The sequence below is a fragment of the Agrococcus sp. Marseille-Q4369 genome, from assembly GCF_018308945.1.
Taxonomy (GTDB): Bacteria; Actinomycetota; Actinomycetes; order Actinomycetales; family Microbacteriaceae; genus Agrococcus.
On record NZ_CP070501.1, the window covers coordinates 779410 to 890590 of the forward strand.

Here is a 111181-nt window from a genome sequence, read left to right on the forward strand (position 1 = left end):
CGTACCTCCCGTGCGCGCGAGTGCTGAGCGCACCCCGGGAGGGAGCCCGAGCATGGCCGGAGCAGCACCGTGAGCGACCGATTTCGAGAGCCCGTGGTCGATCGCGCTCCTGTCGGCGCCGATCGCCGAGATCGACAGCGTCGAGCCGCGCGGCGAGGGCGGGCTGCTCGGCATCGCGGTGCACGACGGGCACCTCAACTGGTACGCGACGAGGGCGACGGCAACGCGATCCTGCGCGCGACGCTCGAGGGCGAGCCCGGCGCGCGCACGCTCGGCGAACCCGACGAGCTGCTCACCGGCATCCCGGCGGCCGGCAACCACAACGGCGGGCGCATCGCGATCGGACCGGACGGGATGCTCTACGCGACGACGGGCGACGCGGGCGTGCCGAGCAGGGCGCAGGACCCGGCGAGCCTCGCGGGCAAGATCCTGCGGCTCGAGCCCGACGGCTCGGTGCCCGCCGACAACCCCGACCCCGCCTCCCCCGTCTACACGCTCGGCCACCGCAATCCGCAGGGTCTCCCGTGGAGCGACGACGGCAGGCTCTTCGCGACCGAGTTCGGCCAGGACACGTGGGACGAGCTCAACGTCATCGAGGCGGGCGCGAACTACGGCTGGCCGATGGTCGAGGGGGCGGCGGGCGATCGGCGCTTCACCGACCCCGTGCAGCCGTGGGCGCCCGCCGAGGCGAGCCCGAGCGGCATGGCGTTCGCCGCCGATGCGCTCTGGATCGCGAACCTGCGCGGCCAGTCGCTGCGCCGCGTACCGATCGACGACGTGGCGAGCTCGAGCGTGCACTGGCGGGGCGAGCACGGTCGGATGCGCGATGTCGCGGCCGCACCGGACGGCTCGGTCTGGGCGCTCACCGGCAGCACCGACGGCCGCGGGCGACCCGCGGAGGGCGACGACCGCATCCTCGTCTTCGAGCCCTAGCGACGCGGCGAGGGTCAAGCGGCGCGCGGCTCGAGCACGACGACGGGCGTCGCGCGCCGGCGCGCCCGCTCGTACTCCGCCATCGCCGGTCCCTCGTGGAACGCGTCGAACCCCGCGAGCAGGCGCTCGCGTTCGAGCCCGGTCACCTCTCGGGCGCGCACGAGGCGCGGGCCCTCGGGCAGGTCGACGGATGCGTCGGGGTGCGCGCAGAGGTTGCGGCGTCAAGCGGGGTGCGCCTCGGCCCATCGTGTGCAGGCGCAGCATGCCGAACCTGCCGGGCCTCGGCCGGGCGAGGCCGAAGCGCCCGCGAGTCGCTCGGTAGAGCGCGCGGTGCACGACCCATGCTGCGCGCACGAACCAGCGCGGCGGCAGCTTCGGGGCAGCGGGCGCAGTGCTCGCGGTGTCGGTCACGGTGGCCTCCTTCACGCGCCTGGCGGGTCGAGCTCAGCGGAGGCGCGCGGGCGGGCGCGACCAGCGGGCTCTCCCCCCGCTCGCGTCACGCGAGCGCGGCGTCGAGCCCCTCGAGCAGCCGGTCGACGTCGGCGTCGTGGTTGTAGGGCGCGAGCCCCATCCGCAGGCCCGCCTCGACCCCGGTGCCGAGCGCGAGGAACGGCTCGTGCGCGTAGAAGGTGCCCGCGGGCGCGAGCACGTCGCGCCCGGCGAGATCGCGGGCGACGGCGAACGGATCGCGGTCGCGGAAGGTGACGAAGAGCGTCGAGGTGCGGTCCTCGGCGACCGAGTGCAGCGTCAGCCGCCCGTCGTACGACCGCACGTGCGACTCGATGCGCTCGCGCAGGCGCAGCTCGTGGTGCTCGATGAGCGCGTTGGCCGCGAGGAGCCGCTCGCGGCGGTCGCGCTGCGGATCCTTCCCCGGGGCGCCCGCGATGCTCGCGATCACGTCGACGGCGGCGGTCGCGCCCGCCATGAGCTCGTAGGGCAGCGTGCCGAGCTCGAAGCGCTCGGGCACGGCGTTCGTCGAGGGCAACAGCTTGTCGGGGTGCAGCGACTCGAGCAGCTCGGGCGAGGCGGCGAGCACGGCGCAGTGCGGGCCGAAGAACTTGTAGGGCGAGCAGACGAAGAGGTCGGCGCCGAACGCTCCGACGTCGATCGCGTCGTGCGCGGCGAGGTGCACGCCGTCGACGTGCACGAGCGCGCCGACCTCGTGCGCGCGGGCCGCGATGCGGGGCAGGTCGGGCTTCGAGCCGATGAGGTTGGATGCGCCGGTGACGGCGACGAGGCGCGTGCGCTCGGTGACGACCTCGTCGAGCTCGTCGAGCCGCAGCTGCCCCGTGGCGGGGTCGAGCCGCAGCCACCGCACCGCCATGCCGACGCGCTCGGCGATCTGCAGCCACGGCCGCACGTTCGCGTCGTGGTCGAGCTGCGTGACGACGAGCTCGTCGCCCGCCGACCAGCCCTTCGCGAGCGCGCGCGAGAAGTCGTAGATGAGCTGCGTCGCGCTGCGCCCGTAGACGATGCCGCGCGGGTCGGCGCCCAGCAGGTCGGCGTAGGCGACCCGGAAGGCGGCGACGGCCGCTTCGGCGTTGCGCTCGCTCGCGACGCTCGAGCCCCGGTTCGAGAGCGGGCTCGTCAGCGTGCGCGCGATCGCCTCTCCGACCTCGGCGGGCGTCTGCGTGCCGCCGGGCCCGTCGAAGTGGGCGATGCCGGAGGCGAGCGACGGGAACCGTGCCCGCAGCGCGTCGACGTCGAGTGCGGTTGCGGTGGTCTCCTCCATGGGGCCGAGCATGCCAGATGCGCCGGGCGGCTACGGTCGAGAGGTGACCCGCCGCGCCGCAGCCCCTTCGCGCCTCCTCGCGTTCGCGCTCGACGCCGCGCTCGTCGTGGTCTTCGCCGCGATCGGCCGCGCGAGCCACGACGACGGCGGCGCGGGCGTGCTCGCCGAGGGCGGGCTCGGGCTCGCGACGACGGCGTGGCCGTTCCTCGCTGCCCTCGTCGTGGGCTGGCTCGTGTCGCTCGCATGGCGGCGACCCGCGGCGCCGCTCCGCACCGGCGTGCCGGTGTGGCTCGTGACCGTCGGCGGCGGGATGCTGCTGCGCACGCTGAGCGGGCAGGGCACGGCACTGCCATTCGTCGCCGTCGCGACGCTCGCGCTGCTCGCGCTCCTGGTCGGCTGGCGCATCCTCGCGGCACTCGCGCGTGGCGGACTCGAGCGCCGCTCACGTAACGTGGGCTCATGACCGACACGAGGACGATCCGGGTCTACGGCGCCGACTGGTGCCGCGACTGCCGGCGCACGAAGCAGCAGCTCGACGGGCTCGAGGTGGCCTACGACTACATCGACCTCGAGGAGGACGAGTCGGCGACCCGCGAGGCGCAGCGCATCTCGGGCCGCATGCAGATCCCGGTCGTCGTCTTCCCCGACGGCTCGCACCAGGTCGAGCCGACCAACGACGAGGTCGAGGCGAAGCTCAAGGAGCTCTCGCTCCTCTGAGCCCCGCCTCGCGGCGTCAGTCCCGCTTCGTCGTGTCGGCGGCGACCGCGTCGGTGCTGCCGGTGCTCGCCGCCGGGTGCCGGCGCTCGAGCGAGGCGCCCTCGACGTCGACGTTCGGGATGATGCGGTCGAGCCAGCGCGGCAGCCACCACGCGGCCTTGCCGACGAGGTGCATGATCGCGGGCACGAGCAGCATGCGCACGACGAAGGCGTCGAGCAGCACGCCGAGGGCGAGGCCGAAGCCCATCGCCTTGATGATGATCGACTCCGAGGCGATGAAGCCCGCGAAGACGGCGATCATGATGAGCGCGGCGGCGATGACGACGCTGCGCCCCGCCCGGAACCCGCGCGCGACCGCGAGCCGCGCATCCGCCCCGTGCACGTACGCCTCGCGCATGCCCGTCGTGAGGAAGAGCTGGTAGTCCATCGCGAGCCCGAAGAGGATGCCGACGAGGATGACGGGCAGGAAGCTCAGGATCGGGCCGGGCTCCGAGACGCCGAAGAGGCCGCCGAGCCAGCCCCACTGGAAGACCGCGGTGACCGCGCCGAAGGTCGCGAAGAGCGAGAGCACGAAGCCGCCGGTGGCGATGAGCGGCACGACGAGCGAGCGGAACACCATCACCATGATGAGGAACGACAGCCCGACGACGACCGCGAGGTAGGTGGGCAGCGCGTCGGCGAGGCCCTCGGAGATGTCGATGTTGCTCGCCGCCTGGCCGGCGACGCCGAGCTCGATGTCGCCGTCGATCGCGGGCCGCTCGCGCAGCTCGCGCACGAGCGCCTCGGTCGACTCGCTGTTGGGGCCCTCCGCGGGCACGACCTGGAAGACCGCGAGCCGTGCCCTCTCACCGGCGTCGTCGGAGACGGCGATCGGTGCGACGGCGACGACGTCGTCGGTCGCCGCGAGCTCTCGCGCGACGGTGAGCTGGCGCTGCTCGACCTCGAGCTCGTCGAGGTCGCCGGGCATCGTCGCGGTAACGAGCAGCGGGCCGTTCTGCCCCTCGCCGAACGCCTCCTCGGTGAGGCTGTAGGCGCGGTAGGCGGTCGAGTCGGCGGGCTCGGAGGCGCCGTCGGGCAAGCCGAGGCGCATCGAGAGCGCCGGGATCGCGATCGTCGCGAGCACCGCGACGGCGAGCACCGCGCTCAGCACCGCGCGCACGCTCGACATCGGGCGGACCGAGCGCATCGCATCCGCCTCGTCGCCCGCGGCCCCCGCCTTCGCGATCGCGCGACGGCTGAGGATGCGGCGGCCGGCGAGGCCCAGCAGGGCCGGCGTCGCCGAGATCGCGATGAGCACGGCGATCGCGACGCTCACGGCGCCCGCGACGCCCATGAGGCCGAGGAATGGGATGCCGGTGATGCCGAGCGCGAGGAGCGCGACGATGACCGTGACGCCGGCGAAGACGACCGCGTTGCCCGCGGTGCCGTTCGCGAGGCCGATCGACTCGACGACGTCGGCGCCGCGCAGCAGCTGCTTGCGGTGGCGGTAGATGATGAAGAGCGAGTAGTCGATGCCGACCGCGAGGCCGAGCATGACGCCGAGGATCGGCGTGACCGACGCCATCTGCACGACCCCCGAGAACGACAGCACGGCCATCGCGCCGATCGCGACGCCGAGCAGCGCCGTGACGATCGGGAGGGCGGCCGCGAGCAGCGAGCCGAGCACGACGACGAGCACGACCGCCGCGAGCGCCACGCCGACCGCCTCGCCGATGCCGAGGATCTCGGGCACGCCCTGCGCGATGTCGGTCGAGAACGAGATCTCGAGCCCGTCGATGGGCCGCGAGGTGAAGTGCGCCATCGTGGCGTCCTTCGATTCCTGCGGCAGCTCCAGGCGCGTCTCGGTGTACGAGACGGTCACGAGCGCGGTGGCGCCGTCCTCGGAGACGAGGCGGATGCCGTCGGCGAGCGAGAGGAGCTCCTCACCTCGCTCGAGCCTGGCGCTCTGCTCGTCGAGCTCGGCCTGCCCCTCGTCGAGCTGCGCGCGCTGCTCGTCGATCACGCTGCGCTGCGCGTCGAGCTGCGCCTGCTGCGCGTCGAGCTGCGCGGTCGGGAAGCCCGCGGCCTCGGCTTGCGCTCGTGCGGCGTCGAGCGCCGCCTGCCCCTCCTCGAGCGCCGCGGCGCCGGCCTCGACCTGGGCGAGGCCCGCGTCGAGCTGCTCCTGGCCTGCCTCGAGCTGGGCGCGGCCGTCCTCGAGCTGCTGTGCCTGAGCGGCGCGCTCGGCCTCGGTCGCGAACGGGTCGTTGACGCCCGAGACGTCGGGCAGCGACTCCGCGCCCTCGATGAGCTCGGCGAGCTGCTCGCGCTGCGCGTCGGTGATCGCGCCATCGGTCGCGTGCACGACGACGGTGCCGGTCGCGCCGGCGAAGTCCGGCAGCTCGCGCTCGAGCTCGGCGACGATCTCCCCGGAGGCGGTGCCGGGGATGTCGAAGCTCGACGAGAGCCCCTTGAAGCCGATGAGGAACCCGCCGACCGCGGCGGCGAGGATGACGATCCAGGCGATCAGGACCGTCCACGCGCGACGCGCGGCGAACGTTCCCAGGCGGTGCAGCAGCTCGGCCATGAGGCCCTTCCGATCCGCGCGCGAGCCGAGGCCGAGCGCTCCCGACGACGACAAGCGGGGCCTAAGATAACACGCACCGTCTCGTCTTTCCTGTGGCCCTGGAGGTGCCATGTCCCTCCCCCGCACGGGTCCCGTCCGCAGCGAGGCCGCCCGCATCGCGATCCTCGACGCGACCGCGGCGCTCTTCGCCGAGCGCGGCTACGAGCACCTCACGATCGAGGGCGTCGCCGCGCGCGCCGGCGTCGGCAAGCAGACGATCTACCGCTGGTGGCGCTCGAAGGGCGCACTCGTCGCGGAGTGCCTGCTCGAGGGGCTGCTGTTCGACGACCGGCTCGCGCTGCCCGACACGGGCGACGTGCGCGCCGACATGCAGGCGTGGCTCACCACGGTCTTCGCGGTGATCGATGCTGAGCCGGGCCTCGTGCTCTCGCTGCTCGCGGCCGCCGCCGAGCACCCGGAGGTGGGCGCGCGCCTGCGTGACAGCCTCACGGGCTCCGCTTCGATCTCGGGCCGCCTCGACGCGGCGATCGGCACCACGACGGGCCTGCGGCCGGGCGTCGCGACCGAGCAGCTCGCGGAGGCGCTCATCGGCGCGGTCGTGCTGCGCGCCCTCAGCCGCACCTCGTCGACCGCCGACGACGCCGCGCGGCTCGTCGACCTGCTCATCGGGCGTGCGTCCGACGACGCCGTGTCGCCGAGCTGACCCCTACGAGCCCTCGGGCCACGAGTCGGGCACCGACTCCCCCTCCGGCACGACGTCCTCGCCATCGGGTGCCGCATCCGCCCACGAGTCCTTCGGCCGGTAGCCGAGGTCGAGCATGGTGTTCGTCAGGTCCCACCGCCGGTTCGGGTTGTCGGAGATCGCGTAGTAGAGCCCGAAGTCGACGGGCGCCTCGATCGCGCAGCGGAACACCTGCACGGCGTCGTCCTCGCTCAACCACATCGCGTGCAGGATGTCGAGGTCGGCGCTCGCCGGGTCGTCGGTCATCCAGCCGATGCGGAGGGCGATGAACGAGAGCCCGTGCTCGTCAGCGTAGTAGCGGCCGAGCGTCTCGCCGAACGCCTTCGAGACGCCGTAGAGCGAGTCGGGGCGCGGCAAGTGGTGCGGGTAGACCGGCCACTGCTCGAGCCGGTCGTACATGCCCATCGCGTGGTTGGAGGAGGCGAACACGACGCGGCGGACGCCCGCCTCGCGGGCAGCTTCGAGCACGTTGCGGGTGCCGACGATGTTGGCGCCCAGCACGTCGTCCCACGTCGACTCCGGGCTCGCGCTGCCGGCGAGGTGCACGACGGTGTCGACGCCCTCCATGAGCTCGAGCACGGCCGCGAAGTCGGTGAGATCCGCTTCGCGGAGCTCGCGCTCCTGCCGTGGGCTCCGCGGCGTGCGGCCGTGCATCACGACCTCGTAGTCGCCCTGCAGCCGCTCCGAGAGCACGAGGCCGATGCCGCCCGTCGCGCCCGTGATGAGGATGCGGCGCGGAGCGTCGCCCGTCGAGTCGCCCATGGTGCTCCTCCCCGCCCCGACGCTATGCAGAGCGCCTGATCGTCTCGTGGGCGCGACCCAGGCTACGGCCGCAGCTGCACCTTGCCGACGCGGCCAGCCGTCAGGCTCGCGCGCACCGCCTCTCGCACGTCCTCGAAGGGATGCGTGCTCGAGACCGGGAGCGTGAGCGTGCCCTCGCCGATGCGCTCGCCGAGCTCGGCGAAGAGCCGCTCGCGCGTCGCGCGGTCCATCGTGCGGCCCACAGTGCTGCCCCAGAAGCCGCGCACGGTCGTGTGCTTGAAGATGAGGTCGCCGGAGGAGAGTTCGAGGGTCGGGGCGGCCATCGCGCCGAAGACGACGAGCGTGCCGCCCTCATCGAGCACCGAGAGCACGTCGCCGGCAGCCGGCCCGCCGACCGAGTCGACGCCGGCGACGATGCGCCCGTCGCCCGCGAGCTCGCGGACGCGCTCGCGCCAATGGTCCTCCGACGTCGCGACGGTGCCCTCGATGCCGGCCTCGCGCAGCTCCTCGACCGCCTCCCGGCGCCGCACGAGGCCGATGACGCGGATGCCGCGGCCGGGCGCGAGCTGCGCGACCATGCGGCCGACCGCACCGTTCGCCGCGTTCTGCACGAGCACGTCGCCCTCGGCGAGGTCGAGGCTCTCGAGCAGGCTCACGGCGCTGAACGGCATCGCGACGAGCTGGGCGGCCGCGCTGTCGGGCAGCCCATCCGGCGCCGGCACGAGGCCGCGCGCGTCGGCGACGAACGACTCCGCCCAGACGCCGAAGGCGCCTGCGACGACGCGGTCGCCGATCGCGAGGCCGTCGACGCCCTCGCCGAGCGCCTCGACGACGCCGACGGCCTCGGTGCCGCTGCCCGCGGGCAGCTCGGGCTTGAAGCCGTAGGTGCCGCGCACGGTCCAGAGGTCGTGGTTGTGGATGGTGGCGAGCGTCGTGCGCACGCGCACCTGGCCCGGCCCGGGCTCGGGCGTGGGTCGCTCCGCGACGTGCAGCACGTCCTCGGGCTCGCCGAATCGGTCGTGGACGATGGCGCGCATGTGCGCTCCCTTCGGTCGGTGGTTCGTTCGTGATGGATGCGCGGCGGCGTCACATCTCCTCGTACGACGCTGGGTCCTGGTCGGCGAGCCGCCCGTCGGGCCGCCCCAGCGCGGTGATCGCCGCGACCTCGTCGTCCGCGAGCGCCACGTCGAGTGCGCCGAGGTTCTCTCGCTGCCGCTCGGCCGACGCGGCCTTCGGCAGCGGCACGGCGCCGCGCGCGATCGCCCACGCGAGCAGCACTTGCGCGGGCGTCGCGCCATGCGCGCGGGCGATCTCCACGACCTCGCCTCGCTCGAGCAGGTCGTTGCCCCGCCCGAGCGGGCTCCACGCCTGCGTGATGATGCCGTGCTCGCGGTCGTAGGCGAGCTGCTCCTCCTGCGGGAAGTACGGGTGCAGCTCGATCTGGTTGACCTCGGGCAGCACACCCGTCTCCGCGTGCAGGCGCTCGAGGTGCTCGGGCAGGAAGTTGCACACGCCGATCGCGGCCACGAGCCCACGCTCCTTCGCCTCGATGAGCGCGCCCCACGCATCCACGTACTTGCCGACGCGCGGGTTCGGCCAGTGGATGAGGTAGAGGTCGAGCCGCTCGAATCCGGTGCGCGCGACGCTCTCCTCGATCGTCGCGAGCGCCGCGTCGCGCTCGTGGTGGCGGCCGGGCAGCTTCGACGTGATGATGAGGTCGTCACGACGACCGGATGCGCGCACGGCGGCACCGACCGTGCCCTCGTTCTCGTAGTTGAAGGCGGAGTCGAGCAGCGTGTAGCCCTGCTCGATCGCGCGGCCGATCGCGTCGGCGCCCGCGCGGCCCTTGAGCTTGTAGGTGCCGAAGCCGAGCACTGGCAGCTCGAGGCCGCTGTGGGCGGTGGTGGTGGGGATCACGGATGCGCTCCTCTCGGCAGGCGGGACGCCTGTCCGCGTCACCCTACGCCGCGCGCCCAGAGCGCCGCCGAGAGCCGCGAGACGGCCGGGTCGTGCGTGCGCTGCCAGTTGCGGCCGCCGCGAGAGAAGGTCGCTCGCACCGCGGGCGGCACGTCGGCGTCGGACACGGGCTCCGCCAGCCACGCGCACGGCCGCACGTGCACGAGGTCGACCGCCGACGCATCCGGGCTCGCGTCGTAGCGCCACGGCCCCGCGAGCCGCCCGAGCCAGGCGAGCCCGTCGCCGTCGCGAGTCCAGACGAAGGCGCCGTCGGGCGCGTCGGCGAAGCGCTCGATGCGAGCGGCGAGCCGCTCGTCGTGCTGCTCGGCGGCGACCGTCGCCGCCTCGGCGACGGTGCGCGGCACCGGGTCGAGCACGCCACCCATGCCGACGACCCCTTCGGTGAGCGCCCGTTCGACGGCGGCGCCTTCGGGGACGGCGGGCAGCCGCGAGCGCATCGGGGCGCGGTACACGGGCGGCTCGAGCTCGGGGCGCTCACCCGATGTCGCGGTCAGTGGTCCTGCGGCCGGTGCTCGGCCGTGTCCGGTTCCGATCGAACGACGTCAGCGATCTCCTCCTCGGGACGCGGCGGCACCTCCTGATCGGCCTCGAGCTCGGGGATGCTGTGCTCGTCAGCGCCGGGGATGTGCTGTGGCGCGGGCTGCTCCGCTGCTGGATGCACGATGGACCCTTCCGTCGAAGACGACCACAGCGTATGCGGTTCGCCTCCACGGCGGCACAGGGGCCTCAGCGCGCCTGCGGCCGGTACGCGAGCATCGCCGCGCCGTCGGCGACGAGCAGGACCCCGACGCCGTCGAAAGCGGCAAGCCCGTTGCGGCGATCTGTCACGGGCCGTGGACGTTGGTCGAGGCTGCGCAACGCCGGCGCCGACGTCGTCGACCAGGGCGTGGTGGTCGACAAGAATCTCGTCACCAGCCGCTCGCCGGAGGACCTGCCGGCGTTCTCCGAGGCGATAGTGTCCCAACTCGGGGGCGCCCCGACAAAGGAAGAGGAGAAGTCATGAGTGTGACCAAGGGATTGCTGGTCAGGTTTGACGCGTTGCCCGGGAAGGAGGACGACGTGAAGGAGTTCCTCGACAGCGGCCGTGCGCTTGTTGAGGACGAGCAGGCGACCACCGCGTGGTTCGCGATCCGACTCGGGCCGACCTCGTTCGGGATCTTCGACGTGTTCCCCGATGACGCCGGACGTGACGCCCACCTGTCCGGCCCTGTTGCGGTAGCTCTCGGCGAGCAGACCGGCACGTTGTTCTCCGAACCGACGATCGAGAAGCTCGACGTACTGGGCTCCAAGCTCCCCGCCTGACACCACAGACCGGGAGTACTGGCCGAGAGAGGAGGGGTCGCTGCGCGCGGTGACTTCGGGCTTGCACAGCCCGCTGACGTCGTGGCAGCGGCCCCTTCTCTTGCGGCCTATCGCTCATCACCAACAGATCGAGGAACCGCGATGACAGGAACTGACGACGGCGTTGCCTCGACGCGTTCACCCGAGGTAGCAGTGATCGGGGGCGGGATCGTCGGTCTGTCGACGGCGTACGCGCTGCGGGAGCAGGGCGTGTCGGTGCGCTTGTACGAGGCTGGTCTGCCCGGGACGGGTCAGTCCGCAGGCGAGGCGCGGATCTTCCGTCACGCCCACGACGACCCGCGACTCGTCGCTCTCGCACGCGAAAGCCGCGGCGTATGGGATGAGTGGGCCGAACACTTCGACGTCGAGCTGGTCTCATCAGACGGTGTCCTGGCGATCGGAGACAGCGCCCTGGCGCGGCTGCGGGTGCTCGACCAGGTCGGCGGCGTGGAAGCGCACGAGATCGATGCGGCCGAGGTCGCCCAGCGGATGCCGCTGCTCGCTGGGTACTCGGGGCCAGCGGTGCTCGACGAGTCGGGCGGCGCGATCCGCACCCGCGCCGCGATCACGGCACTCACGGGTGCCCTCGCAGATGCGGTCACCACCGGTGAGGTCATCTCCATCGATCCCCGCGCCGACGGGACGGTCGAGGTGCGCAGCGTCACCGACCGGGCTGTCTACTCGAAGGTGGTCGTGTGCGCGGGCCGCGAAACCGCCCGCCTGGCACGCAGCGTCGGCCTGTCGCTGCCGGTTCGCCTTGCCGCACACGTCAGGCTGACCTTCGACGTGAAAGCCGCCGCCCCGGCACGAGTCGCGTGCCTGCAGGACAGCAGCGGCGTCTTCGGCGAAGTCGGCGTCTACGCGACGCCGCTACCGGGCAACAGCAACTATTCAGTCGGACTCAGCGACACCGTCGGCGTCCGCGACGACGGAACTTTCATCGACCCGGCGGCGATTCGATCGCTGGACGAACGCGCACGCGAATACGTGACACGGGCGCTGCCCGGTCTCCACCCAGAGCCGCGCGACTTCCTTCACTGCTGGGTGACCGACCTCCCGTGGAGTGAGGACGGCGTGGCCGTGTGGGAGGCAGGCTCTGTCTTCTTCGTGGCCGGTCACAATCTGTTCAAGCAGGCACCTGCGCTGGGTCGCGCTCTTGCCCGGGCTGCGACCGGCGGCGGTCTCCGCGCCGAGCTCACGCCCGAAGCGCGCCTCGGCGAGGCCCAGGGCTAGGGCGAACCGCCCTGGGGTGTCCGGAGGCTCCATCGATTGGGGGATGGAGTCATGGCAGGTCCAAGCAAGTACCCGCGGGAGCTGCGGGAGCGCGCGGTCCGGACGGTTGTCGAGTCGATGGCCGCGGGCCGGTATCCGAGCGAGTTCGAGGCGATCCGTTCGATCGCGGGCAAGCTCGGCATCGGTTCGCCCGAGACGCTGCGGAAGTGGTTGCGGCAGTCGGAGGTCGATGGCGGCAACCGGCCGGGCAAGACGACGCGGGAGATCGCCGAGATCCGCGAGCTGAAGCGTGAGAACGCGGAGCTGCGGCGGGCGAACGAGATCCTCAAGGCGGCGTCGGCGTTCTTCGCGGCGGAGCCAGGCCGCCCACCGAAGTATTGACTGCGTTCACCGACGAGCACCGTGACGTGTTCGGGGTCGAGCCGATCTGCCGCGTGCTCTCGGAGCACGGCGCCACGATCGCCCCGTCGACGTACCACGACGCTCGCAAGCGGCCGCCCTCGAAGCGGGCGCTGAAGGCCGTCGATCGGCGTTCTGGTCCCCTTTTGGTCTCCTTATCCACAGGAGGAGCCGCCGCGAGACCCAGGAGCCTCTTCGGCGGCCGACGAGCACGTGCCCTCAGTCTGCTCAGGGGACCCGAGGGGGACCACCGAGAACTCGTCGCCAGACATGACGAAGCCCTGATGAGAATGGCTCCTCATCAGGGCTTTTCCGTCGGGCTGACAGGATTTGAACCTGCGACCCCTTGACCCCCAGGCGTCCAAACGACTCGATTCAACCCGAAAACCGCAGAATTCCGCCGATCAGATCATGCAGAGCATGTCACGCCATGCATGGTTTGCATGATTCTGGTCCCCTTCTGGTCCCCTCCATAGATCACCAGAGCAGGGGTTCCGGCAGAAGCTGGCGGCAGACCGATCCCCACCCCGCAGTGATACTCGCACGCCACTGCCGGGTCGGGACCAGAGGTCATCAGGCGGCAGCCGGTGCGAGAATGGGCGCGATCCGCCACCCCGCACTGAAAGTCCGGAGACGAAGTCTCGCTCTTCGCGGCACACGTCGCACATCAACTTTAAGTCGTGCTCACGGAATCCCGGAATGTTGTCATGTTCCTCGAGAATCGACCCTGCCCGACATGGGCAGAGCCTCGCCGTTCCCAGCAACAAGCGGTCAGTCCGCGAGCGCGAAGTCCAGCACGTCATCGGCAATGCCAACCGCAGGCCGTGGGTCTTCAAGAACCACATCGATCGGGATCCCGGATCCGCCCTCGATGTCGAGCTGGACGACAACCCGAACCTCGACCTCCGCGCTGGCCTCGAGGTAGTGATTGTTGAGTTCCCCGATAATGCTCACCTCGCCGTCGCCAGAGTGCCAGTCCCCTCGGTAAAGCCCCCCTTCGAGGGTCACGACAGCTGCTGCGGTTGCGATGATCACGTCAGGCGACGCAGGGTCCTCCTTGAAGGAGAACTCCGTCGTCTGGACGATGCCCGCGATGGCGGCGTCCTCAATCGCTGGCACAGTGAACTTCACGAACGAGGGGTAGCCGTAGTCGCCGCCGTAGATGAGCTGCTCGGAGACGCTCTCGTTCATGAGGTCATAGAGAGCGTCCGTGGCCGCCTTGACCAGGTCGACCTTCGCCACGGGAAAACGGGCTCATCGCATTTGAGGGTGTAGCACCGGTCTGAAGCCGCCGGCTTCGAGCAGGGACCGGGCGATGTAGTTGCTGAGGTTCCGGAAGCCGAGCGCGGAGCCGCGGAGGTGCTCAAGGCGACCGTTGATCGCCTCGGTCGGACCGTTCGAAGTGCCGGGTCGGTCGAAGTAGGCGAGCACGTCGGCGGCCCGTCGCTTCAGCGTCCGCCCGAGCTTGCCGATCTCCTTGAGCGCTTGCGGGACGCCCGATCCGATCGCTTCGATCAGCGCCTGCATCAACTGCTTCGCCTTCGCCCTGTCGGGCTCGCGGTAGGCGGTCACGAGCCGCTGATAGAACTCACACGTGACCTCGACCGCGCCATGCCGCTCATCGGCGAACAGCGCGTCCAGTCGCGCGCCTTGCCGATCGGTGAGGAACCGCAGCCCGGTGTGCAGGGTGCGGCGGGCGCCGTAGAGCGGATCGCCCTTGCGGCCTCGATGACCGTGGATGTGCTGCTGGACGCGCCTGCGGCAGTCGTCCAGCGCGTCGCCGGCAAGGCGGACGACGTGGAACGGATCCATGACCGCGACCGCGTCCGGCACCTCTTCCGCGGCAGCGGTCTTGAAGCCGGCGAAGCCGTCCATCGCCACCACCGTGAGTCGGTCGCGCCACGCTGTCGGGCGGGCCGCGAGCCAGGTCTTGAACGCCTGCTTCGAGCGGCCAGGGACCATGTCGAGCAGGCGTGCCGGGCCGGTGCCGTCGCGGATCGGGGTGAGGTCGATGATGACGGTCACGTATCTGTCGCCGCGCCTGGTGTGACGCCAGACATGCTCGTTGAAGCGCCCCGGGTTTCGTGGAGGCTCGGTTATCTGGAACCGGCTCCGACGGGAACCTGTTCTCCAACGTAGCTGACGGGTTCGTGGGATGCCCAGTGGGTGGCTTCGAACTCGGCGGGCGGAATGTGTCCGATCTCGCCGTGCAGGCGCCGGTGGTTGTACCAGTCGACGTGTTCGGCGACCGCGATCTCGACGTCGCGGATCGACGCCCACCCGCCCTTGGGGCGCATCATCGGGTTGCGGATGCACTCGGCCTTGAACAGCGAGTTCAGCGCCTCGGCCATCGCGTTGTCGTAGCTGTCACCGACCGTTCCGACGGACGCGACGGCGTCGGCTTCAGCGAGGCGCTCGGTGTAGCGAATCGCTCGATACTGCACTCCGGCATCGCTGTGATGGATCAGCCCGGTGATGTCCTGCCCTGCTCTGCGGCGCTCCCAGAGGCCCATGTCGAGCGCGTCGAGGGCGAGATCGGTGCGCAGCAACGTGGACACCTGCCAGCCGACGACACGACGGCTGAACACGTCGAGAATGAACGCGGCGTAGGTCCACCCGGCGTGGGTGCGGATGTAGGTCAGGTCCGCAACCCAGAGCTGGTTCGGTGCTGTCGCGGTGAACGCGCGCTTCACGAGGTCGGCGGGCCGGTCGGTCTCCGCGCCGTCCCCGAAGGTGGTCTTGCGGGTCTTGACGCGCCGAATGCCCTGGATGCCCGCGGCGCGCATCAGCCGCTCGACGGTGCAGCGGGCGACCTCGACGCCATCCCGGTTCAGGGCCGCATGGATCTTCCGGGCGCCGTAGACACCGAGGTTCGCCTTGTGGACCACCCGGATGTCCTCGGTCAGCTCCGCGTCTCTGACAGCCCGGGCAGACGGCGGCCGGCTCTTTGCGGCGTAGTAGGTGCTCGGGGCGATCTGGACGTCCGCGTCACGCAGGACCTGGCAGATCGGCTCGACCCCGAACCGGTCGCGGTGCTCGTCGATGTACTCGATGAGCACCGCGGTCGGCACCTCGGCTACTTCAGCTTGCGGTCGAGCTCCGCCGCGGCGAAAAACGCTGATGCCGTCTTCAGGATCTCGTTCGCCCGCCGCAGCTCCCGCACCTCGGCCTCAAGCTCCTTGATCTGCTGCGCCTCCGCGGTCCTCACCCCGGGCGCCTGCCCGGCGTCGATCTCGGCCTGTTTCACCCACCCGCGTAGCGTCTCAGGGTTGATCCCGAGCTGCTCGCCGATGCGCTGAAGCGCACCGGTCTTCCGCGCCGGGTCCTGTCGTGCCTCGACCGCGAGCCGCGTCGCGCGCTCACGCAACTCGTCCGGGTACTTCTTCGGTGCTGCCATGACTCTTATCCGGCTCTTCGCAGATGACGGTGTAGCCGGGGTCGAGCGCGTCGTCGGCGGGTAGGTGTCGAGGCCTCCCAGGATGGAGGTTCCTACGCCGGCCATCCGAGAGAGACCTCGACGTGTTCCACGCTACCTTCGCGACCCCTGACCTGACCACGTTCTGCGGCCTGGACGAGCTCGGTCTGGAGGTCGTCGGGCAGCGCCTCGAGCCGGATCGGGTGGTGCTGGAGTGCCGGCTGGCCGAGACCGATCCGTGGTGCCGGAGCTGCGGCGCCGAGGGCGTGCCGCGAGGCACGGTGACGCGTCGGTTGGCGCACGAGCCGTTCGGTCACCGGCCGACGACGCTGCTGGTGCGCGTGCGCCGCTACCGCTGCTCACCGTGCGGCCGGACGTGGCGGCAGGACACGACGGCGGCAGCGCCGGCGCGAGCGAAGCTCTCCCGCGGCGGTCTGCGGTGGGCGCTGGAGGGCATTGTCATCGACCACCTCTCGATGGCCCGCGTCGCGGCCGGGCTGGGCGTGGCCTGGCACACGGCCAACGACGCGGTGCTGGCCGAGGGACGGCGGCTGCTGATCGACGACCCGGCACGGCTGGAGGGCGTGACCACGCTCGGCGTTGACGAGCATGTCTGGCGTCACACCAGGCGCGGCGACAGATACGTGACCGTCGTCATCGACCTCACCCCGATCCGCGACGGCACCGGCCCGGCACGCCTGCTCGACATGGTCCCTGGCCGCTCGAAGCAGGCGTTCAAGACCTGGCTCGCGGCCCGCCCGACAGCGTGGCGCGACCGACTCACGGTGGTGGCGATGGACGGCTTCGCCGGCTTCAAGACCGCTGCCGCGGAAGAGGTGCCGGACGCGGTCGCGGTCATGGATCCGTTCCACGTCGTCCGCCTTGCCGGCGACGCGCTGGACGACTGCCGCAGGCGCGTCCAGCAGCACATCCACGGTCATCGAGGCCGCAGGGGCGTTCCGCTCTACGGCGCCCGCCGCACCCTGCACACCGGGCTGCGGTTCCTCACCGATCGGCAAGGCGCGCGACTGGACGCGCTGTTCGCCGATGAGCGGCATGGCGCGGTCGAGGTCACGTGTGAGTTCTATCAGCGGCTCGTGACCGCCTACCGCGAGCCCGACAGGGCGAAGGCGAAGCAGTTGATGCAGGCGCTGATCGAAGCGATCGGATCGGGCGTCCCGCAAGCGCTCAAGGAGATCGGCAAGCTCGGGCGGACGCTGAAGCGACGGGCCGCCGACGTGCTCGCCTACTTCGACCGACCCGGCACTTCGAACGGTCCGACCGAGGCGATCAACGGTCGCCTTGAGCACCTCCGCGGCTCCGCGCTCGGCTTCCGGAACCTCAGCAACTACATCGCCCGGTCCCTGCTCGAAGCCGGCGGCTTCAGACCGGTGCTACACCCTCAAATGCGATGAGCCTCTTATCCTCCGTGAGTTGAGAACCTCCACCGAACCCGGGGCGCTTCAGTGTGACGATTGGGTACGGCCAGGGAGCGGCACCGGATTCGCCGGGGATGAGCTCGATGGTGATGCTCTTCGTGGTTGAGGTGCGTCCGATCAGTCTGCACTCTGACCAGCGCGGGGTGACGCGGTCGAATGCGCAGTCGGTGAGCGCGACCTGTTTGTGTTTCTCGGTGTCGATGCGGAGCGTGACTCGGAAGAGCAGCACGGTCACGTCGTTTCCGATTCCTTGAGCGCGAGCCTGTGCGGGCTTGGGGTGCGGGAGGTCACCGGTGAGCACTGCTGGGGTGTCAGTGATCTCCACCAGTCTCATCAAGGACACCCCGCCCACCACGACATCCGAGGTGGTGGGGATGGTGTGCTCCGGCCAATGTCGAGGTTCGAGGGGGTCGGGGATGCTGCGTCTGAGGGTGGGAAGGATCTCGGTGAGAGTCATACCTGCAGTCCTACGCGGCCGCCGACTGGCACGGTATAGCTCCTCACAGAACTCATGCGCGCCTACCGGCCGGTCTTAACGGCCCTGGAAAAACCTGCCCGTGGCCCTCGTCGGACGCATGCACTCAGGCTTGACGGGGTCTCGCGTGAGGGGAATGTCAGAGTCGCGCGGTTCCTCGTATGGGTTCCGTTAGGACGCCTGTATCACGGTGGTCGGCGGGTGTTTGATCGGGAGTTGCACCCGCATCTCGGGTTGCGCGGCTAGTAGTCCTGCTGTCGCTCTTGTCCGAATGGAGCTTGTCTTGCTTGACATCGTCTACGTGCTGGGCGTGATCGCCCTGTTCGTTGCTGTCGGCCTCGTGGGGAAGGCGGTGGAGAAGCTGTGATCGTATTCGAGCTCCTCGCTGCCGGTCTCGCCATCGCCGCAGTCGTCTATCTTGTGTTCGCCCTCGTGAAGCCGGAGCGTTTCTGATGGAGTGGGGACTTCTCATCGCGGGCGTCGCCACGCTCGCCCTCGCCCTCGGTCTGCTGTATCGCCCCGTCGGGGATTACATGGCCTGGACCTTCACGACACGAAAGGACTGGGGTGTCGAGCGCGGCATCTACAAGGTCATCGGTGTCGATCCGAATCAGGAGCAGTCTTGGCAGGCGTATCTGCGATCGGTGCTGTACTTCTCGATCGTCGGCGTGCTTCTGCTTTTCCTACTGCAACGCACCCAGCAGTGGTTGCCGTACTCCCTCGGTAACGAGAACGTCGAATCGGGGGTCGCGTTTAACACGGCGATCTCGTTTGTGACGAACACGAACTGGCAGGCGTATTCGGGTGAGGCGCTGTCCTACACTGTCCAGTTCGCTGGTCTCGCCGTGCAGAACTTCGTGTCGGCGGCGACCGGCATCGCTGTCGCGATCGCCCTCGTGCGTGGTTTCGCGTACCGGAGGTCGGGGACGATCGGCAACTTCTGGGTCGACCTCGTTCGCGGCACGTTCCGCATCCTGCTGCCGATGTCGATCGTTGCAGCGATCGTTCTGATCGCCGGCGGTGTCGTGCAGAACTTCAACGGATACGTTGATGTGACCACAATCACCGGGGGCACGCAGACGATCCCGGGTGGCCCGGTCGCTTCCCAGGAAGCGATCAAGGAACTGGGCACGAACGGCGGTGGCTTCTACAACGCCAACGCTTCGCACCCGTTCGAGAACCCGACCGGCTGGACCAGCCTGTTCCAGTGCTTCCTGATCCTGCTGATCCCGTTCTCTCTTCCCCGTGCGTTCGGGAAGATCGTGGGCGACAACCGTCAGGGATACGCGATCCTCGCCGTCATGGGCACCCTTTACCTTGCCTCGACGTTCACGCTTGCCGCGTTCGAGTTCGCCGGCCGCGGCACCGCGCCCGAACTCGCCGGCGCGGCGATGGAAGGCAAGGAAACCCGCTTCGGCCTGGTGCAGTCCGTCATCTACGCCTCGACGACCACGCTGACTTCGACTGGGTCGGTGAACTCGATGCACGACTCCTACACTGCTCTTGGCGGAATGATGCCGATGCTGAACATGCTGCTGGGCGAGATCGCACCGGGTGGTGTGGGCGCAGGCCTGTACGGAATGCTGATCATCGCGGTGATTGCCGTGTTCGTCGCGGGGCTTCTCGTGGGCCGCACGCCGGAGTACCTGGGCAAGAAGATCGGCCCTCGTGAGATGAAGCTCGCGAGCATGTACATCCTCGTGATGCCGATCCTCGTTCTCGGCGGTGTGGCGCTCAGCTTCGCGATCCCCGCATTGCGGGGCAGCATCGTCGATGAGTCGCTTGCGAATACCGGATCGCACGGTCTGTCTGAGGTGATCTACGCGTTTGCCTCCGCGTCGAACAACAACGGGTCTGCGTTCGCGGGTTTGACGGCCAGCACTCCGTGGCTGACCGCCGCACTCGGCGTCGCGATGCTGCTGGGCCGGTTCCTGCCGATCGCTCTCGTCCTGGCGCTGGCCGGGTCGCTGGCCGCGCAGGACAAGGTCCCCGCCACGGCTGGCACGCTGCCGACACACCGCCCACTGTTCGTCGGCCTCACGGTCGGTACCGCGGTCCTGGTGACCGCACTCGTTTTCTTCCCCGTTCTCACGCTGGGTCCCCTGGCGGAAGGGCTGCTGTAAACCATGTCCACCATCACTCACACCCCGTCATCCCCAGAAACAGCGAAGCAGCCCGCAACGGCTGCTCCGCGAAAGACGCTCACCTGGGCGCACGTGCGCGCAGCGCTCCCCGGAGCACTGCGTAAGCTCAACCCTCGCGATCAGTGGCGCAACCCCGTCATGTTCATCGTTTGGGTCGGCGCCGCCCTCACGACACTGCTGGCGATCACCGAACCGTTCCTCGGCGGTCCCGCCGCCTCCGGCGGCACCAGCGTCCCGTGGTCGTTCACCTGGATCATCGCCGTCTGGCTGTGGCTGACCGTCGTGTTCGCGAACCTCGCCGAGTCGATCGCGGAAGGCCGTGGCAAAGCGCAGGCAGACACGCTGCGCAAAACCCGCACCAGCACCACGGCGCATCGTCTCGTCAGCTACCACCCGACTACGGATGCGCCGGCGGAGGAAGCCCTCATCAAAGATGTGTCATCGGCCGATCTACGTCTCGGAGACATCGTTGTTGTCTCGGCCGGAGAGCTGATCCCCGGTGACGGCGACATCGTCTGGGGCATCGCAAGCGTGGACGAATCCGCCATCACCGGCGAGTCCGCACCCGTAGTCCGTGAGTCCGGGGGTGACCGCTCCGCAGTCACCGGCGGCACCCGTGTGCTGTCGGACCGGATCGTAGTCAGCATCACCTCCAAGCCGGGCGAGACGTTCGTGGACCGGATGATCGCGCTCGTTGAAGGTGCCGCCCGCCAGCGCACTCCCAACGAGATCGCACTGAACATCCTGCTCGCGTCACTGTCGATCGTGTTCGTCGTCGTCGCGCTCACCCTCAACCCGATCGCGTCCTACCCGGCGAGCCCGGCGAGCATCACCGTCTTGGTCGCGCTGCTGGTCTGCCTCATCCCGACAACGATCGGCGCGTTGCTCTCGGCCATCGGCATCGCAGGGATGGATCGGCTGGTGCAGCGCAATGTGCTCGCGATGTCCGGACGTGCGGTCGAAGCAGCCGGTGACGTGACGACCCTGCTGCTGGACAAGACCGGCACCATCACCTACGGAAACCGCCGCGCCAGCGCCTTCGTCCGCTTCAACGGGGTCCGTGAACAGGAACTCATCGAAGCCGCCGCCCTATCCTCACTCGCCGACCCGACCCCTGAAGGCAAGTCCATCGTCGACCTCGCTCACTCCGAGGGCATCGACGTGACGACCGACCCTCGTGGTGAGATCGTGCCGTTCACCGCGCAGACCCGCATGTCGGGACTCGACTTGTCCGACGGCACGCAGATCCGCAAGGGCGCCGGGAGCGCGATCGTCGGCTGGCTCGAGGAGGACGGAGCGCGGCTGCCCAGCAGCGAACTGGCCGAACTCGACGAGCACGTCGAGCACATCTCCCAGTCCGGCGGAACCCCCCTGGTCGTCGCCGTGAAGTCCGCAAACGGGACGCGCCGGGTCCTCGGCGTCGTCCATCTCAAGGACATCGTGAAGGAAGGACTGACCGAGAGGTTCGCGGAGCTGCGCGCAATGGGCATCCGCACCGTGATGGTGACCGGTGACAATCCGCTCACCGCCGCGGCGATCGCCAAGGAAGCCGGCGTCGACGACTTCCTCGCCGAGGCGACCCCGGAGCAGAAACTCGCCTACATCCGCAAGGAGCAGGACGGCGGCAACCTCGTCGCGATGACCGGTGACGGCACCAACGACGCCCCCGCGCTCGCGCAGGCAGACGTCGGCGTCGCGATGAACACGGGCACCTCGGCGGCGAAAGAGGCCGGCAACATGGTCGATCTCGACTCCGACCCGACCAAACTCATCGACATCGTCGCCATCGGCAAGCAACTGCTCATCACCCGGGGAGCGCTCACCACGTTCTCGATCGCCAACGACATCGCGAAATACTTCGCGATCATCCCCGCGATCTTCATGGGCGTGTTCCCGCAACTCGCGGCGCTGAACATCATGGGGCTGCACTCACCGGCATCCGCCGTGCTGTCCGCGGTGATCTTCAACGCGATCGTGATCGTCTTCCTCGTTCCTCTCGCCCTGCGCGGCGTGAAGTACAGGCCGATGAATGCATCGAAGATCCTCGGCCGCAACCTTGCCGTCTACGGCTTGGGCGGCATCATCACCCCCTTCATCGGCATCTGGCTCATCGACCTGCTCGTGCGCCTGATCCCCGGCTTCTGACACCTTCGAAAAGGAACACACATCATGAACACTGCCACCCGCAGTGGCGGACGCACCTTGTGGGTCGCCACCCGCGCCCTGCTCATGTTCACCGTCGTCCTCGGAATCGGCTACACCCTGCTGATCACCGGGATCGGGCAGCTCGCCTTCCCCGCGCAAGCGAACGGAACCCCGCTGACCACGAAAGATGGAGACGTCGTCGGCTCGTCGCTGATCGGACAATCGTTCACCGACGAGGACGGGAACCCGCTGCCGGAGTACTTCCAGAGCAGGCCCTCGGCGGCCGGTGACGGGTACGACGGCACCTCCTCCTCCGGTACCAACCAGGGACCCGAGAGCGAGGACCTCATCGCCGTGATCGCCGAGCGCAAGACCCAGATCGCGGAGTTCAACGGGGTAACCGAGGATGAAGTACCCGCCGACGCGGTCACCGCATCCTCCTCAGGGCTCGACCCGCACATCAGTCCCGAGTACGCGGCGATTCAGATCAACCGGGTCGCCGAAGCCCGCGGCATCCCGGCTGAGCAGGTGCGGGAACTGGTCGAGGCGCACACCCAGGGGCCGGATGCCGGCTACCTGGGAGAATCGAGGGTGAATGTGCTGGAACTGAATATCGCCCTGGACGAGTTGGAGGACTAATCATGCCGAATCGGGGGCAGCTACGGGTGCTGCTCGGGGCTGCCCCCGGCGTCGGCAAGACCTTCACCATGCTGGAGGACGGTCGGCGCCTGCTCGGAGAGGGGAAGGACGTCGTCCTCGGGATCGTCGAGACCCACGGCCGGGCTGCCACCGCCACGATGACTGAGGGTATCCCCGCCGTCCCGCGTGCCCTCGTCGAACATCGTGGCGTCACGCTTGAGGAGATGGATTTGGAAGCGGTGCTGGACCGCAAGCCTGCCGTCGCGCTCGTCGACGAACTCGCGCACACCAACGCACCCGGGTCGAAGAACGACAAACGGTGGCAGGACGTCGAAGAACTCCTCGCTGCGGGGATCGACGTGATCTCCACCCTCAACATCCAGCACATCGAATCTCTCAACGATGTCGTTGAGCAGATCACCGGCGTCCCGCAGCGCGAAACCGTCCCGGATAGCTTCCTGCGCGGGGCCGAGCAGATCGAGGTCGTCGATCTCGCGCCCCAAGCCCTCCGGGATCGACTCAGCGGCGGGTTCGTGTACCCGGCTGAACGCATCGATGCCGCCCTGTCGAACTACTTCCGTCTCGGGAATCTCACCGCGCTGCGCGAACTCGCCCTCATCTGGCTCGCCGATGAAGTCGACCAAGCGTTGAAGGGATACCGGAAAGATCACGGCATCGATAGCACCTGGGAGGCCCGCGAACGCGTCGTCGTCGCCCTTACCGGCGGCCCCGAGGGCGAAACACTGCTGCGTCGCGGCGCACGCATCGCCGCCCGTTCTGCCGGCGGAGAACTCATCGCCGTGCACATCACCAGCCAAGACGGGCTCCGCTCAGGCAACCCGGCAACCTTGGCAGAGCAGCGGGCGCTCGTGGAGAAACTCAACGGCACCTACCACCAGGTCATCGGCGACGACATTCCCACCGCACTGGTGGAGTTCGCCCGCTCCGTCAACGCCACCCAGCTCGTCCTCGGCGCCAGCCGCCGCGGACGAGTTACCGCAGCATTCACCGGACCCGGCATCGGCGCGACTGTGGTCCGCGAGTCCGGCGACATCGACGTGCACATGGTCAATCACGCCGCCGCCGGGAAACGCTTCACCCTGCCGCCGCTCACCGGGTCACTCACTCGTAAACGTCGCATTCTCGGGTTCGTTGTCGCACTTCTCGGCGGTCCTGCCCTCACTGCACTGCTGACGCTGTTTCGTAGCGAAGACTCCATCACCACGGACGTTCTCTCCTATCAGCTCCTCGTCGTCATCGTCGCCCTGGTCGGTGGGATCTGGCCGGCCCTGTTCGCTGCGGTGCTGTCCGGGATCACCCTGGATTTCCTGTTCATCGAGCCGTTGTACACGATCCACATCCACCAGTCCCACCACCTCCTTGCCCTCATCCTGTACGTCGTGATCGCGAGCCTGGTGAGCTTCATCGTCGACCGTGCCGCCCGCTACACCCGTGCTGCCCGCAGATCCGCCGCCGAATCCGAACTCATCCAGACCATCGCCGGCAGCGTCCTGCGTGGTGACAACGCGATCCAGGCACTCATCGACCGCACCCGCGAAGCATTCCAACTCCCCGGCGTCCGTCTCATGCGCGGCGACGACGTCCTCGCCAGGTCGGGTGAACCCGTGCCCGACAACCACCACACCAGCATCCGCGTCACCGACGACACCACCCTCGAACTGCACGGCCCCGATCTCGCCGCGGCGGAGCAACGCCTCCTTGCGGTCGTCTCCGCCCAACTCACCGCCGCCCTCGAACACCAGCACCTCACCCAGACGGCGAAGCAGATCGAACCGATCGCAGCATCCGACCGGGTCCGCGGCGCCCTTCTGTCGGCTCTCAGCCATGATCTGCGCCGCCCGCTGGCAGCAGCAGCAGCTGCCGTCGGCGGGCTCAAAGCGGCAGGACCCGACCTGGCGTCCAATGACAAGAAGGAACTCCTCGACACCGCCGATGAGAGCCTCGCAGCCCTCGCGGCTCTCGTCACCGACCTCCTCGACGTCAGCCGACTACAAGCCGGGGTCCTCACGATCGCCGACATCCCCACCGACCCGGCAGAGACCATCGCCCCAGCCCTCGACGAACTCCACCTCGGCCCTACCGACGTCACCCTCAACCTCGCCCACGGCGACGCGCTCGCCGACGCCGACCCCGTACTCCTGCAACGAGTCCTGGTGAACCTCCTCGCCAATGCCCACCGCTACACCCCGGCCGGCACACCGATCCATGTCAGCACCAGCACCTTCGGTGACCGGCTCGAGATCCGCATCATCGACCGCGGCCCCGGCATCCCGCCCGAGAAGCTTGACGACATCTTCCTACCCTTCCAACGCCTCGGCGACACCGACAACACCACCGGCCTCGGCCTCGGCCTCGCACTCTCCCGCGGGTTCATCGAAGCGATGCACGGCACCCTCACCCCCGAAGACACCCCCGGGGGCGGGCTCACCATGGTCATCTCCCTCAACACCACCAGCACCAGCCAGGAGCAATCATGAGAATCCTGATCGCCGATGACGACCCGCAGATCCTCCGCGCCCTGCGCATCACGCTCACCGCCAAGGGCTACCAGATCTTCACCGCCGCTGACGGTGCCGAAGCGATCGCCGCCGCCATCGACCACCACCCCGACATCTTCCTCATCGACCTCGGCATGCCCAAGCTCGACGGCATCGAAGTCATCCACGGCATCCGCGGCTGGTCGCAGGCACCCATCCTCGTCGTCTCCGGACGTGCCGGCGCTGCTGACAAAGTCGAAGCCCTCGACGCCGGCGCGGACGACTACATCACCAAACCCTTCGCCGTCGAAGAACTCCTCGCCCGCATCCGCGCACTCACCCGCAGAGTCCCCCCAGACGACGCCACCCCCGTCGTCCACCTCGGCGCGGTGACCATCGACCTCGCCGCGCACAGCGTCACCCGCGACACTCCCGACGGGCAAAAGCAGATCCGCCTCACCCCCACGGAATGGCAGTTCATCGACATCCTCATCCGCAACGCCGGGAAGCTCGTCACTCGCCAAACCATCCTCACCACCATCTGGGGCACCGAACACGCCGAAGACACCGGCTACCTCCGCCTCTACGTCTCCCAGCTGCGACGCAAGCTCGAAGAAGACCCCACCAACCCCGTGCATCTCCTGACCGAGCCGGGCATGGGCTACCGTCTCGACGGCATGACCACCTGACCTTCGCGACGCCGACGCAACCATGCGTATCCTCGACACCATCGGCTTCATCGGTGAACCGTCCCCGGTTTGATGCCGGTTCCTTTCGAGTCTGGAAGGAAAGATAGTCATCATGCCGAAGCAGATCCCGGAGGAGACGAAGCAGCGAGCGGTCCGGCTCGTGCTCGATCATCTCGATGAGTATCCGAACCTGACGACCGCGTGCGAGACGGTCTCGAAGCGGCTCGGCTTCGGGGCCGAGTCGCTGCGCCGATGGGTGCGGCAGGCGCAGGTCGATGCCGGCGAGCGGCACGGCGCATCGACGAGCGAGTCGGAGCGCGTGCGGCGGCTGGAGCGGGAGAACCGAGAGCTGCGCGAGGCGAACGCGATCCTGCGCGACGCGGCAGTTTTCTTCGCCGGGGAACTCGACCCCCGACGCCGCTGATCGTCGCGTTCATCGACGAGCAGCGAGCCAAGGGACGCGCGGTCGAGTCGATCTGCCAGGTCCTGCGTCAGCAGGGCGTGCGGGTCGCCGCGCGGACCTACCGGGCGTGGAAGCGCGCCGAGCCCAGCAGCCGAGACCTCGCCGACGCGGTCGTGATCGACGCGCTCCTGGCGACGGTGGGCACGCCGGAGGGCATGTACGGGCGGCGGAAGATGACGGCGCATCTGCGCCGGAGCGGCCACGACGTGTCCCAGCGGCGCGTGGACCGGCTCATGCGTGATCTCGGCCTCAACGGCCGGGTCCGCGGCCGCGGCGTGCGCACGACGGTCCCGGATCGGAACGCCGAGCGCGCGCCGGATCTGCTCGAGCGCGACTTCACCGCGCCGGCCCCCAACCAGCGCTGGGTGGCGGACTTCACCTACGTGCGCACCTGGGCCGGGTTCGTCTATGTGTCGTTCGTGATCGACTGCTTCTCGCGCGCGATCGTCGGCTGGCAGGCGGCGACCACGAAGACCACGCCGCTGGTGACCACCGCGCTGCGCATGGGTCTGTGGCGGCGCGACCGAGCCGGCCGCCCAGCGCTCGACGGACTGGTCCATCACAGCGATGCCGGGTCGCAATTCACGTCCGTGAGCTTCGCCGAGACGCTCGCGCTCGAGGGCATCGCCGCCTCGATCGGCTCGATCGGCGACGCCTACGACAACGCGCTCGCCGAGTCCACGATCGGGCTGTTCAAGACCGAGGCGATCCGAGACGACTCACCGTTCCGGACCGGGCCGCTCAAGCAGCTCGAGGACGTCGAGTGGGTGACGGCCGAGTGGGTCGACTGGTACAACGCCAGGCGCCTGCACTCGACCCTCGGCGACGTCCCGCCCGAGGAGTTCGAGACCGCGTACTATGCTGACCTCGAAACGCCAACCCACCCGGTGCTGGCACCCGCATAGGAGCGGCAGAGAACCGGGGACGGTTCATCTACCGCTCCCTCGATCCGGCCACGGGTGAAGTCTCATGACCGGCGCGCCAGAGCCCACCGTCTCCTCACCGCTGCTGCACAGTCGTGATGTCGCCGCCTACCTGAAGGTGTCGGAATCCACGCTGTCGCGGTGGCGCTCGGCAGGCACGGGGCCGCCATTCATTCGCATGAGCGGTATCGCGCGGTATCGCATCGACGCCGTCGACGCGTGGTTGACCGAACTCGAGCACGACCATGCCGCGCAAGGGTGAGCCGCTCCCGAAGGCCGATCCGAAACCGGTGCCACCTATCGGGGTGAAAGTCTCCACCGACATGGAGCGCCGCTCCTACGGAATCCGTGCGCGGGCCAGGTGGACTGATCCGATCACGAAGCGCCGTGTGATCCGGTCTGAGATCGTTCCTGATGAGGCCGCTGCTCACGCGTTCTTCGACCAACTGCGGAACTCTTCCGTTAAGGGCATGGATACGACCATGACGTTGACGGAGTTCGTCACCTCGATCGGTGACCGGTGGGCGCGAGGCCTGGACCCGACATCGACCGGCGAGACCTACGGGTTCGGGCTCAAGCTCCGTGTCCTGCCTGCACTGGGGCATCTGCCGGTGACGCAGATCACCGCGGGCATCATCGACCGGACCATCGACGGGTGGGAGCAACGCTACGGCGCATCCACGATCAAGAACTCGATCGCACCGCTCGTGCGTGTCCTCGATGAGGCGGTGCGAGACGGGCTGATCACCATCAACCCGGCGAAGAACCGTGCGAAGCGGAGCCTGAATCGGAACGCGTTCCGGACGCAGTCAGCCGAGCAGGCGTCACCACGCGCGCATGCCATCCCTGACATGAAGACGCTGAACAAGCTCGCGGCAGCCTGCGGCAAGGTCGACCAGTCCTACAGCGACTTCGTGATGCTCGCCGCGCTCCTCGCCGCACGCTCCTCCGAGGTGTCAGGCCTGCAAGTCGGTGATGTGAAGTTCGACAAGAACCTCGTCGTCATCGCGCGTCAGATCTTCCCCGGCAAAGGCGGGCTCGTCACCAAGCCGACCAAGAGCCGGAAGGAACGACGAGTGCCGATTCTCGAACCTCTCCGCCCCGTACTGGAACGGCTCACCGCGGGCAGACAACCAGAGGCGCAGCTTCTCGTCGGGCCGAAAGGCGGGGTCCTGACGACCGCGACCGTCCGCGACGCGACCAACTGGGACAAGATCGTCGCAGACCTCGGGCTTCCCGACCTCACCCGCCACGGGCTCCGCCACACCGGAGCCACCTGGATGGCCGACGCCGGCGTTCCCCTCCACGTGCTCCAAGAGATCCTGGGACACGCATCAATGGAAACCACCCGCGGATACCTTCACCCCGACGACCGCCACCTCGCATCCGCCGCAGAGCAAGCCAATGCCTTCCTCTCGCCCTCCGGGCAGAAGCGCCAGAACCCGCGCGGCAGGCCGTCCGCGCGAGGCATCTGACGACCGGAATCGGTGCCCGAGATGCTTCTGGTCCCCTTTTGGTCCCCTTATCCACAGGAGAGCGGGTTGCACCGCACGCACCGAGCCCGACGCCCGCATGCGGAAGCGTCCGCGGGGACCAGAGGGGGACCAACAAAAACCCGTCGCCGGACATGACGAAGCCCTGATGAAAATGGCTTCTCATCAGGGCTTTTCTGTCGGGCTGACAGGATTTGAACCTGCGACCCCCTGACCCCCAGTCAGGTGCGCTACCAAGCTGCGCCACAGCCCGTGGCATTCAATTTTCAGTTGTTCGGGCCGACCAGAGCGGGGTAAACCCCTTGACCCCCAGTCAAGTGCGCTACCAAGCTGCGCCACAGCCCGTCGCTCTCGCAATCGAGTCGCCCGGAGGCAACCAAGACAGCCTACCGCATGCAGGAGAGGTCGGTTCCCCCTTCGACACGCTCTGCGCCTCCGGCGCGGAGCGTGTCGGAGGGAGCGGAGCGGCCGGAGCGGCGCTGCACGAAGTCGGCGAGGTCGGCCGCCTGCGCGACGCGCGAGGGCTCGTGCACGTACATCATGTGGCCGGCCTCGTAGTAGCGGTGCTCGAGGTTGTCGCGCAGCGCCGCCGGGATCTGCAGGTGCGCGACCGAGTCCTCCGCCGACGAGAACGGCGTCGCGCCGTCGAACCAGCCGTACGCGAAGTGGACCCCGAGGTGCGGGTTCTGCCGCATCGCGCGAGAGAGCCGGTCGATGACGTAGACGGGCGCGTTCTCGAACTCCTTGTAGCTCCAGTGCTCGATGACGTCCTTGCCGAACACGTGGTACGGCCCGGTGTCGCGCACGCCGAGCTCGTGGTGGAGGTAGTGCTGGTAGGCAGCGGCGTACGGCCCGAGGATGGCGTCCATCGACGGGTCGGCGTCCATGTGCTCCGCGATCCCGCTCGCCGCGGGGCCGGTGAAGCGCGAGTCGAGCCGGCCGACGGTGAGGCCGCGATCGCGCAGCAGCTCGCCGAAGTAACGCCAGTGCTCGATGCGCAGGTCAGCGCGGTCGACGTAGGACTCGCTCAAGCCGGTGAGGCGCGCGACGCGAGCCACCGCATCCGCCCTCTCCTCCGTCGTCAGGCGCGCACCTCGACCCAGCGCGTACGGGTAGTCGCGCGCCGCGTAGTCCTGCGCCTCGGCGACGACCTCCTCGAGCGATCGGCCCTCGTGGAACCCGTGCTGCCACGCCGTCGCGGCGTAGAACGGCAGGTACATCGCGTGCGCGCGGTCGCCGCCGCGCTCGAAGTTCGCCGTCGAGAAGTCGAGCACGCTCGAGATGAGCAGCAGGCCGTTGAGGTACATGCCCAGCTCGCCCTGCAGGTGCTGCGCGAGGCCTGCCGCGCGCGTCGTGCCGTACGACTCCCCCGCGAGGAACTTCGGGCTCAGCCAGCGGCCCTCAGCCGTCACCCACTGGCGGATGATCTCGGCGACCGACTCGATGTCGGCGGAGAAGCCGTGGAAGTCCTTCGCCTTCTCGCCCTCGGCGGGCCGCGAGCGACCGGTCGAGACGGGGTCGATGAAGACGAGGTCCGAGACGCGCAGGAGCGACTCCGGGTTGTCGGCGATGCCGTAGGGCGGCGCGGCGAGCGAGCCGGCATCGCCCATCACCACGCGGCGCGGCCCCAGCACGCCCATATGCAGCCACACGCTCGCCGAGCCCGGACCGCCGTTGAACGCGAAGGTGACCGGGCGCCGCGTCGGGTCGGCCCCGTCGAGCGTGTAGGCAGTGATCGCGACCTGCGCGCGGGCGCGGCGGCCGCGGAAGACGTCGTCCTCGGTCTTCTCCTGCCACAGCACCACGCGGCCCGATCGCGCCGTGTAGGCGAGCTCGCCCTCGTCGGTCGCGAGCGTGTGCCGCGTGGTGATGAGCTCGTCGTCGAGCTGCGTGATGCCGGTGTCGGGTGCGGGCTTGGAGTCGTCGCTGCGCTGCGTGTCGTTCACGCGCCGACGCTATCGAACCGCAGGCCGCTCAGCCGCCGCGCGCCTCGCGCGTCGCGCGCTCGACCCGAGCGGTGAAGCGCTCGAGCCGCTCGAGCAGCGCGGCACCGCGAGCGGCGATGCGCGCCGGGCTCGTGAGGTGCGGCGGGCCGCTGCGGATGATGTGCGAGCACGCGAGGTCATCGCAGAGGTACGTGCCGATCGAGCTGCCGGTGTCGCCGTCGAGGCTCGCGAGCCGCGCGCTGAACATCCGCACCTGGGTCGCGGGCTGCGTCGACTGGCACATCGAGCACATCGCCGCGATGCCGGGGCGCAGGCCGCCGGGCGCCGCGCGCACGACGACGCCGACGAGCTCGTCGCCGCGCCAGTGGACGATGTAGCCGACCCGGCTCGAGCGCTCGCCGCGCCAGCCGAGGTACTCCCGCTCGTCCCAAATGGTCTCGTGCAGCCCCGGCATGGGCAGCTGCTCGAGCTCGCGCCGCGTCGCGTTCACGAAGCACGCGCGGAGCTGCTCCTCGGTCACCTCGCGCATGCCGACGACGCTATCGGATGCGCGCTGGACGTCGAGGGGTTTGCCCCCGTCGGGCCTCCACCCAGGAGAGTCCCGACGGGGGCAAGTCGTGTCAGGCCGGGGCGAGCTGCCGGGCCTTGGCCATCTGGTCGGCCATGTGCTCGATGACGCGGATGACCTGCGACGAGTAGCCGAACTCGTTGTCGTACCAGACGTAGAGCACGAGGTGACGGCCGGTCGCGATCGTCGCGAGGCCGTCGACGATGCCGGCGCGGTTGTTGCCGACGAAGTCGGAGGAGACGACCTCGGCCGAGTCGGTGAAGTCGATCTGCGCGCGCAGCTCGCCCGTGAGCGACGTGCGGCGCAGCAGCTCGTTGACGGCGTCGCGCTCGACGGCCTGCTCGAGCGAGAGGTTGAGGATCGCCATCGACACGTTGGGCGTCGGCACGCGGATCGCGTTGCCGGTCAGCTTGCCCTCGAGCTCGGGCAGCGCCTTCGAGACTGCCTTCGCGGCACCGGTCTCGGTGAGCACCATGTTGAGCGCCGCGGAGCGGCCGCGGCGCGCGCCCTTGTGGAAGTTGTCGATGAGGTTCTGGTCGTTCGTGTACGAGTGCACCGTCTCGACGTGGCCGTGCTCGATGCCGTACGCGTCGTTGATGACCTTGAGCACCGGCGTGATGGCGTTCGTCGTGCAGGATGCGGCGGTGACGATGCTGTCGTCGGAGCCGATGGTCTCGTGGTTGACGCCGAAGACGACGTTCTTGAGCGGGCTCTTGCCCGGCGCGGTGAGCACGACGCGGTCGACGCCGGGGCATTCGAGGTGCTGGGCGAGTCCGGCTTCGTCGCGCCACCGGCCGGTGTTGTCGACGACGACGGCGTGCTCGATGCCGTGCTGCGTGTAGTCGACGCTCGAGGGGTCGTCGGAGTAGATGACCTGGATGAGCGTGCCGTTCGCGAGGATCGTGTTCGCCTCGCGGTCGATCTCGATCGTGCCCTGGAAGGCGCCGTGCACCGAGTCGCGGCGCAGCAGGCTCGCGCGCTTCTCGAGGTCGTTCTCGCCGCCGCGGCGCACGACGATCGCGCGCAGGCGCAGGCCGAGGCCGCGGCCCGCGTGGCCGATGAGGATGCGCGCGAGCAGGCGACCGATACGGCCGAAGCCGTAGAGCACGACGTCGGTCGGCTGGTCCTGCTCCCACGACGGCAGCTCGGCGACGCGCTCGCGCGCCCACTCCTCGAGACCGCGCTCGGGCGCATCGCCGAGCAGCAGGCCGAGGTCGAGCGAGACGCCGCGGATGCCAAGCTCGTCGACGAGGCGCAGCACGGCCATCGAGTCCTCGATGCGCAGCACGCGCTCGCCCACGCGGCGAGCCCACCGGTGCGCCTTGAGGATCTCGATCGGCGACTGGTTCACGAGCTGCTTGCCGTGCACGTGCGTGACGACGTCGCGCTCCCGGTAGAGCCGCCCGATGATGGGGACGGCGGACTCGGCCAGGGCGACGCGGTCGAGCCACGCCTGGTGGGCGCTGTCGACGGCGGGGATGGTTGCGGATGCCACGAATTACACGTTAGGCAAGCGGATGCGTCACGACCGTCGAAACGGACGGTCAGGATGGCGGCAACGTCACCAGGGCGAAAGTTCCGGCGAACTTTCCGCCGCTCGCGTCAAGAGACGTACGCCTTGCCGAGCTTCCAGTAGCCCGTGAAGGTGATGCGCCGCTTGTCGATCCCGCGATCGCGCACGAGGTGCCGACGCGCACCCGTCGCGAGCTGCTGCTCCCCCGCCGCGTAGGCGTAGCCGAACTCCTCGGGCATGCGCATCCCGCGCAGCTCCTCGAGCGCCGCCTGGCCCTCGCGGAGGCTCCCGCGCTCGACCCAGCGGATGTCGACGCCGGCCGGGCGGCGGAACTCCTGGATGTCGTCGCGGTGGCCGACCTCGAGCACGACCGTGCCGCGCGCGTCGTCCTCGAGCGAGCCGCACACGCCCGCGACCGCCGGCAGCACCGACTCGTCGCCGAGCATGAGGATCTCGCCCTCGAGGCCGTCGTCGTTGTAGAGGAGTCCCTCGTCGAGCAGCACGGCGCGCTCGCCGCGCTCCGCGGCCATCGCCCACGCCGCGCCGGGGCCCGGATCCTCGTGGCAGACGAAGTCGATGTCGAGCTCGCCGGCGTCGAGCCGGAAACCGCGCACCGTGTAGTTGCGGATCCAGGGGCGGTGCTGCTCGCGCATCGCGAGGTACTGCGGGAACCACGTGGAGGGGCTCTTCGGCACCCGCAGCACGTCCTGCCCCTCGCGGCGCATGAAGAAGCGGAACCACTGGTCGAAGCCCTGCGGCGTCATCGCCGAGACCTCGTCGCCGCCGAGGGTCACGCGACGGATGTGCGGCGACACCTGCTGGTTGTCGAGCACCTCGAGCTCGATGAACTTGGGTGCGACCGCAGCGACGCGCTCGGGTCCCGCCATGCGAAGCCTCCTGGGGATGGGCGCCTCAAGTGAGGCAAGCCTTACCAATGTAGCAAGCGAAGCCGTCGGAGCGCATCCGCCTGGATCCTCGGCGCGTAGCATCGACAGCAGCATGCACCCGACTCCCGCGCGACGATCCCTCGCGCTCTTCACCCTCGCGCTCGGCGGATTCGGGATCGGCACGACCGAGTTCGCGACGATGGGCATCCTCCCCCTCGCCGCGAGCGACCTCGTGCCCGCGTTCGGCGCCGACCCTGCCGGCGGCATCGCGCACGCCGGCTGGCTCATCACCGCCTACGCGCTCGGCGTCGTGGTCGGCGCGCCGCTCGTGTCGGTGTGGGCCGCGAAGATGTCGCAGAAGACGCTCGTGCTGCTGCTCGCCGCCGCGTTCGCCGTCGCGAACCTCGCGAGCGGCCTCATGCCGACGTTCGAGCTCACGGTCGCCGCGCGCTTCGTCGCCGGGCTGCCGCACGGCGCCTACTTCGGGGTCGCGGCGCTGCTCGCCGCACGCATCATGGGGCCTGGGCGGCAAGGCGCGGGCGTCGCGCTCGCGCTCTCGGGGCTCACGATCGCGAATGTGATCGGCGTGCCGCTCGGCACGTGGCTCGGCCAGGTCGCCGGCTGGCGCTGGACGTATGCGGCCGTCGCCGTCATCTTCCTCATCACCCTCGTGCTCGCCGCGATCGCGCTGCCGCGACAGCCGGGCGATCCGACGCGCAGCGCGAAGCGCGAGATCTCGGCGTTCCGGAACCCCAGGCTGTGGCTCATGATCGCCGTCGGCTGCATCGGCTTCGGCGGCTTCTTCGCCGTCTACTCGTACGCGGCCGAGACCGTCACGCGCGTCGCGGGCCTGCCCGAGCCGGCGATCGCGTGGCTGCTCGCGACGGTCGGCGTCGGCATGACGATCGGCAACGCGATCGGCGGCTGGGCGAGCGACCGCAGCATCCGTCGCACGATCCTCATCGGCTTCCCCGTGCTCATCGCATCCCTCGCGCTCTTCGGGCTGCTCGGCTCGCAGCCGGTCGCGCTCTTCGTGCTCGCGTTCATGATCGGCGGCGCCGGCTCGGTGCTCAACCCCGCCATCCAAGCGCGGATCATGGGCATCGCGGGCGACGCCGAGCTGCTCGGCGCGGCGACGAACCACGCGGCCTTCAACGTCGGCAACGCGATCGGCGCGGCCCTCGGCGGCGCCGTCATCGCAGCCGGCCTCGGCTACCTCGCGCCCGCGTGGATCGGCGTCGCGCTCGCCGGCACCGGCTTTCTCATCGCGATCTGGAGCCTCGCGATCGACCGCCAGCCCGACACCGCGACGCACCACGTCGTCGCGACGGTGCTCGGCCCCACGACGGCGGGCATCGAGGTCATCGACCGCTGACGCACGGCTCGCCCGGCGCGCAGTGGGAGAATGGACGGATGAGGTTCCTGTCGATCCAGTCGCACGTCGCCTACGGGCACGTCGGCAACTCCGCGGCCGTCTTCCCCCTGCAGCGCGCGGGGCACGAGGTGTGGCCGGTGCTCACCGTCAACTTCTCGAACCACACGGGCTACGGCGCGTGGGGCGGGCCGCTCATCCCCGCCGACGACGTGCGCGCGGTCGTGACCGGCATCGAGGACCGCGGCGTGCTCGGCTCGGTCGACGGGGTGCTCTCGGGCTACCTCGGCGGTGAGGCGATCGTGGAGGTCGTGCTCGACGCCGTCGCCCGCGTGAAGGCCGCGAACCCGCAGGCGACGTACACGTGCGACCCGGTGATGGGCAACGCGAAGTCGGGCTGCTTCGTCGCCCCGACGATCCCGCCGCTCATCCGCGAGCGCGCGCTGCCGGTCGCCGACATCATCACGCCGAACCAGTTCGAGCTCGGCTTCATGACCGGCACCGACCCCGACACGGTCGAGTCGACGCTCGAGTCGGTCGACCGCGCGCGCGACCTCGGTCCCGACACGGTGCTCGTCACGAGCGTGCTGCGGCCCGACCGCGAGCCCGACACGATCGAGATGCTCGCGGTCGACGGCGAGGGTGCGTGGATCCTCCAGACACCGCACCTGCCGTTCAAGGCGAACGGCTCCGGCGATGTCACGAGCGCGCTCTTCACCGCGCACTACCGCGAGAGCGGCTCGGCGAAGGTCGCGCTCGAGCGCACGGCGTCGAGCGTCTTCGACCTGCTGCAGGTGACGCTCGAGTCGGGCGAGCGCGAGCTGCGGATCGTGCAGGCGCAGGATGCGTTCGCCCACCCGCGCATGCAGTTCGAGGCGCGGCAGGTGCGCTGACCGCGCTGCCCACCGGCGACTCGACCTGATCACGCCGACGCGACCGCTTCCCGCCACGACTCGACCCGTTCCCGGCGACTCGACCCGCTGCAACGGGTCGACTCAGCGAGAGGGGGTCGAGTGGACCGCCGATCGCTGCGGCCGCGCCCGACATGCGGGTCCGCGACGCCGGAACGGATCCGCGAAGCGCTCGCCGAACGCTCGTCGCCTAGCGGCGCTCTCGCTTCTCCCGCACGCGCATGTTGACCTGGATCGGGGTGCCCTCGAAGCCGTAGTCCTCGCGCAGGCGGCGCTCGATGAAGCGGCGGTACTGCGGGTCGAGGAAGCCGGTCGTGAACAGCACGAAGGTCGGCGGGCGCGTGCCCGCCTGCGTCGCGAACAGGATGCGCGGCTGCTTGCCGCCCCGCAGCGGGTGCGGGTGCGCGGCGACGAGGTCGGCGATGAATGCGTTGAGCTTGCCCGTCGGGATGCGCTTGTCCCACGACTCGAGCGCCGTCTCGAGCGCCGGCACGAGCTTCTCGAGATGGCGGCCCGTGCGGGCGGAGATGTTGACGCGCGGCGCCCACGCGACGTGCGCGAGGTCCTGCTCGATCTCGCGCTCGAGGTAGCGGCGGCGCTCGTCGTCGAGCTGGTCCCACTTGTTGAACGCGAGCACGAGCGCGCGCCCCGACTCGAGCACGAGGTCGATGATGCGCACGTCCTGCTCCGAGAGCGCCTCGGTGACGTCGAGCAGCACGACCGCGACCTCGGCCTTCTCGAGCGCGGCCTGCGTGCGCAGCGTCGCGTAGAAGTCGGCACCCTGCTGGAGGTGCACGCGGCGGCGGATGCCGGCCGTGTCGACGAAGCGCCACACGCGCCCGCCGAGCTCGATCTGCTCGTCGACCGGGTCGCGCGTCGTGCCGGCCATCTCGTTGACGACGACGCGCTCCTCGCCCGCAGCCTTGTTGAGCAGGCTCGACTTGCCGACGTTCGGGCGCCCGAGCAGCGCGACGCGGCGCGGTCCGCCGAACTCCTCCTTCGCGACCGCCGAGACCTCGGGCAGCGCCTTGATCGCGAGGTCGAGCAGGTCGGCGACGCCGCGGCCGTGCAGCGCCGAGACGGGGTGGGGCTCGCCGAGCCCGAGGCTCCACAGCGACGCGGCCTCGAGGTCGCGGCGCGAGTCGTCCGACTTGTTGGCGACGAGCAGCACGGGCCGCTGCGACTGCCGCAGCATCCGCACGACGTGCTCGTCGGTCGAGGTGGGGCCGACGTTGACGTCGACGACGAAGAGCACGGCGTCGGCGAGCTCGACCGCGATCTCGGCCTGCTGCGCGACGGAGCGGTCGATGCCGCGCGCGTCGGGCTCCCAGCCGCCCGTGTCGACGAGCGTGAAGCGGCGGTCGTTCCACTCCGCCTTGTACGAGACGCGGTCGCGCGTAACGCCCGGGGTGTCCTCGACGACGGCCTCCCGGCGCCCGAGGATGCGGTTCACGAGCGCCGACTTGCCGACGTTCGGGCGGCCGACGATCGCGAGCACGGGCAGCGCCGGCTCGACCCGGTAGCCGTCCTCGTCCTCGTCGCCGAGGTCGAGGAGCGCGGCGTCCTCCTCGTCGAGCTCGTATTCGGCGAGGCCCGCGCGCAGCGCAGAGACCCGCGCCTCGTCGGCATCGGCGTCGGTCTGCGCGTCGGTCTCGAAGTCCGGCTCGAGCTCCCGCTCGTCGCCGTGCAGCTCGTCAGTCATGGCTCTCCTCGTTCACGAGGCGCACGATGGCCTCAACGGTCTCGTCGAATGTCAGGTCGGTCGAGTCGACGACGGTCACGCCCTCCGCGGCGCTCAGGAAGTCGACGACCTTGGCGTCGGATGCGTCGCGCGCGGCCAGGCGGGCACCCACTTGCCGCTCGTCGCCGCCCACGTCGCCGAAGCGGCGGCGGATGCGCACAGCCTCGTCGGCGGTCAGCAGCACGCGCACGTCGGCGTCGGGCGCGACGACCGTCGTGATGTCGCGGCCCTCGGCGACGATGCCGGGCCGCGCCTCGGCGATGATCGCCCGGAACCGCAGGTTGACGGCCTCGCGCGCCGGCAGCGTGCGGGCGACGCCCGAGACGGCCACCGAGATGCGCTCGCTGCGGATCTCGTCGGTCACGTCGTGACCGGCGATCGCGACGCGCTGGCCGGCGGCGTCGACCGTCAGCTCGAGCGAGTCGAGCGCGTCGAGGGCGCCGATCACGGTCGCGGGGTCGTCGGTGTCGCCGCCGCGCTCGACGATGAGCCACGCGAGCGCGCGGTAGGCGGCCCCCGTGTCGAGGAACTGGAAGCCGAGCTCGCGAGCGACCGCGCGCGCGACCGACGACTTGCCGCTGCCCGCGGGCCCGTCGATCGCGACGACCGTCGCGGCCCGCGCCCCGGCGCTCATGCGACCACCTGCCAGCCGAGCTGCTCGAGCGCCTCGTGCAGCGGCTGCAGCGCGTCGGGCAGCACCGTGATCTCGACGACGCCGAACTGCGCGCCCTCGGCGTGCTCGATGCGCACGTCCTCGAGGTTGACGTCGGCGTCGCCGATGTCGGCGAGCAGCCGCGCGAGCTGGCCGGGGCGATCGTCGATCCGCACCTGCACGCGCGTGAAGCGCGCGTGCGTGCCGTGCTTGCCCGGCAGGCGCGCGACGCCCTCGTTGCCCGCGCGCAGCGCATCCGCCACCGCCTTCCGGCTCCCGGTTGCGTCGAGCGCGTCGAGCGCGTCGACGAGGCTTGCGAGGTCGGCCTGCATCGCGCGCAGCTGCTCGACGACGGCGGGGGCGTTCGCGCCCAGGATCTGGATCCACAGCGCCGGATCGGAGGCTGCCACGCGGGTGACGTCGCGCACGCCGCCGCCCGCGAGCCGCAGCGCCTCGTCGGGCGCGTCGGCGAGCCGCGCGGCCATGAGCGACGAGACGAGCTGCGGCACGTGGCTCACGATCGCGACGGCGCGGTCGTGCTCCTCGGGCGTCGACTCGATCGGCACGGCGCCGAGGTCGAGGATGAGGTCGTCGACGAGGCTGCCCCGCTCGTAGGAGATGTCGTCGTGCCCGGCGATGACCCACGGCCGGCCGACGAAGAGGTCGCCCGAGCCGGCGAGCGCGCCGGAGCGCTCCCGGCCCGCCATGGGGTGCGAGCCGAGGTAGCGGCTGATGTCGGCGCCGAGCTCGCGGAGCTCCACGAGGGGCACGGCCTTGACCGACGCGACGTCGGTGACCACCGCATCCGGGAATGCCGCGAGCTCGGCGGCGACGACGCGCGCCGTGACGTCCGGCGGCACCGCGACCACGATGAGCTCGGGCTGGTCGCCCGGCCGCGCGAGCCGGCCGGCGCCGAAGTCGGCGGCGAGCCGCTCGGCGGTCGGGCTCGCGTCGCTCAGCTGCACCTCGACGCCGCGCGCCGAGAGGCCGAGGCCGATCGAGGTGCCGAGGAGCCCGGTGCCGACGATGCGCACGGGACCGCGCAGTCGGTGGGTCACGGACGCTCCTCCAGGGATGGTGTCGGGGGCCGCGGTCGGCGGCGGTTCAGCGCTCGGACCTCGCGAGGGTGAGGATGGCGCCTCGCTCCATGCTAGTGAGTTCGCGCACGCGGCCCGACCGGAGGGTGCCGAGGTGGAGCGGACCGAATGAGCGCCGCACGAGCTCGACGACCGGATGGCCGACGTGGTCGAGCATGCGCCGCACGATGCGGTTGCGGCCCGAGTGGAGGGTGAGCTCGATCATCGAGTGGCCCTGCGACGGGCGCCCGACGAGCCGCGCGGCGTCGGCGTGGATCTCGCCGTCGTCGAGCTCGAAGCCGTCGAGCAGCCGGCGGATCACGCGCTGGTCGGCGACGCCCCGCACCTTCGCCACGTACGTCTTCTCGACCCCGAACGAGGGGTGGGCGAGCACGTGCGCGACCTCGCCGTCGTTCGTGAGCAGCAGCAGCCCGGAGGTTTCGGCGTCGAGCCGGCCGACGTTGTAGACGCGCTCCCCCACCTCGTCGGTGAACTCGCGCAGGTCGCGCCGCCCCTGCTCGTCGCGCATGGTCGAGACGACACCGGTGGGCTTGTTGAGCATGAGGTAGCGCTTCGAGACGTCGAGCTGCACGGCGGTGCCATCGACGCTCACTCGGGCGTCGGGGCGGATGCGCGTGCCGAGCTCGGTGACGACCCTCCCGTCGACCTCGATGCGGCCGGCGACGATCATGTCCTCGACGACGCGTCGGCTCGCGACGCCCGCGGCTGCGAGCACCTTCTGCAGGCGCTCGCCCTCGGCATTGGTCGGATCGGTCATGCGAGCACGTCCTCCTCACCGTCGGGCAGCAGCGGGCTGATCGGCGGCAGCTCGTCGAGCGAGTTGAGGCCGAGCTGGCTCAGCAGCAGCTCGCTCGTCTCGTAGTGGATCGCGCCGGTCTCGGAGTCGGCGAACGCCTCGCGGATGAGCCCGCGGCCCAGCAGCGTGCGCACGACCGAGTCGACGTTGACGGCGCGGATCGCCGCGACCGCGCCGCGCGTGATCGGCTGCTTGTAGGCGATGACCGCGAGCGTCTCGAGCGCGGCTTGCGAGAGGCGCGTGGGCGTCTGCGTGAGCACGAAGTCGGCCGCGTCGGCGTCGTACGCCTCGCGCACGTAGATGCGCCAGCCGCCGCCGACCTCGCGCAGCTCGAAGCCGCGCTCGGGGCCGGCGGGTCGATCCCCCACCGGCTCGCCGTCGTAGTCGGCGCGGAGCGCCTCGATCGCTGCCTTGACCGCCTTCACGGGCGCCTGCAGCGCGGTCGCGAGGTGCACGGCGCCCTGCGGCTCGTCGGCGACCATGAGGATGGCCTCGATGCGGCGCTCGAGCGGCAGGTGCGCGCGGCCCCGAGCACCCGCGTCGTCCGCGCCCGCGTCGTCGGTCAGCGCATCCGTCTCAGGCATGGTCATAGTCTGCCCCCAAGCTCACGAGGTCCTCGTCGCGGAAGTCGTGCCCGGTCCAGCTGATCGAGAGCTCGCCGAGCGGCTCGAGCTGCTCGAACGTGATCGCGGCGTGCCGGTAGAGCTCGAGCACGGCGAGGAACCGCGCGACAATGACGCCGCGCGTCGCCTCGCCCGCGATCAGCTCGCGGAAGGTCGTCGTGCCCGCGGAACGGAGCGTCGCGACGATGTGGGCGGCCTGCTCGCGGATCGACACGAGCGGCGCGTGCAAGTGACCGAGGCCGACGGTCGGGATCTCCTTCGGCGTGAGCGCGAGCAGCGCGAGCGCGGCGAAGTCGTCGGGCGAGAGCGTCCACTTGAGCTCGGGCACGCGCTGCCGGAAGCGCTCCTCGAGCCGCACCGAGCGCGCGTGGCGGCCGCTCTCGACGGCGATCCGCTCCTCCATCCACGCTGCTGCCTGCTTGAACGCGCGGTACTGCAGCAGGCGGGCGAAGAGCAGGTCGCGCGCCTCGAGCAGCGCGACGTCCTCGCTGTCGACGACGTCGCCCGCCGGGAGGAGCGACGCGATCTTGAGGTCGAGCAGCGTCGCCGCGACGACGATGAACTCGCTCGCCTGCTCGAGCTCCTCGTGCGTGTCGAGCGTGCGCACGTAGGCGATGAACTCATCCGTCACGCGCGAGAGCGCGATCTCGGTGACGTCCATCGAGCGGTTGCCGATGAGCGTCAACAGCAGGTCGAAGGGGCCGTCGAAGTTGTCGAGCGCGAGGCGGAAGCCGCGCCGCTCCTCGTCGGCGGCCGACTCCCCTGCCGCCTCGGGCGCGACCGGTTCAGGCGATGGCGCCACGGTGGATCAGCTCGCGGGCGAGCTGGCGGTAGACCTCCGCTGCGCTGTGCTCGGGGGCGAACTGCGTCACCGGCACCCCGGCGACGGATGCGTCGGGGAACTTCACCGTGCGGCGCACGACGGTCTCGAGCACGGTCTCGCCGAACGCATCCACGACCCGCTCCATGACCTCGCGCGCGTGCAGCGTGCGGGCGTCGTACATCGTGACGAGAATGCCGTCGAGCTGCAGGGCGGGGTTCAGGCGGTCCTGCACCTTGTCGATCGTCTCCTTGAGGAGCGCGACGCCGCGGAGCGCGAAGAACTCGCTCTCGAGCGGGATGAGCACGCCGTGCGCGGCGGTGAGCGCGTTGACCGTCAGCAGGCCGAGCGAGGGCTGGCAGTCGACGAGGATGAGGTCGTAGTCGTCGGCGACCTTGCGGAGCACGCGCGCGAGGATCTGCTCGCGGGCGACCTCGTTGACGAGGTGCACCTCGGCGGCCGAGAGGTCGATGTTCGCCGGGATGACGTCGAGGCCCGGGGTGCTCGTCTGCTGGATCGCCTCGCGCGGGTCGAGGCGCGGGTTCAGCAGCAGGTCGTAGATCGTCGTCGCGTCGTGGTTGTCGACGCCGAGGCCGGCCGAGAGCGCGCCCTGCGGGTCGAAGTCGACGGCGAGCACCCGGCGGCCGTACTCGGCGACCGCGGCACCGAGGTTGATCGAGGTCGTCGTCTTGCCGACTCCGCCCTTCTGGTTGCACATCGTGATGATGCGCGCCGGCCCGTGGCTCGGCAGCGGCGTCGGCACCGGGAAGTCGCGCGCGGGACGCCCGGTCGGCCCGAGCGCGGGCGCCTCCAGGCCGGTCAGGGTCTCGCTGCTCGTGCTCATGGCTTCGAGTCTAGGAACGCGGCGCGCCTCCGCCCCGCAGGCGGGGACGGCGTGTATCTCAACCTCTGGTTGAGGCTGAGCGGGCCGCGAGCGCCGCTCAGCCCGGGCTGGCGTCGCGGTCGACGTATCGGTCAGCGCGCACCGACGCCCCGGCGACAGGGGCGGTTCGGCCGCGCGGGGGCCGGCGTGCCCGCCCCTGTCGGGCGGAAGCGCACCCGGCGGCGGATGCCGAGGACGGCACACGCGGCGGATGCCACGATGGGCGCATGGACGTGGTGGTGCGGCTCGCGGCGGATGCGGAGCTCGAGGCGGTCGCGGGTCTCCGGTGGCGGTGGGTGCGGGAGGAGAGCGACGAGCCGCTGCCCGAGCCGGGCGCGTACGCCGCCGCAGCGGCGGAGTGGGCTCGCGCGCACACCGGCTCGCACGTGCCGATCGTCGCGATCGCGGGCGGCGAGGTCGTCGGCATGGCGTGGCTCGCGATCCAGTCGCGCGTGCCCTCGCCGCGAGCGCTCGAGCGCCGATCGGGCGACCTGCAGAGCTGCTACGTCGTGCCAGAGCACCGCGGCGCGGGACTCGGTCGCCGGCTCGCGGCCGCGGTGCTCGACGAGGCGCGGCGGCGCGGGCTCGAGCACGTGACGGTGCACTCGAGCGTCGAGGCGATCCCCGTCTACGAGCGGGCCGGCTTCCGCTCGAACCCGCGCTCGCTCTACGCCGACGGCGCGATCCCCGAGCGGTAGTCGCTCAGCGGGCGCGCGGGTGCGCGGTCGTGTACATGTCGCGGAGCGTGTCAGCCGTGACGTGCGTGTAGATCTGCGTCGTCGCGACGGATGCGTGGCCGAGCAGCTCCTGCACGACGCGCACGTCGGCACCGCCCTCGAGCAAGTGGGTCGCGAACGAGTGGCGGAACGTGTGCGGCGAGACGTGCTCGACGCCCGCCTCCTCCGCGACGCGCTGGATGATCTCCCACGCCGCCTGGCGGCTGAGCCGCCCGCCCCGAGCACCGAGCAGCAGCGCCGGTCCCCCGCGGCCCTTCGCGGCGAGCGCGGGCCGACCGCGCACGAGCCACGCATCGACCGCCTCGCGCGCGAACGAGCCGACCGGGACGAGCCGCTGCTTCGCGCCCTTGCCGGTGACGCGCACGAGCCCGTGCTCGCTGGCGAGGTCGTCGACGTCGAGCCCGAGCACCTCCGAGATGCGCGCGCCGGTCGCGTAGAGCAGCTCGAGCAGCGCCCGATCGCGCAGGCCCGCCGGGTCGTCGCCGCTCGGCGTCTCGAGCAGGCGCTGCATCTGCGAGACCGAGATGCCCTTCGGCAGCCGCTGCGGCAGCTTCGGCGGCCGCTCGTCGCGCGTGACGTCCTCGCTCGCGACGCGCTCGTCGACGAGCCAGCGGTGCAGCGCCTTGACCGCCGAGAGGTGGCGCGCGACGGAGGAGGCGGCGAGCTGCCGGTCGGCGAGCGCCGCGCGGAAGGCGGCGACGTCCTCGCGCACGATCGCCGACGCATCCGTCACCCCGCGCGCCTCGAGCACCGCGACGTAGCCGGCGAGGTCGCGCCGGTAGGCGGCGATCGTGTGCGCCGAGAGGCCGCGCTCGATCGCGAGCTGGCGCAGCAGCCGCTCGACCGCGACGGCCGGGGACACGCTCACCGCGTCACGGCCGGTGCGCGGGGTGCCAGTCGAACGGCGCGTCGGCCGCGTGCGGCTCGGCGCCCCGCGCGCGCATGGCGTGCAGCGCGAGCACGGCAGACAGGAGCGTCGCGTTGTGCAGCCGCATCGCGAGCGCCGCCTCGACGACCTCCTCGAGCGGCACCCAGCGGCGCTCCATCGCGGCCTCCTCGTGGACGCGCGCGTGCTGCTCCGGCAGCTCCCGCACGTCGGTCGCGAGGTAGACGCGGATGATCTCGGTCGAGCCGCCGCCCGACGGCGAGAGGTCGACGAGCGTGCGCCACGAGGCGGCCTCGAGGTCGGTCTCCTCGGCGAGCTCGCGCCGCGCGGCGGCGAGCGGGTCCTCCCCCTCGACGTCGAGCAGGCCCGCGGGCAGCTCCCACAGCGTGCCGCCCGCCGGGTGGCGGTACTGGTGCACGAGCATGACCTCGCCGAGCTCGTTCAGCGCCACGACCGCGACGGCGCCGGGATGCACGATGACCTCGCGCACGATCCGCTCGCCGCCGAGCTCGAACTCCTGCCGCTCGACGTCCCAGATGCGCCCCGAGAACAGCTGCTCGCTCTCGAGCACCGGCTGCCGCCCGAGCGCGTCCTCGAGCATCAGGCGGTCTCGATCGACTCGTCGGTCTCGTCGAAGAGCTTCGAGGCGCGCTGCCGGTCGAGGGCGGCCGCGACGAGGCCGCGGAAGAGCGGATGCGCGCGGTTGGGCCGGCTGCGGAGCTCCGGGTGGGCCTGGGTGGCGATGTAGAACGGGTGGCCGGGCATCTCGACGTACTCGACGAGGTGGCCGTCGGGCGAGGTGCCGCTGAACCAGAGCCCCGCCTCGGCGATCTGCTCGCGGTAGGCGTTGTTGACCTCGTAGCGGTGGCGGTGGCGCTCCTCGGCGGAATCGGCGCCGTAGAGCTGCGCGGCGAGCGAGCCCTCGGCGAGCTTCGCCTCGTAGATGCCGAGCCGCATCGTGCCGCCGAGGTCGCCGCCGTGGATGTGCTGCTCCTGCTCGGCCATCGTCGCGATGACGGGCGCGGGGGTATCGACGTCGAACTCGGTCGAGGAGGCGCCCTCGATGCCGGCGAGGTTCCGCGCGGCCTCGATCACCATGCACTGCAGGCCGAGGCAGATGCCGAGCGTGGGGATCTCGTTCTCGCGCGTGAACTTGAGCGCGCCGAGCTTGCCCTCGATGCCGCGGATGCCGAAGCCGCCGGGCACGACGATCCCGTCGAGCTCGCCGAGCTCGGCGGCCGCGCCCTCCGGGGTCTCGCAGTCGTCGGAGCGGATCCAGCGCAGGTTGACCTTCGTCTGGTTCGCGAAGCCGCCGGCCTTGACCGCCTCGGTCACCGACAGGTACGCATCCGGGAGGTCGATGTACTTCCCGACGAGGCCGATCGTGACCTCGTGCTTCGGGTTGTGCACGCCGTCGAGCACGGGCTGCCAGCGCGACCAGTCGATCTCGCCCGCCGAGAGGCCGAGCTGCTCGATGATGTAGGCGTCGAGGCCCTGCTCGGTGAGCATGCTCGGGATGTCGTAGATCGAGGGCTTGTCGATCGCGTTGACGACGGCACGCTCCTCGACGTCGCACATGAGCGCGATCTTCTTGCGGTTCGACTCGCTCACCGGTCGGTCGCTGCGCAGCACGAGCGCGTCGGGCTGGATGCCGATCGAGCGGAGCGTCGCGACGGAGTGCTGCGTCGGCTTCGTCTTCTGCTCGCCGGAGGCGCCGAGGAACGGCACGAGCGAGACGTGCACGAAGAAGACGTTCTGGCGGCCGAGCTCGTGGCGGATCTGGCGGGCCGACTCGATGAACGGCTGCGACTCGATGTCGCCGACGGTGCCGCCGATCTCGGTGATGATGACGTCGGGCTGCGGGTCCTGCTCGGACTGCAGCCGCATGCGGCGCTTGATCTCGTCGGAGATGTGCGGGATGACCTGCACGGTGTCGCCGAGGTACTCGCCGCGGCGCTCGCGCTCGATGACGCGCGAGTAGATCTGGCCGGTCGTGACGTTGGCCGCCTGCGAGAGGTCGACGTCGAGGAAGCGCTCGTAGTGGCCGATGTCGAGATCGGTCTCGGCCCCGTCGTCGGTCACGAACACCTCGCCGTGCTGGAACGGGTTCATCGTGCCCGGGTCGACGTTGAGGTAGGGGTCGAGCTTCTGCATCACGACGTGCAGGCCGCGCGCGGTCAGCAGGTTGCCGAGCGACGCGGCGGTGAGGCCCTTGCCGAGGGAGGAGACGACACCGCCCGTGACGAAGATCTGCTTGGTCACCTTGGCCGACGTGTCGGTCCCGCTCGCACTGAGGTCCACGGGCTTCGAGCCTAACCCACCGCGCCCGAGTCTTCGAGCAACTCGCGGGCATGGGCGAGCGCGGTCTCGGATGCGCTGCCGGAGAGCATGCGGGCGAGCTCGGCCAGGCGCTCCTCGCCCTCGACCGCGGCGACCTGCGATGCCGTGATGCGGCCGTCGGTGCCCTTCTCGACCCGCACGTGGTGCTCGGCGAAGGCCGCGACCTGCGCGAGGTGCGTGACGACGATCACCTGGCAGTGCTGCGCGAGCCGCGCGAGGCGCCGGCCGATCTCGGTCGCGGCGGCGCCGCCGACGCCCGCGTCGACCTCGTCGAACACCATGGTGGGCACGCTCTCGTCGGCGAGCGCGACCTCGATCGCGAGCATGATGCGGCTGAGCTCGCCGCCCGACGCGCCGCGCTGGATGGGGCGCGGCTCGGCGCCCGGGTGGGGCGCGAGCAGCATCGTCACGCGGTCGCGCCCGGCCGGGCCGAGCGCGTCGGCCTGCGCGACCTCGACGACGAGCCGCGCGTTCGGCATCGCGAGCGCCCGCAGCTCCTCCCCGACCGCCGCCTCGAGCCGCCCCGCCGCGTCGCGCCGCAGCTCGCTCAAGCGGTCGGCGAGCGCCGTCGCCGCCTCGAGGTGGCGCGCCTGCTCTGCCTCGAGCCGCTCGAGCTCCGCCTCGTCGCCCTCGAGCTCGGCGAGCCGCAGCGCGGCGCCGGGCGCCGCCTCGAGCGCCTCGTCGAGCGGCCGGGCGAGCCGGCGCTCGAGCCCCGAGAGGTCGGCGCGCCGCTGCTGCACCTCGTCGAGGCTCCGCTCGGGCCGCTCGAGGTCGTCGAGCGCCGTGACGATCGATGCCGACGCCTCCTGCAGCAGCGCGTCGGCCTGCACGAGCAGCTCGAGCGCGTCCGCGAGCGCCGCGTCGTCTCCCGCGGCGCGCTCGACGAGCCGGCGCGCCCGGCCCGCGAGCGTCACCGCGTCCGGCGCGTCATCGTCGTTCGAGAGCGCCTGGTGCGCCTCGCCGAGGTCGGCGCGCAGCGACTCCGCGTGCTCGAGCCGGTGCGCGAGCGCCGCGAGCTCGTCCTGCTCCCCCGGCTGCGGGTCGAGCGCCTCGAGCTCCTCGAGCTCTTCGCGGATGCGCGTCGCCTCGGCGGCGCGGGCGTCGTGCTCGGCGCGGATGCGCTCGGCCGTCTCGCGCGCGTCGCTCCAGGCCGCGTGGGCGGCCCGGTACTCGGCGAGCAGCTCCTGCAGCGCGGCCCCGGCCGCCCGGTCGAGCGCCGCCGCCTGCGCCTCGGCGGAGCGCAGCCGCTGCTGGTCGGACTGCCCGTGCACGGCGACGAGCCGGTCGGCGAGCTCGCGCAGCAGCCCCGCCGGCACGGCGGCTCCGCCGGCCTGTGCGCGCGAGCGCGCGGTTGCGTCGGGCGTGCGGGTGAGCGCCCGCCCGAGGATGAGCTCGCCGTCGTCGACCGTGCCGCCCGCGTCCTCGACGAGACCCACCGCATCCGCATCGTCGACGATCCACACGCCCTGCACGGCCGCGCGCTCCTCGCCCGAGCGGATGACGCCCGCGTCGGCGCGCTCGCCGCGCAGGAGCGCGAGCGCCTGCACGACCATCGTCTTGCCCGCGCCCGTCTCGCCCGTGATCGCGGTGAAGCCGGGACCGATCGGCACGCGCGCCTCGTCGATGACGCCGAGCGAGCGGATCGTCAGCTCGTCGAGGCGCGTCACTGCCGCTTCCGCCGGAATCCCTCCACCGGCAGGTGGAACTTCGCGACGAGCCGGTCGGCGAACGGCGCCTTCGACAGGCGCGCGAGCCGCAGCGGCTTCGCGTCGCGGGTCGCCTCGACGCGCGAGCCCTGCGGCAGGTCGAACGAGCGGCGCGAGTCGCACCACAGCACCGCGGGGTGCGTCGAGTCCTCGGCGATCGTGACCGCCATCGTCGAGGTCGGCGCGACGACGAGCGGCCGCGTGAAGAGCGCGTGCGCGCCGAGCGGCACGAGCAGCAGCACCTCGGCGGTCGGCCAGACGATCGGGCCGCCGGCGGAGAAGGAGTAGGCGGTCGAGCCCGTCGGGGTCGACAGCAGCACCGCGTCGGTGCCGAACGACGACACCGCTCGGCTGTCGATCTCGAGCAGCGTCGTGATCATGCGACCCGAGCCCGACTTCTCGATCGCGGCCTCGTTGACCGCCCACGTCTCGTGCACGAGCTCGTCGCCGCGGAAGACGCGCACGCACAGCGTGAGCCGCTGCTCGACCTCGTAGTCGCGCAGCAGCGCCCGCTCGACGACCTCGGCCGACTCGGCGACCTCCGCCTCGGCGAGGAAGCCGACGTGGCCGAGGTTGATGCCGAGCAGCGGCGCGTCGAGCTCGCGCTGCAGCTCGGCCGCACGCAGGATCGTGCCGTCGCCGCCGAGCGTCATGATGAGCTCGACCTCGAGGTGCCCCTCGCGGTCCCAGCCCTCCACGGCGGTGAGCGCCGGCTCCGCCTCGAGCAGCACCGGCCGGTCGTCGCTGAGCACGACGGGCGTCACGCCCGCCGCGAGCAGCCGTCGCGCGATCGTGACCGCGCTCTCGACCGCCTCGGCGCGGCCGGGGTGGAACGCGAGCAGGAAGCGGCGCTCCGCCACGTCTCCCGCCTCGTTCACCGCGCCTCCTTCGACAGCCGCACGCACTCGTCCAGCCATTCTGTCGGATTCGACCCGACGCTCGCCGAGAGGTGCGCGAGGTACTCGAGGTTGCCGCGCGCGCCCACGATCGGGCTGCCGATGAGACCCGCGGTGCCGAGCCCCGCATCCCACGCCGCCCACAGCACGCGCTCGATCGCCTGCGCGCGCAGCGCCGGGTCGGTGACGATGCCCTCGCGCACGCCCGTGCGCCCCACCTCGAACTGCGGCTTGATGAGCACGACGAAGTCGGCACCGGTCGCGGCGACGCCGACGAGCGGCCCGATCGCGAGCGCGAGCGAGATGAACGAGAGGTCGGCGGTCACGAGGCTCGGCGCGGGCTCGATCGAGCCCGGCTCGAGGTCGCGCACGTTGCGCCCCTCGAGCAGGGTGATCGGATGCGTCGACACGTCGAGCTGGAACTGGCCGTGCCCGACGTCGAGCGCCGTGACGTGCCGAGCGCCGCGCGCGAGCAGCACCTGGGTGAAGCCGCCCGTCGACGCGCCCGCGTCGAGCGCGTCGCGACCCGACGCATCCACCCCGAACGCGTCGAGCGCCGCGATGAGCTTGTGCGCCGCGCGCGACACCCACGCGTCGGTCTCGGAGACGGCGATCTCGGCCCCGGCCGGCACCTTCTGGCTCGCCTTGACGACGCCTCGGCCGTCGACCGAGACGAGCCCGGCGGCGATGCGCTGCTGCGCCTGGCTGCGGCTGCGCGCGAGCCCGCGCTCGACGAGCGCCTGATCGAGCCGGATGGCGTCAGCCACGCGGGTCAACCACGGACTGCCCCGAGCTCGGCCTGCAGCCGGTCGTGGATGCGGGCCAGCTGGTCGGCGCGCTCCTCGAGCGGCTGCTGCTCGAGCAGCTCGAGCTCGTCGAGGAGGTGCTCTTCCGTCATGTCGTCGAGGCTAGCGAATCGATGACGCCCAGCTCGTCGGCGCGCGAGAGCCGGTTGGCGCTCGGCCGGTCGAGCCCGCGCCCCTGCTCGTCGGCGAGCACGTCGGCGAGCATGCCCTCGAGCGGGCGGTGCTCGCCGCCCGCCGCGCGGTAGCGGGCGCTCGAGCGCTGCGCGTGCGGCTCGAGCGAGGCGGGCAGCGTGAGCGGCAGCGCGCGCGGCCCGGCCCAGTGGCCGACGTCGGCCGCCTCGAGCTGCTCGTCCGTCGCGAGCACGAGCTCGCCCGTGTGACCGGCGATGCCGCGCGCGGACGCGACGAGCGCGTGCAGCCGCCGCTCGGCGCCCAAGGCGTTGACGACGCCGTCGATCGCGGGGGCGCGGTCGACGAGGAACGCGGCGAGGTCGCGCACGTCGATCGTCTCGGTCGCCTGGTCGCGCGCCGGCACGAGCGCGGGGCCGTCTCCCGCGAGCGCGAGCCGCGCGACCCAGTATCCGAAGCGATCGCTGCCGTCGCCGGGCCCGCCGATGAGCCCGGGGCGCACGATCGCGAGCCGCGCGCCGAGCCGCTCGCGGGCGACGCGCTCGATCCACGCCTTCGCGCCGCCGTAGTCCTCCTCCGACTCCGACTCCGGCACGAGGTCGTCGTCCTCGTAGGCGCCGACGGGCGCCTCGAGCCGCTGGGCGGAGACCGACGAGACGAACGTCCAGTGCGCGGCGCGATCCGCGAGCGCGTCGAGCGCACCGCGCGCGTGCCGCGGGATGCGGGAGACGTCGACGACCTCGTCCCACTCCCCCGAGAGCCCGTCGTACGCATCCGACTCGTCTCGATCGGCGCGCTCGAGGCGCGCGCCCTCGGGCGCCGAGCCGGCCTCGCCGCGCGCGAGGCACGTGACGTCGGCGCCGCGCTCGACGTGGCCCTGCGCGATCGCGCGGCCGAGCCACCGCGTGCCGCCGAGCACCAGCACCCGCCGGGGATCCGTCTCGCTCATGGCGCCACGCTAGCGTCACGGCGTGACCCTCCGAGCCGCCGACGTCCCGCCGTCCGGCACCCCGGTGCCCGAAGCGATCGCCGCGCTCGCTGGCGACGACCCGCTCGAGCTCGTCCGGCAGAACGAGCAGGGCGGCGTGACCGCGCGCATCGAGCGGCCCGGCGGCGCGATCTTCGCGAAGTGGAACCCGGCCACGGCGACCCGTGCGCGCCGAACACGCTGATCGCGGGCGGCGCGTTCGCCGGAATCGTCGACCTCGGCCGCGTCGGGGTGTCGGACCGCTGGGCGGGATCTGTCGATCGCGTCCTGGTCGCTCGAGTGGAACGGCCTCGCGGCGGCCGCGCCGTCCTTCCGGCGTGCCGACGGCATCCGCCGCGACGACGCACGCGTCGCGCCGTGGGAGCCGCCGCTCGCGTGAGCGGCACACGGCGGGTCGCCTCAGTCGATGCCGGCGGCCCTCGCCGCCCTCGCGGCCGTGCGCACGCCGTCGCGCCACACTTCGCCGTGCCCGGGCAGCACGATCGTCGCGCCCGTGTCCTCGAGCGCGTCGAGCGAGCGGAGGGCGACCTCGGGCTTGACCGTCGCGGCGCCGGCGACGACGCGTGGTCCGGTCTTCGTCGTGTGCGGGTCGAGCGTGACGATCGCGTCGCCGCTGATCACCGCGTCGCGGTCGGGGAAGTGCAGCGCGACGTGCCCGTCGGTGTGCCCGGGCGTCGGCACGACGCGCGGGCTGCCGGGCAGGTCGAGCACGGTGCCCTCCTCCATCGGGACGGTGCCGCGCACGCCGGGCACGCCCAGCGCGCCCACCGTGGTCATCGCGGCGAAGATCGGCAGCGAGCCCGGGTAGCGGAAGGGGTACCAGAGCCGCGAGTTCGCGGTGCGGTAGCGGTAGGGATGCCGCGCGATGCGCGCGTCGCCCTGGTGCAGCCACAGCGGCACGCCCTCGCGCTGCAGCTCCTCCGCCATCCCGAGGTGGTCGAAGTGCGCGTGGGTCAGCACGAGCGCTCGCACGTCGGCGATCGAGCGCCCGATCGCGGCGAGCGCCGCGTCGAGGTGGGGCCGGCTGCGCGGGAAGAGCGAGTCGACGAGCGTGACCGCTCCGCCGTCCTCGATCAGGTAGGCGTTCGTCGAGGCGTGCTGAAGGCGATGGATGCCCGGGGCGACGTCGCGCTCGAGGACCGCCTGACGGCGACGGCGGACGGCGCCCCCGCGGCGCCCGCTCTCGGACTCGGTCTCGGAGGGATGCATGCCCCCATTCCAGCGCGCGCACCGGGACGGCGCACCGGGCGAACGTCCAGCCTCAGAGGGCGAGCAGCTCGTCGGCGATGCGCAGCCCCAGCACGGGGCGGTCGGCGCTCCACACGGCAGCGCACGCCGCGCGGACCGTGTCGACCGGCCGATCGCCCGCGCGCACGAGCGTGATGTCGATGCCGGAGCGTCGCACCGCTGCCCTGCCGACCTCGAAGTACACCGCGCGCGTGGACGTCTCGAGCGTCTCGCGCACGGGGAGGATCGGCTGCTGGAGGTCGCGCAGGTCCTCGATCACGTGATCGGGCCGCATGGTGGGGTCGGCGCCGATGAGGCTCGGGCCGCGATCGATGCCGGTCAGCACGGTGATCGAGCGGATGCCCGCCCTCCGCGCACCGAGGATGTCGGTGTCGAGGCGGTCGCCGATCATGACCGGCGAGCGGGCGCCGAAGCGCTCCGCGGCGACGTCGAACATCGGCGTCTCGGGCTTGCCCGCGAACTCCGCGAGCCTGCCGACTGCGGTGTGCACTGCGGAGACGAGCGTGCCGTTGCCCGGCGCGATGCCGCCGGCGACGGGGATCGTCCAGTCGCCGTTCGTCGCGATCCACGGGATGCCGCCGTGCTCGGGCTTGCGCGCGAGCGCGAACGAGGCCTCGGCGAGGTCGTTCCAGCCGACGGTCGGGTGGAAGCCCTGCACGACCGCCTTCGGCTGCTCGGCCGCGGTGCGCACGACGCGCCACCCGCGGGCCTCGATCTCGACCACGATGCCGGCGCCGCCGACGACGAGCACGGGGTCTCCGGGCTGCAGGTGCGGCTCGAGCAGCAGCATCGCGGCTTGCGGGCTCGTCACGACGTCGCGGGGCTCGACCGGGAGGCCGAACGACCGCAGGTGCTCCGCCACCTCCGCGTCGGTGCGCGATGCGTTGTTGGTGAGGTACGCCGCGGGCAGGCCCGTCGCGACGATGCTCTCGACCGCGTGCGGGATCGCGTGCGGTCCCTTGTAGACGACGCCGTCGAGGTCGAGGTAGAGGTAGTCGGCGCCATCGATGGGCGTCGCCGCCGGTTGCGCCTTCTTGAACAGGCCCATCAGCGCGTGCCCTCGGAGCGCTCCTCGCCCTCGATGAGGTCGTCGCCGAACAGCGCATCGCCGAACAGCGCGTCATCGCCCGCGACAGCCATGTCGGCCTCGGACTCGATCGCGCTGGCCGACTCGCCCTCCGGCTCCGCCGGAGCCGGCTCCTCGACGACCGGCTCCTCGACGACCGGCTCCTCGACGACCGGCTCCTCGAGCGCGTCGTCCGCGTCGCCGAGCGAGTCGGCCTCGCCCTGGGCCTCGTCGTGCGGCTCGTCCTCGCCTTCGGCGGCTTCCTCGTCGACCGGCGACTCGAGCCGCTCGGTCGTGATCACCATCTCCTCGAGCTCGCCCGGACGCAGCGCGTCCTCGAGCGCGTCGATCGCGCGGTCGGCGAGCTCGAACCACTCGGCCGCCTCCTCGTCGCGGCCGAGCTCCTCCAGCACGCCCCCGAAGCTCGCGAACAGCGCCGGGCTGTAGTCGAACGCCTTGTCCTTGCGCAGCTCGGGGATGCGCAGCTCCTCGAGCGCCGCCTCCTTCTGGCCGAGGTCGAGGCGCGCCCCCGACTTCACGATGGCGAGCTCGACGCGCACCGGCGTCTCGAGCGTGGATGCGTCGACCGAGCGCGCGAGCTCGAGCGCCTTCTCGGGGCGGCCGAGTCCGCGCTCGCAATCGGCCATGAGCGGCAGCTGGTCGTCACGCCCGGTGATGCGGCGGTACGTGCGCAGCTCGCGGAGCGCGAGGGCGAAGTCGCCGAGCTGGTAGGCCGTGATCGCGAGCGTCTCGCGGACGACGCCGATGCGGCCGGCGCGACGCGACGCGGCGAGCGCGTGCTGGTGCGCGAGCTCGGGATCCTCGTCGATGAGTCGCGATGCCATCGCCATGTGCTTGGCGACGAGCTCGGCGTTCTCCTTCGTCAGGGTCTTGAGCTGCGCGCGAGCGCCGATGTCGAGGTCTTCAGGCGCCACGTCATCGGGCAGGTGCGGCGGCACGAAGTCGTCGTCGCGCACCTGCTTGAAGCTCTCGCCCGAGCCGTCGCCGCGGCGCTCGTAATCGCGACCCGGTCGCGCGGCGTCGCGCTGCGGGCCCGAGTTCCTCGAGCGCTGATCATCGCGTCGCTGCTGATCCCCGCGCCCGAAGCGCTCGCCATCGCGCTGCGGGCGACGGTCGCCATCCCGCTGGGGACGCGAGTCGCCGAAGCGGCGCTCACCATCGCGCTGCGGGCGACGGTCGCCATCCCGCTGGGGACGCGAGTCGCCGAAGCGGCGTTCACCATCGCGCTGCGGGCGACGGTCTCCATCGCGCGGCGGACGGCGGTCGCCATCACGCTGCCGACGCGAGTCACGATCGAATCGGCGCTCGCCATCACGCTGCGGCCGACGATCTCCGTCGCGCTGCGGCCGGGAGTCGCCGAAACGGCGCTCACCATCGCGCGGCGGGCGACGATCGCCATCGCGCTGCGGGCGCGAGTCACGATCGAAGCGGCGCTCACCGTCGCGCTGCGGACGACGGTCGTTGTCCCGCTGCGGACGCGAGTCGCCGAATCGACGCTCACCATCGCGCTGCGGTCGACGGTCTCCATCGCGCTGCGGTCGACGGTCTCCATCGCGCTGCGGGCGGCGATCACCGTCGCGCTGCGGGCGACGGTCGTTGTCGCGCTGCGGACGCGAGTCACCGCCCGGCCGGTACCCTGTGTCTCCGGGACGCAGCGGCTTCCGGTCGGCATCGCGCGACTGCCCACGGTCGTTCGAGCGCGATCCATCGCGCGAGGGCCGGCTGTCACCGAAGCGGCGGTCCCCGTCTCGCGGCGGTCGCCGGTCTCCTGCGTCGCGCCGGCGATCGCCATCGCGCGAGCTGCGGTCTGCCTTGTCGTTCACGGCACCATTCCATCCGGGTCCAGAAACGGAAAAAGGGGCCCCAGACGAATCTGGGGCCCCTTTCCAAAAGAAGTCCGGCGGTGTCCTACTCTCCCACAGGGTCCCCCCTGCAGTACCATCGGCGCTGAGAGCCTTAGCTTCCGGGTTCGGAATGTGACCGGGCGTTTCCCTCTCGCTATGGCCGCCGAAACACTATTGATGTTTCAGTTCGCACAGCTCTCCGCATGAAGCGGAGGGCTGCAGTCCTCGACCGTACATCGAGAACCACAAAGTGGACGCGAGCAGCAAGCTCATGTATATGTTATCAAGTCATCGGCTTATTAGTACCGGTCAGCTTCATGGGTCTTTAGTCCCCACTTCCACATCCGGCCTATCAACCCAGTAGTCTGGCTGGGAGCCTCTCGCCCGAAGGCACGGAAGTCTCATCTTGAGGCCGGCTTCCCGCTTAGATGCTTTCAGCGGTTATCCATCCCGAACGTAGCTAATCAGCGGTGCTCCTGGCGGAACAACTGACACACCAGAGGTTCGTCCAACCCGGTCCTCTCGTACTAGGGTCAGATCCTCTCAAACTTCCAACGCGCGCAGCGGATAGGGACCGAACTGTCTCACGACGTTCTAAACCCAGCTCGCGTGCCGCTTTAATGGGCGAACAGCCCAACCCTTGGGACCTACTCCAGCCCCAGGATGCGACGAGCCGACATCGAGGTGCCAAACCATGCCGTCGATATGGACTCTTGGGCAAGATCAGCCTGTTATCCCCGAGGTACCTTTTATCCGTTGAGCGACAGCGCTTCCACAAGCCACTGCCGGATCACTAGTCCCGACTTTCGTCCCTGCTCCAGTTGTCACTGTCACAGTCAAGCTCCCTTGTGCACTTACACTCGACACCTGATTGCCAACCAGGTTGAGGGAACCTTTGGGCGCCTCCGTTACTTTTTGGGAGGCAACCGCCCCAGTTAAACTACCCACCAGGCACTGTCCCTGAACCGGATTACGGTTCGAAGTTAGATATCCAGAGTGACCAGAGTGGTATTTCAACAGCGACTCCACCCGAACTAGCGTCCGGGCTTCACAGTCTCCCACCTATCCTACACAAGCCACACCGAACACCAATACCAAGCTGTAGTAAAGGTCACGGGGTCTTTCCGTCCTGCTGCGCGTAACGAGCATCTTTACTCGTAGTGCAATTTCGCCGAGTTCGCGGTTGAGACAGCTGGGAAGTCGTTACGCCATTCGTGCAGGTCGGAACTTACCCGACAAGGAATTTCGCTACCTTAGGATGGTTATAGTTACCACCGCCGTTTACTGGGGCTTAAATTCTGAGCTTCGCTTGCGCTAACCCTTCCTCTTAACCTTCCAGCACCGGGCAGGCGTCAGTCCGTATACATCGACTTGCGTCTTCGCACGGACCTGTGTTTTTAGTAAACAGTCGCTTCCCACTGGTCTCTGCGGCCTTCAAACGCTTTCGGCAGCTAGTGCCGTCACGCCTCAGGCCCCCCTTCTCCCGAAGTTACGGGGGCATTTTGCCGAGTTCCTTAACCACGATTCTCTCGATCTCCTTGGTATTCTCTACCTGACCACCTGAGTCGGTTTGGGGTACGGGTGACTTGAACCTCGCGTCGATGCTTTTCTAGGCAGCATAGGATCACAGACTTCCCTCTAGGGTTCGGCAAAGCTCTCAGGCTATATGTGCGACGGATTTGCCTATCGCACGCCCTACGGCTTACCCGGACTCAACCATCGGCCCGGTTCTGCTACCTTCCTGCGTCACACCTGTTAATACGCTAGCCGCACCAGCGAAGGGTCGAGTGCTAGCCCAAGGACGTCCCCCCGAAGGGTTCGATCAAAGGATTCGGACTCTTAGCATTACTGGATTGACTTGGGCGGTTCTTCGCCAGCTCAGGATTATCAACCTGATGTCCATCGACTACGCCTGTCGGCCTCGCCTTAGGTCCCGGCTTACCCAGGGAAGATTAGCTTGACCCTGGAACCCTTGGTCTTTCGGAGGACTGGTTTCTCGCCAGTCTTTCGCTACTCATGCCTGCATTCTCACTCGTGTGGCGTCCACGGCTGGATTCCTCCGCCGCTTCACTCGCCACACGACGCTCTCCTACCAATCCGCACGCCTGGACAGCCGAAACTGCCGAGCTGTTGCGCGAATTCCACGACTTCGGTGGTGTGCTTGAGCCCCGTTACATTGTCGGCGCAGAATCACTTGACCAGTGAGCTATTACGCACTCTTTCAAGGGTGGCTGCTTCTAAGCCAACCTCCTGGTTGTCTAAGCAACTCCACATCCTTTTCCACTTAGCACACGCTTGGGGACCTTAGTCGGTGGTCTGGGTTGTTTCCCTCTCGACGATGAAGCTTATCCCCCACCGTCTCACTGCTGCGCTCTCACTTACCGGCATTCGGAGTTTGGCTGACGTCAGTAACCTTTTGGGGCCCATCGGCCATCCAGTAGCTCTACCTCCGGCAAGAAACACGCAACGCTGCACCTAAATGCATTTCGGAGAGAACCAGCTATCACGAAGTTTGATTGGCCTTTCACCCCTATCCACAGCTCATCCCCTCAGTTTTCAACCTAAGTGGGTTCGGTCCTCCACGAGGTCTTACCCTCGCTTCAACCTGGCCATGGATAGATCACTTCGCTTCGGGTCTAGGACATGCGACTGAATCGCCCTATTCAGACTCGCTTTCGCTACGGCTACCCCACACGGGTTAACCTCGCCACATATCGCTAACTCGCAGGCTCATTCTTCAAAAGGCACGCTGTCACAGCTGCTAGGGCTGCTCCAACGGTTTGTAAGCAAACGGTTTCAGGTACTATTTCACTCCCCTCCCGGGGTACTTTTCACCTTTCCCTCACGGTACTTGTCCGCTATCGGTCATCTGGGAGTATTTAGGCTTACCAGGTGGTCCTGGCAGATTCACACGGGATTTCTCGGGCCCCGTGCTACTTGGGATGGACCTCGCGCCATCGCGCGGTTTCGGCTACGGGATTGTCACCCTCTTCGATGAACCTTTCCAAGTTCTTCGCCTACCGCGGTCTGTAACGCTTGCTGCTCGGCAGAGCAGCTGAGATGTCCCACAACCCCGATCGTGCAACGCCTGCCGGCTATCACACACGATCGGTTTAGCCTCTTCCGCGTTCGCTCGCCACTACTGACGGAATCACTGTTGTTTTCTCTTCCTGTGGGTACTGAGATGTTTCACTTCCCCACGTTCCCTCTACCCGCCCTATATATTCAGGCGGGAGTCACTGGGTCGGCACGCCGCCCAGCGGGGTTTCCCCATTCGGAGATCCTCGGATCAAAGCTCGTTTATCAGCTCCCCGAGGCTTATCGCAGATTACTACGTCCTTCATCGGCTCCAGATGCCAAGGCATCCACCGTTTGCTCTTAGAAACTTGACCACATACATGAGTATTCTGGTTAGGACACCACCGCCGAGGCGATGGCGACCAATGATCTATATAGATCATCAAGACTCGAGACGAAGCTCGAATCTAAGATGCTCGCGTCCACTGTGTAGTTCTCAACTTACGGTCGGTACCGTCGACCTCCGCGCGCTGCGCGTCAGCCGGCCGGTCCGAGGGAAGAGACGCCGAAAGGCGCCGTCTGGTCCCTCAGGACCCAACAGCGTGCATGCGCTCGATCTCCCTCGCCCCGCGGTTCCGAGCTGCCTAGGCAGCTGTACTTCGCTGGGCTCGATCGTTCGAGCGCCAATGTCAATGTTCCACCCTTGAGCTTCCACCGGTCGACGTGTGCGACCGAAGTGGCTCTCCGCCGGCTGAGCCGGCGAGATGCTCCTTAGAAAGGAGGTGATCCAGCCGCACCTTCCGGTACGGCTACCTTGTTACGACTTAGTCCTAATCACCGATCCCACCTTCGACAGCTCCCTCCAAAAGGTTAGGCCACTGGCTTCGGGTGTTACCGACTTTCATGACTTGACGGGCGGTGTGTACAAGGCCCGGGAACGTATTCACCGTAGCGTTGCTGATCTACGATTACTAGCGACTCCGACTTCATGGGGTCGAGTTGCAGACCCCAATCCGAACTGAGACCGGCTTTTTGGGATTCGCTCCACCTTGCGGTATCGCAGCCCATTGTACCGGCCATTGTAGCATGCGTGAAGCCCAAGACATAAGGGGCATGATGATTTGACCTCATCCCCACCTTCCTCCGAGTTGACCCCGGCAGTATCCCATGAGTTCCCACCATTACGTGCTGGCAACATAGGACGAGGGTTGCGCTCGTTGCGGGACTTAACCCAACATCTCACGACACGAGCTGACGACAACCATGCACCACCTGTATACCGACCTTGCGGGGCGACCATCTCTGGCCGTTTCCGGTATATGTCAAGCCTTGGTAAGGTTCTTCGCGTTGCATCGAATTAATCCGCATGCTCCGCCGCTTGTGCGGGCCCCCGTCAATTCCTTTGAGTTTTAGCCTTGCGGCCGTACTCCCCAGGCGGGGAACTTAATGCGTTAGCTACGACACGGAGACCGTGGAATGGTCCCCACATCTAGTTCCCAACGTTTACGGCATGGACTACCAGGGTATCTAAGCCTGTTTGCTCCCCATGCTTTCGCTCCTCAGCGTCAGTTACGGCCCAGAGATCTGCCTTCGCCATCGGTGTTCCTCCTGATATCTGCGCATTCCACCGCTACACCAGGAATTCCAATCTCCCCTACCGCACTCTAGTCTGCCCGTACCCACTGCAAGCCCGAGGTTGAGCCTCGGGTTTTCACAGCAGACGTGACAAACCGCCTACGAGCTCTTTACGCCCAATAATTCCGGACAACGCTTGCACCCTACGTATTACCGCGGCTGCTGGCACGTAGTTAGCCGGTGCTTTTTCTGCAGGTACCGTCACTTTCGCTTCTTCCCTGCTAAAAGAGGTTTACAACCCGAAGGCCGTCGTCCCTCACGCGGCGTTGCTGCATCAGGCTTGCGCCCATTGTGCAATATTCCCCACTGCTGCCTCCCGTAGGAGTCTGGGCCGTGTCTCAGTCCCAGTGTGGCCGGTCACCCTCTCAGGCCGGCTACCCGTCGTCGCCTTGGTGAGCCGTTACCTCACCAACAAGCTGATAGGCCGTGAGCTGATCCTTGACCGAAGTTCTTTCCACCCACAGGAGATGCCTCCGAGGGTCGTATCCGGTATTAGACGCCGTTTCCAGCGCTTATCCCAGAGTCAAGGGCACATTGCTCACGTATTACTCACCCGTTCGCCACTAATCCGGAGGAGCAAGCTCCTCCTTCATCGTTCGACTTGCATGTGTTAAGCACGCCGCCAGCGTTCGTCCTGAGCCAGGATCAAACTCTCCGTAAAGAAATGTTGCGTACCGCTCGGGGAAAACCGGGCGGCAGCGAGTTTGATGCTGACAAAATAGACTGTCTACTGACAATCTGTCTCATCCAAAGGAATCGTGTGCCCGAAGGCACTACGAGTAATTTTTGGCATTTGACATTGTGCACGCTGTTGAGTTCTCAAGGATCAGACGCTCTCGTGCATTCCCCGTGGGGGTCTGCGCCGAGGCAACTTCTCTATGTTAGCCACTTCTCGGTCCGTGTCAAATCGACACGCCGTGCGGAGTCTCGCTCGCGCCGGACATCGACCGGCTCGTGGCAGCCCATTCAGGCTACACGCTCCGGAGCGACTGTCAAGTCGGCGTCGGCTGGAGCCGGCTCGCTGTTCGGCCTGGCTCGTGGCAACCCGTTCAGGTTATACGCTCCAGAGCGACTGTCAAGTCGGCGTCCGCGAGAGCCGGCTCACTGTTGGCCCGGCTCGTGGCAACCCGTTCAGGTTACACGCTCCGAAGCGACTGTCAAGTCGGCATCTGCGAGAGCCGGCTGACTGTCAGTCCGGCTCGTGGCAACCTGTTCAGGTTACACGCTCCGGAGCGGCTGTCAAATCGGCTCCTGCTGCACCGGGCTCGCATTCGGCCCGGCTCGTGGCAACCTGTCCAGGTTACACGCTCCGGAGCGACTGTCAAGTCGGTGTCTCGCTCGGTCGGCAGCTGCCGACCGTGCTCTCCGCACATTCATCGTTGAAGTGGTCTGTCACCGCACCCGCGTCGCAGCCAGCACGCGATTGCGTGGGCCGTTCTGCTGGGGGTGGTCCCTCTTGATCCGCTGGCCTGTCCGGCTCGGCGTCTTTGGGGTGACGAGTGGATACGTTACACGGCTCGGGGACGCGGGCCGCAAACGACGTGCATCCCGGGCGTGTCGCGCCGCTCCCCTGCGCTTCAGGCGCCGGCGTCGACGCCCGCGAGCGTCTTCTTGCCGCGGCGCAGCACGGCGAACCGCCCGTGCAGCAAGCGGCCCTCGAGCGTCGCGGCGGGGTCGTCGATGCGCTCGTTGTTGACCGAGACGCCGCCTTGAGCGATCGCGCGTCGGCCCTCGGAGAGGGAGTCGACGAGTCCCGTCTCCTGCAGCAGCTGCAGCACGGGCGCGTCATCGGTCGCGGTGGCCTGCCGGTCGAGCGAGCCGACGGCCGCCGCGAGGGTGCCGGCGTCGAGCGCCGCGAGATCCCCGGCGCCGAAGAGCGCCTCGGAAGCGGCGATCGCCTGCTCGGTCGCCTCGCGGCCGTGGATGAAGGCCGTCGCCTGCAGCGCGAGCTCGCGCTGCGCCTCGCGTCGGAACGGCGCCTCGACCGTTGCGCGCTCGAGCTCCGCGATCCGCGAGGACGGCAGGAAGGTGAACGACTTCAGCAGCTGGACGACGATCGCGTCGTCCTGGTTGAGCCAGAACTGGTACATCGCGTAGGGCGTCGTCAGGTTGGCGTCGAGCCACACCGCGTTGCCCTCGCTCTTGCCGAACTTCCGGCCGTCGGCATCCGTGATGAGCGGCGAGCCGAGCGCGTGCGCGTGCACGCCCTCGGCCTTGCGGATGAGCTCGGTGCCCGCGGTGAGGTTGCCCCACTGGTCGCTGCCGCCGAGCTGCATGATGCACCCGTAGCGCAGGAAGAGCTCGCGGAAGTCGAGCCCCTGCAGCACCTGGTAGCTGAACTCGGCGTAGGAGATGCCCTCGTCGGACTCCATGCGCGAGGCGACCGCGTCCTTGCGGAGCATCGTGCCCACCCGGAAGTGCTTGCCGACCTCGCGGAGGAAGTCGACCGTCGAGAGGAGCCCTGTCCAGTCGAGGTTGTTCACGAGCCGCACGGCGTTGTCCCCCTCGTCGGAGAGGAAGCGCAGCATCTGCTCGCCGAGGTACGTGACCCACTCGGCGACGGTCTCCCGCTCGTTGAGCTGTCGCTCAGCGGTGGGCTTCGGGTCGCCGATCAGGCCCGTCGAGCCGCCGACGAGCGCGAGCGGCTTGTGGCCAGCGAGCTGCAGCCGGCGCATGATGATCAGCTGCGCGAGGTTCCCGAGATGCAGGCTCGGCGCGGTCGGGTCGAATCCGCAGTAGTAGGTGATCGGGCCGCCGCCGAGCAGCGCGCGCAACGCCTCCGGGTCGGTCGAGACGTGCACGCTCCCGCGGTACTGCAGCTCGTCCCAGACGTTGTCGAAGGCGGGGTCGAGCTGGATGGGAGCGAGGTCGATCACGGTTCGAATCTACCGAACGTCAGCCGCGCGAGAGCCGGGACAAGCGCTCGTCGAGCGACGCGAGCTGGGCATCGACCGCCGCGCGGGCCGTGCCCCCGATGCCATCGCGCGCGGCGATCGCGCCGTCGACCGTCAGCACCTCGCGCACCTCGGGCGCCAGGTGCTCCGAGACCGAGCGGTAGTCGTCGTCGCTCGCCTCGTCGAGCTCGATCCCCCGCTGCTCGCACAGCCGCACGAGCGCACCCGCGATCTCGTGCGCCTCGCGGAAGGGCACCCTGCGCTTGACGAGCCACTCGGCCACGTCGGTCGCGAGCGCGTACCCCGCCGCCGCGCCCGCGCGCATCCGCTCCTCGTGGAAGTCGAGCGTCGCCACCATCCCCGCGAAGGCAGGCAGCAGCACCTGCAGCTGGTCGACGGCGTCGAACACCGGCTCCTTGTCCTCCTGCAGATCGCGGTTGTACGCGAGCGGCAGCGCCTTGAGCGTCGCGAGCAGGCCCGTGTGGTCGCCGATGAGTCGGCCCGCCTTGCCGCGCGCGAGCTCGGCGATGTCGGGGTTCTTCTTCTGCGGCATGATCGACGACCCGGTGGAGAAGCCGTCGTGGAGGCGCGCGAACCCGAGGTCGCGCGTCGTCCAGAGGATGACCTCCTCCGCGAGCCGCGAGAGGTCGATCGCGGTCATCGCGAGCACGAAGGTGAGCTCGGCGACGACGTCGCGAGCGCTCGTCGCGTCGATCGAGTTGGGGCTCGGCGCGGCGAGCCCGAGCTCGCGGGCAACGAGGGCCGGGTCGAGCCCGAGCGTCGAGCCGGCGAGCGCGCCGGCACCGTACGGCGACTCGCCCGCGCGCACGCGCCAGTCGGCGAGGCGCTCGAGGTCGCGCACGAGCGGCCACGCGTGGGCGAGCAGGTGGTGCGCGAGCAGCACGGGCTGCGCGTGCTGCAGGTGCGTGCGCCCCGGCATCGCCGCATCCGGGTGCGCCTCGGCCTGCATCCGGAGCGCCTCGATCACCGCGCGGATGCCGCGCTCGACCTCTTCGGTCTCCTCGAGCATCCACACCCGCACGAGCGTCGCGATCTGGTCGTTGCGGGAGCGGCCGGCGCGCAGCCGGCCGCCGAGGTCGGCACCGGCGATCTCGATGAGGCCGCGCTCGAGCGCGCCGTGCACGTCCTCGTCCGAGTCGGCGGCGACGAACGCCCCCGAGCGGACGCGGTCGCTCAGCTCGTCGAGCGCGGCCCGCATCCCGGCAAGCTCATCGTCGGAGAGCAGCCCCGCCGCGTGCAGCGCGCTCGCGTGCGCCTTCGAGCCGCGGATGTCGAGCTGCGCGAGCCGCCAGTCGAACTGCGTCGACTTCGAGAGCCGGGCGAGCTCGGGGCTCGGGCCCGAGGCGAAGCGCCCGCCCCAGAGCGAGCCCTCGTTCGTGCCGTGCTGCTGCTCGCTCATGCGTCCGCCTTCTCGAGCAGCCATGCCAGCAGCGCCTTCTGCGCGTGCAGGCGGTTCTCCGCCTCGTCCCAGATGATCGACTGCGGCCCGTCGATGACCTCGGCCTCGACCTCGAAGCCGCGGTCGGCGGGCAGGCAGTGCATGAAGACCGCGTCGGGCTTCGCGAGCGCCATGAGCTCGCGATCGACCTTGAAGCCGCCGAAGGTCGCCACTCGCTCGGCCTTCTCGTCCTCCTTGCCCATCGACACCCACGTGTCGGTCACGACGACGTCGGCGCCGGCGACGGCGGCGCGCGCATCGCCGCCGACCGTCGCGCTGCCGCCGGTCTCGGCCGCGATGCGCTCGGCGTCGGCGACCACGTCTGGCTCGGGCGCGTAGCCGGCAGGGGCGGCGATGCGCACGTGCATGCCCGCGGTCGCGCACGCGAGCAGGTAGGACTGCGCCATGTTCGAGCGTCCGTCGCCGACGAACGCGACCTCGAGCCCGGCGAGCTCGCCCTTGTGCTCCTGCATCGTCAGCAGGTCGGCGAGCAGCTGGCACGGGTGGAAGTCGTCCGAGAGCGCGTTCACGACCGGCACCGTCGTGCCGTCCGCCATCTCCTCGAGGCCGGCCTGGGCGTAGGTGCGCCACACGATCGCGGCGACCTGCCGCTCGAGCACGCGCGCGGTGTCGGCCGCCGTCTCCTTGCCGCCGAGCTGGCTCGAGGCGGTCGAGATGATGAGCGGCGAGCCGCCGAGGTCGGAGATGCCGACGTGGAACGAGACGCGCGTGCGCGTCGACGACTTGTCGAAGATGACCGCGACCGACTGCGGGCCCTCGAGCGGGCGCTCGGCGAAGCGGTCGCGCTTCATGCGGGCGGCGCGCTCGAGCACCTCGCGCTGCTCGGCGGGGCTCAAGTCGTCGTCGCGCAGGAAGTGCCGGGTCATGCTGCTCCTCGGTCGGGGGCGTCGGTGGGGGATGCGGTGGTGGCGGATGCGGGCACGACCTCGGTGCCGGATCCCGCGGTCGTGAAGAGCTCGGTCAGGATCGAGTGCGGCGCGCGGCCGTCGATGATCGCGGCCTTCGGCACGCCCGCGCGGACGGCGGACAGGCACGCCTGCATCTTCGGGATCATGCCCGACTCGAGCGAGGGCAGCAGCGCCTCGAGCTCGACGTCGGTGAGCTCGCTCACGAGCGACGAGCGGTCGGGCCAGTCGCGGTAGAGGCCCTCGACGTCGGTGAGGATGACGAGCTTCTGCGCGCCGAGCGCCGCCGCGAGCGCCGCAGCGGCCGCGTCGGCGTTGACGTTGAGCGACTCCCCCGGCCGGTCGCCGTCGGGGGCGATCGACGAGACGACCGGGATGAGCCCCGCGTCGAGCAGCCGCCGCACCGGGGCCGGGTCGACGTCGACGACGTCGCCGACCTGGCCGAGGTCGATCTCCTCGCCGTCGACGACGGTGCCGCGCCGGCGCCCCGTGAAGAGCCCGGCGTCCTCGCCCGACATGCTCGCGGCGAGCGGGCCGTGCGCGTTGATGAGCGACACGAGCGTGCGCGCGACCTGGCCGGTGAGCACCATCCGCACGACGTCCATCGCCTCGCGGCTCGTGACGCGGTAGCCGCCGCGGAACTCGCTCTCGATCCCGTGGACGCGGAGCGCCTCGCTGATCTGCGGGCCGCCGCCGTGCACGACGACGGGTGCGATGCCGACGTGGCGGAGGTAGACCATGTCCTCGGCGAACGCGCGCTGCAGGTCGGCAGAGACCATCGCGTTGCCGCCGTACTTCACGACCATCGTCGCGCCGCGGTAGCGCTCGAGCCACGGCAGCGACTCGATGAGCGTCGCCGCCTTCTGCGCGAGCTGCGCCTCGTCCCTAGCTGGCATACGCGGAGTTCTCGTGGACGTACTCGTGCGTGAGGTCGTTCGTGCGGATCGTCGCCGCGTGCTCCCCCGCGTGCAGCTCGATGCGGATGCGCGTCTCGCGCGGCGTGAGGTCGACCTCCTCGCGCGGGCGGTCGGGCTCGCCGGCGTGGCACACCCGCACCCCGTTGAAGGCGACGTCGACCTCGAAGGGGTCGAACGACGCATCCGTCGTGCCGATGGCAGCGAGCACGCGGCCCCAGTTCGGGTCGTTGCCGAAGATCGCGGCCTTGAAGAGGTTGGAGCGCGCGACGGAGCGGCCGACGACGACCGCATCGTCCTCGCTCGCGGCGCCGAGCACCTCGATGGCGATGTCGTGGCTCGCGCCCTCGGCGTCGGCCTGCAGCTGCCGCGCGAGGTCGTCGCACACGGCGGTGACGGATGCGGTGAGCTCGGCCTCGTCGGCGCGGTGCGCCGATGCACCGGAGGCGAGCAGCAGCACGGTGTCGTTCGTCGACATGCAGCCGTCGGAGTCGAGGCGGTCGAAGGTCACGCGCGTCGCGGCGCGGAGCGCGCGGTCGAGCGTCGCGGCATCGGCGACCGCGTCGGTCGTGAGCACGACGAGCATCGTCGCGAGGCCGGGCGCGAGCATGCCCGCGCCCTTCGCCATGCCGCCGACCGTGTAGCCGCCCCGGCTGTCGATCGCCTGCTTCGGCACCGAGTCGGTCGTCATGATCGCCCGCGCCGCGGCGAGCCCTGCCGCCTCGTCGTCGCCGAGCGCGTCGACCGCGAGGTCGACGCCGCGGAGCACCGCCTGGCGGAAGGCCTCGTCGCCGACGCCGATGAGTCCCGTCGAGCACACCTGCACCTCGACGGCGCCGATGCCGAGTCGCTCGGCGACCCGCTCGGCCGTCTGGTGCGTGGTCTGGAAGCCGAAGGCGCCCGTGAAGCAGTTCGCGCCGCCGGAGTTGAGGATCACCGCGCGAGCGGTGCCGTCGGCGAGCGCCTGCTGGCTCCACAGCACCGGGTTGGCCTTCGCGCGGTTGGCGGTGAAGACACCGGCTGCCGCATCGATCGGGCCGTCGTTGACGACGAGCGCGACGTCGGCGCCCCCGCTCGACTTCACGCCCGCGGCGACGCCCGCAGCCCGGAAGCCCGCGGCCGCGGTCACGCTCACGGCGCGACCCCGTCGATCGGCAGCCCGAGCTGCTCGTCGAGGCCGAGCGCGATGTTCGCCGACTGGATCGCGGCGCCCGCGGTGCCCTTGCCGAGGTTGTCGAGCGCGGCGATCATCACGACGCGACCGGCGTCGTGGTCGAGGCCGACGCCTATGTGCACCGAGTTCGAGCCGATGACGTCGGCGGTGCGCGGGTAGTGCCCCGCGGGCAGCACGTGCACGAAGCGCTCGTCGGCGTAGGCCGAGAGCCACGCGCCGCGCAGCTCGTCGGCGCTCGCGTCGCCGACGAGCGGCGCCGTCACGGTCGCGAGGATGCCGCGCGACATCGGCACGAGCACCGGCGTGAAAGAGTGCCGCACCTCGGTCGCGCCCACCATCCGGAGGTTCTGCGCGATCTCCGGCAGGTGGCGGTGCGTGCCGCCGACGCCGTAGGGCGTCGCGCTGCCGGTGAGCTCGCTCGCGAGCAGGTGGGTCTTCGCGCCACGGCCCGCGCCGGAGGAGCCGACGGCGAGCGCGGACGTGAGCCCCGTCGGGTCGATGAGCCCGGCCGCGATGCCGGGTGCGGCCGCGAGCGTCACGGCGGTCGCGTTGCAGCCGGGCACGGCGATGCGGCGGGCGGCGCGCAGCTCGCGCCGCTGGCGGCCGCCGTCGGCGAGCATGAGCTCGGGCATGCCGTAGGGCCAGGTGCCGGCGTGCTCGGTGCCGTAGTAGCGCGTCCACTCGGCCGCGTCGAGCAGCCGGTGGTCGGCGCCGGCGTCGACGACGAGCGTCTCGTCGGGCAGCTCGGCGGCGATCCCGGCGGAGTGCCCGTGCGGCAGCGCGAGGAAGACGACGTCGTGGCCGGCGAGCACCTCGCGCGTGGTCTCCTGGAAGGTCAGCGTGGCGAGGGAGCGCAGGTTCGGGTGCACGGACACGAGGGGCTGCCCGGCATTGGCGTGCGCGGTGACGGTGCGCACCTCCAGCTCGGGGTGCTGCGCGAGCAGCCGCAGCAGCTCGCCGCCCGCGTATCCGCTCGCGCCTGCGACGGCGACGGAGAGGCTCATGCTCCCAGGCTATCGGCCCCTCGGATGCCGCTATGCCCGGAAGGCGACCTCGACGGCGGCCTCGACCTCGATCTCGCCAGCCGAGAGCGCGACGGGCGCGCCGCCGTCGGCGCTCGCGAGCATCGCTGCCTCGGCGCCGCCGCGCGCCTTGCCGAAGGGTCGCGCCGGCGCGGGGTCCGGCTCCCGGATGGCCGTGATCGCGGGCTCGCCGAGCGCCGCGGCGCTCGCGTAGTCGGCGGCGCGAGCGCGGGCGTCCTCGACCGCGAGCTCGCGCGCGCGGCTCGAGAGCCGGCGCTCGGTCTCGTCGGCGAGCGACCACGTCACGCCGCCGACCTCGTGCTCGGGCGCGGAGCCGAGCTCGCCGATCCAGGCGCCGAGGGCGTCGACGTCGACGAACGTCGCGGTGACGGCGGCGGATGCGGTGAAGACGAGGCGCTGCGGCAGGCCCTCCCCGACCCACTCGCGGTGGTGCGAGACCCACGCGCGGTCGGCGTGCCACGACTCGATCGCGCCCGCGGCGGCGAGCGCTCGCGCTCGCTCGACCGCGGCCGCGTGGGCCGTCGTCACCGCGGCCATCGCCGCGTCGGGCGCGTCGGCCTGCCAGCGGGAGTGCACCGTCACGGTCGCGCGCTCGGCGGCGGCGCGCAGCGCGGCCTCGCCGCGCACCAGGATCTCGACCACGACCGGATGCTACTCCCGCAGCCGCGCGCCGTGCCGCTCGGTCGCGACGCGGAGGCCCGCGAGCTTCGCCTCGCTCGCCTCCGCGGCCGTGAGCGTGCGGTCCGGCGCGCGGAAGCGGAGCGCGAACGTGAGCGACTTCTCGCCGTCGCCGAGGCCGGTGCCGCGGTAATCGTCGACGAGCGCGATGTGCTCGAGCAGTGCCCCCGCGCCGTCGCGCACGGCCCGCTGCACCTCGCCCGCGGGCACCGCGATCGGCACGACGAGCGAGAGGTCCTGCGTCGCTGCCGGCACCGGCGCGATCACGCGGGTGTCGAGGCGCACGCGCGAGCGATCGATGAGCGCGTCGAGGTCGAGCTCGGCGACCGCGACGCCGCGCGGCAGGTCGGCGTCGGCCGCGACCTGCGGCAGCAGCTCGCCCGCGACGCCGACGACCGTCTCGCCGAGCAGCAGCTCGGCGGTGCGGCCCGGGTGCAGCCACGGCCGCTCCGCCTGCCGCAGCTCGAGCTCGAGCCCGACGGTGCGCGCGATGCGCTCGGCCGCCTCGATCGCGTCGGCGAGCCCGAAGCGCTCGGCGGCGCGGCCGGGCTGCTTGCGCACCCGCTCCCCCACGAGCAGCACCGCGGCGTGCAGCGGCTGCTCGGGCAAGCGGTCGAGCTCGGCGAGCACGTCGTCGGCGGGCCGCGACTCGGCGCCCGGCAGCTCGTCGGTGCCCTGGCCATCGACCGCGTGGAAGACCCGGCCGAGCTCGAACAGCGCGAGGTCGGTGAGCCCGCGGCCGAGGTTGCGGTGCGCGGTGTCGATGAGCGCAGGCACGAGCGCGGTGCGCAGCCACGGGCGCTCGCCGTCGAGCGGGTTCTCGAGCCGCACCGGCGCGTGACCGGTGAGCTGCGCCTGCCGCTCGGTGACGAAGGGCGCGACGAGCACCTCGGTGAGGCCGCTCGAGGCGAGCGCGTCGGCGACCTTGCGGCGCAGCCGCTGGGCGCGCGTGTAGCCGCGCCCGGGCGGCGCGACCGGCAGCACCGAGGGGATGCGGTCGAAGCCAACGATGCGGGCGATCTCCTCGACGAGGCCCTCGCGATCGGTCAGGTCCCGGCGCCACGTCGGCGGGGTGACCGTCCACGCATCCGAGCCTTGTTCGACCTTCGCGCCGACGCTCTCGAGCGCGGCGAGCGCCTCGTCGTCGGTGTAGTCGCCGCCGAGCAGCGCGCTCCAGTAGCCGACCGGGATCGTGATGGGCGCCAGCTGCGCCACCTCGCCGACCTCGGTGCCGAGCTCGTCGAGCGTGCCGCCCGCGAGCTCGACGAGCAGCTGCGCGACCCGCGCGGCCGCGGCATCGGCGACTGCGGGGTCGACGCCGCGCTCGTAGCGCTTCGATGCCTCCGAGAAGAGCTTGTGCCGGCGCGCGGTGCGGCTGATCGAGACGGGATCGAACGTCGCGGCCTCGATGAGCACGTCGGTCGTCGCATCGTCCATCTCGGTCTCGGCGCCGCCCATGACGCCCGCGAGGCCGATCGCACCGCGGTCGTCGGTGATGAGCAGGTCCTCGACGTCGAGCTTCCGCTCCACGTCGTCGAGGGTCACGAGCGTCTCGCCCGCGCGGGCGCGGCGCACCGCGATGCCGCCGCGCAGCTTCGCGAGGTCGTAGCCGTGGATGGGCTGACCGAGCTCGAGCATGACGTAGTTCGTGATGTCGACCGGCAGCGAGATGGAGCGGATGCCCGCGAGCCGCAGCCGCGAGGCGAGCCACGCGGGGCTCGGACGCGAGGGGTCGATGCCGCGCACGACGCGCACGACGAAGCGCGAGCAGCCCGCGCGGCCGCGGATGGGCGCGTCGTCGTCGAGCGTGACGGAGAAGCCGGATGCGGCGGGCCCGGATGCGCGGGATGCAGCGTCGCGAGCGCGCGCGGTCTCGGCGGGGTCGGTGAACGCCTGGCCCGTCGCGGCGGCGACCTCGCGCGCGATGCCGCGGAGCGAGAGCGCGTAGCCGCGGTCGGGCGTCACGTTGATCTCGACGGCCTGGTCGTCCAGACCGAGGATCGACAGCGCATCCGCCCCGACCTCGCCCTCGATGCCGAGCTCGTCGAGGCGCATGATGCCGTCGTGGTCGTCGCCGAGCCCGAGCTCGCGCTCGGACGCGATCATGCCGTCCGAGACGTGGCCGTAGGTCTTGCGCGCGGCGATCTCGAAGCCGCCAGGCAGCGCCGAGCCCGGCAGGGTCACGACGACCCGGTCGCCCTCGACGAAGTTGAGCGCGCCGCAGACGATGCCGCGCACGCCGCCGTGCTGCTCGCCGACGTCGACCTGCGCGTAGCGGATGGTCTTACCGTTCTTCTGCGGCTCCTCGACGAACGAGAGCACCCGGCCGACGACGATCGGCCCCCGCAGCTCACCGCCGTGCAGCGCCTCCTCCTCGAAGCCGACGCGCACGAGCGTCGCGTGCAGCCAGTCGGCCGCGTCCTCGGCGGGCAGCTCGACGTGCTCCGCGAGCCATGACAGCGGAATCCGCATCAGATCACCATCCCGAACTGCTCGGTGAAGCGCACGTCGCCCTCGATCATGTCGCGCATGTCGTCGAGCTGGTACCGGAACTGGAGGGTGCGCTCGACGCCCATGCCGAACGCGAAGCCCGAGTAGACCTCGGGGTCGACGCCCGTCGCGCGCAGCACGTTGGGGTTGACCATGCCGCAGCCGCCCCACTCGACCCAGCGCGGACCGCCGCGCATGCCGGGGTGCCACACGTCCATCTCGGCGCTCGGCTCGGTGAAGGGGAAGTAGTTGGGGCGCAGGCGGATCTTCGCCTCCTCGCCGAACATGATGCGGGCGAGGTGCTCGAGCGTGCCGCGCAGGTGCGCCATCGTGAGCCCCTTGTCGATCGCGAGGCCCTCCATCTGCGTGAAGACGGGCAGGTGCGTCGCGTCGATGTCGTCGGTGCGGTAGACGCGGCCGGGCGCGACGATGTAGATCGGCAGCTCGCGCGTGAGCATCGAGCGCGCCTGCACGGGGCTCGTCTGCGTGCGCAGCACGAGGTGCCGCTCGGCGGGCGCGACGTAGAACGTGTCGGACTCCCCGCGCGCGGGGTGGTCGGGGTCGACGTTGAGGGCGTCGAAGTTGTACCACTCGTGCTCGAGCTCGGGGCCCTCCGCCACTTCCCAGCCCATGCCGACGAATACATCCGTCATCTCGTCCGCGAGCATCGAGAGCGGGTGTCGGCCGCCGGGCGCGCGCAGCCGCGGGAGCGCCGTGACGTCGACGCGCTCGGCCTCGAGCTGCGCAGCCTCCTCGGCCGCGGCGAGCTCGCCCTGCCGGGCGGCGATCGCCTCGGCGACGCGGGCGCGGCCGGCGCCGATCGTCTGGCCGGCGGCTTTGCGCTCCTCCGGCGCGATGTCGCGGAGGGATGCGTTGAGGCCGGCGAGCTCTGAGCCCTGCCCGTTGTGGGCGGACTTCGCTGCCTGCAGCTCGGCGATCGTCGAGGCGGCGTCGATCGCGGCGAGCGCGGCCTCCACGGCCGCGTCGACGCGCGCGCTCAGTTCAGGGGATGCGTCGGGTTGGGGCACCGGACGATCCTACCGGCGCGCTCGGCGCGCGCCGGGCCGCTCCTAGCCCTGCCCGCCGATGCCCGCGCCGGGCAGTCTCGTGATCTCGGCCTGCGGGTCCTTCACCTCGCGCATCGCCTGCGTCGAGAGCGGGATCGCCTCGGTCTTCGATCCATCGAGGTTCGGGCCGCCGCGCCGCGGTTGCGCCATGCGTCGCGCGAGCACGCGGACGAGCCACGAGAGCGTCAGGTTGATCGCGAGGAAGATCGCGAGCATCACGAAGAACATCGAGAGCGCGTAGGGGCCGCCGGCTCGGCTGTCGTAGAAGTCGACGAGCTGGCGACCGATGCGGATGATCTCGGGCGATCCGACGATGTAGCCGAGCGAGGTGTCCTTCAGCAGCACGATGAGCTGGGCCAGGATGATCGGCAGCATGATGCGGAACGCCTGCGGCAGCTCGATCTCGAGCGTCGTGCGCAGCGGCGTGAGGCCGATCGCGAGCCCGCTCTCGCGCTGCCCCTTCGGGAGCGACTTCATGCCGGCGCGGAGCGCCTCGCCGATGATCGCGCCGTTGTAGACGATGAGGGCCCACACGACGGCCCAGTAGGCGCCCGTCGAGAAGACGACGAGGATGAAGAGCATCATCAGCAGCACGGGCATGCCGCGGAAGAACTCGAGGACGACCGTCACGGGCACCCGCACCCACTTGGAGGGAGCGCTCCGCAGGATCGACAGCACGACGCCGAGGATGAGCGCGCCGACCGAGGCGATCGCCGCGATCGTGAGCGTCGTGCGCACGCCGACGAGCAGGCCGCGGGCACCGAGCCACAGCTCGGGGGTCTGGAAGATGTCCCAGCGGTCCTGGTAGAAGGCACCGCCGAGCCAGAGCTGGTAGATGCCGAGGCCGAGCGCGGCGATCGCGCCGACCGCGAAGACGATCGAGAGGATGCGCGAGCGCCGGATGGCGTTCGGCCCCGGGGCGTCGAAGAGGACGGAACCGCTCATCGATGCACGCTCCACTTGCGCTCGAGGTGATCGACCAGCTGCCCGAGCGGCACGGTGAGCAGCAGGTAGCTCAGCGCAATGCCGAAGAAGATCTGGAGGGCCTGGTCGCCGTACGTGTTCGAGAGCCGCTGCGCGACCGAGACGAGCACGAAGACGAAGAAGCCCATCGCGACGGAGGTGTTCTTCACGAGCGCGATGATGACGTTGATGAGCGGCGGCAGCACGCTGCGGAACGCCTGCGGGAGCACGACGAGGCCCATCGTCTGGCCGAAGCCGAGGCCGATCGAGCGCGATGCTTCCGCCTGGCCGATCGGCACCGAGTTGATGCCCGAGCGCACCGCCTCGGCGAAGAACGCGCTCGTGTAGTAGGTGAGCGCGATGATCGCGCCGAGCTGGAAGTCGAGGATGATGCCGAGCTTCGGCAGCACGAAGGCCGTGAAGAAGAACACGAGCGTCAGGGGCGTGTTGCGCGCGACCTCGGTCCACACGGTCGCCAGGACGCGCAGGGCCGCGACGGGCGAGACGCGCATGCCGGCGAGCAGGATGCCGATCGGCAGCCCGATGAGCGTCGTGATCGCCGTGAGCAGGAGCGTTGCGCCCATGCCCTGCAGCCAGAGCGGCCAGTTCTCGAGAAGTGCTTGCATCAGTCCCTCGTCACGGCACCGGATGCGGGAGGGTGGCCTCCCGCATCCGGTGCCGTCGATCGATCAGTAGCGGTCGGCTGCCGGGAACTCCGGCGTGGGCAGGACGGCACCGGCCGTCTGCTCCCAGAGCGAGTCCATCGTGCCGTCGGCGACGGCCTCCTCCAGGACGTCGTTGATCCAGTCGCGGAACGCCTGGTCGCCCTTCTCGAGGCCGATGCCGTACGGCTCCTGCGTGAAGGTCTCGCCCTCGTTCACGAGCTCGAACTCGCCCGCGTTCTGGTCGACGAAGCCGGCGAGGATCACGTTGTCGGTCGTGACCGCGACGACCTGGCCGTTGCGCAGCGGGTCGAGGCAGTTCGAGTAGGTGTCGGTCGCCTGGAGCGTCGCGCCGTACTCGTCGACGATGCGGGCAGCGGGCGTCGAGCCCTCGACCGAGCAGACCGCGAGGCCCGCGACGTCGTCGGGACCGGCGATGCCCTCGGGGTTGCCCGCCTGCACCATGAGCGCCTGGCCGGCCTCGTAGTAGGGGCCCGCGAAGTCGACCTTCTCCTTGCGCGCGTCGTTGATCGTGTAGGTCGCCGCGACGATGTCGACGGTGCCGTTCTCGATGAACGTCTCGCGGTTGGCGGAGACCGTCTCCTCCCACTGGATGTCGTCGAACGCGATGCCGAGCTCGGCCGCGATGAGCGAGCCGACCGCGACGTCGAAGCCCTCGGGCTTGCCGTCGGGGCCGACGAGCCCGAAGAGGGGCTGGTCGAACTTCGTGCCGATCGTGATCGAGCCCGCCTCGGCCAGCTCGGCCATGGTCGTGCCCGCCTCGAACTCGGGCGACTCCGCGACCTCGAGGCCGTAGGGGTGGTCGGACGTCGTGGCCGAGCCGGTGTCGGTCGGCTCCTCCGGCGCCTCGGACGAGGTCGTGCCGGCGGGGCCGCCGCACGCGGTGAGTGCGAGGACCGCGAACGCGGCCACGCCGAGCGTGAGCTTGCTGCGCATGGTGCTTCTCCTTCTTCGGGGGTGCTGGGACTTGCGGATCAGTGCGTCAGGATCTTCGAGAGGAAGTCCTTGGCGCGAGCCGACTGGGGGTTCGAGAAGAACGACTCGGGCGTCGAGTCCTCGACAACCTTGCCGTCGGCCATGAAGAGCACGCGGTCGGCCGCCTTGCGGGCGAAGCCCATCTCGTGCGTGACGGTGATCATCGTCATGCCGCCGTGGGCGAGCTCGACCATGACGTCGAGCACCTCGTTGATCATCTCGGGGTCGAGCGCGCTCGTCGGCTCGTCGAAGAGCATGAGCTTCGGCTCCATCGCGAGCGAGCGGGCGATCGCGACGCGCTGCTGCTGGCCGCCCGAGAGCTGGGCCGGCATCTTGTGCGCCTGGTTGGCGATGCCGACGCGCTCGAGCAGGTGCATCGCGCGCTCCTCGGCGTCCTTGCGCTTCAGGCCGCGCACCTTGATGGGGCCGAGCGTGACGTTCTCGAGGATCGACTTGTGCGAGAAGAGGTTGAACGACTGGAAGACCATGCCGACGTCGGCGCGCAGCTGCGCGAGGGCCTTGCCCTCCTTCGGCAGCGGCACGCCGTCGATGCGGATCTCGCCCGAGTCGATCGTCTCGAGCCGGTTGATCGCGCGGCAGAAGGTCGACTTGCCGGAGCCCGAGGGGCCGATCACCACGACGACCTGACCCTTGGGGATCGAGACGTCGATGTCGTTCAGGACGTGGAGGTCGCCGTAGTGCTTGTTGACGTGGTCGAGCTCGACGAGGGGCTGCATGCGCTCATCAAAGCACGGCGCGCGCCGTCGATTCGTCCAGCAGTGCCAGATCGCAATGGAATGGTTACACGCCGCGCTGGGCGAGCGCACTCTGGTAGAGGCAGACCGAGGCGGCGGTCGCGAGGTTGAGCGACTCCGCGCGGCCGTAGATCGGCAGCCGAGCCGCGCGGTCGGCGAGCGAGAGCGTCGCTTCGTCGAGGCCGCGCGCCTCGTTGCCGAACAGCCACGCGGTCGGGCCCGACAGCATCCCCTCGCCCTGGAGCGCGACGAGGTCGTCGCCCGAGACGTCGGCGGCGAGCACGGTCAGTCCCGCCGCCTGCGCGGCGGCGACGGCGTCGGCCGTCGAGGCGCCGACGGAGACGTCGAGGTGGAAGAGCGAGCCGGTCGTCGAGCGCACGACCTTGGGCGAGAAGGGGTCGACGGAGTTCGCGGTGACGACGACGGCGGATGCGCCGGCCGCGTCGGCGGCGCGGAGGATCGTGCCGAGGTTGCCCGGGTCGCGCACCTCGTGGAGGATCGCGACGAGCGGGTGCTCGGCCGCCGCCGCGCGCTCGATCGCGGTCTCGAGGGCGATGGGAGACTGCTTCGCGACGGCGACGATGCCCTGCGGCCGCACGGTGTCGGTCATGGCTTTCAGGGCGCGGTCGGAGACCGCGGTGAGCTGCCGCGCGTCGACGCGGTCGAGCAGCTCGGCGTGGCGCTCGCGCGCCGCATCGGTCGCGAAGACCTCGACGAGCGACGCGGGCGCGAAGCGCAGCGCCTCGTCGAGCGCGGCCGGTCCCTCCAACAGGAACAGCCCGGTCTCGGACCGGGCTGTTCGCTGCTGGAGCTTGGCAGCCGCTCGCACGCGAGGCGCGCGGGGGCTGTCGAGCATGTCAGGCCGCGTTCTGCGGAGCCGAGGTGTCGGCGGGCAGGGCGGCCTTGGCCGACTCGACGAGCGCGGCGAACGTCGCCGGCTCGTTGACCGCGAGCTCGGCGAGCATGCGGCGGTCGACCTCGATGCCCGCGAGGCCGAGGCCCTGGATGAGGCGGTTGTACGTCAGGCCGTTCGCGCGCGACGCGGCGTTGATGCGCTGGATCCACAGGCGGCGGAAGTCGCCCTTTTTCGCCTTGCGGTCGCGGAACGCGTAGACGTGCGAGTGGAGCAGCTGCTCCTTCGCCTTGCGGTACAGCCGCGAGCGCTGGCCGCGGTAGCCCTCGGCCTGCTCGAGGATGACGCGGCGCTTCTTGGCGGCGTTGACGGCCCTCTTGACACGTGCCATGAGTGGTTCTCTCTCTTCGTCTCTACTTCGTCGCGCGCGTCAGCGGGCGAGCAGCTTCTTGATGGTCTTGGCGTCGGCGGGCGCGAGCACCTTGTCCTTGTTGAGGCGGCGCGTCTGGACCGACGACTTGACCTCGAGGTTGTGGCGCATGCCGGCCTGCTGCTTGCGGATCTTGCCGGTCCCCGTCACCTTGAAGCGCTTCTTGGCACCGGAGTGCGTCTTCTGCTTGGGCATTCTTCTCTCCTACTCGGATGCTGGCTTGTCCGCGGGCTTGCCTGCGGGCTTGGCCTTGGGTGCCGCGGGCTTGACCGCCGAGGGCGCCGCGGGCTTGGCCCCGGGCTTCGGGGCGGCGGGCGTCGCAGCGGGCTTGGGTGCTGCGGGCGCAGCGGGGGCGGCTGCCCCGGGTGCGGCAGCGGGCTTCGGCATCGACGCCGGGCGCGGCGCGTTGGCCGGCGTGGGCGCGATGGTGCGGGGCGCCTGGCGCGGCCGCGAGTCGGAGCGCGACTCGCTCGAGCGCGACTCCGAGCTGCGCTCGGACGACGGGCGCGACGGACGATCGCTCGACGGGCGGTCGCTCGACGAACGCGACGAGCGGTCCGGGCGCGAGGAGCGGTCGGAGTCGGTGCGCGGCACGCGCATCGGCTCGCCGCTCGGCGGTGCGGGCGTGCGCGCCGGCGCCGGTCGCGGCGCGGGGCGCGAGGCCTCGAGCTCGGCCTGGCGCTGGGCCTTCCGCTCCGACTCGAGGCGGCGCTTCTCCTGCGCGGCCTTCCGCTGCTCGGAGCGAGCGGCGTTCTGCTCGGTCTTCGCGTCGGCCTTCGAGCGCACGGGGCCCACGACCATCGTCATGTTGCGGCCGTCGAGCGTCGGCGACGACTCGACGACGCCGTACTCGCGGATGTCCTCGGCGAAGCGCTGCAGCAGCTTGGCACCCATCTCCGGGCGCGACTGCTCGCGACCGCGGAAGAGGATCATGGCCTTGACCTTGTCGCCGCCCTCGAGGAACCCCTGCGCGCGCTTGCGCTTCGTCTCGTAGTCGTGCTCGTCGATCTTGAGGCGGAAGCGGACCTCCTTGAGGACCGTGTTCGCCTGGTTGCGACGCGCATCCTTCGCCTTCTGCGCCTGCTCGTACTTGAACTTGCCGTAGTCCATGATCTTGACCACGGGCGGCCGCGCGGCGGGAGCGACCTCGACGAGGTCGAGCTCTGCCTCGCGGGCAAGGCGAAGGGCATCCTCGACCCTCACGACGCCGACCTGCTCGCCGGCGGGGCCGACCAGACGGACTTCTGGGACGCGGATGCGCTCGTTGATGCGGGGATCGCTGATCGCGGGCTCCTTCTCGTTGCTGCTGTGTGCTGGTGCACGGCGAACGAGGAGCCGAATACGCGCGATGTGCCGCGTGGCTCAGCACGAGCCGCTGCGCATCGAGTGACGCGCGCCGCCGTGCCGCTGACCCGTTAGCCTGGAACGACTGCGGGTGGGATTGCTCCTCTTTCACCTCCGGGCGAAAGCCCGAAACCTGCAGAACTCTACCAGAGACCAGCCTTCAGGAGAAGAGCGCGATGACTGACGCGATCGAGCACGACCACGACCACGACGCTCTCGCCGAGGCGCGCGACATCGCCGACGTCCCGGCGGTGGAGCTCATCAACACCGTCGCCATCCACCTGCTGAGCGCTGCGGCGGTCAAGGTCGGCCTCGCCGACGACCCCGAGCAGCAGATCGACCTCGACGAGGCGCGGAAGCTCATCAACGCGCTCGCGGGCCTCGTCACTGCGGCCGCTGCCGAGGTCGGGAGCGTCCACGCCGCGCCGCTGCGCGACGGCCTGCGCTCGGTGCAGCTCGCGTTCCGCGAGGCGAGCGCGATCCCCGACGCGCCGGGCAAGGGCCCGGGCGAGAAGTACACCGGCTCGGTCGTCTAGCGATCGGCCGCCTCAGCGCCGCTCGGCGCGCGTGACCGCCGCGAGCGGCGGTGCCGAGAGCGGCAGCGGCGAGGCTCCGCCGTCCCAGCGGTGCACGCGCAGCGCGAGGCTCTCGACGCGCGCTCGCAGCACCTCGGCCTCGCCGAGCGCGCTCGCGGCGCGGCCGACCTGCTCGGCGGCATCAGCTGAGCCGTCGACGAGCGCGTGCACCTCGAGGTCGGCGCCCGCGAGCCGGCAGCGCGGATCGCCGGTGGCGAGCACGACCGCCTGCACCGCCGATTGCTCGAACAGCGCGTCGAGCACGGCCTCGTGCACGGCCGCATCCTCCGCGCCCCACGCCCACGGGGCATCCGCCAGCATCGCCTCGAGCATCGTGCGCCCGAGCACGAACTCGCTCTCGGAGCCCGGGTCGAGCACGATCCGGCCCGGTCCGTCGAGCGCGGCCGCTGCCGCCCGCTGCACGCTCGAGGGCACGGGCCGCGCGGCCGCGTTCCAGGCCTGCATCGCCTGCACGTGCGAGAACATCGGCAGGATGGGCGCCCCGTCGGGGCCCTGCACCGTCACGATCGAGAGCTCCTGCGTCTTGTCGATCGTGCGGCCCCGCTCGTCGAGGCCTGTCTCCCCCGCCGCCGCGAGCAGCGGCACGAGCACGCGCTCGCCACGGAGCGCCTCGACGACCGCCGCTCGGTCCGCGCTGCCGTCGGCGAGCGCGCGCACCGCCTCGAGGTAGCCGGCCGGAGCCGACCCGTCGTCGTCCGCGTAGGTCGAGTCGTGGTGGTGGAACGAGCGCCCCGCCCAGGGTCGGCCGGCCGAGTCGACGTCGCGGCCGGGCGTCGGGCCCGGCATCGCCTACTGGCCCGCGACGTCGAGCGCCGCGGCGAGCGTGAACGCGCCGGCGTAGAGCGCCTTGCCGACGATCGCGCCCTCGACGCCGTGCGGCACGAGCTCGCGGAGCGCGGCGATGTCGTCGAGGCTCGCGACACCGCCGGAGGCGACGATGGGCTTCTCGGTGCGCTCGCCGACCTGCCGCAGCAGCTCGAGGTTCGGGCCCTTGAGGGTGCCGTCCTTCGTCACGTCGGTGACGACGTAGCGGCTGCAGCCGGCGGCCTCGAGCCGGTCGAGCACGTGCCACAGGTCGCCGCCGTCCTCGGTCCAGCCGCGCGCGGCGAGCGTCGTGCCGCGCACGTCGAGCCCGACGGCGATCTGGTCGCCGTACTCGGCGATGACGGATGCGGTCCACTCGGGGTTCTCGAGCGCGGCGGTGCCGAGGTTGATGCGCTTGACGCCGGTCGCGAGGGCCGCCTCGAGCGAGGCCTCGTCGCGGATGCCGCCCGAGAGCTCGACGTTGACGCGGCCCTTCGACGCCTTGATGACCTTGCGGATCACGGCGCGGTTGTCGCCGCGCCCGAAGGCGGCGTCGAGGTCGACGAGGTGCAGCCACTCCGCGCCCTGCCGGATCCAGTCCTCCGCGGCGTCGACTGGGCTCCCGAACGAGGTCTCGGTGCCCGCCTTGCCCTGCGTGAGCCGCACCGCCTTGCCGCCTGCGACGTCGATCGCGGGCAGCAGCTGCAGCTTGGGCGACTGGTTGAAGTCGGTCATGGGATGCGTTGCCTTCCGGACGGTGGCCGCGGCGCGGTGGAGCGCGCGGCCGGGTTGGATCAGAGCCCGCGGACCCAGTTCTCGAGCAGGCGCACGCCCGCTTCGCCCGACTTCTCGGGGTGGAACTGCGTCGCCGAGAGCGGGCCGTTCTCGACGGCGGCGATGAACCGCTCGCCGTGCTCGGCCCACGTGACGGCTGGCTGGCGCATGCGCGGGTGCGGGTCGATGCCCCACTCGGTGACGCCGTAGGAGTGGACGAAGTAGAAGCGCTCGTCGGCGAGGCCCGCGAAGAGCTGCGAGTGCTCGGGCGCCTCGACCTGTGCCCAGCCCATGTGGGGCAGCACGTCGGCCTGCAGGCGCCGCACGGTGCCGGGCCACTCGTCGAGGCCGCGCGTGTCGCCGCCGCCCTCCTCGCCGGTTGAGAAGAGGACCTGCATGCCGACGCAGATGCCGAGCACGGGCCGGCTGCCGGCGAGCCGGCGGCCGATGAGCTCGCCGCCGTGGATCGCCTGGATGCCCTCCATGCACGCGGCCATCGAGCCGACGCCGGGCACGACGAGACCGTCGGCCTCCATGATCGCGGTGCGGTCGGCCGTCAGGCGCACGTCGGCACCGGCCGCCTCGAGCGCCTTCGCGGCCGAGTGGACGTTGCCGAGCCCGTAGTCGAGCAGCGCGACGCGCTTGCGCTGGGCGGTCACAGTGCGCCCTTCGTCGACGGCACGCCGGTCACGCGGGGGTCGGGCTCGACCGCGACGCGCATCGCGCGCGCGAAGGCCTTGAACTCCGCCTCGGCGATGTGGTGCGGGTCGCGGCCCGCGAGCACCTCGATGTGCGCCGTGAGGCGGGCGTTGAGCGCGATGGCCTCGAAGGCGTGGCGCACGAGCGAGCCGGTGAAGTGTCCGCCGATGCGGTGCAGCTCGAAGCCCGCGGGCTCGCCGGAGTGCACGAGGAACGGGCGGCCGGAGAGGTCGACGACGGCGCGCGCGAGCGCCTCGTCGAGCGGCACGGTCGCGTCGCCGTAGCGGCGCACGCCGCGCTTGTCGCCGAGTGCCTCGCCGAGCGCGAGGCCGAGCGCGATCGCGGTGTCCTCCACCGTGTGGTGCGCGTCGATCTCGGTGTCGCCGCTCGCCTCGACCGTCAGGTCGATGAGCGAGTGCTTCGAGAACGCCGTCAGCATGTGGTCGAAGAAGGGCACCGTCGTCGAGATCGAGGAGGTGCCGGAGCCGTCGAGATCGACGGTGAGGCGGATGCTCGACTCGCTCGTCGTGCGCTCGATGGTTGCGGTGCGGGCCATCCTTCGATCCTAGTCCGCGCGCAGTTCGGCCATCGCGGCCAGCACGGCGCTCGTCTCGCCCCTCGTGCCCGCGGTGATGCGCAGCGTGCCCGGCAGACCGACGTCGCGCACGAGAATGCCGCGCTCCAGCAGGGCGCGGAAGGTCGCCTGCGGGTCGTCGACGCCCCCGACGAGCACGAAGTTCGCGTCCGACGGGTAGGGGCGGTAGCCGAGCCGGGAGAGCTCCTCGACCATGCGGTCGCGCTCGGCGCGCAGGTCGTCGACGCGCGAGAGCATGACGTCGCTGTGGCGCAGAGCCGCGACGGCCGCCGCCTGGGTGATGGCCGAGAGGTGGTAGGGCAGCCGCACGAGCCGGAGCGCGTCGATGACGGCCGGGTGGGCGGCGAGGTAGCCGACCCGCATGCCGGCGAACGCGAAGGCCTTGCTCATGGTGCGCGAGACGAGCAGCCGCGGGTGCCGCTCGAGCAGCGTGAGGGCCGTGCGGTCGCGGTCGCGAGCGAACTCGGCGTACGCCTCGTCGACGAGCACGATGCCGCGCGCCGCATCACAGGCCGCCTCGATCGTCTCGAGGTCGATGCCCGTGCCGGTCGGGTTGTTCGGCGAGCAGAGGAACACGACGTCGGGGTCGTGCTCGGCGATCGCCGCGCGGACGGCGCCGGCGTCGACGGTGAACTCCTCGTCCCTCGGCACCGGGACCCACCGCATCCCCACGCCCTGCGCGAGCAGCGGGTACATCGAGTAGGTGGGGGTGAACGACAGCAGCGTGCGACCGGGACCGCCGAAGGCCTGGAGCACGTGCTGGAGCACCTCGTTGGAGCCGTTGCCTGCCCAGATCTGCTCGGGCGTCACGCCGTGGCCCAAGTAGCGCGCGAACGAGCGGCGCAGCTCGTCGAACTCGCGGTCGGGGTAGCGGTTGGCGTCGGGCAGGGCGCGCGCGACCTCCTGCACGACGTCGAGCGCGACCTCCTCGGGCACCCGATAGGCGTTCTCGTTGACGTTGAGCCGCACGGGGACCTCGAGCTGCGGTGCGCCGTAGGGCGTCAGCCCGCGGAGGTCGTCGCGGATCGGGAGGTCGTCGAGGCTCGTCACCGATCCAGCCTAGGACTTCGGCGGATGCCGTCGGCCGCGCGCGACCCGGTCGCGGCGCGTGCTGCTCAGTCGGCGTACTGCGCGGGGATGGCGAGCCGCTCGCCCGGCTGGATGGCGCCGGCGATGCCGTTGAGCAGCTCGATCTCGGCGATGACGTCGCGCGGGTCGGCCTCGGGGGCGACGGCCTCGGCGATCTGCCAGAGCGACTGGCCCGGCACGACCGTGATGTGCTCGAACTCGGCGGTCGAGGCCGAGGAGGAGGCGACGGCACCGGCGACCGCGTCGCCGATGAGGCCCGCGCCGGCGAGCGCGCCCAGGGCGAGCACGGGCGCGGCGACGAGCAATGCGAGGGCGCGGCGGCCGCGAGCGGTCATGCGCAGGCGGAGCGTCGGTGCGGCGCCGGCGGTGGCGGTGATGGCGATGGCGGTCATGAGTGCCTCCTCTCGATCCAGTCCGAGGACTGGGATCCGCAGCCGGTGCTCGGCCGGGAGCACCGGCTGCGAATCTCTGTTTCGAATCTACTTTCGAACTGCCGCACGCGTCAACCCCGTCGTGGGAACTTTCTCCACGACTCGCTCGAACGTGCGTTTGATCCGGGCGCCCTCTCGGATACGCTTTCGAACCACCAGGAGTCCATCAGGCACCACTGACACGCGGGGATCGGGGCAACGGATGACGAGGCAGCTCACCGAGAAGCAGCAGGCGATCCTGCAGGTGATCCAGCGCGCCGTGAAGCAGCGCGGGTACCCGCCGAGCTACCGCGAGATCGGTGACGCCGTCGGCCTCTCGTCGCTCTCGAGCGTCACGCACCAGCTCGGGCAGCTCGAGCTCGCCGGCTGCATCCGCCGCGACCCGGCTCGTCCGCGCACGATCGAGGTGCTCGTCGACGACGAGATCGACGAGTCGGTCGGCTCGATCCAGCAGGCGGCGTTCGTGCCGCTCGTCGGCCGCATCGCCGCGGGCATCCCGATCACGGCCGAGGAGCAGGTCGACGACGTGTTCCCGCTGCCGAAGCAGCTCGTCGGCTCCGGCGATCTCTTCATGCTGCAGGTCGTCGGCGACTCGATGGTCGACGCCGCGATCTGCGACGGCGACTGGGTCGTCGTGCGTCAGCAGCGCGATGCCGTCAACGGCGACATCGTCGCGGCGATGCTCGACGGCGAGGCGACGGTCAAGGTGTTCAAGCAGCGCGACGGCCACACGTGGCTGCTGCCGCGCAACTCGGCATTCGAACCCATCCTCGGCGACGAGGCCGAGGTGCTCGGCCGCGTCGTCGCGGTCCTCAGGGCGGTCTGACCCTAGGCGACCACGAACTCCTCGAGCTGCCCCGCGGCAGCCGCGGTGACCATCGCCTCGACGCGCGTGCCGTCGGCCTCGTAGTCCTCGCGAAGCACCTCGAAGCGGTCGTGCAGCATCGCGATGATGTCGCCGCGATCGAAGGGCACGAGCAGCGAGACCGCGACCTCAGGCCGCGGCAGCAGCTCGGCGAGCCGCTCGAGGATCTCGTCGACGCCTTCGCCCGTGCGAGCAGACGCGAAGATCGCGTCGGGCTGCAGGCCGCGCAGCACGAGCCGATCGTCGTGGCTCACGAGATCCGCCTTGTTGAACACGACGATCTCGGGGATGGATCGGGCACCGGTCTCCCCCAGCACGTCGCGCACGGTCGCGATCTGCGACGCGGGGTCGGGGTGGCTCGCGTCGACGACGTGCACGATGACGTCCGACTCCGCGACCTCCTCGAGCGTCGAGCGGAACGCCTCGACGAGCTGGTGCGGCAGGTCGCGCACGAAGCCGACGGTGTCGGCGATCGTGAACTCGCGGCCGTCGGGCGTCTGCGTCCGCCGCACGGTCGAGTCGAGGGTCGCGAAGAGCGCGTTCTCGACGAGCACGCCCGCGCCCGTGATGCGGTTGAGCAGGCTCGACTTCCCGGCGTTCGTGTAGCCGGCGATCGCGACGCCCGGCACCTCGTTGCGGTCGCGGTTCGCCCGCTTCGCCTGGCGCACGGGGCCGAACCCCTTGATCTGCTTGCGGAGCCGTGCCATGCGCGAGTGGATGCGCCGGCGGTCGAGCTCGATCTTCGTCTCACCGGGGCCGCGCGAGCCCATGCCCGCGCCCTGCCCGCCGACCTGGCCACCGGCCTGGCGCGACATCGACTCGCCCCAGCCGCGCAGGCGCGGCAGCAGGTACTCGAGCTGCGCGAGCTCGACCTGCGCCTTGCCCTCTCGGCTCGTCGCGTGCTGGCTGAAGATGTCGAGGATGACCGCGGTGCGATCGATGACCTTGACCTTCACCCGGTCCTCGAGCGCGCGCCGCTGGCTCGGCGAGAGCTCGCTGTCGGCCACGACCGTGTCGGCGCCGAGCTCCTTCACCATCGCCGCGAGCTCCTCGGCCTTGCCGCGGCCCACGTAGATCGCCGGGTCGGGGTTCGGTCGCCGCTGGAGGACCCCGTCGAGCACGCGCGCGCCAGCGGTCTCGGCGAGCGCGGCGAGCTCGCGGAGCGAGTTCTCGGCGTCGTCGGCTGCGCCGCTGTAGACGCCCACGAGCACGACGTTCTCGAGCCGCAGCTGGCGGTACTCGACCTCGGTGACGTCCTCCAGCTCGGTGCGGAGGCCGTCGACACGGCGGAGCGCGGCGCGCTCCTCGCGGTCGAGCTGGTCGCCGTCGACGTCGCTGTGCGCGTCGTCGTCCTGCAGCGCCTGCGCGCGCTCGGCGAGCAGCTCGCGCTCGCCGGGCTCGGCCCACGCGAGGATGCGCTCCATCGCGCGCCCGCCGTCGGTGCCGTCCTGGGCTTCTGCCATGCGTTGCTTCCTTCTGTACTGTCGGATCCGTGTCGGACCACTACTTCTCGCCCGATCCTGCCGCGCCCGAGTCGGTCCGGACGCTCCGAGTGCCGATCGCGGGTCGAGAGCGGGAGATGGTGACCGCCGCCGGCGTCTTCTCCGGCGACCGCCTCGACGTCGGCACTGCGGTGCTGCTCGACGCCGTGCCCGCGCCGCCCGCGACGGGCGAGCTGCTCGACCTCGGCTGCGGGTGGGGGCCGATCGCCGCGACGCTCGCGCTCCGCTCCCCCGATGCCCGTGTCTGGGCCGTCGACGTCAACGCCCGAGCGCTCTCGCTCGTCGAGCGGAATGCCGAGCTGCTCAGTCTATCGAACATCGTGCCATCGATGCCAGAGCGCGTTCCTGCCGATGTGCGCTTCGACGCGATCTGGTCGAACCCGCCGATCCGCATCGGCAAGCAGCAGCTGCACGAGCTGCTCGAGGCGTGGATCCCGCGGCTCGCGCCGGGCGCGACGGCGTGGCTCGTCGTGCAGAAGCACCTCGGCGCCGACTCGCTGCTGCGCTGGCTGCAGGAGCGCTTCGCCGGCTTCAACGTCGAGCGCGCCGACTCCAGGAAGACGTACCGCATCATCGCCGTCACGGCGCCGGACTGAGCGCCTCCCCGCGGAAGACGATCTCCGCGGGCCCCGTGAGCCATGCGTGGCCGCGGGCGTCGACGTCGACCTCGAGCCGCCCGCCCGGCACGTCGACGATCCAGCGGTCGGCGGCCCCGCCCGACCAGTGCCGGGTCGCGAGGGCCGCGGCGACGGCGCCCGTGCCGCACGAGAGGGTCTCCCCCACGCCCCGCTCGTGCACGCGCATCCGGATCGAGCCGATGCCGTCGGCGATGACGCCGGGGACGACGAACTCGACGTTCGCGCCGTCCTCGGCGACGGGGTCGAGCGAGGGAGGCCGGTGCAGGTCGAGCGCGTCGAGCTCGGCCGCGTCGGCGAGGGCGACGACGACGTGCGGGTTGCCGGTCGAGACGTCGAGGCCGGGCCTGGCGACGTCGAGGCCGTCTGCGGCCACGAGCCGCGTGCCGCCGAGCTCGAACGGGCCGAGGTCGACCGCGAGCAGGCTGCCGTGCCGCACGACTCGCTTCACGCCGGCGCGCGTCGCCACGTCGATCGAGCCGCCGTCCGGCAGCTCGGCGAGCCCCTGCTCGAGCAGGAACCGCACGAACACGCGCACGCCGTTGCCGCACATCTCGCTCGCGCTGCCGTCGGCGTTCCAGTAGTCCATCGCCCACGTGCCCGCGGGCGCGGCGTCGAGTACCGCGTCGCCGGTGCGGCCCGCCGGCACAGCGCGGATGACCCCGTCGCCCCCGATGCCGAAGCGCCGGTCGGCGAGCGCGCGCACCTCGCCCGGCAGCAGCGGGCGCTCGCCTGCCGGGTCGGCGACGAGCACGAAGTCGTTGCCCGTGCCGTGGCCCTTCGCGAATCCGGTGGCGTGCGTCGTCATCCCCCCAGGCTAGCGACCGCGCGCTGTGCGAGCTCGACCGCGTCTGCGGGCGGCGCGGCCGGGTAGCGCTGGAACCACGACACCTGTCGACGCGCGTAGCGGCGGGTGAGGGCCTGCGTGCGCTCGATGGCCTCGACCTCCGTGATCCGGCCGTCGAGCTGGTCGAGGGCCTGGCGGTAGCCGATGGCCTGCTGCGCCGTCGTGCCCCGCTCGATCCCGGCCTCCCGGAGCGCTCGCGCCTCGTCGACGATGCCGAGCCGCCACATCCCCACCACGCGCGCATCGAGCCGGGCGACGAGCGCTGCGCGATCGACGCGCTCGTGCTGGATGATCGTCGGCCGAGCGAGCGACCGCTCGTCGGGAAGGCCGACGCGGAACGGCTCGCCGGTGAGGGTGACCGCCTCGAGCGCGCGCACGAGCCGGCGGCCGTTGTGCGGCCCGATCGCCTCGGCGGCCGCCGGGTCGACCGCGAGCAGTCGCGCGTGCATCGCCCCGGCACCCTCGGCCTCGAGCTCGGCCTCGAGCCGGGCGCGGAGCTCGGCGTCGGTCGCGGGGAACTCGAAGGCGTACAGCACGCTCGCGGCGTAGAGCCCGCTGCCGCCCACGAGGATCGGCACCGCGCCGCGCGCTTCGATGCCGGCGACGAGGCTCGCAGCCTCGTCGCGATAGGCGGCGACCGCCGCATCCTGCCACGGCTCGAGCACGTCGAGGAGGTGGTGGGGGTGCCCGCGGCGCTCCTCGGCGCTTGCCTTCGCCGTGCCGATGTCCATGCCGCGGTAGAGCTGCATCGCGTCGCAGTTGACGATCTCGGCGCGGGCGCCGAGCGCGACCACCGCGTCGGCGATGGCGAGCGACCTGGCCGTCTTGCCGGTGCCGGTGGCGCCGACGACGGCGATGAGGGTCACGTGCCGATGCGGAGCGTCGGCAGGCCGAGCGAGACCGGGCGCCCGGCCCCGGCCCCGGCCCCGGCCCCGACGAGCGAGGGCACGCCGCACGAGTCGGCCTGGCCGCGGTCCCACGCGTCACCGGCGCGCGTGCGCCGTACCGCGATCGGGCCCTCGTCAGCGAGCAGATGGAACGGCGCGGCGTGCGTGACCCGCACGGTGGCGATGTCGCCGGGCCGCGGCGAGTGGCCGCCGGGCGCGAAGTGCACGAGCCGGTTGTCCTCGGCGCGACCCGAGAGCCGATGCGTCTCGGCGTCCTTCTTGCCCTCGCCGACGGAGACGAGCACGTCGACCGTGCGGCCGACCTGCGCGAGGTTCTCCTCGAACGAGATGCGGTCCTGCAGCGCGACGAGCCGCTCGAAGCGCTCCTGCACGACCGCCTTCGGCACCTGGTCGGGCATCGTGGCCGCGGGGGTGCCGGGACGGATCGAGTACTGGAACGTGAAGGCCGAGGCGAAGCGCGACGCCTCGACGACGCGCATGGTCTCCTCGAAGTCGTCGTCGGTCTCGCCGGGGAAGCCGACGATGATGTCGGTCGTGATCGCGGCGTGCGGGATGCGCTCGCGCACCTTCTCGAGGATGCCGAGGAACCGCGCGGAGCGGTAGGAGCGTCGCATGGCGCGCAGCACGCGGTCCGAGCCGGACTGGAGCGGCATGTGGAGCTGCGGCATGACCGCGTCGGTCTCCGCCATCGCGTCGATCACGTCGTCGGTGAAGGCGGCGGGATGCGGGCTCGTGAAGCGGACGCGCTCGAGCCCGTCGATCTCACCGGCGGCGCGCAGCAGCTTGCCGAACGCGAGCCGGTCGCCGAACTCGACGCCGTAGGAGTTGACGTTCTGTCCCAGCAGCGTCACCTCGAGCGCGCCGTCGTCGACGAGCGCCTGCACCTCGGCGAGGATCTCGCCCGGGCGACGGTCGCGCTCCTTGCCGCGCAGCGACGGCACGATGCAGAACGTGCACGTGTTGTTGCAGCCGACCGAGATCGACACCCAGCCGGCATAGGTCGACTCGCGCTTGGTCGGGAGCGTCGACGGGAACACCTCGAGCGCCTCGAGGATCTCGACCTCCGCCTCGCCGTTGTGGCGGCTGCGCTCGAGCAGCGCCGGCAGGGAGCCGATGTTGTGGGTGCCGAATACGACGTCGACCCACGGCGCGCGATCGACGATCGTCGCGCGGTCCTTCTGCGCGAGGCAGCCGCCGACGGCGATCTGGAAGCCGGGCCGCTCGCGCTTGGTCTTCGCGAGGTGCCCGAGGTGGCCGTAGAGCTTCTGGTCGGCGTTCTCGCGCACCGCGCACGTGTTGATGACGATGACGTCGGGGCGGCCATCGACGGCCTCGGCGTACCCGGCCTCCTCGAGCGAGCCGCGGAGGCGCTCGGAGTCGTGCACGTTCATCTGGCACCCGAAGGTCTTCACCTCATAGGTGCGCAGCGCGGAGGTCGTGGACATGCCCTCCAGCGTACCGAGCGGCGACCGCCCCGAAGCGTCAGTCCTGCGTGGCCGTGAGCGTGTAGCTGCTGCCGTTCGTGCCCTCGCCCGAGAGGTCCATCCGACCGTCCTGGGCGGTGCCGGAGACGGTCAGGTCGAACTCGCCCTCCTCGAGGCCCGTGATCGTGACGGTGAGGTCGGACGAGTCGCCCTCCCACACGTCCTGCGGGAAGTCGTACTGCGCGTCCGAGTCGCCCCACGTCGTGATGTCGACGGTGCCGTCGGCGTTGAGCGTGAACCCGAAGGGCGCGACGACGCCGTCGATGGCGCCCGTCCACGAGGTGTCGTCGAGGCTCTCCGCCGCCGAGCTGCCGGAGCCGTTGCCGGTGTCGGTGTCGTTGCCCGGCGCTGCGGGCGGCATCTGGATGCAGCCCGTGAGCGCGAGGAGGGAGGCGGCGGCGAGCGCCGGGACGGTGATGAGCTTGGTGGTCTTCATGCGCTCAATCTATCGCTCAGCCATGAGCCGGATGCTGACCCTCGACCCGGAGCGGCTGCCGTGCTGGTCAGCGGAAGCGCGGCCCACTGGGCCGCGAGCGCTCGATCGCGAGGCGCACGGCGCCACCGCTGAACCCGCGCCGCTGCAGCCAGCCGGCGAGCCGTCGCTCGGCTGTCTCATCGTCGAGCGATCCTATGCGACGCCGCCGGTCGGCGGCCGCATCGATCGCGCGCTGCAGCTCGTCGTCGCGGTCCGGCTCGTCGAGCACGGCGGGGTCGAGGCCGCGCTGGCGCAGCGCCGCGGCGATCCCGCGCTCGCCGAGCTGCTTGCGCTCGCGGAGGCGCTCTGCCTCGTCGCGCGCGAGCTGCTCGTCGTCGAGGTAGCGCTCGTCGACGAGCCGGTCGAGCACCGCCGCGCGCACGTCGGGCTCGACGTCGCGCTTCGCGAGCGCCCGGTCGAGCTCGAGGCGGCTCGCGCCGCGTCGGCCGAGGGCTCGCAGCGCGATCGCTCGCGCCGCCTCCTCGTCGATCGGCTCGAGCGGCGCGCCGTCGTCATCTCGCTCCCCGGCGCGGCCGCGCGAGCCCCCGCCGGAGCGGCCGCGCGAGCCGCGCCGCGAAGCGCCGGGCCCAGCGGGCGCCTCGGCCTCGGGCTGGTCGCCGGTGCGCTCGTCGCGCCCGGCGATCCAGCTCGAGAGCTCGGTGACCCCGGCGAGCCGGTCAGCGTCGCTCACGCGCCCTGGCGCTCCTGCCGGCGCGCGTCGAGCGACTCGACGCCCGCTTCGGGCGCCGCGGCGCCGATGCCGAGCTTGCCCAGGATCTGCCGCTCGATCGAGCCCGCGATGTCGGGGTTGTCGAGCAGGAACTGGCGTGCCTTCTCCTTGCCCTGGCCGAGCTGGTCGCCGTCGTAGGTGTACCAGGCGCCGGACTTGCGGACGATGCCGTGCTCGACGCCGAAGTCGATGAGGCTGCCCTCGCGGGAGATGCCGACGCCGTAGAGGATGTCGAACTCGGCCTGCTTGAACGGCGGCGCCATCTTGTTCTTGACGACCTTGACGCGCGTGCGGTTGCCGACCGCGTCGGCACCGTCCTTGAGCGTCTCGATGCGGCGGATGTCGAGGCGCACCGAGGCGTAGAACTTGAGCGCCTTGCCGCCCGCGGTCGTCTCGGGGCTGCCGAAGAAGACGCCGATCTTCTCGCGCAGCTGGTTGATGAAGATCATCGTCGTGCCGGTCTGGTTGAGACCGCCGGTGAGCTTGCGGAGCGCTTGCGACATGAGGCGCGCCTGGAGGCCGACGTGGCTGTCGCCCATCTCGCCCTCGATCTCGGCGCGCGGCACGAGCGCCGCGACGGAGTCGATGACGATGATGTCGATCGAGCCGGAGCGGATGAGCATGTCGGCGATCTCGAGCGCCTGCTCACCGGTGTCGGGCTGGGAGACGAGCAGCGAGTCGATGTCGACGCCGAGCTTCTTGGCGTACTCGGGGTCGAGCGCGTGCTCGGCGTCGATGAACGCCGCGATGCCGCCGCCCCGCTGCGCGTTGGCGATCGCGTGGAGCGTCAGCGTCGTCTTTCCCGACGACTCGGGGCCGTAGATCTCGATGATGCGCCCGCGGGGCAGGCCGCCGATGCCGAGCGCGGCGTCGAGGGCGATCGAGCCCGTCGGGATGATCTCGACGGGCGCGCGTTCCTCGCTGCCGAGGCGCATGACGGACCCCTTGCCGAACTGACGGTCGATCTGCGCGAGCGCCGCCTCGAGCGACTTGTCGCGGTCTGCGGGTGTGGGCATGTGCTTGCCTTCCGTTTCGGTGATGGCGCTCACGCTACGTCGGGCCGCTGACATGCGAGCGACCCCGGTCCCGGCCTGTGGACAGTCCCGTCGAGCACCCTCAGCCTACGCGCGGATCGAACGCATCTTCGAACGATCCCGCGGCGTGTCGCGATGCGTCAGCGACGCGCCTCGCGGACGCCGCGGCCGTGGCGCCGCGCGACGGGCACGTCCTTCGCGTCGCAGATCGCCTGCCAGACCTGGCGCGGCGGGACGCCGTCGGCGAGGGCGACCGCACCCGTGCGACCGCCGAGGCTCGAGAGCGTCGTGTCCTCCATCAGCACCGCCCCGAGCGAGCCGAACTCCTCCTCGAGCGCGAGCTGCAGCTCGCTAGCCCGCATCCGCCGGCTCTCAGCGCACCGCGGAGTCGAACTCCGCGACGAGGTCGTCGGGCAGCGTGTCGGGCACGGTCGCGCCGATGCGGTCGAGCTCGTGGTAGCCGAGGCCCTCGAGCACCGCGAGGCGGTCGCCCACCTCGTGCAGCACGCTCGAGAGCGGCACGTCGAGCGCTTCGGCGACCGACGCGAGGATCTCGCTCGAGGCCTCCTTCTGGCCCCGCTCGACCTCGCTGAGGTATCCGAGGGCGACCGAGGCGCGGGAGGCGACCTGGCGCAGGGTACGGCCCTGACGCAGGCGCACATCGCGCAGCACGTCGCCGATCTCCTGTCGAACCAGCACCATGGTCTCCCCCTTCACCGTGGATGCATCATGCTAGCCGCAGCTTGCCTGCGTGCCGCTCGATGCCTACGACCTGTGACAACGCAACGCTCCCACCGCGCATTCCGAGGGAGCACTCCTCAGCCCTTGGATTCGCTGTGCATCACGAGGTCGGTGCGCTCGAGCGCGGCGTCGAGCTCCCTGAGCGCCGCGAGCAGCGCCGCCTCGCGCACCTGCTCGCGATCGCCCGGCTCGAAGTGGGAGGAGGCGTGCGAGTGGAGCCCGTCGACCGTCTCGACCTCGATGCCGATGTGGAACTCGCCCGGCGCGTGGTCGTCCTGCGCTCCAGGACCCGCGACGCCCGTCGTGCCCAGGCCGATCGTGCAGTCGCTCCGGTCGAGCGCGGCGAGGCGGCGCACGCCGCGCGCCATCCAGATGGCGACGTCGGGGTCGACCGGTCCTCGCTCCTCGAGCAGGTCGGTCGGCACACGCAGCACCTGCTCCTTCATCTCGGTCGCGTACGCGACGACGCCGAGGCGCAGCACGACCGACGCCCCCGGCGTGCGCACGAGCGTCTCGGCGACGAGCCCGCCCGTGAGCGACTCCGCGACCGCGATCGAGATCCCCCGCGCCGCGGCTCGCGCGACGATCCAGCCCGACAGCTCCAAAGCATCCATCAACTGCTCCTCCACGCGTGCCAGACGAACTCGAGTCCCGAGTAGATCGTGAGCGCGACCGCGATCGTCATCGTGACGACGCACGCCCACACGCCCCACTCGCCCACCCACGCCTGCAGCGGCAGGAGCGCGAGCGGCAGCGCGATCCCCTGCGCCATGGTCTTCGCCTTGCCCGCCCAGTCGGCGGCGATCACGGTGCGGCTCGAGACGATGAGCCGGTAGAGCGTGATGCCCCACTCGCGCACGAGCACGACGATCGTGATCCACCACGGCAGCTCGCCGAGCACCGAGAGCACGACCAACGCGCTCGAGGTGATCGCCTTGTCGGCGATCGGGTCGATGAGCTTGCCGAAGTCGGTCACGAGCCCGCGGTCGCGAGCGATGCGCCCGTCGACGAAGTCGGTCGCGATGAGCACCGCGAACAGCACCGCCGCGAGCGTGCGCACGAGGCCCGGCTCGGGGTTCGAGAGCGCGACGACGACGAAGACCGGGGTGAGCAGGATGCGCACGACCGAGATGAGGTTCGGCACGCTCGCGACGCTCGCGGGCTCATCGCCCCTGCGCCACACGCGCCCGCGCCACGGGCTCAGGATCGCCATGCTGGGAGGCTACTCGGCCCACCTGAAGCGTGCCCTGGCACGCGGCTCAGTCGCGGCCGGTGAGCGACCACGCGTCGTCGTCGCCCTCGGCCTCGACGGCCTCGAGCCCGTCGCGGTTGACCTCGTCGAAGGGGTCGCTGTAGCGGTCGTCGGTCTCGACCCACGCGCCCTCGTCGTCGTCGGATGCGTCGGGCGACTCGAGCGCGCTCGGCGCCGGCCGCTCCACGGCTGCCGGCGAGGCGTCCGCGGGCGACGCGGCCGCGGCGGGCGCCGGCCCCTCGCCGCGCAGCGACGCGAGCACGGCCGCGAGCCCCTCCGGCGGCACGAGCACGTCGCGCGCCTTCGATCCCTCCGAGGGTCCGACGATCTCGCGCGACTCCATGAGGTCCATGAGCCGGCCGGCCTTCGCGAAGCCGACGCGGAGCTTCCGCTGCAGCATCGAGGTCGAGCCGAACTGGGTCGAGATGACGAGCTCGGCTGCCGCGCACAGGTCGTCGAGGTCGTCGCCGATGTCGGCGTCGATCTCGCGCTTCTGCGCGGTCTCCTCGACGTCGTCGCGGTACTCGGGGCGCGCCTGGCCGGTGACGTGCTGCACGACGCGCTGGATCTCGGCCTCGTCGACCCACGCGCCCTGCACGCGCATCGCCTTGTTGGCGCCCATCGGCAGGAAGAGCCCGTCGCCCTGGCCGATGAGCTTGTCGGCGCCGGGCTGGTCGAGGATGACGCGCGAGTCGGTGACGCTCGAGACGGCGAACGCGAATCGGCTCGGCACGTTGGCCTTGATGAGGCCCGTGACGACGTCGACGGAGGGCCGCTGCGTCGCGAGCACGAGGTGGATGCCCGCGGCCCGCGCGAGCTGCGTGATGCGCACGATCGAGTCCTCGACGTCGCGCGGCGCGACCATCATGAGGTCGGCGAGCTCGTCGACGACGACGAGCAGGTACGGGTAGGGCTTGAGCGTGCGCTGGCTCCCGGCGGGGAGCACGATCTCGTCGGCGCGCACCGCCTTGTTGAAGTCGTCGATGTGCTTGTAGCCGAACGACGCGAGGTCGTCGTACCGCATGTCCATCTCCTTCACGACCCACTGCAGCGCCTCGGCGGCCTTCTTCGGGTTCGTGATGATGGGAGTGATGAGGTGCGGCACGCCCTGGTAGGCGGTCAGCTCGACGCGCTTCGGGTCGACGAGCACCATGCGCACCTCGGCGGGCGTCGCGCGCATGAGCAGGCTCGTGATCATCGAGTTGACGAACGACGACTTCCCCGAGCCGGTCGAGCCGGCCACGAGCAGGTGCGGCATCTTCGCGAGGTTCGCGACGACGTAGCCGCCCTCGACGTCCTTGCCGATGCCGATCGTCATCGGGTGCTTGGAGTCGGCGGCGGCGCGCGAGCGCAGCACGTCGCCGAGCTTGACCGTCTCGCGGTCCGGGTTCGGGATCTCGATGCCGATCGCCGACTTGCCCGGGATGGGCGAGAGGATGCGCACCTCGTTCGACGCGACGGCGTACGAGAGGTTCTTCGACAGCGCGGTCACGCGCTCGACCTTGACGCCCGGCGCGACCTCGATCTCGTAGCGCGTGACCGTCGGCCCGCGCGAGAAGCCCGTGACTCGCGCGTCGACGTTGAACGAGCCGAGCACCTGGGTGATCGCCGCGACGATCTCGTCGTTGGCCGCCGAGCGCGCCTTGGGCGGGTCGCCCTGCGCGAGCGAGGCGATCGACGGCAGCCGGTAGGGGCGCTGCGCGACGGCGGGCGCCGCCGCGATCGGCTCGGCCGGCGCGTCGAGCGCGACCTCGCCGGTGTGCTTCCGCATGGCCGCCTCGGCCTGCTCGAGCGACTCGAGCACGGCGGTCGCGTACTCCTCGTGCTCGTCGTCGGCGACCTCCGGCAGCGGCTCGGGGGTCGTCGCGGGCACCGCGACCGCCTCGGCGTCGACGCGCGTCGTCGGCTGCTCGCGGTCGATCATCACGGGGGTGTCGTAGGCGGGATCGACCTCGCGGCCGGTCGCGTTGCGGCGCCAGAACGGCAGCGAGCCGGTGCCCGACTCGATCGAGTCGCCCTCGATCGGCTCCTCCTCGGCCGCCTCGGCCTTCGCGAGCTCCTTCGCCTCGCGGCGAGCGCGGCGGGCCTCCTCGCGCTCCTCGGGCGTGCCGGTCTCGATGCCGAAGAGGTAGCCGTAGAGGTCGGTGAGCCGCTCGGGGATGCGGGTCGGGGGCGTGCGGGTGATGACGAGCACCGCGAGCGCGGCGACGAGGCCGCAGACGATGCCGGCACCGATCGGCGTCATCAGCGCCGCGAGCGGCGCGGCGGCGACCCAGCCGAGGATGCCGCCCGCGTCGGCGAGCGCGGGCATGCCGAGCGACGCATCCGGCATCCCGAGCAGCACGTGGCACAGACCGGCGACGGAGATGAGCAGCAGCGCGATGCCGACGCCGACGCGGCCGTTGTCGCTCACCGAGGCCGGGTGGCGGAACATCCACAGCGCGAGGAGCACGAAGACGACCGGCAGCGCGATCGCGACCTGGCCGAAGAGCCCGCCCCACGTGTAGGCGGAGATGGCCTGCGCGACCGCGTTGGCCGGCAGGATCCACTCGACGACCGCGCCGAGCACCGCGAGGATCGTGAGCAGGAAGGGCACGCCGTCGCGGCGCTCCTCCTTCGCGAGCGACTCGCGGCCGAAGACGCGCGCCGCACCGCCCGTCGCGTGCGCGAGGCCCATCCACGCGCGCTGCGCGAGGCCGGGGCCGTCGTCCTCGAACACGGGCTGCGCCTTCGTCGACCGGGCCGCCCGGTGCACCTTCGTGGTCGCGGAGGTCGACGTGCCGGTCGAGCGCCCGCGCGGGGACGGCTTGGTCGACTTGGTGCTCGTGGCCATGGCCGACACCCTAGATGCCGGCGCCCACGAGCGGCCGGAGGCGCTCCGCTCAGAAGCGGATGGCCTCGATCACCTTCGAGCGGACGGCGATCGTCGCGGGCACGCTGCCCGCGAGCGCGCCGACGGCCGCGGCGACCACGAGCCCCGTGACGGCGGCCGACATCGGGAAGCCCGGCAGCACCATGCCGCCGACGCCCTGCGTGAGCGCGTCCTGCACGATCGGCAGCCGGTAGGCGAAGATGCACACCGCGATGCCGATCGTGCCGGCGACGACGGTGCCGACGACCGACTCGAGCATGACTGCGACGAAGATGCGGGTGCGCGACGCCCCGAAGGCGCGGCGGATGCCGAGCTCGCGCACGCGCTGCCGGATCGAGACGACGGCGACGGTCACGAGCCCGAGCGCGCCGAGCAGCAGGATGACGGCGGCGGTGCCGACGAGCGTGAGCTGCAGCGGCAGCAGCGGGTCATAGCCGTCGTCGAACGACTGCCAGTCGCTGCGGTTGCCGTCGACCATCGCGCCCGGGAGCGCCCCGCGCAGATCCTGCCGCAGCATCCGCACGCCCTCCTCGGCAGTCTCCTCCGGCACCCACGCCTCGAGCTGGAACGAGACCCCGAAGCTCATCGGGTCGGTCTCGGCGATGCGCACCACGTCGCGCGGCAGCATCCACGCCTGCGGCCAGTCGTCGCCGAGCCCCCGATCGACGAGGCCGACGACGACCGCGGTCGTGCCGCCGAGCTCGATCGTGCGGTGCGCCTCCATGCCCCCGCCGCCGAGCGCGTCGAGCACGCCGCGATTGACGACGACCGCCGGGGCGAGGCGGGCGCGATCGCTCTCGACGAGGAACCGGCCCTCCGCGACCGGCAGGTGCCGCAGGATCGCCCAGTCGGGGTCGACGCCCGCGAGCTCGACCTGCTGCGGACCGCCGAGCCCGACCAGGGTCGCCCCGGTGTTCGTCGTCGCGCTCGCGAAGTCGATGCTGTAGCGCTCGACCGCGGTCTCGATGGCGTCGAGCGTCGCGCCCGGATCGCCGCCGGGCGTGCCGTCGGCGGAGCCCTCCTGGATCCACATGCTGATCGTGGCGGCGCGGCCGGTCTGCGCCTCCATCGACGTCAGCAGCGTCGAGCGGGCGAGGTCGCCGAGGGCGACGGATGCGGTGAGCGCGGCGATCGCGACCGTCACGCCGATGAGGCTCATGAGCACGCGGCCGCGGTGGATGCGCAGCTCGGTCCAGGCGTCCTGGATCGCGGCGACGACGTCGGTCACGAGAGCGCTCCCGCCGCCGGCTCGAGCGCGTGGAGCCGCCCGTCGGCGAGCCGCAGCACGCGTCGCGCGCGAGCGGCGACCGCGAGGTCGTGCGTGATGGTCACGAGCGCGGCTCCGGCCTCGGTCGCGACCTCGTCGAGCAGGTCCATCGTGCGCGAGCCGGTCTCGATGTCGAGCGCTCCGGTCGGCTCGTCGGCGAGGATGAGCCGCGGCCGGCGCACGAGCGCCCGGGCGATCGCGACGCGCTGCTGCTCGCCGCCGGAGAGATTCGTGGCCCTCGTGTCGAGGCGGTGCCCGAGCCCCACGCGCTGCAGCATCTCGCGCGCCAGGTGGGCGCGCTGCCAGTAGCGGCGGCCCGCGCCGTAGTGGAGCGGCACGGCGACGTTCTCGGCCGCCGTGAGCCCCTCGATGAGGTTGAACTGCTGGAAGACGAAGCCGACGCTCGCGCCTCGCAGCCGGTCGCGCGCGCGGGCGCCCATGAGCGCGACCGGCTCGCCGTCGAGCTCGACGGCCCCGGTCGTCGGCTGGTCGATGAGCCCGAGGATGTTGAGCAGGGTCGACTTGCCCGAGCCGGAGCGGCCGACGATCGAGACGCGGTCCCCCGGCGCGACGTCGAGGTCGATGCCGCGGAGGATCTGCAGCGCGGGCCCGTCGATCGTCGCGAACTGGCGCGTGACGTCGCGCAGGCGAAGGAGCGGCACCATCAGAACCCGCAGACCATGGGGTCGGCTGTCATCGGGTCGGCGCACGGGTCGGCGGCTCCGGGCACGAACTGCAGCACGGCATCCCCCTCCGAGAGCCCTGCGCGCACCTCGACCATGCGCCCGTCGCTGAGCCCGAGCTCGACGGGCACCTCCTCCGGCTCGCCGTCGGCGCCGGGCCGGTAGGCGATGCCGGTCTCGGCGCTGCCGAGCACGGCGGTCGTCGGCAGCAGCAGCACGTCGCTCGCCGAGCCCGCGCTCAGCTCGACCTTCGCGGCGAGGCCGACGAAGACGCGCACGTCGCTCGGCACCGCGCACGTGAGCGTCGCGCTCGCGCCGGTCGTGATCTGCTCGCCGGCCGGCTGGGCGATCCTGACCGAGCCGCACTCGAACGGCGCGGGCCCGCCGTCGATCGTGACGGTCGCCGACTCGGGCTGCGTCGTGAGCCGGTACTGCTCTGCCGCGCCGAGGCTCGCGCGCACGACGTGCTCGGGCGGCTGCACGGCGCCGGTCTCCCCCGCGACGTCGACGCTCTGGCCGACGAGCACGGCGAAGCCCGTGAGCGTGCCGGCGGCGGGCGCGACGATGCTGTGCACGCGCGCGGTGGGCGGCGGCACGGTGCCGTCGGCTGCGGGCGCGCCCTGCGTCTCGACGCGCACCGTGTAGAGCACGTCGCCCGCGGCGACCTGCGCGCCGTCCGCGGCGCTCACGCGCGCGACGGTGCCCGAGTGGGTCGAGCGCACCGGCACCGCCTCGACCGGCACGATCATGCCCTCGATCGAGACGGCGTTCTCGACCGAGCCGCGCTCGACCGTCGCGAGCGGCTCCTCGAACGCGGCGCCGGGCGCGAAGCCGTCGTCGGCGCTCACCGCCTCGACGTCGGGGAAGAACGCGAGCTTGACGAGCGCGATCGCGATCGCCGCGCCGACGGCGAGCTTGAGCACCGGCAGCACCCACGTGCGCCACGCGCCCGGGCCGCGAGCCGCGCGCTCCGCCTTCCGCAGCCGCGAGCGCTCGAGCTGCTCGAGCCTCGCCTGCCGCTTCGCGGCCGCTCGCGCCTCGCGCTGCGAGGGCTGGCGATGCACGGGGGCCTCGCCGTGCAGCGGCGGCGGCACGGCCGCGGGCTCGACGGGGGCGGTCTGGTCCTGCTCGGGCACGGCGGCGTCCTCTCGGGCGGGGCGGCGCGCATCCGTTGCGTGCCCTCGCTCGTCACGCTAGGGCACGCGAGCGCGCTCGCCCCTCCCCCTCGAGGATGATCTCGACGTGTCGGCTACGCCTCGATGACGACCGGCACGATCATCGGGCGGCGGCGGATGCGCGTGCCCACCCAGCGGCCGACCGTGCGGCGCACGACCTGCTGGAACTGGTGCTGGTCGCGCACGCCATGCTCGCCGGCCTCGGCGAGCGCCTTCGCGAGGACGACAAGGTCTTCGACCCTTTCGCCGCAAGATCTTCGAGGGCTCGCCGAGGCGGGCCGACGATGGCCTTCGTCGTCCGCGACTCGAGTGCGACGATTGTCCGACCAAGAAAGCTGCGCAGAAAAGAACATTGCGGGAGTCGCATCGGCCGACTACGTTCTGGAGGTACCCACGAGTTCGACGATCGGAAAGACATGCGCTCCTTGGCGCGACTGACAGCAGTTCTCACTATTGTTGCTGGATTCATCGGAGGTGTGAGTCAAGCGCCCGGCCCCCAGCAGCTCGACGTTGCAGATGACTCAGGGATCGTAGCTCCGAACATATTTCTCGACCCGTGGGAAACGCTGCAATGCCGCAAGGGCAATACCGGCTTCACTGTCCACGACTACTACGACTTTTACCAGCAGGAGTATGTCTCTTTGCGCTGCGGGAGCCACAACGACTCGACGAGCACGGGCTCGGGTTGGGTGCACATCGAGGCGAGGCACTACGAGGACTGGCAGGCTCTGCTCGATAGATGTCGCGCAGAAAACGGATGCTTCGATCCGACCGTGCATTGGGACGACGTGATGAATTTGTCCATCCAGGCGGCGCTGGAGGCACAGCTGCAGGTGGTGCCGCGGGCCTCGAACCAGACTGCTTGCTATGCGACCGAAGTGTGGCTGAATTCGGATCCAATCGTCGTCTACTATCCTGCCATCGTTCTCTCGACCAATCGAGGCGGCTCGGCGGACGATCCGCAGAACATCATAACGGCGTACTTCTCCACTTCGGACAGCACACCGTGCTGATGAGCGATTCTCCCGCCCGCGAGGTCGAGATCGCAGTCGACTACGGAGTACGCTGGCCAGTCAAGGTTGATCACATGTACACGTCCGAGATTCGGCGCCTACTCGATCCGGCGACGATCGATGAGCTCAGCCATCTAGCCGAATGGTGGCATGAAGCCTTCGCTGCCACCCCAGATAACTTCGCACACCCCGCTCCCGACGCGGTCATCGACGAGTGGCGGCGCCGGCTCGACCACGCCAGAGCCACGCTGCAGCGTGATCTCGGACCTGGGTTCATCGTCGCCTGATGGAACCTACGCCTCGATGACGACCGGCACGATCATCGGGCGGCGACGGATGCGCGTGCCCACCCAGCGGCCGACCGTGCGGCGCACGACCTGCTGGTACTGGTGCTGGTCGCGCACGCCCTGCTCGCCGGCCTCCGCGAGCGCCTTGACGATCTTCGGGCGGATGTCGTCGAAGACCTTGTCGTCCTCGGCGAAGCCGCGCGCGTGGATCTCGGGGCCGACGATGACCTTGCCGGTCTGCGGCTCGAGCGCGACGAAGATCGAGATGAAGCCCTCCTCGGCGAGGATGCGGCGGTCCTTGAGGTCGGCCTCGTCGATGCGGCCGACGGACGAGCCGTCGACGTAGACGAAGCCGATCTCGAGCTGGCCCGAGACCGTCACCTCGCCGTCGCGCAGGTCCCACACGGTGCCGTTCTCGCCGACGAACGCTCGGTCGCGCGGCACGCCGGTGTCGATCGCGAGCGACGCCGCGGCGTGCAGGTGGCGGTACTCGCCGTGCACCGGCACGACGTTCCGCGGCTTGAGGATGTTGTAGCAGTACAGCAGCTCGCCCGCCGAGGCGTGGCCCGAGACGTGCACCTTCGCCGAGCCCTTGTGCACGACCTTCGCCCCGAGCTGCATGAGCCCGTTGATGACGCGGAAGACGGCGTTCTCGTTGCCGGGGATGAGGCTCGAGGCGAGGATGACGGTGTCGCCCTCGCCGACCTCGATGCGGTGCTCGCCGTTGACGATGCGGCTCAGCACCGCCATCGGCTCGCCCTGCGAGCCGGTCGACATGAAGACGACCTGCTCGCGCGGCATGTTCTCGGCCTCCTTCTGGCTCACCACGACGCCGTCGGGCACCTTGAGGTAGCCGAGGTCGGCCGCGATGCCCATGTTGCGCACCATCGAGCGGCCGACGAACGCGACCTTGCGGCCGTTCTCGTGCGCCGCGTCGAGCACCTGCTGCACGCGGTGCACGTGGCTCGAGAAGGAGGCGACGACGACGAGCCCGGAGGTCTTCGCGATCACCTGCGAGATGACGGGGCCGATCTCGCGCTCGGGCGCCGTGAACCCCGGGACGTCGGCGTTCGTCGAGTCGACCAGGAACGCATCCACGCCCTCCTCGCCGAGCCGCGCGAACGCGCGCAGGTCGGTGATGCGGTCGTCGAGCGGCAGCTGGTCCATCTTGAAGTCGCCCGTGTGGAGCACGAGGCCCGCGCTCGTGCGGATCGCGACGGCGAGGGCGTCGGGGATCGAGTGGTTGACGGCGACGAACTCGGTCTCGAACGGGCCGAGCTGCTCGACGTCGCCCTCCCTCACCGTGTGGGTGTAGGGCTTGATGCGGTGCTCCTTGAGCTTCGCCTCGACGAGCGCGAGGGTGAGCTGCGAGCCGAGCAGGGGGATGTCGGCCTTGAGGCGCAAGAGGTAGGGCACGGCGCCGATGTGGTCCTCGTGGCCGTGCGTGAGCACGACGGCGACGATGTCGTCGAGGCGGTCGCGGATGGGACCGAAGTCGGGCAGCACGAGGTCGACGCCCGGCTGGTGCTCCTCGGGGAAGAGCACGCCGCAGTCGACGATGAGCAGCTTGCCGTCCTGCTCGTACACCGTCATGTTGCGGCCGACCTCGCCGAGGCCGCCGAGCGGGAAGAAGCGGAGGGTGCCCGTCGCGAGCGCGGGGGGCTGGGTGATGGCCGTCAAGGGGCCTCCTTCATATGCGGCTCGCGTGTGGCGAGCGGATGTGGGGTGCGCGCTCCTCGCGCGCGGGAAGATCTGGGGTGGATGCGGTCACGGGCTCGCGCGCTCAGCGCGTCGTGCCGTGCACCTTCGGCAGGGCGCCGCCAGCGGCGGCGTTGCGGTCGGGGCGGAAGCGGCTTAGGTCGAGGCCGTCGACGCCCGTGACGAGCGCGAGCTCGTCCTCGATGAGGGCCGCCTCGGCGTCTTCGGGGCCGACGAGCGGCAGGCGCACGCGCGGGCTGCCGATGCGGCCGAGCCCGTGCAGGATGTACTTCGTCGAGACTGTGCCGGGCACGTGCGTCATCGTCGCGCGCACGAGCGGCTCGAGCGCCTGGTGCTGCGCCTGCGCGGTGTGCAGGTCGCCCGCGTTCACGGCGTCGACGATCGTGCGGTACGGCTTGGGCGCGATGTTCGCGGTGACGCCGATGAGGCCCGACGCGCCGATCGCGAGGTGCGGGAGCACGTTCGCGTCGTCGCCCGAGAAGTAGAGCAGGTCGGTCTGGTTCAGCACGCGGCTCACCTCGGCGAAGTCGCCCTTGGCGTCCTTCACCGCGAGGATGTTCGGGTGCTTCGCCGCCCGCAGGAGCGTCTCGTAGCGGATCGGGATGCCCGAGCGGCCGGGGATGTCGTAGAGGATGACCGGCAGGTCGGTCGCGTCGGCGATGAGCCGGAAGTGCGTGAGCACGCCCGCCTGCGTGGGCTTGTTGTAGTACGGCGTGACGATCATGACGCCGTCGGCGCCCGCTCGCTCGGCCTGGCGGTAGAGGTCGATCGCGTGCGCGGTCTCGTTCGAGCCGCCGCCCTGGATGACCTTCGCGCGGTCGCCCGCGACGGCCTTCGCGACCTCGACGAGCCGGATCTTCTCCGGGTCGGTGAGCGTCGACGTCTCGCCGGTCGTGCCGGAGACGACGATGCCGTCGGCGCCGTGCGTCACGACGTCGTCGATGAGCCGCTCGACGTCGTCCCAGTCGACCTCGCCGTCCGCCGAGAACGGCGTCACGAGCGCGACGAGCACCTGGCCGAAGGGATTGGGATTCACCCGACCAGGCTACCGTGCCTGCCGCGAGCCCGTCCCCGGTGCGCGCTCGAGGGTGCGGTACGCGAACCGCAGCCCGCTGCGGCTCTCGTGCCACCCCTCGGCCGGATCGCGCGCGACCTCGTGCCATGACGCATCCGGGGTCGGCGCTGTCGTGTCGCCCGTCGCGTCGAGCTCGATGTCGGTGATCTCGAGCCGGTCGGCACGCGCCATCGCCTCGCGGTAGACGCGGCCGCCGCCGACGATCCACACCTCGTCGTCGAGCGCGAGCGCCACGGCGAGCGCTTCGTCGAGGCTCGAGACGACGCGCGCGCCGGGCGCGTCGAAGTCGCCGCTCGAGGTGATGACGATGTTGTCGCGCCCCAGCAGCGGCCGGTAGCGCGCGGGGAACGACTCCCACGTGCGTCGGCCCATCACGACCGGGTGGCCCATGGTGATCGCCTTGAAGCGCGCCATGTCCTCGGGGAGCGACCACGGCATGTCGCCCGCGTCGCCGATGACGCCGCCGCGCGCCTGCGCCCAGATCATGCCGATCATCAGACCGCGACCGGCGCCTTGATGCCCGGGTGGTGCTCGTAGCCGACGACCTCGAAGTCTTCGAGCTCGTAGTCGAGGATGCTGTCGGGCCGGCGGCGGATGCGCAGGGTCGGGAGCGGGTACGGCTCGCGTGAGAGCTGCCGCTCTACTTGCTCGACGTGGTTGTCGTAGACGTGGCAGTCGCCGCCCGTCCACACGAAGTCGCCGACCTCGAGGCCGGTCTGCTGCGCGACCATGTGCGTCAGGAGCGCGTAGCTCGCGATGTTAAACGGCACCCCGAGGAACATGTCGGCCGAGCGCTGGTAGAGCTGGCACGAGAGCCGGCCGTCGGTCACGTCGAACTGGAAGAACGCGTGGCACGGCGCGAGGGCCATGTCGGGGATGTCGGCGGGGTTCCAGGCCGAGACGATGTGCCGGCGCGAGTCGGGGTTCGAGCGGATCGACTCGACGACCTGGGCGATCTGGTCGATCGTGCCGCCGTCGCGGTCGGGCCACGAGCGCCACTGCACCCCGTAGACCGGGCCGAGCTCTCCATCCGCGTCCGCCCACTCGTCCCAGATGGTGACGCCGCGCTCCTGCAGCCAGCGCACGTTCGATTCGCCGCGCAGGAACCACAGCAGCTCGAGCGCGATCGACTTGAAGTGCACGCGCTTCGTGGTGATGAGCGGGAAGCCCTCAGAGAGGTCGAAGCGCAGCTGCCGGCCGAACACCGAGCGGGTGCCGGTGCCGGTGCGGTCGCCCTTGTGCTTGCCGTTCGCCATCACGTCGGCGAGCAGGGCCTCGTAGGGGTGTGCGGTCACGGTGCCTTGGGTCACGGTGCCTTCCCTCATGGTGCCTCCTGGGGTGCCGTCTTCCGGAGCGAGAGCGCCTTGCGCGCCGCCATGCGCGCGCGGCGACGGTCGCGCGCGGCGTCGTAGGCCATCGAGAGCCGCAACCACGACTGCCACGACTCGGGATGCGCCTCGACATCGGCCTTCGCGACCGGGAACGCGCCCTCGGCCGCCTCGCGGTCGGCGCGGCCCGAGGGCGTGCCGGGCAGCGGCTGCGGCATGCCGCCGGCGACCTCGAGCTCGCGCACCGCGCGGTCGAGCTGCACGCCGAAGACGACCTCGCGCGCGAGCGCCCACGCGCCGATGAGGAAGAAGATGATGAGGGCGGCGCCGACAGCGATCGCGAGCGGCTGCCCGGTGGCGATGAACTGCACGGCGCGGCTGCCGGCGAGCACGACGTAGAGCGCGAGCACGGCCGCCATCGCGAGCGCGAAGCCCTTCCTCGCGCTCGTGCGCGCCGCAGGCCGATCGGTCACGAGAGCCCCAGCAGGTCACCGATGCCGACGGTCACGCCGGGCTGCGCGTCGGCGCGGAGCGCGAGCAGGATCCCGGCGGCGTACGAGTCGCTCGAGGTCGTGTCGTGGCGGATCGTGAGCGTCTCGCCCGTCCCGCCGAAGACGACCTCCTGGCGCGCGACGACGCCGGGCAGCCGCAGCGCGTGCACCGGCACACCCGCGATCACGGTGCCCCGGCCAGGCTCGTCAGGGGTCGCGGGCACGAAGCCGCGCACCGCGCCGATCGCCTCGGCGGTGCGCGTCGCCGTGCCGCTCGGGGCGTCGCGCTTGCGGTCGTGGTGCGCCTCGACGACCTCGACGGCGGTGAAGTGCCGCGCGGCGATCGTGGCGAGGTGCGTCTCGAGCACGCTGCCGAGCGAGAAGTTGGGGACGATGCGGATGCGCTCGGCGCCTCGGGCGCGGAGGGCCTCGATGCGCTCCTCGGTCCAGCCGCTCGTCGCGACGACGACGGGCACGCCCGCGTCGAGCGCCGCGTCGACGAGCTGCTGGCTCGCGCCGAGCACGGTCGCGTCGAAGACGACGTCGATCCCGTCGAGCTCGAGCCCCTCGCGCACGTCGAGCTCGACCGGCTCGAGGTCGCCGGCGTCGCGCACGAGCCGCAGTGCGAGGGATCCGAGACTGCCGGTCGCGCCCGCGATCCCGATGCGCCTCGTCGATGCCATGCACTCCAGCCTACGGCGCGGGCCGGTCGCGCAGCGCCCGTACAGTGGGCTGGTGCACGCCGACATCCGCCTCGAGGACCCCGCGTCCGAGCTCGCCCAGTCGCTCCTGCGGGCCTACTTCGCCGATCGCGCGATCACGTTCGTCGGCGGTGCCTACACGCCGAAGCCCGCCGATCCCGCGACGCTCCGCGCACCCGAGGGCGCGTTCCTCGTCGTGTGGGACGGCGGCGAGGCGATCGGATGCGGTGCCCTGCGTCGACTGAGCCCGTCGCGCTTCGAGATCAAGCACCTCTACGTCGCCCCCGCGGGCCGCGGCCGCGGCACCGGCGCGGCGCTGCTCGCCGCGCTCGAGGCGCGCGCGGTCGAGCTGGGAGCGACGGAGGTCGTGCTCGACACGAACGCGGCGCTCGCACCGGCGAACCGGCTCTACGCCACGCGCGGCTACGAGTCGATCCCCGCGTACAACGACAACCCCAACGCGACGACCTGGTTCCGGAAGCCGGTCGCCTCCCCGTCCGGAGGCTGAGCGCCCCAGCCGCTGGCTGAGCCGGTCCCCGCCGCCCCAGCCGCTGGCTGAGCCGGTCCGCGCGCGTGAGCGCGCTGACCGTGTCGAAGCCGACTGCTGCGCGGCGAGGCTTCGACACGCTGTGCGCCTCCGGCGCGCAGCGGCTCAGCCAGCGAAGGGCTAGAAGGGCTGCGGCAGCGGCAGCCCCGTGCGGTCCTCGGGCGGCAGGTGGCCGAGGTCGTTGTGCACGAGCAGCTGCGGCGGCTTGCCCGTGCGGCGACGGATGATCGTGAGCCCGCAGTTCGCCTGGTTGAGGGCCATCCACTGCCAGTTCGGCGACTGCATGACCTCGCGCACGAACCAGCCGATCACGAAGTTGTGGGTGACGAGCAGCTCGTTGACATCGCCGCGCGATGGGCGCAGCCAGTGCGCCACCGCATCCTGCATCTGCGCCGAGCCCGCCTCGACCTCCGCGGGCCGGACGGCCTTCAGGAAGCCGTGGAACCCGAGGGGCGTGTCCTCCTCGAGCCCCGAGGGAATGCAGTCGAGCAGCAGCGCCGACTTCTGGAACTCCACCGCCGGCAGTCGCTCCTGCATGATCGCAGCCGTCTCGGTCGCGCGCTGCAGCGGCGACGTCCACGCCTGGTCGAACGCGACCCCGGAGAGCCGCTGCGCGATCGCGTGCGCCTGCCGCACCCCTCGACCCGAGAGCCGACCGTCCTCGACCCCGTGCTCGGCGTCGAGCTGCTCTCCGTGCCGGACGAGGTAGAGCAGGTGCGCCATGGAATCCTTCCGCGGGCGCAGCGTCGCGCCCAGGTCGTCCGTGGACGCGCGGGAGCGCCCTTCGTGATCAGCGGGCGGTGGTGGCCGCCCCTTCCACCGTAGTGCCATCGGGGGACACGACGAGCCCGTCGAGGCCGTCCGGCGCCTGCCCGACCGCCGAGATCGACCGCGGTCCGGCGGCGAGCTCGGCGACGAGCGCCCGCACGTCCGCGTCGCTCACGCGCTCGATGCGCTCGAGCGTCGCGTCGACGTCGAGGAACTCGCCGAGCGTGAGCTCCGCGCGGCCGAGCCGCGACATCCGCGTGTCGGTGTCCTCGAGCGCGAGCGCCGAGCCGCCTGCGAGCTGTCCCTTCGCGCGGCGCAGCTCCTCGTCGCTCGCGCCGTCGGCGAGCCGCTCGAGCTCGCCGATCATGAGCGACGCGACCTCGAGCGTCTTGCGCGGCGCGCACGCCGCCGCGAGGCCGACGAGGCCCGCGTCGGCGTAGCCGGACGCGAACGAGTAGACGGAGTATGCGAGCCCGCGCTTCTCGCGGATCTCCTGGAACAGCCGCGATGACATGCCGGCCCCGAGCACCGCGTTGAGCACCGCCATCGTGCTGCGGCGGGGGTCGGATGCGGTGAGTCCGGGCATGCCGATCATGAGGTTGACCTGCTCGAGCGGCCGGGCGACGACCGAGAGCCCGCCGGCGCCGGGGACGGCGAGCTCGCGACCGCGGCGCTCGCGCGGCGCGGCCGCGTCGAGCGACCAGCCGTAGCGGACGAGCGCCTCCTGCAGCTGCAGGGTTGCCGTGTCGTGGTCGACGGCGCCCGCGATCGTGAGGACGAGGTCGCGCGGCGCGTAGTGCTCGGCGTAGTGCTCGGCGACCCGGTCGCGCGAGACGGCGCGGATCGAGTCGGGCGTGCCGCCGATGGGGCGGCCGAGCGGCGTCTCGGCACCGTGGACGAGCTCGCTCAGCCGCTCCCCCGCGACGTCCGCGGGATCGTCGTCGGCCATCGCGAGCTCCTCGAGGATGACCTCGCGCTCGTGCTCGAACTCGTCGGGGTCGAGCAGCGACGACGTCAGCATGTCGGCGAGCACGTCGATCGCCATCGGCAGGTCGACGTCGCGCACCTTCGCGTAGTAGCAGGTGTGCTCCTTCGCGGTGAGCGCGTTGTGCTCGCCGCCCACCTCGTCGAACGCGACCGCGATGTCGAAGGCGGAGCGGGAGTGGGTGCCCTTGAAGAGCAAGTGCTCGAGGAAGTGGGTCGAGCCACGCGCGTCGCCCGTCTCGTCGCGCGAGCCGACCGGCACCCAGAAGCCGACCGTCGCGCTCAGCGCGCCCGGCATCTGCTCGGTGAGCACGCGCACGCCGCTCGGCAGCACGCTGCGGCGCACGACCGCGCCGGCTGCCGCCGCCACGGCGATCTCGGGGACGTCGAGCGGGAGGGGGACAGCAGGCATCCGGCCAGTCTACGGCCGCGGCATGCGAGCAGCCCCCGCCCCGTGAGGGGCGAGGGCTGCTCGGGTGGGTGACTACTCGGCCGAGACCGAGGACACCGAGGAGACGGACGAGTCGGCATCGTCGCTCTTCGCCGCGACCGGGGCCACGGGCTCCGAGTCGTCGACGATCTCGAGCGAGAGCTTGCCGCGGTCGTCGATCTTGGTGATCTCCACCTGGATCTTCTGACCGATCGAGACCACGTCGTCGACGTTCTCGATGCGCTTGCCGCCGTTGAGCGCGCGCATGGCGGTCACGTGCAGCAGGCCGTCGCGGCCCGGCAGCAGCGAGACGAAGGCGCCGAACGACGCGGTCTTGACGACCGTGCCGAGGTAGCGCTCGCCGAGCTCGGGGTTGAGCGGGTTGGCGATCGCGTTGACCGCGGCGCGCGCGGCCTCCGCCGAGGGACCGTCGACGGCGCCGATGTAGACGACGCCCGTGTCCTCGATCGAGATCTGGGCGCCCGTGTCGTCCTGGATCTGGTTGATCGTCTTGCCCTTGGGGCCGATGAGCTCGCCGATCTTGTCGACCGGGATCTGCACGCTGATGACGCGAGGCGCAGTCGGCGCCATCTCGTCGGGAGCGTCGATGGCGGCGTTCAGGACCTCGAGGATCTTCGTGCGCGCCTCCTTCGCCTGCGTGAGCGCGCCAGCCAGCACCGAGGCGGGGATGCCCGAGAGCTTCGTGTCGAGCTGGATGGCCGTGATGAAGTCGGGCGTGCCTGCGACCTTGAAGTCCATGTCGCCGAGCGCGTCCTCGGCGCCGAGGATGTCGGTGAGCGCCGCGTAGCGGGTCTCACCGTCGACCTCGTCGGTCACGAGGCCCATCGCGATGCCCGCGACGGGCGCCTTGAGCGGCACGCCGGCGTTGAGCAGCGCGAGCGTCGAGGCGCACACCGAGCCCATCGACGTCGAGCCGTTCGAGCCGAGCGCCTCCGAGACCTGGCGGATCGCGTAGGGGAACTCCTCGCGGCTCGGCAGCACGGGCACGATCGCCCGCTCGGCGAGCGCGCCGTGGCCGATCTCGCGGCGCTTCGGGCTGCCGACGCGGCCCGTCTCGCCCGTCGAGTACGGCGGGAAGTTGTAGTTGTGCATGTAGCGCTTGCTCGTCACGGGGCTCAGCGAGTCGATCTGCTGCTCGAGCTTGAGCATGTTGAGCGTCGTGATGCCCATGATCTGCGTCTCGCCGCGCTGGAAGATCGCGGAGCCGTGCACGCGCGGCACCACCGCGACCTCGGCGTCGAGCGGGCGGATGTCGGCGGGGCCGCGACCGTCGATGCGGATGCCGTCGGTCAGGATGCGCCCGCGGACGACCTCCTTCGTGACCGCCTTGTAGGCGCCCGAGACCTGCGTCGCGATGACGGCTTCGAGCTCGCCGCGCTCGATGCGCTCGTTGATCTGCTGCTTGACCTGCTCCTTGAGCTGGTCGTCGGCCGACTGGCGCTCGAGCTTGTCGGCGATGCGGTAGACCTCGCCGAGGCGCTCTGCCGCGAGCTCGTGGACGGCCGCGAAGGCCTCGTCCGAGTACGGCGGGAACAGCGGGTACTGCTGCGTCTCCTTCGCGGCGGTCTTCGCGACCTGCTCCTGCGCGGCGACGAGCTGCTTGATGAAGGGCTTCGAGGCCTCGAGGCCCTCGGCGACGACCTCCTCGGTCGGCTTCTGCGCGCCGCCCTCGATGAGGTTCCAGGCGTTGTCGGTCGCCTCTGCCTCGACCATCATGATCGCGACGTCCTCGCTGCCGTCGGCAGCGGTGACGACGCGGCCCGCGACGACCATGTTGAACACGGCCTGCTCGAGCTGCGAGTGCTTCGGGAACGCGACCCACTGGCCGTCGATGAGCGCGACGCGCACGCCGCCGATCGG

Annotated in this window: 107 protein-coding genes, 2 tRNA genes, 3 rRNA genes, 4 pseudogenes and 2 other annotated features (1 of these 118 cut by a window edge); of the genes and pseudogenes, 28 read left to right on the plus strand and 88 right to left on the minus strand. The window is 70.9% G+C overall.

Annotation, left to right across the window (positions count from 1 at the left end; genetic code table 11):
* Positions 1 to 69 precede the first annotated feature (69 nt).
* A complete protein-coding gene (locus tag JSQ78_RS03975) occupies positions 70 to 933 on the plus strand; it encodes a PQQ-dependent sugar dehydrogenase (protein WP_349305133.1) in 864 nt (287 codons plus the stop codon).
* A gap of 14 nt (positions 934 to 947) precedes the next feature.
* On the opposite strand, the gene JSQ78_RS13995 is transcribed toward JSQ78_RS03975, so the two are convergent.
* Both JSQ78_RS13995 and JSQ78_RS03985 read right to left on the minus strand, forming a co-directional pair.
* Positions 948 to 1079 (minus strand): hypothetical protein, encoded by a 132-nt coding sequence (locus JSQ78_RS13995; protein ID WP_283245031.1) that lies wholly within the window; start codon positions 1077 to 1079, stop codon positions 948 to 950.
* Between the two features lie 350 nt (positions 1080 to 1429).
* A complete protein-coding gene (locus tag JSQ78_RS03985) occupies positions 1430 to 2665 on the minus strand; it encodes a cysteine desulfurase-like protein (RefSeq protein WP_211449575.1) in 1236 nt (411 codons plus the stop codon).
* Positions 2666 to 2708: 43 nt separating this feature from the next.
* Between JSQ78_RS03985 and JSQ78_RS03990 the strand changes: the two genes are divergently transcribed.
* Together JSQ78_RS03990 and JSQ78_RS03995 are read left to right on the plus strand one after the other, a co-directional pair.
* The gene (locus tag JSQ78_RS03990; RefSeq protein ID WP_249295891.1) at positions 2709 to 3128 is read left to right on the plus strand and encodes a DUF3054 domain-containing protein; all 420 of its coding nucleotides are present in this window, start codon (positions 2709 to 2711) and stop codon (positions 3126 to 3128) included.
* Complete coding sequence (locus JSQ78_RS03995; protein WP_211449579.1) at positions 3125 to 3382, plus strand: glutaredoxin domain-containing protein; 258 nt, start codon at positions 3125 to 3127, stop codon at positions 3380 to 3382. Before JSQ78_RS03990 ends, JSQ78_RS03995 begins: the two co-directional genes overlap by 4 nt.
* Before the next feature lie 16 nt (positions 3383 to 3398).
* On the opposite strand, the gene JSQ78_RS04000 is transcribed toward JSQ78_RS03995, so the two are convergent.
* Entirely contained in the window at positions 3399 to 5945 is a 2547-nt protein-coding gene (locus JSQ78_RS04000; protein ID WP_211450502.1) for an MMPL family transporter, read from the minus strand.
* A 109-nt stretch (positions 5946 to 6054) separates the two neighbouring features.
* Between JSQ78_RS04000 and JSQ78_RS04005 the strand changes: the two genes are divergently transcribed.
* A complete protein-coding gene (locus tag JSQ78_RS04005; protein ID WP_211449580.1) occupies positions 6055 to 6648 on the plus strand; it encodes a TetR/AcrR family transcriptional regulator in 594 nt (197 codons plus the stop codon).
* A 3-nt stretch (positions 6649 to 6651) separates the two neighbouring features.
* On the opposite strand, the gene JSQ78_RS04010 is transcribed toward JSQ78_RS04005, so the two are convergent.
* The 5 genes from JSQ78_RS04010 to JSQ78_RS04030 form a co-directional block, all read right to left on the minus strand.
* Positions 6652 to 7449: an NAD-dependent epimerase/dehydratase family protein gene (locus tag JSQ78_RS04010; RefSeq protein ID WP_211449582.1), complete on the minus strand. Its 798-nt coding sequence runs from the start codon at positions 7447 to 7449 to the stop codon at positions 6652 to 6654.
* Between the two features lie 62 nt (positions 7450 to 7511).
* Positions 7512 to 8486 carry a zinc-binding dehydrogenase gene (locus JSQ78_RS04015; RefSeq protein ID WP_211449584.1) on the minus strand — a complete coding sequence of 325 codons (975 nt, stop codon included), beginning with the start codon at positions 8484 to 8486 and terminating at the stop codon, positions 7512 to 7514.
* 49 nt (positions 8487 to 8535) lie between these two features.
* Complete coding sequence (locus JSQ78_RS04020) at positions 8536 to 9366, minus strand: aldo/keto reductase (protein ID WP_211449585.1); 831 nt, start codon at positions 9364 to 9366, stop codon at positions 8536 to 8538.
* Between the two features lie 38 nt (positions 9367 to 9404).
* On the minus strand, positions 9405 to 9863 hold the full coding sequence (locus JSQ78_RS04025; protein WP_211449587.1) for a GAF domain-containing protein: 459 nt from the start codon (positions 9861 to 9863) through the stop codon (positions 9405 to 9407).
* Positions 9864 to 9916: 53 nt separating this feature from the next.
* Positions 9917 to 10087 carry a hypothetical protein gene (locus JSQ78_RS04030; RefSeq protein ID WP_211450669.1) on the minus strand — a complete coding sequence of 57 codons (171 nt, stop codon included), beginning with the start codon at positions 10085 to 10087 and terminating at the stop codon, positions 9917 to 9919.
* A 125-nt stretch (positions 10088 to 10212) separates the two neighbouring features.
* Here JSQ78_RS04030 and JSQ78_RS04035 point away from each other — a divergent pair.
* From JSQ78_RS04035 to JSQ78_RS04050, 4 genes and pseudogenes are all read left to right on the plus strand, one after another.
* Positions 10213 to 10429, plus strand: a pseudogene (locus JSQ78_RS04035) (DJ-1/PfpI family protein); the annotation flags it as partial.
* Positions 10426 to 10728: a putative quinol monooxygenase gene (locus JSQ78_RS04040; protein WP_075818624.1), complete on the plus strand. Its 303-nt coding sequence runs from the start codon at positions 10426 to 10428 to the stop codon at positions 10726 to 10728. The pseudogene JSQ78_RS04035 and the gene JSQ78_RS04040, both read left to right, overlap by 4 nt.
* Before the next feature lie 141 nt (positions 10729 to 10869).
* Positions 10870 to 12000 carry an NAD(P)/FAD-dependent oxidoreductase gene (locus JSQ78_RS04045; protein WP_211449589.1) on the plus strand — a complete coding sequence of 377 codons (1131 nt, stop codon included), beginning with the start codon at positions 10870 to 10872 and terminating at the stop codon, positions 11998 to 12000.
* A 51-nt stretch (positions 12001 to 12051) separates the two neighbouring features.
* A pseudogene (locus tag JSQ78_RS04050) lies at positions 12052 to 12506 on the plus strand (transposase); the annotation flags it as partial.
* Positions 12339 to 12467 (plus strand) — a sequence feature (AL1L pseudoknot). (Overlaps the previous pseudogene by 129 nt.)
* Before the next feature lie 664 nt (positions 12507 to 13170).
* Here the strand turns inward: JSQ78_RS04050 and JSQ78_RS04055 are convergent.
* From JSQ78_RS04055 to JSQ78_RS04065, 3 genes and pseudogenes are all read right to left on the minus strand, one after another.
* Complete coding sequence (locus tag JSQ78_RS04055) at positions 13171 to 13641, minus strand: hypothetical protein (protein ID WP_211449592.1); 471 nt, start codon at positions 13639 to 13641, stop codon at positions 13171 to 13173.
* A gap of 12 nt (positions 13642 to 13653) precedes the next feature.
* Positions 13654 to 14466, minus strand: a pseudogene (locus JSQ78_RS04060) (ISL3 family transposase); the annotation flags it as partial.
* A gap of 29 nt (positions 14467 to 14495) precedes the next feature.
* A protein-coding gene (locus tag JSQ78_RS04065; protein WP_502756133.1) for an IS3 family transposase occupies positions 14496 to 15796 on the minus strand; the annotation gives its coding sequence in 2 pieces (ribosomal slippage) (positions 14496 to 15514 and positions 15514 to 15796; 1302 coding nt in all).
* Positions 15366 to 15518, minus strand: a sequence feature (AL1L pseudoknot). (Overlaps the previous gene by 153 nt.)
* Positions 15797 to 15918: 122 nt before the next feature.
* On the opposite strand from JSQ78_RS04065, the gene JSQ78_RS04070 reads away from it, so the two are divergent.
* Positions 15919 to 17229 carry an ISL3 family transposase gene (locus tag JSQ78_RS04070; protein ID WP_211449596.1) on the plus strand — a complete coding sequence of 437 codons (1311 nt, stop codon included), beginning with the start codon at positions 15919 to 15921 and terminating at the stop codon, positions 17227 to 17229.
* Here JSQ78_RS04070 and JSQ78_RS04075 read toward each other — a convergent pair.
* The gene (locus tag JSQ78_RS04075; protein ID WP_211449598.1) at positions 17198 to 17710 is read right to left on the minus strand and encodes a hypothetical protein; all 513 of its coding nucleotides are present in this window, start codon (positions 17708 to 17710) and stop codon (positions 17198 to 17200) included. The two genes, JSQ78_RS04070 and JSQ78_RS04075, sit on opposite strands and share 32 nt — an antisense overlap.
* 381 nt (positions 17711 to 18091) lie before the next feature.
* On the opposite strand from JSQ78_RS04075, the gene JSQ78_RS04080 reads away from it, so the two are divergent.
* From JSQ78_RS04080 to JSQ78_RS04120, 9 genes are all read left to right on the plus strand, one after another.
* A complete protein-coding gene (locus JSQ78_RS04080; protein WP_125107150.1) occupies positions 18092 to 18181 on the plus strand; it encodes a potassium-transporting ATPase subunit F in 90 nt (29 codons plus the stop codon).
* Complete coding sequence (gene kdpA / locus JSQ78_RS04085) at positions 18181 to 19851, plus strand: potassium-transporting ATPase subunit KdpA (protein WP_211449599.1); 1671 nt, start codon at positions 18181 to 18183, stop codon at positions 19849 to 19851. The genes JSQ78_RS04080 and kdpA overlap by 1 nt, the downstream gene beginning before the upstream one ends.
* Positions 19852 to 19854: 3 nt before the next feature.
* Positions 19855 to 22017: a potassium-transporting ATPase subunit KdpB gene (kdpB, locus tag JSQ78_RS04090; protein WP_211449601.1), complete on the plus strand. Its 2163-nt coding sequence runs from the start codon at positions 19855 to 19857 to the stop codon at positions 22015 to 22017.
* Between the two features lie 24 nt (positions 22018 to 22041).
* On the plus strand, positions 22042 to 22656 hold the full coding sequence (kdpC, locus tag JSQ78_RS04095; protein WP_211449603.1) for a potassium-transporting ATPase subunit KdpC: 615 nt from the start codon (positions 22042 to 22044) through the stop codon (positions 22654 to 22656).
* 2 nt (positions 22657 to 22658) lie between these two features.
* Positions 22659 to 25154: an ATP-binding protein gene (locus JSQ78_RS04100; RefSeq protein WP_211449604.1), complete on the plus strand. Its 2496-nt coding sequence runs from the start codon at positions 22659 to 22661 to the stop codon at positions 25152 to 25154.
* On the plus strand, positions 25151 to 25843 hold the full coding sequence (locus JSQ78_RS04105) for a response regulator (RefSeq protein WP_283245032.1): 693 nt from the start codon (positions 25151 to 25153) through the stop codon (positions 25841 to 25843). The genes JSQ78_RS04100 and JSQ78_RS04105 overlap by 4 nt, the downstream gene beginning before the upstream one ends.
* 112 nt (positions 25844 to 25955) lie before the next feature.
* A protein-coding gene (locus JSQ78_RS04110; RefSeq protein WP_211449606.1) for an IS3 family transposase occupies positions 25956 to 27211 on the plus strand; the annotation gives its coding sequence in 2 pieces (ribosomal slippage) (positions 25956 to 26226 and positions 26226 to 27211; 1257 coding nt in all).
* A gap of 64 nt (positions 27212 to 27275) precedes the next feature.
* A complete protein-coding gene (locus JSQ78_RS04115) occupies positions 27276 to 27491 on the plus strand; it encodes a helix-turn-helix transcriptional regulator (protein WP_211449608.1) in 216 nt (71 codons plus the stop codon).
* On the plus strand, positions 27475 to 28704 hold the full coding sequence (locus JSQ78_RS04120) for a tyrosine-type recombinase/integrase (protein ID WP_211449610.1): 1230 nt from the start codon (positions 27475 to 27477) through the stop codon (positions 28702 to 28704). The genes JSQ78_RS04115 and JSQ78_RS04120 overlap by 17 nt, the downstream gene beginning before the upstream one ends.
* Before the next feature lie 197 nt (positions 28705 to 28901).
* Here JSQ78_RS04120 and JSQ78_RS04125 read toward each other — a convergent pair.
* The 6 genes from JSQ78_RS04125 to JSQ78_RS04150 all read right to left on the minus strand — a co-directional run bounded on the left by JSQ78_RS04125 (position 28902) and on the right by JSQ78_RS04150 (position 33636).
* A tRNA-Pro gene (locus JSQ78_RS04125) sits at positions 28902 to 28975 on the minus strand.
* 21 nt (positions 28976 to 28996) lie between these two features.
* Positions 28997 to 29067, minus strand: a tRNA-Pro gene (locus tag JSQ78_RS04130).
* A gap of 41 nt (positions 29068 to 29108) precedes the next feature.
* Positions 29109 to 30668, minus strand: a complete 1560-nt coding sequence (locus JSQ78_RS04135; protein ID WP_211449612.1) for a S10 family peptidase — start codon at positions 30666 to 30668, stop codon at positions 29109 to 29111.
* Positions 30669 to 30696: 28 nt separating this feature from the next.
* A complete protein-coding gene (locus JSQ78_RS04140) occupies positions 30697 to 31197 on the minus strand; it encodes an FBP domain-containing protein (RefSeq protein ID WP_211449614.1) in 501 nt (166 codons plus the stop codon).
* A 91-nt stretch (positions 31198 to 31288) separates the two neighbouring features.
* Positions 31289 to 32731, minus strand: a complete 1443-nt coding sequence (locus JSQ78_RS04145) for a glyceraldehyde-3-phosphate dehydrogenase (protein WP_249295895.1) — start codon at positions 32729 to 32731, stop codon at positions 31289 to 31291.
* Positions 32732 to 32838: 107 nt separating this feature from the next.
* Entirely contained in the window at positions 32839 to 33636 is a 798-nt protein-coding gene (locus JSQ78_RS04150; RefSeq protein WP_211449616.1) for a siderophore-interacting protein, read from the minus strand.
* Between the two features lie 112 nt (positions 33637 to 33748).
* On the opposite strand from JSQ78_RS04150, the gene JSQ78_RS04155 reads away from it, so the two are divergent.
* Together JSQ78_RS04155 and pdxY are read left to right on the plus strand one after the other, a co-directional pair.
* Positions 33749 to 35011 (plus strand): MFS transporter, encoded by a 1263-nt coding sequence (locus JSQ78_RS04155; RefSeq protein WP_211449617.1) that lies wholly within the window; start codon positions 33749 to 33751, stop codon positions 35009 to 35011.
* Between the two features lie 38 nt (positions 35012 to 35049).
* Complete coding sequence (gene pdxY / locus JSQ78_RS04160) at positions 35050 to 35901, plus strand: pyridoxal kinase PdxY (RefSeq protein WP_211449619.1); 852 nt, start codon at positions 35050 to 35052, stop codon at positions 35899 to 35901.
* A gap of 208 nt (positions 35902 to 36109) precedes the next feature.
* Here pdxY and der read toward each other — a convergent pair whose 3' ends face one another.
* From der to JSQ78_RS04195, 7 genes are read right to left on the minus strand one after another with little or no spacing between them, the layout of a single operon-like run.
* Positions 36110 to 37621 carry a ribosome biogenesis GTPase Der gene (gene der / locus JSQ78_RS04165; RefSeq protein ID WP_211449620.1) on the minus strand — a complete coding sequence of 504 codons (1512 nt, stop codon included), beginning with the start codon at positions 37619 to 37621 and terminating at the stop codon, positions 36110 to 36112.
* Entirely contained in the window at positions 37614 to 38294 is a 681-nt protein-coding gene (gene cmk, locus JSQ78_RS04170; RefSeq protein WP_211449622.1) for a (d)CMP kinase, read from the minus strand. The genes der and cmk overlap by 8 nt, the downstream gene beginning before the upstream one ends.
* The gene (locus JSQ78_RS04175; RefSeq protein ID WP_249295897.1) at positions 38291 to 39370 is read right to left on the minus strand and encodes a prephenate dehydrogenase; all 1080 of its coding nucleotides are present in this window, start codon (positions 39368 to 39370) and stop codon (positions 38291 to 38293) included. The genes cmk and JSQ78_RS04175 overlap by 4 nt, the downstream gene beginning before the upstream one ends.
* A gap of 46 nt (positions 39371 to 39416) precedes the next feature.
* The gene (locus JSQ78_RS04180; protein WP_211449624.1) at positions 39417 to 40166 is read right to left on the minus strand and encodes a pseudouridine synthase; all 750 of its coding nucleotides are present in this window, start codon (positions 40164 to 40166) and stop codon (positions 39417 to 39419) included.
* Positions 40163 to 40789 (minus strand): SMC-Scp complex subunit ScpB, encoded by a 627-nt coding sequence (gene scpB / locus JSQ78_RS04185; RefSeq protein WP_502756134.1) that lies wholly within the window; start codon positions 40787 to 40789, stop codon positions 40163 to 40165. The genes JSQ78_RS04180 and scpB overlap by 4 nt, the downstream gene beginning before the upstream one ends.
* Positions 40782 to 41630, minus strand: a complete 849-nt coding sequence (locus JSQ78_RS04190; protein ID WP_211449628.1) for a segregation and condensation protein A — start codon at positions 41628 to 41630, stop codon at positions 40782 to 40784. Before JSQ78_RS04190 ends, scpB begins: the two co-directional genes overlap by 8 nt.
* Complete coding sequence (locus JSQ78_RS04195; protein ID WP_211449630.1) at positions 41614 to 42492, minus strand: ParA family protein; 879 nt, start codon at positions 42490 to 42492, stop codon at positions 41614 to 41616. The genes JSQ78_RS04190 and JSQ78_RS04195 overlap by 17 nt, the downstream gene beginning before the upstream one ends.
* Before the next feature lie 266 nt (positions 42493 to 42758).
* Here JSQ78_RS04195 and JSQ78_RS04200 point away from each other — a divergent pair, with 266 nt between their 5' ends.
* Positions 42759 to 43229, plus strand: coding sequence for a GNAT family N-acetyltransferase (locus JSQ78_RS04200; protein WP_211449632.1), 471 nt, complete (start codon positions 42759 to 42761; stop codon positions 43227 to 43229).
* A 4-nt stretch (positions 43230 to 43233) separates the two neighbouring features.
* Here JSQ78_RS04200 and xerD read toward each other — a convergent pair whose 3' ends face one another.
* From xerD to JSQ78_RS04235, 8 genes are read right to left on the minus strand one after another with little or no spacing between them, the layout of a single operon-like run.
* The gene (gene xerD, locus JSQ78_RS04205) at positions 43234 to 44130 is read right to left on the minus strand and encodes a site-specific tyrosine recombinase XerD (protein WP_211449633.1); all 897 of its coding nucleotides are present in this window, start codon (positions 44128 to 44130) and stop codon (positions 43234 to 43236) included.
* Positions 44131 to 44140: 10 nt separating this feature from the next.
* Positions 44141 to 44755, minus strand: a complete 615-nt coding sequence (locus JSQ78_RS04210; protein WP_211449635.1) for an NUDIX domain-containing protein — start codon at positions 44753 to 44755, stop codon at positions 44141 to 44143.
* The gene (gene pyrG / locus JSQ78_RS04215; protein ID WP_283245033.1) at positions 44755 to 46455 is read right to left on the minus strand and encodes a CTP synthase; all 1701 of its coding nucleotides are present in this window, start codon (positions 46453 to 46455) and stop codon (positions 44755 to 44757) included. The genes JSQ78_RS04210 and pyrG overlap by 1 nt, the downstream gene beginning before the upstream one ends.
* An 11-nt stretch (positions 46456 to 46466) precedes the next feature.
* The gene (recN, locus tag JSQ78_RS04220) at positions 46467 to 48161 is read right to left on the minus strand and encodes a DNA repair protein RecN (RefSeq protein WP_211449637.1); all 1695 of its coding nucleotides are present in this window, start codon (positions 48159 to 48161) and stop codon (positions 46467 to 46469) included.
* Positions 48158 to 49078, minus strand: coding sequence for an NAD kinase (locus JSQ78_RS04225; RefSeq protein WP_249295899.1), 921 nt, complete (start codon positions 49076 to 49078; stop codon positions 48158 to 48160). Before JSQ78_RS04225 ends, recN begins: the two co-directional genes overlap by 4 nt.
* The gene (locus JSQ78_RS04230; protein ID WP_211449641.1) at positions 49075 to 49863 is read right to left on the minus strand and encodes a TlyA family RNA methyltransferase; all 789 of its coding nucleotides are present in this window, start codon (positions 49861 to 49863) and stop codon (positions 49075 to 49077) included. The genes JSQ78_RS04225 and JSQ78_RS04230 overlap by 4 nt, the downstream gene beginning before the upstream one ends.
* A 5-nt stretch (positions 49864 to 49868) precedes the next feature.
* Positions 49869 to 49994 (minus strand): hypothetical protein, encoded by a 126-nt coding sequence (locus tag JSQ78_RS14000; RefSeq protein WP_021011834.1) that lies wholly within the window; start codon positions 49992 to 49994, stop codon positions 49869 to 49871.
* On the minus strand, positions 49991 to 50980 hold the full coding sequence (locus JSQ78_RS04235; protein WP_211449643.1) for an NAD-dependent epimerase/dehydratase family protein: 990 nt from the start codon (positions 50978 to 50980) through the stop codon (positions 49991 to 49993). Before JSQ78_RS04235 ends, JSQ78_RS14000 begins: the two co-directional genes overlap by 4 nt.
* A gap of 22 nt (positions 50981 to 51002) precedes the next feature.
* Between JSQ78_RS04235 and JSQ78_RS04240 the strand changes: the two genes are divergently transcribed.
* Positions 51003 to 51203, plus strand: a complete 201-nt coding sequence (locus JSQ78_RS04240) for a hypothetical protein (protein ID WP_211449645.1) — start codon at positions 51003 to 51005, stop codon at positions 51201 to 51203.
* 215 nt (positions 51204 to 51418) lie between these two features.
* On the opposite strand, the gene JSQ78_RS04245 is transcribed toward JSQ78_RS04240, so the two are convergent.
* The 24 genes from JSQ78_RS04245 to infC all read right to left on the minus strand — a co-directional run bounded on the left by JSQ78_RS04245 (position 51419) and on the right by infC (position 78505).
* Entirely contained in the window at positions 51419 to 52228 is an 810-nt protein-coding gene (locus tag JSQ78_RS04245; RefSeq protein ID WP_211449646.1) for an MBL fold metallo-hydrolase, read from the minus strand.
* Positions 52229 to 52280: 52 nt separating this feature from the next.
* The gene (locus tag JSQ78_RS04250; protein WP_211449648.1) at positions 52281 to 53315 is read right to left on the minus strand and encodes an HAD-IIA family hydrolase; all 1035 of its coding nucleotides are present in this window, start codon (positions 53313 to 53315) and stop codon (positions 52281 to 52283) included.
* Positions 53315 to 54310 carry a tetratricopeptide repeat protein gene (locus JSQ78_RS04255; RefSeq protein ID WP_211449650.1) on the minus strand — a complete coding sequence of 332 codons (996 nt, stop codon included), beginning with the start codon at positions 54308 to 54310 and terminating at the stop codon, positions 53315 to 53317. The genes JSQ78_RS04250 and JSQ78_RS04255 overlap by 1 nt, the downstream gene beginning before the upstream one ends.
* On the minus strand, positions 54217 to 55146 hold the full coding sequence (locus tag JSQ78_RS04260; protein WP_211449652.1) for a hypothetical protein: 930 nt from the start codon (positions 55144 to 55146) through the stop codon (positions 54217 to 54219). Before JSQ78_RS04260 ends, JSQ78_RS04255 begins: the two co-directional genes overlap by 94 nt.
* 103 nt (positions 55147 to 55249) lie before the next feature.
* Positions 55250 to 55366 (minus strand): 5S ribosomal RNA (gene rrf, locus JSQ78_RS04265).
* A gap of 111 nt (positions 55367 to 55477) precedes the next feature.
* Positions 55478 to 58590 (minus strand): 23S ribosomal RNA (locus JSQ78_RS04270).
* Positions 58591 to 58991: 401 nt separating this feature from the next.
* Positions 58992 to 60512: ribosomal RNA gene (locus JSQ78_RS04275) — 16S ribosomal RNA — on the minus strand.
* Together the 16S, 23S and 5S rRNA genes form the textbook arrangement of a ribosomal RNA operon.
* Before the next feature lie 916 nt (positions 60513 to 61428).
* Entirely contained in the window at positions 61429 to 62736 is a 1308-nt protein-coding gene (gene tyrS / locus JSQ78_RS04280; protein ID WP_211450507.1) for a tyrosine--tRNA ligase, read from the minus strand.
* Positions 62737 to 62746: 10 nt separating this feature from the next.
* Complete coding sequence (argH, locus tag JSQ78_RS04285) at positions 62747 to 64165, minus strand: argininosuccinate lyase (protein WP_211449654.1); 1419 nt, start codon at positions 64163 to 64165, stop codon at positions 62747 to 62749.
* A complete protein-coding gene (gene argF, locus JSQ78_RS04290) occupies positions 64162 to 65091 on the minus strand; it encodes an ornithine carbamoyltransferase (protein ID WP_211449656.1) in 930 nt (309 codons plus the stop codon). The genes argH and argF overlap by 4 nt, the downstream gene beginning before the upstream one ends.
* Positions 65088 to 66026 carry an acetylglutamate kinase gene (gene argB / locus JSQ78_RS04295; RefSeq protein WP_211449658.1) on the minus strand — a complete coding sequence of 313 codons (939 nt, stop codon included), beginning with the start codon at positions 66024 to 66026 and terminating at the stop codon, positions 65088 to 65090. The genes argF and argB overlap by 4 nt, the downstream gene beginning before the upstream one ends.
* Entirely contained in the window at positions 66016 to 67179 is a 1164-nt protein-coding gene (gene argJ / locus JSQ78_RS04300; RefSeq protein ID WP_211449660.1) for a bifunctional glutamate N-acetyltransferase/amino-acid acetyltransferase ArgJ, read from the minus strand. Before argJ ends, argB begins: the two co-directional genes overlap by 11 nt.
* The gene (gene argC / locus JSQ78_RS04305) at positions 67176 to 68222 is read right to left on the minus strand and encodes an N-acetyl-gamma-glutamyl-phosphate reductase (protein ID WP_211449662.1); all 1047 of its coding nucleotides are present in this window, start codon (positions 68220 to 68222) and stop codon (positions 67176 to 67178) included. Before argC ends, argJ begins: the two co-directional genes overlap by 4 nt.
* 30 nt (positions 68223 to 68252) lie before the next feature.
* Complete coding sequence (locus tag JSQ78_RS04310; protein ID WP_211449663.1) at positions 68253 to 68903, minus strand: SIMPL domain-containing protein; 651 nt, start codon at positions 68901 to 68903, stop codon at positions 68253 to 68255.
* Positions 68904 to 68912: 9 nt separating this feature from the next.
* On the minus strand, positions 68913 to 71411 hold the full coding sequence (pheT, locus tag JSQ78_RS04315; protein WP_211449665.1) for a phenylalanine--tRNA ligase subunit beta: 2499 nt from the start codon (positions 71409 to 71411) through the stop codon (positions 68913 to 68915).
* Entirely contained in the window at positions 71411 to 72457 is a 1047-nt protein-coding gene (gene pheS, locus JSQ78_RS04320; protein ID WP_211449666.1) for a phenylalanine--tRNA ligase subunit alpha, read from the minus strand. Before pheS ends, pheT begins: the two co-directional genes overlap by 1 nt.
* Before the next feature lie 42 nt (positions 72458 to 72499).
* On the minus strand, positions 72500 to 73441 hold the full coding sequence (locus JSQ78_RS04325; RefSeq protein ID WP_211449668.1) for an amino acid ABC transporter permease: 942 nt from the start codon (positions 73439 to 73441) through the stop codon (positions 72500 to 72502).
* The gene (locus JSQ78_RS04330) at positions 73438 to 74085 is read right to left on the minus strand and encodes an amino acid ABC transporter permease (RefSeq protein WP_211449670.1); all 648 of its coding nucleotides are present in this window, start codon (positions 74083 to 74085) and stop codon (positions 73438 to 73440) included. The genes JSQ78_RS04325 and JSQ78_RS04330 overlap by 4 nt, the downstream gene beginning before the upstream one ends.
* A 63-nt stretch (positions 74086 to 74148) precedes the next feature.
* Positions 74149 to 75078 (minus strand): glutamate ABC transporter substrate-binding protein, encoded by a 930-nt coding sequence (locus JSQ78_RS04335; RefSeq protein ID WP_211449672.1) that lies wholly within the window; start codon positions 75076 to 75078, stop codon positions 74149 to 74151.
* A gap of 38 nt (positions 75079 to 75116) precedes the next feature.
* The gene (locus JSQ78_RS04340) at positions 75117 to 75854 is read right to left on the minus strand and encodes an amino acid ABC transporter ATP-binding protein (protein ID WP_211449674.1); all 738 of its coding nucleotides are present in this window, start codon (positions 75852 to 75854) and stop codon (positions 75117 to 75119) included.
* 64 nt (positions 75855 to 75918) lie between these two features.
* Positions 75919 to 76728, minus strand: a complete 810-nt coding sequence (locus JSQ78_RS04345) for a TrmH family RNA methyltransferase (RefSeq protein ID WP_211449676.1) — start codon at positions 76726 to 76728, stop codon at positions 75919 to 75921.
* A gap of 1 nt (position 76729) precedes the next feature.
* Positions 76730 to 77116, minus strand: a complete 387-nt coding sequence (gene rplT / locus JSQ78_RS04350; RefSeq protein WP_021011814.1) for a 50S ribosomal protein L20 — start codon at positions 77114 to 77116, stop codon at positions 76730 to 76732.
* A 39-nt stretch (positions 77117 to 77155) separates the two neighbouring features.
* A complete protein-coding gene (rpmI, locus tag JSQ78_RS04355; protein WP_021011813.1) occupies positions 77156 to 77350 on the minus strand; it encodes a 50S ribosomal protein L35 in 195 nt (64 codons plus the stop codon).
* Positions 77351 to 77359: 9 nt separating this feature from the next.
* Complete coding sequence (gene infC / locus JSQ78_RS04360) at positions 77360 to 78505, minus strand: translation initiation factor IF-3 (RefSeq protein ID WP_502756137.1); 1146 nt, start codon at positions 78503 to 78505, stop codon at positions 77360 to 77362.
* Between the two features lie 170 nt (positions 78506 to 78675).
* On the opposite strand from infC, the gene JSQ78_RS04365 reads away from it, so the two are divergent.
* Positions 78676 to 79035 (plus strand): DUF1844 domain-containing protein, encoded by a 360-nt coding sequence (locus JSQ78_RS04365; RefSeq protein WP_211449678.1) that lies wholly within the window; start codon positions 78676 to 78678, stop codon positions 79033 to 79035.
* A gap of 12 nt (positions 79036 to 79047) precedes the next feature.
* On the opposite strand, the gene JSQ78_RS04370 is transcribed toward JSQ78_RS04365, so the two are convergent.
* The 6 genes from JSQ78_RS04370 to JSQ78_RS04395 form a co-directional block, all read right to left on the minus strand.
* Positions 79048 to 79881: an SseB family protein gene (locus JSQ78_RS04370; protein WP_211449679.1), complete on the minus strand. Its 834-nt coding sequence runs from the start codon at positions 79879 to 79881 to the stop codon at positions 79048 to 79050.
* A 3-nt stretch (positions 79882 to 79884) separates the two neighbouring features.
* Positions 79885 to 80634, minus strand: a complete 750-nt coding sequence (gene priA, locus JSQ78_RS04375; RefSeq protein ID WP_211449681.1) for a bifunctional 1-(5-phosphoribosyl)-5-((5-phosphoribosylamino)methylideneamino)imidazole-4-carboxamide isomerase/phosphoribosylanthranilate isomerase PriA — start codon at positions 80632 to 80634, stop codon at positions 79885 to 79887.
* 59 nt (positions 80635 to 80693) lie between these two features.
* Positions 80694 to 81332, minus strand: a complete 639-nt coding sequence (gene hisH / locus JSQ78_RS04380; RefSeq protein WP_211449683.1) for an imidazole glycerol phosphate synthase subunit HisH — start codon at positions 81330 to 81332, stop codon at positions 80694 to 80696.
* Positions 81329 to 81928: an imidazoleglycerol-phosphate dehydratase HisB gene (hisB, locus tag JSQ78_RS04385; protein WP_211449685.1), complete on the minus strand. Its 600-nt coding sequence runs from the start codon at positions 81926 to 81928 to the stop codon at positions 81329 to 81331. The genes hisH and hisB overlap by 4 nt, the downstream gene beginning before the upstream one ends.
* Positions 81929 to 81937: 9 nt before the next feature.
* A complete protein-coding gene (locus JSQ78_RS04390; protein ID WP_211449687.1) occupies positions 81938 to 83017 on the minus strand; it encodes a histidinol-phosphate transaminase in 1080 nt (359 codons plus the stop codon).
* Positions 83018 to 83082: 65 nt separating this feature from the next.
* On the minus strand, positions 83083 to 83448 hold the full coding sequence (locus JSQ78_RS04395) for a hypothetical protein (RefSeq protein WP_211449689.1): 366 nt from the start codon (positions 83446 to 83448) through the stop codon (positions 83083 to 83085).
* Positions 83449 to 83689: 241 nt separating this feature from the next.
* On the opposite strand from JSQ78_RS04395, the gene lexA reads away from it, so the two are divergent.
* Positions 83690 to 84313, plus strand: coding sequence for a transcriptional repressor LexA (lexA, locus tag JSQ78_RS04400; protein WP_021011806.1), 624 nt, complete (start codon positions 83690 to 83692; stop codon positions 84311 to 84313).
* A 2-nt stretch (positions 84314 to 84315) separates the two neighbouring features.
* On the opposite strand, the gene hflX is transcribed toward lexA, so the two are convergent.
* Positions 84316 to 85815 (minus strand): GTPase HflX, encoded by a 1500-nt coding sequence (gene hflX / locus JSQ78_RS04405; protein WP_211449690.1) that lies wholly within the window; start codon positions 85813 to 85815, stop codon positions 84316 to 84318.
* A 29-nt stretch (positions 85816 to 85844) separates the two neighbouring features.
* Between hflX and JSQ78_RS04410 the strand changes: the two genes are divergently transcribed.
* Complete coding sequence (locus JSQ78_RS04410) at positions 85845 to 86450, plus strand: class I SAM-dependent methyltransferase (RefSeq protein ID WP_249295901.1); 606 nt, start codon at positions 85845 to 85847, stop codon at positions 86448 to 86450.
* Here JSQ78_RS04410 and dapF read toward each other — a convergent pair.
* The 15 genes and pseudogenes from dapF to JSQ78_RS13810 form a co-directional block, all read right to left on the minus strand.
* Complete coding sequence (gene dapF / locus JSQ78_RS04415; protein ID WP_211449692.1) at positions 86434 to 87297, minus strand: diaminopimelate epimerase; 864 nt, start codon at positions 87295 to 87297, stop codon at positions 86434 to 86436. The two genes, JSQ78_RS04410 and dapF, sit on opposite strands and share 17 nt — an antisense overlap.
* Complete coding sequence (gene miaA / locus JSQ78_RS04420) at positions 87294 to 88202, minus strand: tRNA (adenosine(37)-N6)-dimethylallyltransferase MiaA (protein ID WP_211449694.1); 909 nt, start codon at positions 88200 to 88202, stop codon at positions 87294 to 87296. Before miaA ends, dapF begins: the two co-directional genes overlap by 4 nt.
* Positions 88199 to 89689, minus strand: a complete 1491-nt coding sequence (gene miaB / locus JSQ78_RS04425) for a tRNA (N6-isopentenyl adenosine(37)-C2)-methylthiotransferase MiaB (protein WP_211449696.1) — start codon at positions 89687 to 89689, stop codon at positions 88199 to 88201. Before miaB ends, miaA begins: the two co-directional genes overlap by 4 nt.
* Positions 89690 to 89726: 37 nt before the next feature.
* The gene (locus JSQ78_RS04430) at positions 89727 to 90164 is read right to left on the minus strand and encodes a hypothetical protein (RefSeq protein WP_211449698.1); all 438 of its coding nucleotides are present in this window, start codon (positions 90162 to 90164) and stop codon (positions 89727 to 89729) included.
* Positions 90165 to 90231: 67 nt separating this feature from the next.
* Entirely contained in the window at positions 90232 to 90894 is a 663-nt protein-coding gene (locus JSQ78_RS04435) for a regulatory protein RecX (protein WP_211449700.1), read from the minus strand.
* The gene (gene recA, locus JSQ78_RS04440; protein ID WP_211449702.1) at positions 90891 to 91949 is read right to left on the minus strand and encodes a recombinase RecA; all 1059 of its coding nucleotides are present in this window, start codon (positions 91947 to 91949) and stop codon (positions 90891 to 90893) included. The genes JSQ78_RS04435 and recA overlap by 4 nt, the downstream gene beginning before the upstream one ends.
* A gap of 158 nt (positions 91950 to 92107) precedes the next feature.
* On the minus strand, positions 92108 to 92329 hold the full coding sequence (locus JSQ78_RS04445) for a DUF3046 domain-containing protein (RefSeq protein WP_211449704.1): 222 nt from the start codon (positions 92327 to 92329) through the stop codon (positions 92108 to 92110).
* 10 nt (positions 92330 to 92339) lie between these two features.
* Positions 92340 to 92669 (minus strand): helix-turn-helix domain-containing protein, encoded by a 330-nt coding sequence (locus JSQ78_RS04450; RefSeq protein WP_211449705.1) that lies wholly within the window; start codon positions 92667 to 92669, stop codon positions 92340 to 92342.
* A gap of 116 nt (positions 92670 to 92785) precedes the next feature.
* Complete coding sequence (locus tag JSQ78_RS04455; protein ID WP_211449707.1) at positions 92786 to 93322, minus strand: CinA family protein; 537 nt, start codon at positions 93320 to 93322, stop codon at positions 92786 to 92788.
* A complete protein-coding gene (gene pgsA, locus JSQ78_RS04460; protein ID WP_211449709.1) occupies positions 93322 to 93921 on the minus strand; it encodes a CDP-diacylglycerol--glycerol-3-phosphate 3-phosphatidyltransferase in 600 nt (199 codons plus the stop codon). The genes JSQ78_RS04455 and pgsA overlap by 1 nt, the downstream gene beginning before the upstream one ends.
* Positions 93922 to 93967: 46 nt before the next feature.
* Positions 93968 to 96793, minus strand: a complete 2826-nt coding sequence (locus tag JSQ78_RS04465) for an FtsK/SpoIIIE family DNA translocase (protein WP_211449711.1) — start codon at positions 96791 to 96793, stop codon at positions 93968 to 93970.
* 49 nt (positions 96794 to 96842) lie between these two features.
* Positions 96843 to 98060, minus strand: a complete 1218-nt coding sequence (locus JSQ78_RS04470) for an ABC transporter permease (RefSeq protein WP_211449713.1) — start codon at positions 98058 to 98060, stop codon at positions 96843 to 96845.
* A complete protein-coding gene (locus JSQ78_RS04475) occupies positions 98057 to 98761 on the minus strand; it encodes an ABC transporter ATP-binding protein (RefSeq protein ID WP_502756138.1) in 705 nt (234 codons plus the stop codon). The genes JSQ78_RS04470 and JSQ78_RS04475 overlap by 4 nt, the downstream gene beginning before the upstream one ends.
* Positions 98762 to 98763: 2 nt before the next feature.
* Complete coding sequence (locus JSQ78_RS04480) at positions 98764 to 99918, minus strand: efflux RND transporter periplasmic adaptor subunit (RefSeq protein ID WP_211449717.1); 1155 nt, start codon at positions 99916 to 99918, stop codon at positions 98764 to 98766.
* Positions 99919 to 100031: 113 nt separating this feature from the next.
* Positions 100032 to 100178: pseudogene (locus JSQ78_RS13810) on the minus strand (hypothetical protein); the annotation flags it as partial.
* A 63-nt stretch (positions 100179 to 100241) separates the two neighbouring features.
* Here JSQ78_RS13810 and JSQ78_RS04490 point away from each other — a divergent pair.
* Together JSQ78_RS04490 and JSQ78_RS04495 are read left to right on the plus strand one after the other, a co-directional pair.
* Entirely contained in the window at positions 100242 to 100970 is a 729-nt protein-coding gene (locus JSQ78_RS04490; protein ID WP_211450670.1) for a hypothetical protein, read from the plus strand.
* Positions 100970 to 101257 carry a hypothetical protein gene (locus JSQ78_RS04495; protein ID WP_211449721.1) on the plus strand — a complete coding sequence of 96 codons (288 nt, stop codon included), beginning with the start codon at positions 100970 to 100972 and terminating at the stop codon, positions 101255 to 101257. Before JSQ78_RS04490 ends, JSQ78_RS04495 begins: the two co-directional genes overlap by 1 nt.
* A gap of 6 nt (positions 101258 to 101263) precedes the next feature.
* Here JSQ78_RS04495 and JSQ78_RS04500 read toward each other — a convergent pair whose 3' ends face one another.
* The 6 genes from JSQ78_RS04500 to dapB form a co-directional block, all read right to left on the minus strand.
* Complete coding sequence (locus JSQ78_RS04500) at positions 101264 to 102850, minus strand: ribonuclease J (RefSeq protein ID WP_211450510.1); 1587 nt, start codon at positions 102848 to 102850, stop codon at positions 101264 to 101266.
* A 190-nt stretch (positions 102851 to 103040) separates the two neighbouring features.
* On the minus strand, positions 103041 to 104012 hold the full coding sequence (gene dapA, locus JSQ78_RS04505) for a 4-hydroxy-tetrahydrodipicolinate synthase (protein ID WP_211449723.1): 972 nt from the start codon (positions 104010 to 104012) through the stop codon (positions 103041 to 103043).
* A 9-nt stretch (positions 104013 to 104021) separates the two neighbouring features.
* Positions 104022 to 104537: a dihydrofolate reductase gene (locus JSQ78_RS04510; RefSeq protein WP_249295906.1), complete on the minus strand. Its 516-nt coding sequence runs from the start codon at positions 104535 to 104537 to the stop codon at positions 104022 to 104024.
* A gap of 8 nt (positions 104538 to 104545) precedes the next feature.
* A complete protein-coding gene (locus JSQ78_RS04515; RefSeq protein WP_211449727.1) occupies positions 104546 to 105376 on the minus strand; it encodes a thymidylate synthase in 831 nt (276 codons plus the stop codon).
* A complete protein-coding gene (locus JSQ78_RS04520; RefSeq protein ID WP_249295908.1) occupies positions 105373 to 105852 on the minus strand; it encodes a hypothetical protein in 480 nt (159 codons plus the stop codon). The genes JSQ78_RS04515 and JSQ78_RS04520 overlap by 4 nt, the downstream gene beginning before the upstream one ends.
* Positions 105849 to 106553, minus strand: coding sequence for a 4-hydroxy-tetrahydrodipicolinate reductase (gene dapB / locus JSQ78_RS04525; RefSeq protein ID WP_211449729.1), 705 nt, complete (start codon positions 106551 to 106553; stop codon positions 105849 to 105851). Before dapB ends, JSQ78_RS04520 begins: the two co-directional genes overlap by 4 nt.
* Positions 106554 to 106605: 52 nt before the next feature.
* Between dapB and JSQ78_RS04530 the strand changes: the two genes are divergently transcribed.
* Positions 106606 to 107079, plus strand: coding sequence for a GNAT family N-acetyltransferase (locus JSQ78_RS04530; RefSeq protein ID WP_249295910.1), 474 nt, complete (start codon positions 106606 to 106608; stop codon positions 107077 to 107079).
* Between the two features lie 159 nt (positions 107080 to 107238).
* Here JSQ78_RS04530 and JSQ78_RS04535 read toward each other — a convergent pair whose 3' ends face one another.
* From JSQ78_RS04535 to JSQ78_RS04545, 3 genes are all read right to left on the minus strand, one after another.
* The gene (locus JSQ78_RS04535; RefSeq protein ID WP_211449733.1) at positions 107239 to 107841 is read right to left on the minus strand and encodes a histidine phosphatase family protein; all 603 of its coding nucleotides are present in this window, start codon (positions 107839 to 107841) and stop codon (positions 107239 to 107241) included.
* Between the two features lie 67 nt (positions 107842 to 107908).
* Positions 107909 to 109282 (minus strand): M16 family metallopeptidase, encoded by a 1374-nt coding sequence (locus JSQ78_RS04540; protein WP_211449734.1) that lies wholly within the window; start codon positions 109280 to 109282, stop codon positions 107909 to 107911.
* A gap of 72 nt (positions 109283 to 109354) precedes the next feature.
* On the minus strand, positions 109355 to 111181 hold the 3' portion of the coding sequence (locus JSQ78_RS04545; protein WP_211449736.1) for a polyribonucleotide nucleotidyltransferase. 465 nt of this gene lie beyond the right edge of the window; 1827 of the gene's 2292 nt are visible here — the last part of the coding sequence; its start codon lies beyond the right edge, outside the window — the gene reads right to left on this strand; the stop codon is at positions 109355 to 109357.

Excerpts from the sequence above, each read along its gene's own strand:
- JSQ78_RS04000 (WP_211450502.1), bottom strand. The coding sequence starts at position 5,945 with ATGGCCGAGCTGCTGCACCGCCTGGGAACGTTCGCCGCGCGTCGCGCG.
- JSQ78_RS04105 (WP_283245032.1), top strand. The coding sequence starts at position 25,151 with ATGAGAATCCTGATCGCCGATGACGACCCGCAGATCCTCCGCGCCCTG.
- JSQ78_RS04260 (WP_211449652.1), bottom strand. The coding sequence starts at position 55,146 with ATGGCGATCGCCGGCGCGACGCAGGAGACCGGCGACCGCCGCGAGACG.
- JSQ78_RS04510 (WP_249295906.1), bottom strand. The coding sequence starts at position 104,537 with ATGATCTGGGCGCAGGCGCGCGGCGGCGTCATCGGCGACGCGGGCGAC.
- hisB (WP_211449685.1), bottom strand. The coding sequence starts at position 81,928 with ATGGCCCGCACCGCAACCATCGAGCGCACGACGAGCGAGTCGAGCATC.
- JSQ78_RS04150 (WP_211449616.1), bottom strand. The coding sequence starts at position 33,636 with ATGGCGGGACCCGAGCGCGTCGCTGCGGTCGCACCCAAGTTCATCGAG.
- JSQ78_RS04245 (WP_211449646.1), bottom strand. The coding sequence starts at position 52,228 with ATGCATCCCTCCGAGACCGAGTCCGAGAGCGGGCGCCGCGGGGGCGCC.
- JSQ78_RS04540 (WP_211449734.1), bottom strand. The coding sequence starts at position 109,282 with ATGCCTGCTGTCCCCCTCCCGCTCGACGTCCCCGAGATCGCCGTGGCG.
- JSQ78_RS04005 (WP_211449580.1), top strand. The coding sequence starts at position 6,055 with ATGTCCCTCCCCCGCACGGGTCCCGTCCGCAGCGAGGCCGCCCGCATC.
- JSQ78_RS04100 (WP_211449604.1), top strand. The coding sequence starts at position 22,659 with ATGCCGAATCGGGGGCAGCTACGGGTGCTGCTCGGGGCTGCCCCCGGC.
- lexA (WP_021011806.1), top strand. The coding sequence starts at position 83,690 with ATGACGAGGCAGCTCACCGAGAAGCAGCAGGCGATCCTGCAGGTGATC.
- pdxY (WP_211449619.1), top strand. The coding sequence starts at position 35,050 with ATGAGGTTCCTGTCGATCCAGTCGCACGTCGCCTACGGGCACGTCGGC.
- JSQ78_RS04210 (WP_211449635.1), bottom strand. The coding sequence starts at position 44,755 with ATGCTCGAGGACGCGCTCGGGCGGCAGCCGGTGCTCGAGAGCGAGCAG.
- JSQ78_RS04045 (WP_211449589.1), top strand. The coding sequence starts at position 10,870 with ATGACAGGAACTGACGACGGCGTTGCCTCGACGCGTTCACCCGAGGTA.
- JSQ78_RS04180 (WP_211449624.1), bottom strand. The coding sequence starts at position 40,166 with ATGACCGATCCGACCAATGCCGAGGGCGAGCGCCTGCAGAAGGTGCTC.
- JSQ78_RS04450 (WP_211449705.1), bottom strand. The coding sequence starts at position 92,669 with ATGGTGCTGGTTCGACAGGAGATCGGCGACGTGCTGCGCGATGTGCGC.
- JSQ78_RS14000 (WP_021011834.1), bottom strand. The coding sequence starts at position 49,994 with ATGACGGAAGAGCACCTCCTCGACGAGCTCGAGCTGCTCGAGCAGCAG.
- JSQ78_RS04335 (WP_211449672.1), bottom strand. The coding sequence starts at position 75,078 with ATGCGCAGCAAGCTCACGCTCGGCGTGGCCGCGTTCGCGGTCCTCGCA.
- JSQ78_RS04365 (WP_211449678.1), top strand. The coding sequence starts at position 78,676 with ATGACTGACGCGATCGAGCACGACCACGACCACGACGCTCTCGCCGAG.
- JSQ78_RS04455 (WP_211449707.1), bottom strand. The coding sequence starts at position 93,322 with ATGGATGCTTTGGAGCTGTCGGGCTGGATCGTCGCGCGAGCCGCGGCG.
- JSQ78_RS04115 (WP_211449608.1), top strand. The coding sequence starts at position 27,276 with ATGACCGGCGCGCCAGAGCCCACCGTCTCCTCACCGCTGCTGCACAGT.
- scpB (WP_502756134.1), bottom strand. The coding sequence starts at position 40,789 with ATGCCTGAGACGGATGCGCTGACCGACGACGCGGGCGCGGACGACGCG.
- JSQ78_RS04140 (WP_211449614.1), bottom strand. The coding sequence starts at position 31,197 with ATGCGCGAGGTGACCGAGGAGCAGCTCCGCGCGTGCTTCGTGAACGCG.
- dapF (WP_211449692.1), bottom strand. The coding sequence starts at position 87,297 with ATGACGACGCACGCCACCGGATTCGCGAAGGGCCACGGCACGGGCAAC.
- JSQ78_RS04495 (WP_211449721.1), top strand. The coding sequence starts at position 100,970 with ATGAGCGATTCTCCCGCCCGCGAGGTCGAGATCGCAGTCGACTACGGA.
- argC (WP_211449662.1), bottom strand. The coding sequence starts at position 68,222 with ATGAGCCTCTCCGTCGCCGTCGCAGGCGCGAGCGGATACGCGGGCGGC.
- JSQ78_RS04465 (WP_211449711.1), bottom strand. The coding sequence starts at position 96,793 with ATGGCCACGAGCACCAAGTCGACCAAGCCGTCCCCGCGCGGGCGCTCG.
- pgsA (WP_211449709.1), bottom strand. The coding sequence starts at position 93,921 with ATGGCGATCCTGAGCCCGTGGCGCGGGCGCGTGTGGCGCAGGGGCGAT.
- miaB (WP_211449696.1), bottom strand. The coding sequence starts at position 89,689 with ATGTCCACGACCTCCGCGCTGCGCACCTATGAGGTGAAGACCTTCGGG.
- JSQ78_RS04195 (WP_211449630.1), bottom strand. The coding sequence starts at position 42,492 with ATGAGCACGAGCAGCGAGACCCTGACCGGCCTGGAGGCGCCCGCGCTC.
- JSQ78_RS04040 (WP_075818624.1), top strand. The coding sequence starts at position 10,426 with ATGAGTGTGACCAAGGGATTGCTGGTCAGGTTTGACGCGTTGCCCGGG.
- kdpA (WP_211449599.1), top strand. The coding sequence starts at position 18,181 with ATGGAGTGGGGACTTCTCATCGCGGGCGTCGCCACGCTCGCCCTCGCC.
- JSQ78_RS04370 (WP_211449679.1), bottom strand. The coding sequence starts at position 79,881 with ATGCCGGGCCCGACGCCCGGCCGCGACGTCGACTCGGCCGGCCGACCC.
- JSQ78_RS04010 (WP_211449582.1), bottom strand. The coding sequence starts at position 7,449 with ATGGGCGACTCGACGGGCGACGCTCCGCGCCGCATCCTCATCACGGGC.
- rpmI (WP_021011813.1), bottom strand. The coding sequence starts at position 77,350 with ATGCCCAAGCAGAAGACGCACTCCGGTGCCAAGAAGCGCTTCAAGGTG.
- argH (WP_211449654.1), bottom strand. The coding sequence starts at position 64,165 with ATGAGCGAGCAGCAGCACGGCACGAACGAGGGCTCGCTCTGGGGCGGG.
- JSQ78_RS04325 (WP_211449668.1), bottom strand. The coding sequence starts at position 73,441 with ATGAGCGGTTCCGTCCTCTTCGACGCCCCGGGGCCGAACGCCATCCGG.
- cmk (WP_211449622.1), bottom strand. The coding sequence starts at position 38,294 with ATGAGCGCCGGGGCGCGGGCCGCGACGGTCGTCGCGATCGACGGGCCC.
- JSQ78_RS04015 (WP_211449584.1), bottom strand. The coding sequence starts at position 8,486 with ATGCGCGCCATCGTCCACGACCGATTCGGCGAGCCCGAGGACGTGCTG.
- kdpC (WP_211449603.1), top strand. The coding sequence starts at position 22,042 with ATGAACACTGCCACCCGCAGTGGCGGACGCACCTTGTGGGTCGCCACC.
- dapB (WP_211449729.1), bottom strand. The coding sequence starts at position 106,553 with ATGGCATCGACGAGGCGCATCGGGATCGCGGGCGCGACCGGCAGTCTC.
- JSQ78_RS04200 (WP_211449632.1), top strand. The coding sequence starts at position 42,759 with ATGGACGTGGTGGTGCGGCTCGCGGCGGATGCGGAGCTCGAGGCGGTC.
- JSQ78_RS04120 (WP_211449610.1), top strand. The coding sequence starts at position 27,475 with ATGCCGCGCAAGGGTGAGCCGCTCCCGAAGGCCGATCCGAAACCGGTG.
- JSQ78_RS04235 (WP_211449643.1), bottom strand. The coding sequence starts at position 50,980 with ATGAGCGAGACGGATCCCCGGCGGGTGCTGGTGCTCGGCGGCACGCGG.
- JSQ78_RS03995 (WP_211449579.1), top strand. The coding sequence starts at position 3,125 with ATGACCGACACGAGGACGATCCGGGTCTACGGCGCCGACTGGTGCCGC.
- JSQ78_RS04345 (WP_211449676.1), bottom strand. The coding sequence starts at position 76,728 with ATGCTCGACAGCCCCCGCGCGCCTCGCGTGCGAGCGGCTGCCAAGCTC.
- hflX (WP_211449690.1), bottom strand. The coding sequence starts at position 85,815 with ATGGCAGAAGCCCAGGACGGCACCGACGGCGGGCGCGCGATGGAGCGC.
- JSQ78_RS04395 (WP_211449689.1), bottom strand. The coding sequence starts at position 83,448 with ATGACCGCCATCGCCATCACCGCCACCGCCGGCGCCGCACCGACGCTC.
- JSQ78_RS04340 (WP_211449674.1), bottom strand. The coding sequence starts at position 75,854 with ATGCAGCCCCTCGTCGAGCTCGACCACGTCAACAAGCACTACGGCGAC.
- JSQ78_RS04250 (WP_211449648.1), bottom strand. The coding sequence starts at position 53,315 with ATGGGCCTGTTCAAGAAGGCGCAACCGGCGGCGACGCCCATCGATGGC.
- JSQ78_RS04515 (WP_211449727.1), bottom strand. The coding sequence starts at position 105,376 with ATGAGGGAAGGCACCGTGACCCAAGGCACCGTGACCGCACACCCCTAC.
- kdpB (WP_211449601.1), top strand. The coding sequence starts at position 19,855 with ATGTCCACCATCACTCACACCCCGTCATCCCCAGAAACAGCGAAGCAG.
- JSQ78_RS04330 (WP_211449670.1), bottom strand. The coding sequence starts at position 74,085 with ATGCAAGCACTTCTCGAGAACTGGCCGCTCTGGCTGCAGGGCATGGGC.
- JSQ78_RS03985 (WP_211449575.1), bottom strand. The coding sequence starts at position 2,665 with ATGGAGGAGACCACCGCAACCGCACTCGACGTCGACGCGCTGCGGGCA.
- argF (WP_211449656.1), bottom strand. The coding sequence starts at position 65,091 with ATGACCCGGCACTTCCTGCGCGACGACGACTTGAGCCCCGCCGAGCAG.
- der (WP_211449620.1), bottom strand. The coding sequence starts at position 37,621 with ATGACTGACGAGCTGCACGGCGACGAGCGGGAGCTCGAGCCGGACTTC.
- pheT (WP_211449665.1), bottom strand. The coding sequence starts at position 71,411 with ATGCGGATTCCGCTGTCATGGCTCGCGGAGCACGTCGAGCTGCCCGCC.
- recA (WP_211449702.1), bottom strand. The coding sequence starts at position 91,949 with ATGCCCACACCCGCAGACCGCGACAAGTCGCTCGAGGCGGCGCTCGCG.
- JSQ78_RS04535 (WP_211449733.1), bottom strand. The coding sequence starts at position 107,841 with ATGGCGCACCTGCTCTACCTCGTCCGGCACGGAGAGCAGCTCGACGCC.
- priA (WP_211449681.1), bottom strand. The coding sequence starts at position 80,634 with ATGACCGACTTCAACCAGTCGCCCAAGCTGCAGCTGCTGCCCGCGATC.
- JSQ78_RS04500 (WP_211450510.1), bottom strand. The coding sequence starts at position 102,850 with ATGACGGTGTACGAGCAGGACGGCAAGCTGCTCATCGTCGACTGCGGC.
- rplT (WP_021011814.1), bottom strand. The coding sequence starts at position 77,116 with ATGGCACGTGTCAAGAGGGCCGTCAACGCCGCCAAGAAGCGCCGCGTC.
- JSQ78_RS04025 (WP_211449587.1), bottom strand. The coding sequence starts at position 9,863 with ATGCGCTCGCGGCTGCCCGCCGTCCCCGAAGGCGCCGCCGTCGAACGG.
- JSQ78_RS04075 (WP_211449598.1), bottom strand. The coding sequence starts at position 17,710 with ATGACTCTCACCGAGATCCTTCCCACCCTCAGACGCAGCATCCCCGAC.
- argB (WP_211449658.1), bottom strand. The coding sequence starts at position 66,026 with ATGCCAGCTAGGGACGAGGCGCAGCTCGCGCAGAAGGCGGCGACGCTC.
- JSQ78_RS04490 (WP_211450670.1), top strand. The coding sequence starts at position 100,242 with ATGGCCTTCGTCGTCCGCGACTCGAGTGCGACGATTGTCCGACCAAGA.
- JSQ78_RS04430 (WP_211449698.1), bottom strand. The coding sequence starts at position 90,164 with ATGAAGACCACCAAGCTCATCACCGTCCCGGCGCTCGCCGCCGCCTCC.
- JSQ78_RS04155 (WP_211449617.1), top strand. The coding sequence starts at position 33,749 with ATGCACCCGACTCCCGCGCGACGATCCCTCGCGCTCTTCACCCTCGCG.
- JSQ78_RS04445 (WP_211449704.1), bottom strand. The coding sequence starts at position 92,329 with ATGCGGGCTAGCGAGCTGCAGCTCGCGCTCGAGGAGGAGTTCGGCTCG.